Here is a 112,288-nt window from a genome sequence, read left to right on the forward strand (position 1 = left end):
GTCGCTATAGCCTGCTCCCGGGGGTAGGCAAACCCAATCCAGAAAGGAGCGAAAACCTGGTCATGGGGAGGCCGGGTTCACAAAAACTAACAGCTTGTTAGGTATTGTGAGCTTTTTTGAACCAGGTTACGATCATGATATTAACCACCACACCTTCGGTTGAAGGAAAAAAGATAGAAAACTATCTCGGCGTGGTGTGCGGGGAAGCCATCATGGGCGCCAACGTCATTCGGGACGTATTTGCCGCCATCACGGACATCGTAGGGGGCAGGTCGGGCGCGTATGAAGCCAAGCTGGCCCAGGCCAGGGAAATCGCCCTGGAGGAAATGTCGGCCAAAGCGCAGCGTCTGGGCGCCAACGCCATAGTAGGTATAGATATCGATTACGAAGTGGTGCGGGAAGGCATGCTCATGGTTACCGCCAGCGGAACCGCAGTGAAACTGGTTTAATGCGAGGTGGCCCAAAAATGCCCGGTAGAGTGCTGCTCATCGTCGATATGCTCAATGATTTCATCCGGGAAAACGGTAGTCTTTATTGTGGGCCGAGCGCGGCCCGGATCATTGAAAATGTTGCCGCCGTAGCGAAAGAATTTGCCGACAATAATGAACCAATTATTTTCATCATGGATGCCCATGAGCCCGATGACCTGGAGTTTACCCGTTTTCCCAGGCATTGCGTCAAGGGATCGTCCGGTGCGGATATCATCAACGAGCTTGCTTCTGTGGCAGTCCACGGGAAAAACGTTGAAAAAGTTACCAAGAACCGGTACAGCGGTTTTTTTAAGACCAATCTGGAGGAATTATTACAGAGATTCAACCCGGATGAAATCCACGTTGTCGGGGTTTGCACGAACATCTGTGTGTTATATACCGTAGAGGAACTTTGCAACCGCGACTATAAGGTAATCGTGCACCGGGACGGCGTCGCAAGCTTTGATGACCAAGCGCATGACTGGGCATTAAAGCAAATGGAAACCGTACTGGGGGCCGTAATTGTCTAACCGGAGGGGTTTTACTGACTATCACGTTCACCCCGGGTATTCCATTGACGCCGCGCCGGTAAGTATTGACGAATACTGTATTAAAGCCATTGAACTGCAACTGGCTGAAATATGTTTCACCCCCCACTTGGAGGTTGACCCGGTACGCAAACATATCGATTGGTTTGTGCGCTGGGGCGGCAAGGTGCACCAAATGGATGATTGGCGCTGGTTGGAACAATATTTTGCTGATATCCATGCCGCCCAACAAAAATATTATCCCGACTTGAAAGTAAAAGCCGGGATTGAAGTCGGTTTTGAGCCCGGTTATGAAAAACAAATAGAAATGATCCTGTCAAATTTTCCTTTTGATTTTGTGCTCGGGTCCATACATTGCTTAAACCACATTGCCATTTCATCTAAAAAAGAATGCCCGGGTTATTTTATGCACAAAAACGGCACCCAAGTAGCCAGGGATTACTTTACCATGCTGGAAGCTGCGGTAAAAACCGGTTTGTTCGACTGCATCGCCCATATTGATTTATATCGCCGTTATGGCAAGCCTTATCTGGGGAATTCCGTTAAAATCATTCACCAGGGGTATATCGAACGCATCCTGCAATTTATGTCCGATCATAAAATGGCACTGGAAATAAACACTTCCGGACTGCGGCGGGGACTCAACGATCTGCATCCCTCCATTACCATCCTGGAAACCGCCGTCCAACAAGGAATAAAATTTTATACCACTGGTTCCGATGCCCATTCCATCGACGAACTTGGAAAGGGTCTCGACCAGGCTGAAAAAATATTAAGCAAGTATTCTTTATCCATAACCACCTTCACTAACCGCCAACCCGAACGACCCGAAAGGGTGGACAAACCCACCCACTCTACCATAAAATAAATAAAGGCGATGAAGGAGAGATTTGGATGGGACCTTCGGGAAACCTCAGAACTGTCAAAAAATATAAAAAAGGTAATATCACCGCCGCTTTTGGGGTGGATTTATTTATACACGGCTCTACAGCCATCCCCAACTTATTGTTGAAGTTTTATAAGCAGCTGGGGATTACGGATACGGAAATGATGTTAATTATTCAGTTGCTGAGAATACGTACGGAAGAAAAGATTTTTTTGCCTACTCTATCATTGCTGAGTTCAGTTTTGTCAGAGGATGAAGAGCAAATTGCCCGGAACCTGGAAAGCCTGGTTGGTAAGGAAATGCTTAAAATAACGGAGTTTTTTGATGCTGAAAAGGGATTAATTTTGCGGGGTTACGATTTTGAGCCCCTTTTTGAAAAACTGTCTGAATTCTGGGCCTGCGCCAAGGTCAAAGAAAACGAAAAGATAAAAAACATACTTGACAAGGAACCCGGTTTTACCATCAATCTGTACAAAGGGTTTGAAAAAGAATTCGGGAGACCCCTGTCGCCCATGGAAGTTGAACAAATCAATATCTGGTCTCAAAAAATGAAGCCGGTCATGGTACTGGAAGCGTTGCGCAGGGCCGTATTGATGGGTAAACATAATTTTAAGTATATAGACGGCATTTTATTGGAGTGGGAAAAAAACAACATCAATTGTCCCGAGGACATTGCGGAATATGACCGGCAGTACAAAATGAAGCGTACTGATAAAAAGAAAAACGACGGCAATTTAAGGCGCAATTCCAATTCGGACAAAACCGACAAGAAAAGTTTGATCAAATCCCTGTATATGAACTAGAAAGGTATGAATATGATTGTTCATTGCGATAAATGCGCCGGGCGCGGCATTATTGTGCAGGATGGCGTTGCGGAACCATGCCCCTGCATAAAACAAAGGGTGATTAATGCCAAGATCAAGGCCTCCCAAATTCCACCCAAGTTTAGTCAATATACGTTCGACCGTTTCAACCTTGGTTATTACTCCAGGACCATGCTGGACCCGGAAAAAAGAATTTCTCACCGCGAGATCGCGGCCAGTACGCTGGCGGCAGCGAAAAATTTTGTACACAGCTATTTAAAAAACAATCATACCGGGGGCCTGTTGCTTACCGGCCCGGTGGGCAGCGGCAAAACCTTTCTGGCCTGCTGCATTGCCAACGCGTTATTAGCCCAAAATAAAACTCTTTTATTTGTGGTTGTTCCCGATTTGTTGGACCAGATCAGGGCCACCTACGACGCCGCCAGGCAAAAAACCGTAACCGAGTCGGAGTTGCTGGATACCGCGCGGGAAGTGCCCCTCTTAATTCTGGACGACCTGGGTGCGCACAACTACACGGACTGGACCCGCAATAAAATATTTACCATTATCAATTACAGGTTAAATTATCTGCTTCCGACCATCATCACCAGTAACATCAACCTGGAAGACCTGGAAGAGTATCTAGGGGAAAGAACAACATCGCGTATTTTTGAAATGTGCCGGCCATACCGGTTGCTGGTGGATGTGGATATCCGCATGCAAATGGCCAAATCCGGCTTTTAGACAAATATTTAGCCCGTTCTTTTTTCGGACGGGTTTCTTTATCGAGGAGAAATGCCAATGTCTGTCGAAAGTAAATTAAGAACAGGTTTTACAACCGGCGCCGCGGCCGCAGCCGCGGCCAAGGCTGCCGCAATCGCCCTTTATAAAAAAGAACGCCCCGGACATGTAACCGTTCGCAATCCCGATGGGAAAGAGCTTAGGATACCCATACACAGATATATAAACCAAGAAGACGGCAAAGGCGCCACGGTGATCAAGGACGGTGGAGATGATCCCGACGCCACCCACGGCCTGGAAATTATAGCCACGGTAGTTGCTACAAATAACGGCACTATCGTTATCAAGGGCGGGGAAGGGATAGGTACGGTAACCAAACCAGGGCTCCAAGTCCCGGTAGGCAGGCCCGCCATCAACCCGGTGCCCGCATGGATGATTAAAACTGCCCTGGCCGAAATCATGCCCGCCGGCACGGGTTGCACCGTCACCATCCGCGTGCCGGACGGCGAGAAAATCGCCCGGCGCACCCTGAACCCTCGCCTGGGCATAGTGGGTGGAATTTCTATACTGGGTACCACCGGCATAGTCCATCCCATGTCTGAGGAAGCTTACAAAAACTCGCTGGTACCATTAATCGACATGGCCGTTGCCCTTGGATACTCCAGCGTTGTACTGACACCCGGCCGCCTGGGAGCGAAATGGGCCGTAAGCCGGGGCATTCCGGAACCGGCCGTAGTTGAGATGAGCAACTTTGTTGGTTTTATGCTGGAGAAGTGCGTGGAAAAGGGCATTAAGAAAGTATTGCTCTGGGGTCATCACGGCAAGCTGGTTAAAGTGGCTGCGGGCATTTTCCATACTCATAGCAGAACGGCAGATGCAAGGCAAGAGACCTTTGCCGCACTGGCGGCTGCGCTGGGAGCGGGGCCCACCATCGTTTCATCCATACTGGAATGCGTCACCACCGAAGCCATCGTGAAAATATTAAGAAGGGAAAATTTAATGCAGGTGCTGAATATAGCAGCTGAAAAAGCCAGCGTCAGGGCTTCCGAATACGTCAGGGGAGATCTTGCGGTGGGAACCGCCCTGCTGTCCATGAAGGGCGAGGTACTGGCGGCCGACCGGGAGGCCCGCTTGATTGGGAGGGAATTGGGGTGGCGACTATAACCGTGGTCGGTCTGGGACCTGGAAGCAAAGATTACTTGACCCGGGCGGCCGAAGAAGCCATTACGCAGGCCGACGTGTTAATCGGGGGACGCAGGCAACTTGAAATGTTCCAGGCCACACCGGCGGAAAAATATACCATTACCTCCGACATGGAATCCGTCTTCAACATCATAAAAAGCAAAGCGGCAGGCGGCAGCAAGATCGTCGTCCTGGCGTCGGGAGACCCGGGCTTTTACGGCATCCTGTCCTCCTTGAAGCGTGGTTTACCGGATCTAGATATAAGAGTTATTCCGGGCATTTCTTCGATCCAATTAGCCTGTGCCAGTTTGGGAATTACCTGGGACGATGCCTTTTTAACCAGTTGCCATGGGCGTGATTGCGCGGCGCTGGCCTCGGAGGTAAAAAATCATAAAAAAGTCATTATCCTGACCGATCCCAAACGGAACCCGGGTAAACTGGCCCGGATCCTACTGGAACAGGGCGCGGGCGACAGGCCCGTCTTTGTCGCCTGTAATCTGTCATATCCAAACGAAGTGATCATAAAAACAACTTTAGGGCAGCTTGCTGCTGTTGACCAGTGGCAGGCGGGCAATTGCGTGATGGTGATTTGTGATGAATAGCCAGTGGCCTTATTCCACGCCGGGTATTCCGGACGATCTTTTTATCCGGGAAAAGGTGCCCATGACTAAGGAAGAAATACGCATTTTAACCCTGGCCAAGGCCAGACTGGCCCCCGGGCAAATAGTATGGGACATAGGTTCCGGAACGGGTTCCATTTCGGTGGAAGCGGCCTTGCTGGTACCCGGCGGTAAGGTATTTGCCGTTGAAAAAAACGCGCGGGCCACGCAATTAACAATCCAGAACGCGGAAAAATTCGGGGTTAATAATTTAATTACCGTTCCCGGGGAAGCACCCGCCGTATTACATGACCTTCCCGACCCACACCGGGTAATTATTGGCGGCAGCGGAGGCAATTTACACCACATATTGCAGCTGGCCGTGAACAGGTTAAAACCGGGGGGGAGGATAGTGGCCAACGCTGTAACTGTCGAAACATTTAACCACTGTACCCAGTTTTTTACCGGGCTAAACTGGGAAGCCATCCTGGTAAACATTTCCCGAACCGTTCCGGCCGGAAATGTCAGGATGTGGCGGGCTTTAAATCCGGTCTACATATTTACCCTGGAAAAGTAAGCAGATTTAATGGTTTAGGGAAGGTGTGATGGAGATTGTCTGGTATTTTTTATGGTATCGGCGTGGGACCGGGCGACCCGGACTTACTGACAATTAAAGCGAAAAAAATACTCTCCGATGTGGATCTACTGTGTGTGCCCAAGTCCCGCCAGGAAAAAGAAAGCCTGGCTTTGGCCGTGGTTAAGGCGGTGGTGCCCAAGGAGCACAAGCTATTGGAACTGGAGTTTCCCATGTCCAGGGACAGGTCTGTACTGGAAAAAAGCTGGCGAGAGGCGGGGCAGCTGGTCGCCGAGGCGCTTTTATCGGGCCGTAACGTCGCCTTTATCACCGTCGGCGACCCCACTTTGTACAGCACATACGGTTACCTGCTCAGGTACATTAAGGCCAATTATCCCGAAATATCCACGGAAACCGTGCCGGGAGTGTCCTCCATCACCGCCTGCCCGGCATTTATCCAGGAGCCCCTGGTGGAAGGGGAGGAGAAGCTGGCCGTTATCCCGGCCGCGTACAGCCTGGAGGACCTGCAAAAAATCATGGAGATTTTTGATACCGTGGTATTGATGAAGGTCAACAAACGGCTGCCGGAGTTAATGCAATACTTCAGACAATCGGGCAACGTGGAAACTTATTTTGTCAGTCGCTGCGGTTATTCCAACCAATTCGCCACAAACAGGCCCGAGCAAGTTATGAACGATAACCTGGATTACATGTCGCTGCTGATTGTTAAAAAGCGGAGGGGAGCCTAATGATTTATTTTGTCGGAGCCGGTCCCGGCGATCCTGAATTAATCACCGTCAAGGGGGCCAAACTATTGGCCCGGGCCGATGTGGTGATTTACACCGGATCGCTGGTTAACAGGGAACTGCTTGATCTTTGCAAGCCCGAAACAGAAATTTATAATAGCGCGGGCATGCACCTGGAGGAAATAACCCAAATCATGATTAACGCGCACCAGGCCGGCCGGGAGGTGGTCCGCCTGCATACCGGGGATCCTTCCCTGTACGGGGCCATCCAGGAGCAAATGGACGCTCTTAACAGTACGGCGGTGCCCTATGCCGTTGTCCCGGGCGTCAGTTCATTTTTAGCCGCCGCCGCGGCCATTCCCCACGAACTCACCTTGCCCGGAATCACTCAAACCGTAATCCTGACCAGGATGGAAGGTCGCACCCCGGTCCCGAAAAAAGAATCCATCAGTTCGCTGGCAGCTCATAACGCCACTATGTGCATTTTTCTGAGCGTGCATATGCTGGATGGTTTAGCCCGGGAACTAATTACCGGCGGTTATGGCGACCAAACTCCGGTGGTCGTAGTGGAAAAGGCTTCATGGCCGGACGAGCGCGTGGTGACGGGCACCCTGGCGAACATTGCGGAAAAAGCGAGGGAAGCCGGTATCAACCGAACAGCCATGATCATTGTGGGCGACGTTTTGAAGGCCGATTATACTCCGTCGCGCCTTTATGACCCCGATTTTACCCACGGTTTTCGAGGAGGCAAAAGTTGAAAACCGCCATTGTTTGCATTACCAAACATGGTTACCACCTGGGCCTGCGTGTTAAACAAAGACTTTTGCACGGCAACGGAGAAGTGGATCTTTTCGCCCCGGCGCGCGCATTTGTCGATCCAGGGGAAGCCACATTATTTCAAAACCTTGCCGATACCGTACAATCGATATTTCCGCGGTACCGCCAAATTGTTTTTATTATGGCCTTGGGCATCGTAGTTAGAATAATCGCCAAACATATTCAGGACAAAACCACCGATCCGGCGGTGGTGGTGATTGATGAGGCGGGACTGAACGTGATCAGCGTTTTATCCGGACACCTGGGCGGTGCGAACAGCCTGGCCAAATTTATCGCCGCTTCCATCGGAGCCAGAGCGGTAATCACCACGGCTACCGACGTACACGGCTTACCGGCGGTGGATGACCTGGCCCGGGAACTAAACCTGGCTATCGATCCCGTTTCAGCCGTGCGAAAAGTAAACAGCGCCGTGGTCAACGGCGAAACAGTCCACATCTACACCCGGATCCCGCTACCGGTAAAACCAAGTTCCAATGTAAAAATTTATCAACCCGAAGATTACCTGAAACTACAAAACCATGCTCGTTACCATGTAATCATTACCAATCGTTTAATGGGTAACCTTCCGGATAACACGATGTTTCTCCGGCCCCGCAACCTGGTGGCCGGCGTCGGTTGTCGTTCTGGAACAAGCGAAAATGATATTTTGAAGGCCGTCCAAAACGCCCTCGCCAGGTGCGGGTACTCAATCTTAAGCCTGCGTGCCCTGGCTACCATTGGGCGTAAAGCAAGTGAACCCGGTCTAATTGGAGCTGCTGCCGTACTAAATTTACCGATCCTAAGTTTTTCCGCGGAGGAAATAAATCACTTTTTTCAAACAACGGAGCTGCAGTTGCACAGTTCGGAATTTGTTCGGAACAGCGTGGGAGTGCCCGCCGTTTGTGAACCTGCGGCGCTCCTGGCAACAGGAAAGGGTGAGTTAATATTACCGAAACAACAATATCCAGGCATCACGGTGGCAATAGCAGAGGATCGATAGCGATTGTAGGCACCGGACCGGGAGCGGTGGAAGATCTCAGCAGCAGAGCCGTCCAGGCATTACGGAACGCCGATGTTATTGTAGGGTATAAAACTTACATCGATTTAATCCGGGATTTGGTGAAAGATAAAGAAATTATCAGCACCGGCATGACCAGGGAAAAGGAGCGCTGCGCGGCAGCCATTGATCGAGCTGTGGCGGGCCAAAAAGTAGCCGTGGTAAGCAGCGGGGACCCCGGTGTTTATGGGATGGCCGGGTTGGTGCTGGAAATGCTGGAGACCTCGGGAAGGCTCGGAACAATACCGGTGCAGGTTATCCCGGGGATTACCTCCGCGACGGCATCTGCTTCCCGCCTGGGCGCCCCGTTGATGCACGACTTTGCCGTGATCAGCCTCAGCGATCTGCTGACACCCTGGGAATTAATTGAAAAAAGGCTGGAAGCAGCCGCCCGGGGCGATTTTGTTATTGTACTTTACAATCCCGCCAGTAAGAAAAGGAACTGGCAAATCAAGCGGGCCAGGGAAATATTTTTGCAACACAAGTCACCGTCGACTCCCGTGGGTATTGTCAAGAACGCGGCGCGTGATGAAGAATTATTATATATTACGGACATTGAAAATATGCTTGACTTTCCCATCGACATGCTCACCACGGTCATAGTCGGGAACCGGTCAACCAGGAAAGCCGGGAATTTCATCATTACCCCGCGGGGGTACAGCCTATGATCCTGGTGCTGGGGGGCACTTCCGAAAGCCGGGAGATTGTTGCAGCGCTCGTCCGAAAACATTACAGGGTCATCGCCTGTGCGGCCACGGCTTACGGCGGCAAATTACTGGAGGGAACAGGGGCGGCGGAAATTATTGCCAGGCGACTTGATGAGCGTGAATTAGTCGCGCTGGTTCAAAATAAAAAAGTGCGCATACTTATTGACGCCACGCATCCTTTTGCGGAAATCGTCACCGCTAATGCCAGGAATGCCTGTGCCAAAACCGGGATTTTATACCTCCGGTTTGAAAGGCCAGCCCTGGTTTTACCCGGGCACCCTTTAATTCACACCGTCAACAGTTACGAGGAAGCGGCGGTCACGGCCGTTGAACTGGCTCCTCATATCATTTTTCTGGCCACAGGTACCAAAACACTGCCGACCTTTGTAAATTACGCCCAGAGAGCGGGAAAACAGTTGGTGGTGAGGATTATCCCGGAATTAACCGGTTTAAAACGTTGCCTTGACTTGGGGATTGCTCCCGGCAATATTATCGCGATACAGGGACCGTTTTCCACGTCCATGAACAAAGTACTGCTGCGGGAATTTAACGCGGATGTTCTTGTAACCAAGGAAAGCGGCGTAGCCGGCGGTACCGGGGCAAAAATAGAAGCGGCCCTGGACCTGTCCGTACCGGTTGTGGTTATTAAGCGGCCGAATAAAATATCCGGCGCCTTAACTGATTTGGATCAACTGTTAGATTACATAGCTAAATTTGAAAGGACGGAAATTCATGGATAAAACCGGCATCATATTATTAAGTCATGGCAGCAGGCTGCCTGAAGCGCAAGTCACGTTGCAAAAAATAAAAAACATGGTCATAGCGGGAATAACAGACAACTTTTTAGTGGAAAGCGCTGCGTTACAATTCAATCAGCCCGACCTGCCCGCGGCCATCCAGCGGGTTGTTGACCGCGGAGTAAAAAAGATTATCATAGTTCCCCTTTTTCTGTACATGGGTCTGCACATGCAACGCGACATTCCGGAAATTTTGGCCCGGGAAAGGAATAAATACCCGGGCGTAAGCATTGCCATGACCGAACATATCGGAGCGGATCCCCGCTTGTTAGATTTAATCATGGACCGGGTCAGGGGGGCTTCCAGTTGAAATATAATTTCAATCCAGGCGATATTGAACGGGAAAGCATGGCCATTATTGAAAGAAACGTGCCTGAACTTTCCGGCCTGCCGGTCGGGGAAAGAAACATTATTAAAAGAATTATTCATACCACCGGTGATTTCAACATCGCCTCCCTGGTTAAAATACACCCTCTCGCGGTTGGCAACGGTTTAACGGCAATGCGGAGGGGATGTAAAATTTACGTAGACGTGAACATGGCCCTGGCCGGATTCAATAAAAGCAAAATGGAATCGTTCAACATCCGGGCCATTTGCCGCATCAACGAGCCGGATGTGATCAGGGAAGCCGCAAAATCGGGAAAAACCCGGGCCATGGTGGCAATGCAAACGTCGGGGCCGATGTCGGGTGATATTGTAGTAATTGGCAATGCACCCACGGCACTGTTCTCCCTTTGCGAAATGATTCAAGCCGGACAGGCAGATCCGGCGCTGGTAATCGGAACGCCGGTTGGTTTCGTAGGGGCGAGCGAGTCCAAAGAACTGCTGGTAAACTTGAACAAAGTGCCCTATATCACTGTTTTGGGCACGCGAGGCGGGAGTACCATCGCCGCGGCTGCCGTAAATGCCCTATTGTATATGACATAAATCCCCTGTGAAGGGGATTTATATAATTTATGGATTATTCTGGCATGTATATAATATAAATAGAATGTCAAAGATAATTTTTGTTGAGAAAGGAGGAGAAAATGATCACTCATTTTCCCAAAATATCCGGCTTTTTACTTGTTGCGCTTGTGTTGATGAGCATGTGGGCGGGTAATGTCAACGCCGGTGTGGAAAAAGAAGTGGCCGGAAGATTAGTTGATGGCACTGTCAGTTATACAGTACAACCGGGAGATACCCTTTCCGAAATAGCCGATACATTTAACATCGACGTCAACCTGCTGATCAGTGCCAACAATTTAAAGACATCAGCAATTCATCCTTACCAGGTACTGGTAATTCCCTCAAGTGAAACAGAAACCTTATCTTCTTCACGTAGTATTATTTCCGGGGAAATTTCCAGGGAAGACTTTTTGCTTCTGGCCAGGGCAATTTACGCCGAAGCTCGGGGAGAGAGCTTTGACGGCCAGGTGGCGGTAGGAGCGGTAATATTGAACCGCACGCGCAGCCCGTACTTCCCCAATACAATCCGGGAAGTAATCACGCAGCGCGACGGAAACTTATTTCAATTTACTCCCGTATCCAACGGTACGATAAATTTAACTCCCGATGCCACGGCCATCAAAGCCGCCCGCAAAGCATTGGAAGGTTATGACCCAACAGGAGGGGCGCTGTTTTTTTACAACCCTCACATAGCATCAGATAACTGGATAAAAACGCTGCCGGTTTTAACAAAAATCGGTAAACATATTTTTGCCACTAAAACATAAAAGCAGGGAGCGCTATCCCTGCTATATTATTTCTTCAATTTTTAAGCCCGCCACGGTTACATTAACACACTTTACGGTGAGCCCGGTCATTTTCTCAATCTGCTCCTTAACAGCCAATTGAACATCCCGGCTGATATCATTTAACTTAAATTTAATATCAAGCACAACTTCAACCTCTATCTCCACTCCTTGATCATCTTTAATGATGCTTGCCCTTTTAACGCCCGCAACACCCGGAATACCGGTAGCCGCACAGGTTACAATAGCACCCAGCGCTCCCTGAGAGATATATAGCTTTCCGTACATGGTAAAAGTAGGCCTAACCACGGATTGCTCCAACCAGCTTCTGTTACCCTTATATCCTTTGCGCTTTAAAAACACCTGCAACGGGTCGATAATAGTTTCCGGTAAACTCTTTCTTACCTCCACCGTTGGCGCCGGTATAACATGTTTGCTGTACTGGGTGCGCATTATCCGTGCCTTCCTGATTTCCTTTTCCGTGGCGATTTGTTCAATACCGATAAACTCTTTAATCCCTGGCAACCCCAATCTGGATGCTATCTTTTCAGCCATTTTGCGGGATGTACCCAGGATCAATATCTTATTAGAACTCGATTGTTTAATTGCTTCCCTGGCCATATTAATGTGATTTTCATCCGTAAACAGCGCCGTCTTAATCGCCCCGATCCGGGTGGGTTGCTTTTTAGCCGATACCCCGGCAATAATTTGATTTCCCTTAATAATTAACCCGTCATCTATAATCACTTCCGCTCCCAATTTATGGGCCAACAAAACAGCTCTGTGACTTTTTCCCGTACCGCTGGGACCAATCAGCGCGTATACTTCCATTACGGTCCCCCCGTTCAATAACTATTTAGCTTTCGTCCTTACCCACATACTGCAGTGCTACAGATATAATATCTGCTTTTTATTTGCTTATTGAAGGTATGGCTATATTATATTATTATAATAAACAATACGTAACGTTAAAATACGCAAAATATCAGGTGGGATAAGCTTGGCCTCTGTTTTTATCAATATGCTGAAAGATAAATTTAGTTTAAATGAAGCGGAAATCACATTGTTGACAAAAACAATGCGTCAGCTGAGGCGTAAGGATCGACGGTATTATTTTAAGCATCTAAAACCAAAGGAAAAAGCGTTTAAACAATATATCAAAGATTATTATGCATCCCTTGACAGCGATATGCAAAAGCAATGGGTCAACATCGTAGCGCAGAGCATGCTGGACCAGGGAGGCGAGCCCGACCTTTCCGACTCCATCGTAATGAGCGTCATCGGGCGATTGCCCGTATATAACCATATGCGCCAAAGGGCCGAAACGGAAGGAATAAAATTAAACGCACTGGCTAATTTCGGTGGAATGGGTGCCGTAATCATGCTGGTAGGGGCCATCACCGCACTTGTTTTGTACTTGCTGGCCAGGTAACATAAGATTATTTGTTGATAAGGGGTGTTTATTTTGTGCAACGAATTGACGGCCCACAGCGCCGCAGTTAAAGATTTTCTGTCCACTGACCCGGATGAAATGGCCTTGAAGAGCGGTGCGTGTTATTCTGAAGACCGGTTACACATTGTGATCAACTATTTTGCACGGAAACACTTTGTTTCCTTAAGCACCGGTGAGGTAACAACACCAGGTGGTAAAATTTCCTTTAACGACGCCACACTGGTATTGCAATACCTTAAACAATGCAGCGGATTACCGCCAAGGGGCAAGTGGATTTCCTTCTTGGAACTGCCACAAGGGGAACACCATTATGTACCTTTTTTGAACGATGCTTGCAAACCAATCTCCGAAGCATTCGGCGACAACCCGGCGCTGCTCGAGCAACGGGTCAAGAAACTGGGCGGCCAAAAACTTGACCTGGGTGATTTTTCCGCCCTGGTACCAGCTTTTCCCAAATTACCCCTTGCTGTTGTGCTGTGGGAAGGAGACGAAGAGTTTCCTGCCAAGGCCACTATTTTATTTGACAGCATCGCGCCCCACCATTTGTCCACGGCGGCACTTTGGGTACTTGGTTGTGAATTAACCAAAAAGTTATTAACTTTATAACACAACTTTTTCTTTGAGCTACCAGCTCCAACCGCTTTGCAGTCTATTAAAAAAATTTATATGACGCCGTCTAAAAATATAAGTGGCTGGCTCTCCAACCACTTACTAACGGCCCTTTAACGTGATCATGTTATTTTATATACCCAGTTGGCCCCGTTATTATTGTCCCAGTTCTGGGCATTATCACGGAAACAGAAATTAAGCTGCTTTTCTTGTAAATTTACGGTTTGTTCCCAACCTTCATCCGTATGTTCCATTAAATGATCTTTAACATCTCTCCATGCGTTGATATCGCCGTAACCGGCATGCAACCATATCTGTTGAGCACCGTTTTGTCTCAATAAGCCGTTATACCGAATCCGGATTTGAAACCCGTCCTGTGTCAAAGGTTTAACCTGAACCCCCTGAATCGGAGCGGAAAAGGTAAATGGACTTAAGTTGCTCATTGTGCACCTCCATTTTGATCCGAAATTTAAATATAGTTTAAGCAAAAACAGTTCAATTATTAATTTTTAATACTGTTATTAATTCACAAGGCAATTCCGGTTGACAATTGGACTAATTTAAGGTATCATAATACTTGCCGTTAATTATCGGGATGTAGCTCAGTTTGGCCAGAGCGCACGGTTCGGGACCGTGAGGTCGCACGTTCAAATCGTGTCATCCCGACCAAGCATAGCTTTTCGAGAACCCGCGAAGCTGTATAAATTAAAGGCTAACGCGGGTTTTAAATTTTTTAAGTTGAGCATAATTTTTTTAAGAGCCTGTTCGAAGAAAATAAAAGAAGAAAGAGGGAAACGGGCTGCCGGGCCTGGGTATATCCCTGGTCGGCTACATCTTAATATCAAAACCTCTTTTCTACTCCGGTATATCAATTTGGGCTTCTTGATAATTATTTATTAGTGTCCATTAATTTGTTTAAAATCAAATCTTTAATTGCATTACTATTATAATTATTAATGAGTTCTTTTTGATGTACATCATCAGGGTAAAAGAAAATTTTAAGGTTTATCTCTTCTGAAAAAGAAATACCTATCTGGTTAAAATTGTGTACAATCTTATTTTTTACCACTTCAAATCCATCTTTATTTGTTAAAGGCAAGATTAGCACTAAATATCCATTATAAGCATATACATTATCTAACTTTCTTAATATTTTTTTTAAATTGTTCTTTAATGCAATAATATTGTTTCGTTTTAATATATTTTGAGATTTTATTTTTAAAGAAAGCACGGTTAATGAAGTACCTGCCCGATTGGCCCTATCTACTTCCAAAAGAAGAGTATTATCGAGATCCTTTAAATCAGTATCCTCTACCTGTTCCCTTAATAATACATGATAAAAACGCTCTATCCTTGAGATTAAAGTTTCTTTATCAAAAGGTTTTAGAAGATAATCCTTTGCGCCAAGATCAATGCATTTTAACACACTCTCTTTTTTTCTTTCCATACTCATCATAATAACTGGTATATTTGGATAATTAGTGGCTATAAATTTTAAAACCTCATAACCATCTAAGTTTTATTATTTTCACTGACTAATATACATGCTATAATGTGTACAAGCTGATTATTATTGAACCTTAGAGGAGGGGGATTAATTTGAAACTGTTAATCATGGGGCCGCCCGGCGCCGGAAAAGGTACGCAGGCGGAAGTGCTGGTCAAGGAATTAAATATCACCCACATTTCCACCGGTGATATGTTCCGCGCCGCAATCAAGGAAGGAACCGAAATGGGCAAAAAAGCCAAGGAATACATGGACAAAGGGGCCCTTGTACCCGACGAAGTGGTTGTCGGCATGGTCAAGGACAGGCTGTCCAAGCCCGATTGCGCCGGTGGATTTTTACTGGACGGTTTCCCGCGTACCTTGGAACAGGCCAAGTCACTGGACGCCACACTTAAGGAAATGAACATCAAGCTGGACGGCGTGATTAATATTGCCGTCCCCAGGGAAAAACTAATGGCTCGTTTAACGGGACGCCGGGTATGCCGCGGGTGCGGGGCAAGCTATCATATATTATTCAACAAACCGCAGGTAGAGGGTAAATGCAACAGCTGTGGCGGCGAACTGTACCAGCGGAGCGATGATAACGAGGAAGCGGTGGGCAACCGCCTTGACGTTTATGAAGCCCAGACCCAGCCGCTGATAGACTATTACAAGGCCCAGGGATTGCTGCTAAACATCAACGGTGACCAGGAAATCAAGAAAGTGCTCGAGGATATCCTGGCCAGTTTAAAGAAATAATTAACGAGCCTCCGGTTAAATTAAACCGGAGGCTTTAAAAATTTAAACGCGGGTGTGGTTTAAAAATGGATCAATACAGCGGGTTGGCCCGTATATATGATTACCTGGTTTCCGGTGTTGATTTTGAAGGCTGGATCGATTATGTGGAGGCATTAATGCATCATTTTAACCTCCGGGCCGGAAGCGTCGCAGACCTGGCCTGCGGAACGGGCAACACGACCATTCCTTTTGCCCGGCGCGGCTACAAGACAACCGGCGTCGATATAGCCGGTGAAATGCTGGCATGCGCCCGTAATAAAGCGGCGGCGGATGGTTTGGAAATAAATTTTATCCAACAGGATATGAGACATTTTACCTTACCCGAAAAAGTCGATCTGGTAACCTGTTTTCACGACGGTTTAAATTATTTACCGGATATCAGCGATATTAAAAAAACTTTCCTGAGAGTTCATGAAAACCTGAATGAAAAAGGGGCGTTTATCTTTGACCTTAATGCCGTGATCTGGACGGCCGGAGTTGATCACAATGTCGCCGTGGTCGACGAACAGGATATTACCTTAATTTGGGAAACAAGCTACAACGATATAATTAACACCTGGCAAATCAAACTTACCGGTTTTGTTCGGGAAAACAACCATTACTATAAATTTACGGAAATACACAGTGAAAAAGCATACAACCCGGAAGACATCGCCGCCTGCCTGCGGGAATCCGGATTTGACCTGCTGGGCAGCTTCAACGCCTTTAGCTTCGACCCGATACAACATAACAGCGTCCGTCATTTTTATGTTGCGCAAAAATTAAACCGGGGTGATGTAAAATGAGTCAAGACCTGATACCGGCGGCTGGTTACGCCGTAATCGGAGGTTCGGGTACTTTTTCCATCAATTTTCCCGAAGACCTGGGCCTGCAAGAAATTGAAGTAATTAACGACAAATTAACTTTCGCCACACCTTTTGGTGAAAGCCCCACATTTAAATTGTTTACCTGCGGCAACAAACGCGTTTTGACATGTAAAATGCATGGATGGCGCGCCGGGTGCAGCCGGGGTGACGCTTCAAGACAATTATTCTGGGTTCTTCAGCAAGCCGGCGTTAAAAAAATTATCGTTGATGGGGGGGTAGGGTCCATCAACCACCTTTTAAAGCCCCGCGACATATTAATACCCTCCGATTATCTTGATTTTTCCATGCGTAAAGACGTGGGTCTGGGCGGATCCTTTTTACTGAGCATGAGGCAACCCGTCTGCCCTCAAATAGCGCGAACTTTATTCACCACGGCCGAGCGTTTACATAAAACGGGCAAGGTTTTTGACCGCGGAATATACGCAGTTACCGATGGCAGGCACTTTGAGAGCCCCGCCGAGGTCCAAATGCTCGCCCGCCTGGGTGCTGACATGGTTGGCCAGAGCATGTGCCCCGAAGTTTACCTGGCCCGGGAAATAGGCGCCTGTTACGGGCGCATTGATATAGTGGTGAACTATGCCGAAGGAATTGTTGCCGATTGGGAACATCGCGAGTTGGCCGACATATTTTACAATGAATCGAAGACCATTGCCTCCATCGTCATTGAAACGCTTAAGCAACTGGACGAAAGTGACGCCTGTGGTTGCCCGGAGCTAAGATATAACACTCTTTTGCGGGATGATCATTAAATTCAGATAAGTAGTAATTTGAGGTACCTTAAACCGTTATGCCGTTTTTACGTGCTATTGTCCTTATTTGAAAAAAACTCCGCCTTGAGCGGAGTTTCTGTTGCGGCCTATGAGACAAATTTCAGGCAATTTCCCCCAGGTACGCCGAGCGTACCTTTTCATTTTGCTGCAGCTCCCTGGCATCTCCGGATAATACCACCCGGCCGGTTTCCAGTACGTAGGCCCGGTGGGCCACCTGCAAAGCCATAAAGGCGTTTTGTTCAACCAGTAAAATGGTAGTTCCCTGGCTGTTAATGGTTGAGATGATGGAAAATATCTCTTCCACCAGGATGGGGGAAAGACCCATGGACGGTTCATCCAGCAATAATAACTTGGGCTTGGACATCATACCCCGGCCAATGGCCAGCATTTGCTGTTCTCCGCCTGAAAGGGTACCGGCCAATTGTTTGGCGCGCTCTTTCAGGCGGGGAAAGCGGGTAAAAACTTCGTCCAGCGATGCGGCAATTTCCCCCTTGTCGCGTCTGGTATAGGCCCCCATGCGTAAGTTTTCCAGCACCGTCATATCGCCAATAACCTTGCGCCCCTCCGGAACATGGGAAAGACCCATTTCTACTATTTTATGGGGAGGGATGCCGGTGATATTCCGTCCCTCAAAGGTGATGGTGCCTGCTTTAGGCTTAATCAGGGACGAAATGGTACGCAGGGTAGTGCTTTTGCCCGCACCGTTGGCCCCAATCAATGTCACGATTTCACCCTGTTTTACTTCAAAGGATATACCGTGAAGGGCTTTAATTAACCCGTAATATATATCCAGATCTTTAACTTCCAGCATCAGGCCACAGCCCCCTTGCCCAGGTATGCCTGCAATACCCGTGGATCTTGTCGTACGTCGCCCGGCAACCCGGCGGCGATGACCTGGCCGAAATCCATCACGACCACCCGCTCACAAAGGTTCATCACCAGGCCCATCTGGTGTTCGATCAGTAGTACGGTAAGTTTAAATTGCTCTTTAATTGACCTGATCAATTGAACGAGGTTCATCACCTCGGAAGGGTTCATGCCGGCAGCCGGCTCATCCAGTAATAAAAGCCGCGGGTTACCTGCCAGGGCCCGGGCGATTTCCAGGCGGCGCTGGTCGCCGTAAGGCAGGCTGGCCGCAGTGTCATTGGCCCGGTGGGCCAGGTTTAAAGTGTCCAGCAACTCCATGGCGGCACCGGTAATTCTTTTCTCCTCGGCCCGGAATCTAGGCGTACGGAAAACCGCGTCAAGTAAACTGTAAGCTGCTTTGGGGTGGAAAGCGGCCCTAACATTGTCCAGAACAGTATTGTTTTTGAACAATCGAATGTTTTGGAATGTCCTGGCAATACCCGCATTGCATATATCATGGGGAGGAAGGCCCACCAGGCTCCGCCCCTCAAAATTAATGATCCCCGAAGTGGGAGGGAAATGGCCGGTGATTAAATTAAAAACCGTTGTTTTGCCGGCCCCGTTGGGTCCAATCAGCCCGACGATTTCTCCGGGCTGGAGCGTTAAGTTGAAATTGTTCACTGCCTGCAACCCGCCAAAGGCCTTGCAAAGGTCTTTAACTTCCAGCAGCGACATGTTGTTTTCCCTCCTTTGTGATGACGGCCCGCGGGGCAAAGAAGCCAAATTCCTTGTTGCCGAACAACCCCTGCCGGCGCACCAGTACCAGTACCACCAGCAATACCGCGTAGATGACGCCGCGCCAGTCCATAAACGCTTCCCCTAGGACGAACCGCAAACCTTCCAGTAAAAAAACCCAGCCAATGGCGGTAACCACCGTACCCGTTAAGCTGCCCATCCCACCGGCCACCACAATGATAAGAAAATTAAAGGATTGTAGGAAATCAAAGCTGGTGGGGTGTAAAAAAGGGTACCGGTGGGCGTAAATGCCTCCCGCCAGCCCGGCCAGAGCGCAGCCAAATATAAAAACCAACAGCTTATACTTGGCGGGGTTGATGCCCACGGCTTTGGTGGCTATTTCATCTTCCCTGATGGAGGTGCAAACTCGCCCGTAAGTTGAATGCAAGAAATTGCGGGAAATAATTATCGCCAACGCAGTAAAAAACAGTACCCATTCAAAGGTGGCCACCTGGGGTATGCCGGTCATGCCAGTGGCCCCACCCAACTCGGGAATCAGTTTATTGGCATTATCCAAACCGACCTTGACAATAACACCGAAGCCCAGGGTGGCAATACCCAGGTAATCCGATTGCAATCTCAGCACGGGTTTGCCGATTAAATAGGCCACCAGCCCGGTAAAGATTACACCCACAAACAATGATAGCAGGAAAGCGGGGATGCTTCCCGTACCCAGTGTTTTACTGACCAGACCGGCACTATAAGCCCCAAGGCCGTAAAAAGCGGCATGGCCGATGGAAAACTGGCCCGTAAAACCAAAAATCAGGCTGAGGCCCAGGGCACCGATAACATAAATCAGGCTCTGGTCGAGAACCCGCTGCCAGTACGGATTAATCACGCCCGAAATAACAGCAAACTTAACCACAGCATAAAAAACAACTACACCGATAATCGATTTAGCCAATTGATTACCCTTCATTCCCATAAGCATTACCGCCTTTTAAACCTTTTCCGGTTCCGTCCGACCGAGTATACCGGACGGCCTGAATAACAATACAATAATCAAAATGGCAAAAGCAATGGCGTCACGCAACTGGGAGGAGATAAAAGCAGCCGTCATGGTTTCCACCTGGCCCATAATCAATGCTCCCAACACGGCGCCGGGGATAAGTCCAATCCCGCCCAATACCGCGGCAGTGAAGGCTTTTAATCCGGGCATGATCCCCATAAAGGGTTGGATTTGCGGATAGGCAATGGCGTAAAGCACTCCGCCCATGGCAGCCATGGCGGATCCAAGAGCAAACGTAAAGGAAATGGTGCGGTCCACATTAACGCCCATCAAGCGAGCGGCGTCATGGTCAAAGGAAACCGTACGCATGGCCGCGCCGACCTTGGTGCGATGGACAATCCACTGTAACAAGATTAACATGCCCACCACGGCAACCAGGATCAGCAATTGGATATTGGTAATTGTTATACCGCCGATGTGCCAGCTTATTTCGGGCAGCGGGCGTTGCACCACGCGGTAGTTGGCGCCGAATACGAACTTCAGGGAACAAAAATATTCCAGGAAAAAAGACACGCCGATGGCGCTGATCAGCGCCACGATGCGGGGAGCGTAACGCAGAGGCCGGTAGGCTATGCGTTCAATAACCACCCCGAGTATGGCGCATATTACCATAGACACCAAAATGGCTACGGGCCAGGGTAGGCCCCAGTAGGTAAAACCGAAATAGCCCAAGAACGCGCCCACCATAAAGACGTCGCCGTGAGCAAAGTTAATCAGCTTGACAATACCGTACACCATTGTATAACCTAGGGCAATTAAAGCGTAAACCAGTCCCAACTGTATTCCGTTAATCACTTGATTCAAAAAAAACTCCATGTCCTTAATACCCCCAAAAACGACATAGCCGGGGGAAAGAGCACAAAACCCTATCCCCCGGTTTTAAACTAATGTTATGGTTTAACAGTGGTAACAAATTTGTAACTTCCGTCCTTTTGGACCTGGAGGATGGCAGCCGCTTTAACAGGGTTACCCTGATCGTCAAAGGTAATATTACCGGAAACCACCGGGTAATCTTTAATGGCCTGCAGGGCTTCCTTAATCTTAGCCGGGTCATTGGACTTGGCGTCCTCAATGGCCTTCAATACCAGCTTGGTGGCGTCATATGCAAGAGTGGCGAAGGAATCCGGCTCAGAGCCGTACTTTTCTTTAAACTTAGTAACCCAGTTGGCCACTTCCGGGCGCGGGTCGTCCGAAGAATAGTGAGCGGTGAAATACCCGCCGTCCATAGTGGCAAAATCCAACTCGGTGGAGTCCCAACCGTCGCCGCCCAGGAATGCGGCGGTTATGCCCTTATCCCGGGCCTGTTTGCCGATCAAGCTGACTTTTTGATAGTAGTCCGGCAGGTATAGAATATCCGGTTGTTGCTTGGCAATATTTGTTAATACAGCAGAGAAGTCTACGTCCTGCTGGGCATAAGCCTCTTCGGCGATGACCTTGCCGCCGCCCTTTTCAAATTCTTGTTTAAACGCTTTTGCCAGCCCGATGGTATAATCGTTGCCCTGGTCATACATAATGGCAGCGGTCTTGGCTTTCAAGTCATTAAGGGCAAACCTGGCCCCCACAGTGCCTTGGAAGGGGTCGATAAAGCAAGCCCGGAATATGTAATCCTTACGGTCTGGGTCCATGGTAACCTTGGCGGCTGTGGCCGTGGGTGAAACCATTACCACACCTTTGGCCTGGGCAATGGCAGAGGCCGGGATAGTGCATTTCGAGGTTACAGATCCTACGATAGCTGCCACTTTATCCTGGTCGATCAGTTTTGTGGCCACGTTGGTTGCTTCAGTGGCGTCATTACGGTCATCAACAATTACTTTCTCAATGGTAAAATCGCCGGCTTTGTAATTGGCCTCTTCCAAGGCCAGTTCAAATCCTTTTTGCACCGATTCGCCAAAAGTCTTAACGTCGCCTTGCAAGGGGGTCATTAGGCCGATCTTCACTACATTACCGCTGCTGCCGTTTTGCTCCTGTTGCGCGCCCTGTTCCTTGGCCCCGCCGCATCCGCTAACCACCAGGGCAACGGCTATAACGGCCACCGCTAAAAACAAAAACCATTTGGATTTACTCACTTAACCTACCTCCCATTATTTATTTTAAGTGACCTGAAAAATTTTGAGCCGGTTGGTTTATCCCCCCTCCACTTTCAGCTTTTTTGCATAAATTTAAAGCAATTAAAGTATATTCGTTGGGTGAGTGAATTTTCCTGCCGTTTAGACGGCTGTTTGCAAAATTTTTTGAAGATTGGGAGCAAGACGCATGTTTTCCCTGGTCTTGCTGGTATTGCTTCGGCAGAAACGGGCCCGGAAACATTAAAAGCAGGCATGGCACCGAGAGTTTAAACTTGGCGGATAATACAATAGTGGAATTTTTTTGAATAATAACCAACAATAAAAAAATTAGTGGTTTACAAGCTGGAATGATATAAGTTTAAGTTGCCGGGGTACCCTTATTTAATTCCTGCAGGTAGCATCTTATCTGCTTGATTATATTTATATATAACTTGAGTTCTTCGGCTGAACAATCCTTGACCGAGTTTACAAGCTCTTTGATCAATATATCTTCATCACTGGTCATGGCGGAAGGTTCTTTTTTCAATAAGTCCTCCACGTTGACATTTAAGGCGGCGGCGATTCTTTTCAACGTCTTAATGGAAGGTACTTTATTGCCGCGTTCCACCTGGCCGATGTAACTGTAGTGCAAGTTAGCTCTTTTACCGAGACCTTCCTGGGTTAACCCCAACTTGAGCCGTGTTTCCCTGATTGCCTTGCCCAGAATTAATCCACCTTCCGGTTTCAAAATAAATCCCTCCCATACCTGGAAACAATAAAATTAAGATTTGCCATTACGGAAACAATATTGTAAAATAACGATATTAATTAAGCATTTTCTAAATGGAGGTAATTATAGAATGGATACATATGATGTCGTTATCATCGGCGGCGGACCGGCCGGTCTTGCCGCGGGAATATATGCATCTAGAGCGGCTCTGAAAACGCTGTTGCTTGAAAAGGGAATGCCCGGCGGCCTTGCCGCAAGCACTGAAATAATTGAAAATTACCCGGGTTTTGCCGAGGGAATCGGCGGCCCGGAATTAATGATGCAAATGGAGGCCCAAGCTCGCCGGTTCGGCCTCGAGGTAAAGTCCGCCAATGCCGAATCAATAAAACCGGTTGAAAAAATTTTTGCAATCCAAACGGATGACGGCGAAATAAAAACTAAAACAGTAATCATAGCAACCGGCGCACAACCACAAAAACTTAAAGTTGAAGGTGAAGAGGAATTCCACGGTCGCGGCGTTTCCTATTGCGCAACGTGTGATGGGGCGTTTTTCAAGGACAAAATTGTTGCCGTGGTCGGCGGCGGCGATTCCGCAATCGAAGAAGCCTTGTATCTGACCAAGTTTGCCAGCCAGGTACACGTAATTCACCGCCGGGGCGAGTTAAGGGCAACCAAAATCCTTCAGCAGCGGGCAATGAATAACGAAAAAATTATTTTTCACTGGCACAGCGTCGTGGAAAAAATTGCCGGGCAGTCGACCGTCCAGGAAGTCACCCTGAAAGACGTTCGAACCGGGGAAACTGATAAACTTAACGTAAACGGCGTGTTTATTTACGTTGGAACCCGTCCGGTTTCCGAACTGGTTGGCAACTTGGTTCAACTCAACGAGCGCAACTATATCATCACCGACGAGAACATGCACACATCCAGGCCGGGTATTTTTGCAGCGGGAGACGTCAGACAAAAAACACTCAGGCAGGTGGTAACCGCTGTGGCCGATGGAGCCATTGCTGCCGTCTCAGCTGAAAAATACATTGAAGAAAACCTGAAGCCATAAAAAAAGATAGCTGTATCAACTGATACAGCGGAGAAAGGGAGAGGAGATTAGGTTATTAACAACTGATTACCTTTATTGTATTGAATAAATTGGGGCTCGGGAAATAGCTCTCGCTTAAACGGTTAAAATTGAGGCATTAACGGAAAAATACAGGTTAAACCGGTTGTCGCAACCCTCCTGAAACCCGGGAGGGCTTTTTATTTGTAAATTAAGATACTTTAAACAGGATTTCAACCTTTGAGCAGCGAAACACTAAATTTAAAAGGTTCGGAATTATTATTCTAAATCGCCTGGGAGGATGTTCTATATGCAGGATTTAATTGATAGATTTAAAGCGGGGGAAACCAGAGCGCTGGCCCGTTTGATATCAATGCTTGAAAATGAAGATCCTCAGCATGAGGAAATACTCAAACAGCTTTTTTATCGCACCGGTCAAGCTTACGTGGTCGGTTTTACCGGGTCGCCGGGTGCCGGAAAAAGCTCACTGGTGGACCAGGTGATTAAACATTTGCGCAAGGAGGGGCAAACCGTCGGCGTAATCGCCGTTGATCCAACGAGCCCTTTCACGGGCGGCGCTTTACTCGGCGATCGCATCAGAATGCAGGAGCATGCGCTGGACAAAGGCGTGTTTATCCGCAGTATGGGCACCAGAGGAAGCCTTGGGGGGTTGGCCAAAACAACCAAGGATGTGGTCAAGGCCATGGACGCGTTCGGTTTTAACTGGGTAATTATAGAAACCGTGGGCGTTGGCCAGGCGGAACTTGATATCATGCACGTTGCTGATACCACGGTGGTCGTTCTCACCCCCGGAGCGGGGGATGCCATCCAGACCATCAAAGCCGGAATCATGGAAATTGCAGACGTGTTTGCAGTTAATAAATGTGACTTGCCTGGGGCGGATAAAGTAGCCGCCGAGGTGGAAATAATGCTGGACCAGCAATGTGATCAAGTTGGGTGGAGACCGCCGGTGAAACTGGTTTCATCCTTGACCGGGCAGGGCATTGCCGACCTGGTGGCGGCAATTAAAACACACCGTCAACACCTGGAAGACAATAGTTTATTGTCCTTAAAGCGGAGGGAAAGAATACGGTCTGAAGCGTTAGAAATAGTAAACTACAAGTGGCAACAGAAGATACTTAAGCAAATCAACATACCCGGCAGGCTTAACGACCAGCTGGAGCGGGTAATGAATAAAGAAATCGATCCGTATACCGCGGCGGATTTTATTTTGGATTACGTCGTTTCCGGACCAACCGGTAAATAAATACAACTGGTAAAATTGGTTGCACTTTAATGTTAATAGTTAATAGCTGTTTTTTAGGGGATGATTTTATGAAAATTACCTTCCTGGGCCATGCCGGTTTTTTGCTGGCGGGTGAAATGAATATTCTGATTGATCCGTTTTTAACCGGCAATCCCGTAGCAACAGTAACACCCGATGAATTAACCGCCGACCTGATCTTTGTTTCGCACGGGCATGGAGACCACCTGGGTGACGCGATCAGTCTGGCCAAGAAAACAGGAGCCACGATCGTTTCGGTGTTTGAAATCGCCACTTACTGCAGTAAATATGGAGTACAGACTCATCCAATGCATATTGGCGGAAGCAATCGTTTCGGTCCGGTTATGGTTAAGCTGACCCCGGCATTACACGGCAGTGGGTTACCGGCCGGAGACGGCTCAATCCAGTACCTGGGGAACCCGTGCGGCTTTATATTTACCCTGGATGGAAAAACAATCTATCATTCCGGGGACACGGGGCTGTTCGGCGATATGGAGTTAATCGGCAAACGCAACCCCGTTGACCTGGCCATGCTACCAATCGGGGATAATTTTACCATGGGCATGGAAGATGCGCTGGAAGCGGTAAAATTAATTAAGCCCAACGTGGTCATACCCATGCATTACAATACATGGCCTGTTATTGCCCAGAACCCCCGTGAATTCAAAGAGAACGTGGAGAAAGAGACCCCGGCCCGCGTAATTATATTGGAACCCGGAGAAAGCTATGAATTATAACACCGGCAATTTTAACGGCGTGCCAGCCGTAAAAGCCGCCGAAGAGGTATTAAACCATCTTTCGCAGGCGGTGAATAAACTTAAAAAAGCGAGGGCCGGCGACTTGCCGGAAGTCTACGCCGCTTTTTTACACGGCCAGGCTTACGGTCTCGCCCTGGCCCTGCGCTTGCTCTACCCGGGGCCGGGCAATTGGGGGGAAAAGGCCGCTTTATTGGTTAGACCGGTGATTACGGAACATAAATGTGAATGCGAAGACAGCCATTAGTTACCGGGACTAATTACTTCATCGGGAATATATATATCCTTGAAGGGTAAAGATTTTGTTGATCGCAGGACCCGGCCCGTGCGAACAAAAGTGGGCCTGTTGTTTTGGTTACGCAAACCAGTCCGGTAGACCACAACGGAAATGTCATACGCGTTTACCATTCGATGAATACCGGGCACTAATACACGCAGATCAAGCCCGTGTTCTACAGCGTTGTTTTTATCTTCAACATGCAGATAAATTACGCGCCTGGACTGATTTTGGCCACCGGCAGTTTCCAGATGAACGGCCGGTGGCTTTTGTTCTTCATTCTCCAACGATTTCGGATCCAGGTTCAAACAACTGACCAGAATATTTTTGTCCCGAAGTTTAAAACCATTACCAGCGAATATAACTCCAAACCCGCGTCTTAAGTAACCCGAGGCAAGACCCAGTTCACATATGGCCCGCGTTGGCTGATCAGCCAGCTTAAGCTCCGTGATTTTTTCCGCCAGGCCCGGACAATCCCGTAATATTGCGAGATCCGCTCCGATAACGGCGGCGAACAAAGAATGAGGTCCCGGATAATCCCTCCCGCTCATTTCGGCAAACGCCAATTCCTCTTGTGCCCGGTACCAAAGATAGGCCACAGGAGCAACCCCGACCCCACCAGTACCAATACCGCAACCGAAACTCACCTTTCCACCGTGCGCTTTCTTTATTGATTTTAAGTTTTCTTTTAGCCACGGCACGCCCAGGGCGGATTCCAGGTGTTCCACCGCCCGGCGAATGTTAATTAATCTTTCATCCATTTTCCATCCTCCCAACAGTTAGGTGAAGGAAAAAACAGCACGTTAAAAGAATACTTGTTAAAAAACACATGGGGATTTAATAATACTGACTAGATTTCGCTGCAAAAACCGGTACTTGTATCAGGCGCTCCGGCGGTATCAATCGTTCGTTTCACAATTTTACTCTTGAGACCGGTAAAACTTGTAGTTAACGCTTGCAACTTACTGCCTAACTACTTCTTCACGCCCTAAGGGGTCATGTCTTTTGGGATATGACGGGCTAGGGACCGCATCCAGTGCTCCACTCACTCCAGAAATCCGCCGGATCGCCTGCCACTGTGGTGTTTTTGCAGTTAAATCTGACTTTAATTACTCGCGATAATATCCGCCTGGCCCTGTCAATATTCGCCGTGTAAAACTCCACACCTGTCGATCTTTGTTTTTTTACCATCTTTTCAAACATTTCTTTAGTAACGATTATCCCGGTTTCATTCAGTGCGGGAATTTTTGACCGTCCTTTGAAACATGGCCCAAAATAAATAAACGGTTCATAAACAATTTTAAATAGTAAACTGCAGTTTGTGACTGCTGAAAAGCAAAACTTGCAGGAACAATAATACAGGACAGGCTAAAAAGCAATGAAAAACCAGCCGGAAAAGTTAAAGCGGGAAGTGAGATTTTGCGAGACTTTATCGTCTGTGACCTGGAAACCACGGGGTTTATCCCCGGCAAAGATAAAATTATGGAAATCGCTCTGATTAAAGTTGTGAACGGCATTATTGTGGACAAATTTTATTCTTTAATCAACCCCGAATGCAAGATCCCCCTCAGGATAAAAAGGTTAACCGGAATCAACGAAGCGGAACTTTTTAGCAGTCCAACCCTGCAACAGGTATTCCCTCATTTGTCCGGCTTCATGCTTAAAGTTCCGCTGGTCGGTCACAATATTGGCTTTGACCGTTCTTTTCTGGAGGCTTCCCTTGATTGTCGTTTACCATTCACGGATTTTTTAGATACCCTGGAGCTTGCGCGCATTATAACGCCTGAGCTGCCCGGGCACAGTCTCGGCAGCCTGTCCAACAGCTTGCGGTTGAACCACCGGCCTCAACACCGGGCGCTGGATGACGCTTTGGCCACCGCGGAATTGTTATTTACCTTATTAAGCGAGGTGTCCCTTTTGAGATTGGAGGTTCTATTTCATCTATCATCCTTACTAAAGGCGGGTAAGTCCCCCTGGGCCAAAATATTGGAAGACTTAATTAAGAAAAAGATGCAGCACTTTGCCGCGGATAAGATTTCCGGCAAGGTTCCAATCAGGGAACCCGCAAAAGATCATCACCGGCAAGCAGGGACCGCCTCCCCAAAATCCAATCATAATGATTTAACGGTGGATTTTCTACTGGGACCAGATAGCCCACTTTCCCGGGTATGGCCCAATTACCAGTTCCGCCGGGAACAGGTTGCAATGGCCCGGGCGGTTAATCAATCTTTACATAAGCAAAAGATTCTATTGGCTGAAGCAGGCACGGGAACAGGTAAATCACTGGCATACTTATTACCCGCTCTGCTATGGTCTTGTAAAAATCACCAACGGACTCTTATTGCAACCAATACGATTAATTTGCAGGAACAAATCTGGCAAAAAGATATCCCGTTATTGCAAAAAGCCCTGGATTTTCCATTCCGGGCCGCGCTGCTCAAAGGCCGGCAAAACTATATTTGTCTGCGTCGTTTTTTCCATCTCCTTTCCCAGGCCGGCAACCTGGCGCCGGAGGAAGCCATGCTCATGGCCCGGACCCTGGTCTGGTTGCAAAAAACCGATACCGGTGACAGGGCCGAGTTGGCTCTTTTCGGCCAGGATAACGAAACCTGGTTGCAAATGTGTTCCGACAGTGAATCATGCCTGGGAAGCGGCTGCGGTTGGTTCAACCGTTATTGTTTTGTCTCACGGGCCAGATGGAAGGCGGAGAATTCGGAACTGGTAATTATTAATCATTCGCTGCTTTTTTCTAATATTGCATCGGATTATAAATTACTTCCGCCCCATGGTGCACTGGTAATCGACGAAGCTCATCATATCGTGGAAACAGCCACCCGGCACCTGGGAATAAAGGTCTCCGGCAAACATATTATGCAATGGCTTTCCATAGCGGGTAAAACCATCAGAAGATTAAGCGAACTCCGCCCGCCGCAACGCGATCCGGGCTGGCCCGCCGCCCTTAAGCAAGGTGAACAATCAAGACATAAATTAACAGAGCATGTCAAAACTTTTTTTAGATGCTTAATCGATTCCTGTATTAAACACCAGAAGAAAACGCCAGGCTACAATACAAGTAAAATTCGTTTACATCGTGAAAAAGAGATCATCAAATCAATAGAAGCCGATTACCAAAACATGCTCTATTACCTGCGTGATTTTAATGCCTGCTTAAAGAATATCGCCAAGTGGGTTGACACATGGTCCGCTGTTGACATGTCCTGGGACAAAACGACACATGATCTTGGGGCTATTATTGAAACCGGCTCCGCTTTTCTCGCGGACCTTACGTTTATAATGGAAAACCCCCCGGAAAACTATGTGTGTTGGATTGAAATATTTGAGTACGACACCGTCCCGGGGGAGAACTGTGTTTTGAACGCCACCCCCATTGACGTCAGCGAATTATTATGTAAACGGTTATTCGATACAACCCGAGCGATTATCCTGACATCCGCCACGATGACCGTGGATAACAACTTTGAATATTACATTAAACAATGCGGTCTTGACCGGTTGCCCGCCGGCGTGACAGAAACTCTAATCGTGGAATCACCCTTTAATTATGAAGACCAGTGCCTTTTGTGCATACCGGACGATATTCCTTTATTCGGCGAAACCAGCGGAGAACATTATATAAACGCGCTGGTGGATACGATATTTAAACTGGTACTGGACGCAGGTGGAAGGACACTGGTACTGTTTACATCGCATAAACTATTGCGAGATGTTTATTACAAAGTTAAACCGTTGTTTGACGAAGTAGATATTTGCCTGCTGGGCCATAATTTAGACGGGGGACGCTCAAAGCTAGTGGAAGAGTTCTCCCGGGGTGAGCGCTGCGTGTTATTCGGCTCCTCCAGTTTCTGGGAAGGGGTGGATATCCCCGGTGATACCCTGGTACAGGTGATTATCGTTAAACTGCCTTTTGCTCCACCGAATGACCCGGTGTTCGAAGCTAGAAATGAAAAAATTATTACCTCGGGCTTAAACGGTTTTTATGAATTAAGCTTGCCTAATGCGGTCATCCGGTTTAAACAAGGTTTCGGGAGGTTGATTAGGGGCGAAAAGGACCGGGGGGCGGTAATAGTCCTTGACAGGCGCATTACTAAAAAGCAATATGGAAGGATTTTTTTAAATTCGTTGCCGGTAAAATCCTATCTCCACGGGGATGTGGAATTGATCAAGAAAAAACTTACAAGTTGGATTTAAAAGGCACATCCGTGCCATCGATTCAATAATATATATAATAAAAAACAACGAAGGAGAGTGAAAGTTTTGCGGGTATACTTCGTTCGTCTTCCTTCATTTTTGCGCAACTGGTTGTTAAAAGTATGGAAATAAACGGGAGAGCAGGCTGCTGTAGCCTGCTTTTTTATTTGCGATACGCTCTTTGTAAAAAACGATTTGTGGTATAGTGCATTACAAATTGCAATTGCTTTTAAACTGCATATAATAAATAAACATATACTTTAAACCGGAGGCATGTGATTAATGCCTGGAAAGACCCTTAATCGTTTTTTCTGCGGGTTGATTATGTTAGGCATAGGAATAATCTTGCTTGTCTGCTCATTTTTCATCAAGTAAGAAAAAGCCGCTTCCGCCGTTTATTCGTAAATAGTTATTTAGATAACCCGACCCCCAAAACACCACCAACGGCCCCGGCCATTAGAGAGAAAAATCCTTTTTGTAACAGCATTATGGATGTTACACCCATGTGAAGAAAGGCTTTTGCTATCAACAAGCCCAGTACAATAAATAATAAAGCCACAGCTATACCATGCAAAAGTCCCTTACAACCCGCTTCCCGGGCGGCAAAAACGCTACCGAGAAAGATACTTAAATAAAATAACGAGGTAGCAGTTACAGGCAGTGTTTTTTCCGTCAGCGACGTGACATGGTAAAAAATGCCCGATATTGTGCAACCTAAAATGGTAATTATCAGAGCCGCAATTACGCCTTTAAATACCGCGTTAAGTTTAAAAGAGAAATAACCTGATTTTTCCTCTCTCAGGGGCGTCATGATCCCACCTCCATGTTTTTAAAATAATTACTATGTCCATTTCGCCAAAGTATACCAACATTAATAAAAAAACCGGCTTATTTACCGGTTTTTTCTTCAACATGGTTGGTAAAATCATGTTCCCACCGCCCGTCAAGATTAATTAACGGCGCAGAGCCCGTAGGCTCTCCTACGAAGGCGTCTCCGCGCGCCCTGGATGGCCTGGTTTGTTTTTTTTTCATCTTTTTTCTCCTCCGTTTTTAGAGAAAAATTATATATTATTCTTGTTTAATAATCTCATTTTTAAGGTAAAAAAATACTGAAACATTTAGTCACGGTTTCTTTTTTTTGTTTTTAATGCCCAATGTTTAATATATTTATATTTAAATGGATTCATTGGCAGGATATGGAATATTTCAGGTCGAATATATTTAAACCAAACCTGCTTTAAAAGGAGAGTGGTTTGGTGGAAAAGATAATTAGCAAAGCTTCAGTGATAAGAGGTAGCGCCGTGGCACTATTTGTCCTGGCTTTGGCTATCGAGACGCTGGGTTCGGAAAACCATGCCCTGAACCTGATTAAAAAAGCTATGGATAAATTCCCACAAAACCGCACATTGCATTTGCACGCCAGCCGTTTATACCTGAAAAAGGGACAGGTGGATAGTGCCGTAATACATTGGAAAAAAGCAGTCGGATCTGAAAATATCGGCAGTTTTCTATACTGGCTGGACAATTCTCAAAAACATTTCTTGTTGTCCGGAAGATCAAACCAAATCAACGAGGAATTGAATGGCCCGGACAAACTTTCTGGGACTATCCGCAAATGGCCGGTTAAACAGCAGCCGTTAAACGACATGGGCCTGAGTTTGCTGGAGAGGGGATACGTTAGCGAAGCCCTGCAGGTATTTTTAAAGGACCTGCAGAAAGGGAAGGAAGATCCGTCTTTGTTGTTTAATATTGGTCTTTCCTTCAGCAAGTTGAACAGACACGAGGAAGCGCTGGAATACTATGAAAGGGCACAAAGCATGGGTTTAAACAACCCGGGATTATTAAACAACAAAGGGTACAGTTTATTTAGCATGGGCCGGTTTGAAGAGGCCCTGACGTGTTATGAATTAGCAAGAGGCTTAGCCCCTAACGATTACATAATTTTAAACAACCTGGCGGCATGCTATTTAAAAAATAACCAACTGGACCGGGCCGAAAACTGCTTTAACGCCGCCGTAAAAAACAATCCCGGGGATGCAACGCTGGAAAATAACCTGGCTATGTGTCTGGAAACGATGGGTAAAACCAGGGAAGCAATCAACCATTATGATAAAGCTTTATTTATGGCAAAAAACATTAAGGTCAAAAAGAAAATCCTGTTTAATAAAATTATCTGCTTGATCAAATTAAAAAGTTACCACGAAGCGCTTGCTGCTTGCGACAGTATGCCGCATGATGATTCGGAATTTGAAATTTGGGGGATGCGGGCGGAATTGCTTAATGAATTAGGCCGAATTGAAGAGGCGGCAGAAAGTTATCGAAAAGCGATGGGCTTGACCGGTTAACCAACGGGCGCAAATGTGCCCATTTTTTTATTTACAAAAGCAGGACGAGCGCGAAAAAAGAAGAAGTATTTTAAATTACGAGTTAATAGTTATAATAAAATCCGGATCATCCCTCAGACGCCGGACACACATGATGATGAAATTGCTCACAACATTTATGAAGGGAGAGAAGAAACCATGGTAGACCTGGACAAAATTGAAGTTGCCGTACGCATGATTCTTGAAGCCATTGGAGAGGACCCCGACAGGGAGGGTCTGAGGGAAACACCGGCCCGGGTTGCCAGGATGTATCAAGAAATATTTTGCGGCCTCTGGGATGATCCTGAAATGCACTTGCAAAAGATGTTTTCTGAGGAACACGAGGAAATGGTTCTGGTAAAAGACATCCCAATTTATTCCATGTGTGAACACCACCTGTTGCCCTTTTACGGGAAGGCCCATGTTGCTTATATCCCCCGCAAAGGTAACGTCACGGGCCTATCCAAGTTGGCCAGAGTGGTGGAGGGATTTGCCAAGAGACCTCAATTACAGGAAAGGTTAACTACGCAGATAGCGGATACAATAATGAAAAAACTTAATCCTCACGGCGTGCTTGTTGTCATTGAAGCGGAGCACATGTGCATGACCTTGCGAGGTGTTCGAAAACCCGGTTCGAAAACGATTACTTCGGCGGTACGCGGGCAATTCCAGCGTAGCGAGGCTACAAGGGCAGAAGCATTTTCATTAATAGGAAAATGATCGGGAGGGAATTCTAGTTGAATCATGATAATTTTCCGCAAGGTAAACTTGAACTGATTGCTCATAAATCATTCCCCGCTTATGAAGATATGTATAAAGTAGTGGATTTTCTTAATAAAAATTTAAAAGATAAAAAAATCATGTTCGGTCTTACGAAAAATGATAAAGAAAACACTATGACCATATCAATTTACGAATTTTGATTTCCCCTGGAGGAATGAAATGCGGATACTGCTCAGCAATGACGACGGCATTCTCGCCCCCGGATTAAAGGAAGCCAAACACGCGCTCGATCCCCTGGGTGAAGTTTTCATTGTAGCACCCGAACGTGAAAGAAGCGGTACGGGACACGGTATTACTGTTCATAAACCCCTTAGGCCAAAGCAAGTTAACTTTTCAGACGGGACATGGGGTTGGTCCGTCAACGGCACGCCTGCCGACTGCGTTAAACTAGCGATCGAGGCGTTAATGCCGCAAGCCCCGGATATTGTTGTGTCCGGGATTAATTTTGGCGCCAATTTAGGCACCGATGTGCTGTATTCCGGTACCGTATCCGCCGCCATCGAAGGGATTATCAATGGTATAACCTCGGTAGCCATATCCCTGGCGACTTACGAACATGAAAATTTTCAATATGCAGCGGCGTTTTTAACGCGCGTCATTCCACTATTGTTGAAAATCAGCCGGGAAACGGGATGTGTACTAATAAACATCAATGTCCCTCCTGGCAAGCCCAAAGGAGTTAAGGTGACCCGATTGGGAAACCGGCGTTACGTCAACATATTTCACAAGCGAATCGACCCGCGCGGTCGTGTTTATTACTGGATGGCGGGAGAACCGGAGGATACGCCCCCCGACAAATTCCCGGTCGATGTGGATGTTGATTTTGAGGCCGTCAAAAACAATTACATTTCTATGACGCCATTGCATTTTGACCTGACCGATTTTGATGCCATTCGGAAGCTTAGCCGGATGATTACCGAGTTTAAATAATTGCTTATCCCTGTAACCGCAGAATAGTTTTATTCCATGGAGACTATTGATAACGGCCAGCCTGATGGGTATCAATGTCAACAGGATCATTTCTTTTACCTGGAGATGGGCTCGTATACGGCGCGTATATTAGGAAAAACAAAGCCAAGATCAGGGAATCAATCGCCAACGTGTTCAACCGTTTTAAACGGCTCAAGGGAAGAAAAGACCAGCTGGCAGGGACGTTGAGCGGTGGTGAACAGCAGATGCTGGCCATCGACCGGGTTTTAATGTCTAAACCAAAACTGATTTTACTGGATAAGCCGTCTATGACCCCGGCCCCCAAGCTGGTCTGGGAAATTTTCTCCATTATCAAGGAAATTAAACAGGCCGGCGCAACGATTATACTGGTGGAGCAAAACGCCCATATGGCCCTGTCGGTTGCTATCGGGCTTACGTCTTGGAAACCGGGGAAATTGTCCTCCGGGGTACAGCCGAGGAAATGGCCAATAACCCGGAAGTAAAAAAAGCTTATTTGGGAGAATAGACCAACCCGGCAACGGTTGGAAAGATAATAATTTAAAACCAGAAAATCGCTTTGAATTTCTTTTTATCTTCTTCGTTAAATCCCCCGGTGAGAAGCATCAATAAAATGTATATTATCCCACCAATCAACAGGCATACAAACAATGTCGCGCCGACGCCGGCTCCGTACTCCGGCATTGTATTTTTCAGGTATGTAATTGCTAAAGACATACCAATAGCGGAAACTAGAGGTTTAAAAATATTTTCCCTGAAATCAAATTGAAAACCGGTAAGTTGAAATAAAGTGAACATGTTTAACACCGCCATGATGACATACCCGGCACCAACCGCCAGGGCGCTACCTTTAATGCCCAGCTGGGGCATGGCCGTTAAATAATAAATGCCGCCCAAACAAAACAGGGACGACAGTACCAGGTTTTTAAAGGGAATGTCGGCCCTGCCGATACCCTGCAATATGCCGGTTGTCGCCTGCTGCAGATACAGAAAGGGACCGGCCAGGGCCATGATCCGTAAACTAACTCCCGCCTGCTGATATCCAAACAATACACCGCAAAGCTCTTCCGCCAGTAAAAGAAAAACAAATGCCGCCGGCAATCCCACCTGCACCGTCAAACGCAGAGCATCCAGAATGCGATTTCTGATCAGATGCGGGTTATTCAACGCCATCGCATCCGACATGGCCGGAACCAGTGCCGTTGCCAATGCCATGGTTACCACGCCCGGTATAAACAGCAAAGCCTCGGCAATACCAATAAACTGCCCGTAAGCACTGGTTGCCTGAGCCAGAGACATACCCGCAACAGTTAACCTTTTGGGAATCAGGATGGCTTGAAGCGACATGAGAGCAGTCGCTACAAACCTGGTTAATGTAACAGGCACAACCAAATTAAATATCCTGGTCAAAATATCTCTTAACCGAATAACCGCCGGCGTTTGAGTTCCTAAAACAGGCCTGCGGGTCCTATATATACGAAGCATTAGGATAAAACCCGTAAGTTCGCCGGTCACAACGCCCAGCGACAGCCCCACTGCGGCGTACTCAATTCCGAAGGGCAACAAAAAATACGCTATGGTTAAACCTGCCGCCACCCTGACCAACTGCTCGATGGTCTGGGTAACGGCGGTTGGAGTCATTTGCTGTAATCCCTGAAAAAAACCGCGAAAAGCAGAACAAAGGGAAACTATCGTAATACCGGGGATCAAACATAAAAAACAATAATAAACCTTGGGGTTGGGAAAAACATAACCCTTTAAAAAGGGCGCGCCTAGAATCAACAACAGGGTAAAAAACATACTGGTAAAAACCAACATTACCAGAGACAACTTAAAAATCCTATATGCACCCCGCATATTGTTTCTAGCTGCTTCCTCGGCCACCAGCTTGGCGATGGCCAGCGGAATTCCAGCGGTAGCCAGTACAAGCACCATTATATAAATAGGGAAAACCATATTAAAAAGACCGACACCCTCGGGGCCGATTAAACGGATCATAGCAATTTGATAAAAAAAACCAAGCAACCGGTTGATTAAACCCGCGGCCAACAGCACCACTGCTCCTTGCAAAAAAGAGTAACCGGCCATATATTACCACCCTTATTTAAAACTAGAATATGTTTATGTTTAAATGCTCAAACCTATGAAAAACTGGAAATTCAAATAAAAAATTTTAAATTTAATCAAAAGGACAAGGATTTTTTGTTCTGTTGTAGAAGTAGATAGAGTTAGCCGGAAACCCGTATTGCTGAGGCCAAAGGAGCCCAGAGGGGGTTATTTTTGTGTTTAAACCCATATTTAGGCATTTTGGCTACAGTTAAAGTATAGAAAAAGGGTTGGAGGGAAACCATTATTTACAAAAGGAGGCAAGTGACTTGAAAAATTATAATACTGAACAGATACGAAACATTGGCATTTTCGGCCACGGCGGAGTAGGCAAAACATCACTGGTGGAAGTAATGCTTTATAACACCGGTGTAATAAATCGGATTGGTCGCGTGGAAGATGGAACAACCGTTGCGGACTATCACCCGGAGGAAGCCCAGCGCCAATCGACAGTTCACACAAGTCTGGTTCCAGTTGAATTGAACAATGTAAAATTGAACCTGTTGGATACCCCGGGCTTCTCCGATTTTATCGGTGAAGTCAAAGGTACTTTGCGAGTGGTTGATACCGGTATGTTCGTTCTTTCCGCGGTGGACGGCGTTCAGGTCCAGCATGAAATTATCTGGAAGTTTGCGCAAAAGGCCGGTCTCCCCAGGATAGTGTTCATTAACAAGATGGACCGGGAAAATGCAAGTTTTGCCAAGCTGATGAACGAACTAAACGAAAAGTTTAACGCCAATTTTGCACCCATAAATTTCCCCATAGGTGAAGGCCTTGATTTCAAGGGGATTGTTGATGTTATCAGCCAAAAAGCATATGAATTCGGCAATGATGGTAAACCCAAGGAAGTTGCGGTGCCGGATGATTTAAAAGGCCAGTTGGAGGAATATCGCGAAAAAGTCATTGAAGCGGCCGCCGAAGGTGATGACGACCTGACCATGAAGTACCTGGAAGGGGAAGAGTTAACCCCGGAGGAGGTCATTTCCGGGTTGCGTCTGAGCATCGCCAACAACCGGGTGGTACCTGTACTATGCGGTTCAGCCATTAAAAACATGGCCGTGGTCAACCTGACCGAGTTTTTAACCCAGTACATGCCCGCACCTAAATGCGAAGACGGACCGCTGGCTGCCCTGGTGTTTAAAACCCTTGCGGACCCGTATGTCGGCCGGATGAACTTTATCCGGGTTTTCCGCGGCACTTTGAAGGCAGATTCGCAGGTCTACAATCCCAATAAGGAAAAAATGGAAAAAATTGGTCAAGTGCTATATGTAAGAGGCAAGCACTCGGAGCAAACCCCGCAGGTTCCTTGCGGCGATATGGCTGTAGTGGTGAAGCTTACGGATACCGCGTCCGGCGATACGCTATGTGACAAGGATAACAAAGAGCAGTTGGAAGGCATCGACTTCCCGGTACCGAACTACACCGTGGCAATTGCGCCCAAGAGCAAGAATGACGAAGACAAGCTGGGGGATGCCGTCAACAAACTGCTTGAAGAGGATCCATCATTAAAAGTGGAGAAGAATACGGTAACAAAGCAGACATTGCTTACCGGTATCGGCGAAGCCCATGTCAGCATTGCGATCAACAACTTGAAACGCCGTTATGGCGTCGATGTCACAGTTGAAGAACCCAAAGTTCCATACCGGGAAACAATTAGGAGCAAAGTCGAAGCGGAAGGCAAGCACAAGAAACAATCCGGCGGCCGCGGCCAGTACGGCCACGTATGGATTCGTTTCGAACCGTTGCCTGAAGGGGACTTCGAGTTTCATGAAGAAGTATTCGGCGGTGCCGTACCACGCAACTATTTCCCGGCGGTGGAAAAGGGTTTGCGGGAGTCCATGCTGGAGGGCGTTTTAGCCGGTTACCCCACGGTGGGACTGAAAGCCACGCTGTATGACGGTTCATACCATAGCGTGGACTCATCTGAAATGGCGTTCAAAATCGCCGCGTCCCTGGCCTTTAAAAAGGGAATTCCCAACGCCAAGCCCGTTCTACTGGAGCCCATTAATTACGTGGAAGTAACCGTACCGGACGAGTTCATGGGTGATATCATCAGCGACTTCAACACCAAGCGGGGCCGCGTGCTGGGCACCGACCAGACCGAGGACGGCACCGTAATCAAGGCACATGTGCCCGCATCAGAAATGTTCAAGTACGCCAATGACCTGAAATCTATGACCCAGGGCCGCGGGCAGTTCAAGATGGAGTTTTATAGTTACGAAGAAGTGCCCGCGAAACTCGCCGAGGAAATTATCAAGAAAGCCAAGGCCGAAGCCGAAGCGGAAAAATAATTTACAACTTTTTTAAAGGGCCGGGTTAAAAATAACCCCGGCCCTTTAAATACTAAGTCTTTTGTTGTATTCCCAATTTACAAGTTGAATTACCAATTTGTCGCCCGTTTGCCAAATGCAAAAAGCCGGTACCCGTAAACCTTTACGAATACCAGCTTTTCTGGCAGGGGAGACAGGACTCGAACCCGCAGCCCACGGTTTTGGAGACCGTTGCTCTACCAATTGAGCTACTCCCCTAGAATATATTCATCATAGCAAATGTTATTATAAATTAATATTTTCATTCAGTCAAGGGGAATATGCGGTAATAAAGGATTTTTGGACTTGCAACCGAATATATATTATCAATCAAAAAACCCGGAGGTGGCTAAATGAGCCCCAAAATTGGTGTCTTGTTGGGCGGACGTTCGGCGGAAAGGGAAGTATCACTGCGGACGGGGGAGGCCATATATCAAGCGCTGTTAAATAATGGCTATGATGCCGTCAAAATTGATGTTGATCGTAATATCGTGGAAAATATAAAAGCCAACGGAGTTGAGCTGGCTTTTATTGCACTACACGGGAAATATGGCGAAGACGGTACCATTCAAGGGCTTTTGGAAATTCTGGAAATTCCGTATGTCGGTTCGGGAGTACTGGCCAGCGCAATTGCGATGAATAAAATCACCACCAAGAAAATTCTGGTTTACGAGGGGATACCCACGCCCGAATTTTTGACCGTTACACGCAGGGAATTCAGCGCCCGGGCGGAAACTGTTGAGCAAAGGATTTTACAGATGGGGCTACCCGTGGTGATTAAAGCCGCCACCCAGGGATCAACCATCGGTATATCATTTGTGCGTAATCCCGGAGAAATAAAACCGGCCCTGGAGGAAGCGTTCAAATATGATCCGGAAGCCCTGGTTGAAAAAATGATTGAAGGCATAGAAATAACCGTGCCTGTACTGGGCAACGAGGAACCGGAAGTGCTGCCATTGATTGAAATTGTCTCCGCTACGGGAGTTTATGATTATAAGGCCAAGTACACCGTTGGTCTCAGTGAGCATATTATTCCGCCCCGAATTGAGGAAAACATTCAGAACGAAATCAAAAGTTTAGCTCACAAGGTATATAAGGCCATTGGTTGCCGGGGATTGGCCCGGATTGATTTTATTGTGGATAATTCAGGAAACACATACGTTCTAGAAGTAAATACCATTCCGGGAATGACTGAAACAAGCCTTTTCCCCGATTCCGCGCGGGCGGCGGGCATATCCTTTGAAGAATTGATCAAGAAACTGATTGACCTGGCCATGCAAAAATAAATAACTTGCACCGCTTGGCTACATTTTTGTTTGTTATGAACAATAACATTAAACCCTTAAAAATATGGACAGTCAGTAAAGGAGGTTATTCATTTAATGTTTGTTAATTTTATAAAAATCACAAAAGAGTCCGTATTTTTGGATCCCAGAAACAACTTTGAATCCCAGACCGTAACCATCGAAATTCGTAGAGACCCGTTAACGGAACGCGTTTCACGTATTTTCCCCTTTCGCAAGCTGGTCCTACACCGACACGACTGGACACCCTTTGTCGAAGAATCCAAACAAAAATTTTGCCCATTTTGCCCCGAAGTGGTGGAAAAAGTAACCCCCAAATTCATTGAAGCCATCGCCCCCGATGGGCGGATCAAGGTAGGGGACGCCATGGCCATTCCCAACCTGAATCCTTATGAAAAACATGCCTCGGTGGTAATAATGTCTCCAAGGCACTACATCCCCATGGATGAAATCAATGTGCAAACAATGGTGGACAGTTTCCGGGCCGGTCTAACTTATTTACAAAGGGTTACCGCCGCAGACCCCGCTGAAGGTAGTTATCCATCCATTAACTGGAACTACATGCCGTACGCCGGAGGCTCAATCATCCACCCGCATTTGCAGGTATTAACGGGCCCCGAGCCAACCACTTTCAACAGGCAATTAATCAATGCATCAACCGAATACTTTATGAGATGCAACCAAAATTATTGGACGGATTTGATCTACGCGGAGATTGACAGGGGAGAAAGATATATCGGTAAAACGGGTGATGTTCACTGGATCAGCGCATTTGCGCCCCGGCACGTCGGTGAGGTCATCGGCATTCTTCCCGGAAAGCAAACAATTGACGATATAACCGATCAAGATTTGGTGGACCTGGCTGGTGGCTTGCAGAAAATAATACATTATTACGACCGCAATAATTTACCTTCCTTTAACGCCGCCCTGTATTTTGCACGCCGGGAGGACAGGGGATTCACGGTTCACGTACGAATAGTGGGCAGGTTTACTATATTCCCGCTGGTAGGCAGCGATATCACCCACATGCAGGTATTACATGACGATCCCTGGACCGTTATTCTCCCGGAATTAATCGCCCAGGAATTGAAGGACGTTTTTAATTCCCCCCAATAAACTGGTTATTAAATTAAGCAGGAATTGCACTGGCCACGGAGAAATATCAATATACGTATGTTTCTCAAACATCTCGGAGGTGGGCGAAAAATGGCTCAAAAAAAATGTATTATGTGCGGTAGGTTATTTGATCCCGACCAGATTGCCGAAGATAATAAAAACCCGTATCTGGACGATGAAGATGTGCCGAAAAAATCACCTTCTTTTTGTCAGATGTGCGAGGCTAAAATAAGACATGAGGCGGATGACGCCCAAAAGAATCCCAAACCGATGTAACGTTTCTCCGCCCCCGGCCGGGTCACAGTATTAAGGAGGTATATATTTGCACAAAGGGCTTAAGCGGATGTCTACAGTAATTATTACTTTTTTATTTTTATTTGTGTTGCTGGCCAGGTGGAGCGCAAATCTTTATGTAGACTGGCTTTGGTTTAAAACGCTGGGTTACAGTAACATATTTAAAACTATTTTGCTGTCCGAACTGGGCTTGCGGTTACTGGTAGGACTGGCCGCCTTTTTATTTATATTTGTCAATTTAATACTGACCCGTAAATCGGTACTGCACACCGTCAGTTCCCACCAGTACATGGAGAAGGATGGCGTAATCAGTATCTATCAATCCCCGCTGAGCAAATACCTGTCCCCGCGTTTTCTAACCGTAATCTATTTTATTGCCAGCGTAGTACTGGCCGTTTTTGTGAGCACCGCGGTAACCGGCGACTGGGTTATTTTACAGAGATATTTGCATAGTACGGGGTTTGGTTATACCGATCCCATTTTTAACAAGGATATCGGTGAATACGTATTTAAGTTACCTTTCTACCAGTTTATTTACCAGTTGTTAACATGGTTTATCATTCTGGCCGCTTTTGCTGTGGCCTTGGTTTATTTCCTGGTTGAATCAGGTAAAGACGGGTTCAACAAGCTTTTTAATTTACTCCCGGCCCGTTTGCACCTTTCATTTCTGGCCGCCCTGTTTTTTGTGGTACGCGCCTGGGGTTACAGCCTTGAGCAGTACATGCTTCTGTATTCTGAAAACGGGGTTGTTTTCGGACCCGGCTATACGGATATCCACGCCAGGTTACTTGCATATAAAGCTTTATTCTTTATTTCACTTTTAATTGCCGTTATAATTTTAATCAACCTGTTCATGCGCAGATTCAGGTTGATTCTCTACAGTATCGGCGCTTTATTCCTGGCGTCGATCGTCCTTGGAGGCATTTACCCGACGATTATTCAAAACCTGGTGGTCAAGCCAAATGAGCTAAACAGGGAGACTCCGTATATTGCCAACTCCATCAAATATACCCGGTTGGCATATAATTTGGACAAGGTGGAAACAAATAAATTTCCCGCAGGTCAAAAACTGGATCCTGCAGATATTGAAAAAAACATTGAGACCGTGAAAAATATCCGGCTGTGGGACTGGCGCCCCCTGGAACAAACCTACGAACAACTGCAGGAAATCAGGCCTTATTACGACTTAAAAAATATTGATATTGACCGTTACATGATTAACAACGAGTATCGCCAGGTGATGCTGGCTGCCAGGGAACTTGACCAGGACAAATTGCCGGATCAAGCTAAAACTTGGATTAACCAGCGGCTCAAGTATTCCCATGGTTACGGCATTGCCATGAACCCCGTGAATGAGATGACCAGTGAAGGTTTACCTGAATTTTTCATCCAAAACATTCCTCCTGATAGTAATATTGAACATGAAGTGACGCGGCCGGAAATTTATTTCGGCGAGCTGACCAACAACTACGTTATTGTGAATACGAAAACCAAGGAGTTTGATTACCCGGTCGGCGGCAACGAAAACGCTTATACCACTTACGAAGGGGAACACGGGGTCAGAATCGGCGGTTTTATTAATAGGGCCATCTTCGCCCTGGCCTTTGGCGACTATAAAATGCTGCTGGCCGGCGATATCCAAAATTCAAGCCAAATACTGTATTATCGCAACATCCGGGACAGGGTGCCCAAATTGGCGCCGTTTTTAAGGTACGACAGTGATCCGTATATAGTTCTCGATGAACAAGGTAACTTATACTGGATGTGGGATGCTTACACTGTTTCGGATATGTACCCTTATTCCGACCCCTTTAGCGGTAGGTATAACTATATTCGCAATTCAGTAAAAGTAGTGATTAACGCTTATACGGGTACGGTGGACTTTTATATTGCGGATAATGAGGACCCCATCATCAAAACATATGACAAGATTTTCCCCGGGGTTTTCAAACCGCTGGCGACAATGCCCGGAGACCTTAAGAAACACATCCGGTACCCTGTTGATCTATTTACTATCCAGGCGCAAAAATATACAGTTTACCACATGACGGATACTGAAGTATTATATAATCAAGAGGACAAGTGGAACATGCCCACGGAAAAAGTCTACAATGAAGAAGTGGACATGGAACCCTATTATACTATTACCAAATTGCCAAATGGTGACAAGCCGGAATATGTATTAATTTTACCTTTTACCCCAAAAAACAAGACAAATATGATCGCCTGGATGGCAGCCAGGTCGGACGAACCCAATTACGGTAAACTGATCGTATATGAATTCCCCAAGCAGCAACTTGTTTACGGCCCAATGCAAATCGAGGCGCGAATCGACCAGGATACCACCATCTCGCAGCAATTGACCCTGTGGAATCAACGCGGCTCATCCGTAATCCGTGGGAACCTGCTGGTCATACCGGTCGAGGACGCGCTGCTCTACGTGGAGCCGCTTTATCTGCAGGCGGAACAAAGTAAAATGCCCGAACTGCGTCGCGTAATCGTGGCTCATGGCGATCAGGTAGTGATGGAGCCAACCCTTGAAATGGCTTTACAAAGGATATTCGGTACCGGCATCAGTATTGGAGAGGATGTCGAATATGCGGCGCCGCTCCCCGGCGAAACATCCAAGACAACACAGAAGACGCTGAAAGATCTGATATCAGACGCCAACAATCTGTATAACCAGGCCCAGGAAAAGCTGAAAAACGGAGACTGGGCAGGTTATGGTGAAGCCATCAACAAGTTGAAAGAAACACTGGATGCTCTGTCAAATCAAACGGAATAAACTTTTTTAACCAGTTAATGATATCCGGGAAAGGAGATGTGATAAATGTTTTTTGAAACTTGGTGGCAGGGAATAGTATTCGGAGTTGTAACCACTACTGCGATGTTGGCTATTTGTTACGCATTTGCCATGGCCTGGAGAAAATACGAAGACGGCAGCAGTAAAAAGAATAGCCAATCTTGCAATTCACATCATTAATCAAGTAGCCAAAATGATTCCGCCATTGCGTTTGAATCTTACTCCTGCCTTTGGTCATATACCAACTACCGGTTATAGTGCCCGGTAGTTTTTTTTAAAATGGAGGTGCATTGTTATGCCAAACGTTGTAATCAACGGTGTTAAGTACCATTATGAAGCTAAGATTCCCGAGCACTGCGAGCAAGTAATAATTTTTGTCCACGGCGCTGGCGGCAGCCACAGGCATTGGACGCGCCAGGTCTCCGAACTGGGCAACAAGTATTTTACCATCGCAGTCGACCTGCCCGGTCACGGTGATTCAGAGGGCAGCGCCAGTAGTAAAATAGAGGAATACAGTAACTTTATCTACGAATTTGCGGAACATGTCGTTGGCACCAGGTTTTACCTGGCTGGCCATTCCATGGGCGGAGCTATTGCCATGAATTACGCCGTCCGTTTTGCCGATAAATTGAACGGTTTGATTCTGATCGGCACCGGAGCCCGGCTGCGGGTAGCAACGGTAATCCTCGAAACTTTCGCAGCTGGTAATCGATTCCCTCAGCTGATGGATTTTGCTTACGGCAGAGGAGCTCCGAGCGAATTAATCAATTTAGCCAGATTGGAAATGGAAAATACTGACCCAAACGTTTATTATAACGATTTCCTAGCCTGCGATAATTTTGATATAATGGAGCAGTTAAAGTTAATTAAGACTCCCACCCTGATCCTGGGGGCGTCTGAAGACAGGATGACTCCGCTGAAATATAGCGAATTTTTAGCACAAAATATTTGCAATTCAATACTCGAAAAAATTGATGATGCCGGACACATGATGATGCTGGAAAAACCGGAACAAGTTAACACAAAAATAATACAATTCATTGAAAAACAATTTTGCTAAAGGAGAGATATGCATGGCCAAGACAGTAGTTAAACGAATCGGTGTGCTAACGGGCGGGGGCGATGCGCCGGGTTTAAACGCGGTAATTCGTGCCGTAGTTAAAACAGCTATTCGTGAATACGGCATGACGGTTGTGGGTTTTGAAAACGGTTTTGGAGGATTAATTAAAAATCAGGCCAGGGAACTGACTGAAGCCGACGTAGTAGGCATATTACCCAGAGGAGGGACGATTCTAGGCACTACAAACAGGGATAATCCTTTTCACTATCCCGTCATAAAGGGCGACAAAAAGGTATTTGTAGATGTCTCGGATCGCATTTTTGAAAATATTAGCATCCATGGGATTGAGGCATTGATCGTAATTGGGGGAGACGGCAGCTTGTCAATCGGAAAAGAGCTTTATGAAAAAGGTTTAAAGGTCGTGGGGGTGCCAAAAACCATAGATAACGATCTTTCCGCAACAGACCAAACATTCGGATTTGACACCGCCCTAGCAACAGCTACCGAAGCCATTGACAAGCTCCATACCACAGCCGAGTCGCATCACCGGGTAATGGTACTGGAAGTGATGGGTCGCTACGCCGGCTGGATCGCATTGGCCTCCGGATTGGCCGGGGGAGCGGATGTTATATTAATTCCCGAAATTCCTTATAACATTGAAGTGGTAATTGAGAAGATAAACGCTCGCAGCCAGGAGAGAAAAAAATTCAGTATTATTGTCGTAGCCGAAGGAGCAAAACCTCTAGGCGGGGAAATGGTGGTGCAAAAACGCGTAGAGGACAGTTTTGACCCGATCCGTTTAGGTGGCATCGGTAACTTGGTAGCCCAGGAAGTTGAAGCCGCCACAGGCAAGGAAACAAGAGTTACCGTACTGGGGCACCTGCAAAGAGGTGGTTCTCCAACCGCTTTTGACCGGATCCTTGCGACACGGTACGGTACCGGTGCCGTCAATTTAGTGGCAGAGGGCAAATTTGGTAGAATGGTATGTCTAAAAGGGCAAAACATCGAATCGGTACCCTTGGAGACGGCTCTTGGCGAAATGCATACGGTACCGGTTGACGGTGAGCTTGTCAGAGTAGCCAGGCAGTTGGGAATTTGTTTGGGTGATTAAAGCTTGGGGGAGGATTGCCTATGATTATCAACTACCCGGAAGTGGCGGTAAGAGAACTGATTGATGAAGTACTGGAGAATTACAAAAAAAAGAATCCGGATATCTGCGATTGCGAACGTTGTCGCAATGATATTATGGCACTGGCCCTGAATAATTTACCTGTTAAATATATAGTAACCGAAAAGGGACACATTTATACAAAGGCCATTTTTGACCAGATTGGCGGTAAAGCGCAGGTTATAGCGGCTCTAACGGCAGCCATACAAAAAGTACATAAATTTCCCAGGCATTAATAAAACAAGTAAAACACATAGGAGGTATTTGATGCGTCTGGAACCACCGGTCTTCAGACCGCCCAGTGAAGCGTTCAGCCTAATACTTCAGCTTACTATCGGTTGCCGGCACAACGCCTGTACTTTTTGCGGTATGTACAAGGGGAAAAAATTCCGCATTAAAACCTGGGAGGAAATAAAAAAAGACATAGATGATTGTTCCCGACAGATGGCGGGAATCAGGCGGGTCTTTCTGGCAGATGGGGATGCCTTGTCCGCACCCACACCCCTGATCCTGAAAACCGTGTTTTATCTTTACAAGCAATTTTCTGACCTGGAACGCGTCAGCATGTACGCCGGCCCCAAAGATATACTAGATAAATCGTTAAGCGAACTGGAGGAAATAAAATTTTCCGGTGTCAGTTTGCTTTACCTTGGGGTAGAAAGCGGCAACGATGAGATACTGCGAGCCGTGCATAAAGGTGTCAACGCGAGGGAAATGGTCGAAGCGGGCAGAAAAGCCCTGCAAGCGGGGTTCGAAGTTTCCGTGACCATCATCAACGGGTTGGGGGGAACGGATCATTGGCGCCGCCACGCCGAGGATACCGGTAAGGTTTTAAGCGCCATAGACCCTACTTACCTTGGAGCACTGACGTTGATGGTAGTCCCCAATACCCCGTTATACCGTAAGGTACAGCAAGGAGAATTTAAAATACCCGGTTCAACGGGAATACTACAAGAATTAAAATGCATGTTGGAAAATCTGAACCTATCCCATTGTATTTTTAGAACCAACCATGCGTCCAATTATCTTCCTTTACGCGGCGTATTAAACAAGGATAAAGAAGATTTGATCGCAATACTGGAGCAGGCAATAACCCGGCCAGATGCGATACCGTTACGGCCCGAATACAGCAGGGGATTATAGGGTAGTATACAGGGAAAATGCTTATCCAGGTTAAAAACGCCATGCCTTGACTTTTTTTTCGAGTTATCATATTGTTTATAAGTGAATACCCGCACTGGAGGTGATTAGCATTGGGCCTGAAAATTGGGATATTTACCGACAGTTACCGGCCGTATACCAGCGGGGTTGTCCGGTCAATCGAAACTTTTTCCGAAGAACTTCAGGCTCAAGGCCATGAGGTATATATATTCGCTCCTGACTATCCGAACTGTAATAAAGAGAAAGAAAGCAGGGTATTCAGATTTTCATCGATACCGGCGCCGACAAACCATGATTTTACCCTGGCCGTCCCATTTTCCATTCGTTTGCGTTCAACCATAAAGAAATTAAATTTAGATATAATTCATGTACATTCGCCTTTCTTATTAGGGAGGCTAGGAGCGCGTTACGCGAAAAAATTAAATCTTCCACTGGTATTTACTTTTCACACCCTGTATGATCAATACGTGCATTATATACCTATTGGACAAAACATCACCAAAGAAATCACTAAAAAATATTGTGCCGATTTCTGCAATCATTGCGACTTGGTGATTGTGCCGACGGAAATCATCGGTAAACACCTGCAAAGCTGGGGGGTCAGGAGCGCAATTAAGGCCATCCCGACTGGGATAAAAATTCAGGATTTCAGAACTAACGAAAAGGATTGGGTGCATCGAAAATTCGGAATCAATCCTTCATGCAAGCTATTAATCAGTGTGGGCAGGCTGGGCAAAGAAAAAAATTTTGCCTTTATCATTAGGAGCTTCAAATCTATAGCTGAATCAATTCCTGAATCCAGACTGGTGCTGGTAGGCAACGGTCCGGAAAAGAATGCCCTGGAAAATCTGGCCAGGGAAATCGGTGTTCTGGAAAAAATAATTTTCACCGGAACTTTATCCAGGGAAGAAATAATAAAAGCGTACAATAGTGCCCATATTTTTATATTCGCTTCGGTTACCGAAACTCAAGGGCTGGTGGTTGGAGAAGCTAAGGCGGCGGGCTTACCCATTGTTGCCGTTAAAGCATTTGGAATATCGGAGATGGTGGAAGACGGCATTGACGGATTTTTGACAGATCTGGATATGAACCAGTTTATAGAAAAAATAAATCTTTTGCTTACCGATGAGAGTCTTCGTCACTCACTCAGCCAAAATGCACTGCGCAATGCGGTTAAAATTTCGGCGCAAAGCTGCACAAATAAATTGATAAACTGTTATAATGAAGTGATTAACAGGAAGAATGGTTACCACGCCCAAAAGGTAAGAGATAGCTGGTAGTAAGGTAGTATATGATTAAGTTTACATAAAATCAAACGGGAACGTTTCAGTGTTCCCGTTTTGCTGGTTTATATATGCAATTAATCTGGAGGGTTGAGATTTTGGAAGTCTGGTTATCGGTAATATTTAGTTATTTATTTATTTTCTGCGCCAGGGTTATCGACATGTCACTGGACGTGATGCGCATTTTAATGTTAATGAGGGACCGGCGCTTTATGGCAGCGTCCATAGGTTTTGTGGAAGTTTCAGTATTTATACTTGCCCTGAACGAGGTTTTAAAGGGTGGACTTGATGATCCGGGAAAAATTGTAGCATACGCCGGTGGCTTTGCCACGGGCAACTACATCGGCAGTTTAATTGAAGAAAGACTGGCCATGGGTTATTTATCTGTCCAGATTTTCCCTCCTTGTGAACTGGTGGATCAATTTATTAGCGAAATGCGGGACGAGGGATTCGGAGTAACAAGCGTTCAAGGTTGCGGCAGAGACGGCGAAAGAACTATTTTATTTGTATTGATTAAGCGTAAAGATTTAAATAGAGCCCTGAACATCATCAATCAAATCTGCCCGGACGCATTCTTCAATGTTTCTGACGCCAAGCGGATCCACGGGGGCATTTTCCCGGTTAAAAAGGGTAAGTAATGTCAACAAAAGCCGGCCAAAACTTAACCAGTGTTGGGCCGGCTTTTTTTTAAACCTTTTTTAGCCACTTTTTTACGGGCTCTCTCTAACAGCCCGTAAATGGTCGGTTTTCCGAACCTTACCCGTAGCATAACCCGAACCAAAACGGAGAGTGCCAGCAGAATAAGCGTCCCTTGCCCGGTTTACATAATATCTATTATCGGAAGTATTTTATGATAAAAACTGTACTATTCTGTGCTATTCTAATTGTAGGTCGAATTTTAACCAATTAAACATGAGAAGTAACTTGACGAAAAGTTGGCTTTACCAAGCAAGAAAAAACACAGGTCAATTAATAAACCTGTGTTATTAAATCTTTTTTTAACCCTTTTTTTAACCAATGTTATTAAATCTTTTTTTAACCAACAGTTAAAAGATAACCTCAAACATAAACCATGGAATCTAATAAAAAATAATTTACTTATCTTTCCGGGCTTTCCTGGCCTCAAAGAACGTACGGGCAACTTGAGGGAACAGTGCCCATGAAACCACGTCTTCCTCTTTCTCCATATAAGGAGCACATTCTTCCCTGGCTTTGGGAAGTTCGGGCTCAATCAGGTCCGCCGGGCGGCAGTCAATTGGTTTTTCATTACCAATAATTTTCTTCCTTACTTCCTCATTGACCGGTGCGGGAGGCCGCCCGTAATAACCGCGCATATAATTCTTCACTTCGTCGGTTGCAATCATGTACCTTTGCCCCAGTACCACGTTCAATGCCGCCTGGGCACCGACGATCTGGCTGGACGGCGTAACCAAGGGCGGATAACCGAAATCTTCCCTCACCCTGGGTACTTCCGCCAATACCTCCGGCAACTTGTGCAGCGCGTTTTGCTCCTTAAGCTGGGCGATGAAATTGGAAATCATACCACCCGGGATCTGGTAAGTCAAAACATTGGTATCAGGACTGCAGCTGGCGTTATCATATTCCGCGTAGTTTTTACGGACCTCTTTAAAGTACTCGGCTATTTCCGATAACAGGCTTAAATCAAGTCCGGTATCATACGGGGTATCTTTGAGAGCGGCAACGATACTTTCAGTTGCCGGTTGCGAGCTTTGTAACCCCATGGTAGAAATGGCGCAATCCAGAACGTCCACGCCGGCTTCAACCGCTTTCAGGTACGCCATTGAGGCCATGCCGCTGGTATAGTGACAATGCAGTTGGACCATGATACCCAGGTTTTCTTTCCAACCCTTGATAATGTCATATGCGGGCATCGGAGCCAGTATACCCGCCATGTCTTTCAGGCACAGCGAGTCCACGCCCATTTCTTTCAATTCGGCTCCCATGCGCATGTAAAAATCGTAGTCGTGGACGGGGCTGATGGTATAAACCACTGTACCCTGTGCGTGGGCCCCCTCGAGCTTGACGAATTGAATGGCCTTTTCCATGTTCCTGGTGTCGTTTAAAGCGTCGAAAATCCGGAAAATATCCATCCCGTTGTCCACGGCGCGTTTGATAAATTCTTCCAGCACATCGTCGGCGTAGTGTTTATAACCCACAACATTCTGGCCGCGTAAAAGCATCTGTAGTTTACTGTTTTTAAAAGCTTTCCTGACGGCTCGCAATCTCTCCCACGGGTCTTCGTTCAAAAAGCGCATGCAGGAGTCGAATGTAGCCCCACCCCAGATTTCGATCGAATAAAATCCGACCTGTTCTACTTTTTCGGCAATGGGCAACATGTGCTCGGTACGCATGCGGGTGGCCAGTAAAGACTGGTGGCCGTCACGCATAGTGGTATCGCAAATCAATACCTTTTTGGGCTCTCCCATTAATTTTCCCCCCCCAATTTAATAACTGGTAATTAATCAACCACGGCCATAACTTTTCTTACCGCTTGAATTGACTTTTGCAAAGCGGCTTTTTCTTCTTCGGTCAGGTCAACCTCAATAATCTTCTCAACACCACCACCACCGATGATGGCCGGAACACCAAAATACATATCCTTTTCCCCGTATTCTCCCTGGAGATATGCGGCCACAGGCAGAATCCGCTTCTTATCCTTCAAGATTGCCTCCACCATTTCGATTACGGATGCGCCTGGTGCGTAATAAGCGCTGCCGGTCTTCAGGTAATTTACGATTTCCGCGCCGCCTTTTCTCGTTCTTTCCACAATGGCTTCAATGCGCTCCCTGGGAATCAGTTTCTCTATGGGAATACCGCCGGCGTAACTATATCTGACCAGTGGCACCATGTCGTCGCCATGGCCGCCAAGTACGAATGCGCTTACATCTTTGAACGAGATCCCCAGCTCCTGGGCAATAAAAGTCCGGAACCGGGCGGAATCCAGTACGCCGGCCATGCCGAGCACCCGGTTGGGTGGGAAACCACTGGCCTTGTAAGCGGCATATACCATCACGTCCAGGGGATTGGTAACAACAATAAGAAACGCGTTGGGCGAGTATTTAGCCGCTTGTTCGGCACACGACTTGACTATTTTAATGTTTGTGTTCACCAGGTCATCGCGGCTCATTCCAGGTTTACGGGCAATTCCGGCGGTGATGACAACGACGTCCGAGCCGGCCGTATCCTCGTAATTATTGGTCCCGATGATATTGATATCGTAGCCCTCGATGGGTGCGGCCTCCTGCAAATCAAGGCCTTTCCCCTGCGGCACCCCTTCCACGACGTCCATCAATACAATATCTCCCAATTCCTTTGTGGCTGCCCAGTGCGCGCAAGTGGCTCCTACGTTGCCCGAACCGATAATGGTGATCTTGTTTCTTTTCAACATTTAACCCTCCCATAATTTTTTACGCATTTAGTATTTTCAACCGTCTCAGTACTAAACAGGGATATTGCCGTGTTTTTTATACGGCCTGCTCTCTTTTTTGGTAGCCAACAATTTTAACGCGTCAATTATTTTGCTCCTGGTATCCCTTGGATCAATGACATCGTCCACAAAGCCCCTGGAGCTGGCTACATAGGGATTGGCAAATTTATCGCGGTATTCCTGAACCAGGCGGTTTCTTTCCTCCGCCGGGTTTTCAGCTTTGGCGATTTCATTCCTATAGATAATATTGACCGCTCCCTCAGGCCCCATCACCGCTATTTCGGCGGTAGGCCAGGCGTAAACCATGTCGGCACGCAGGGAACTGCTGCACATGGCCAGGTACGCGCCGCCGTACGCTTTGCGTAAGATTATGGTTACCTTGGGAACCGTGGCTTCCGAATAGGCGTAAAGCATCTTGGCCCCGTGCCGGATAATTCCCCCGAATTCCTGGGCGGTTCCGGGCAAAAAGCCGGGCACGTCCATAAATGTAACTATTGGTATATTGAATGCGTCGCAGAACCGCACAAAGCGGCTGATCTTATCTGAAGCGTTGATATCCAGGCAGCCGGCAAGAAAATCGGGCTGGTTGGCTACAATACCCACTGATTGCCCGTCGATCCTGGCAAAGCCGATAACGGCGTTTTTAGCGTAATAAGGCAATACTTCGAAAAATTCGCTGCCGTCAGTTACGGCACTAATCACCTTTTTAACGTCATAGGGCAAAACAGGCTGGTCCGGAACAATATTCAACAGTTTTTCCCTGTCGATAACCGGTTCTTTGGCTGGGCAAGCCGGCGGTGTTTCCCGATTATTGTCCGGTAAATAACCCAGCAATTGCTTAACCATGTCCAGGCAATGCTCTTCGTTTTCCCCCATAAAGTGGGCAACACCGCTGGTCTGGTTATGCGTTAGCGCTCCGCCCAGTTGCTCCATACTGACTTCCTCACCGGTTACGGCTTTAATTACTTGCGGCCCGGTGATAAACATCTGGCTGGTTTCCTTGACCATGAATATATAGTCCATTAACGCTGGGGAGTAAACGGCCCCTCCGGCACACGGCCCCATAATTACAGCAAGTTGCGGTATTACCCCGGAGGCGATTGTGTTGCGGAAGAATATTTCACCGTAGCCGTTTAAGGCATCAACGCCTTCCTGGATCCGCGCCCCCCCGGAATCATTCAAACCAATTACGGGTGCGCCCGTCCGCATGGCCAAGTCCAGAACCTTGCAAATCTTTTGGGCGTGAATTTTACCGAGGGAGCCTCCGGTCACTGTAAAGTCCTGGGCGTAGATAAATACTTTTCTGCCGTTGATCATGCCGTACCCGGTAACAACGCCTTCGCCCGGGTTCTGGTCGGGATCACCGGCAAAAACATCTATCTCACGGAAAGTACCAGGATCAAAGAGGTAGTTAATGCGCTCTCGAGCTGTTTTTTTGCCCGCCGAATGCTGTTTGGCGATTCTTTTTTCACCGCCACCCGAGTGTACTTTTGCCCTTAGTTCCTTAAGCTGTTCCAACTTATCATGCATACCCATTATTCTATCAATCCTCCTCTAGTCGCGCTCGCAAAGTTCAACCAGAGTGCCGAATGTAGCCTTGGGATGTAAAAATGCTATTTTGGCGCCACCTGCCCCGCGCCGCGGCTTTTCGTCTATTAACCTGATCCCCTTGGCTTTAAGCCGGGTCAGAGTTTCCTCCAGGTTATCAACCCTGAAGGCAATATGTTGAATACCTTCGCCGTTTTTTTCAATGAACTTGGCAATCGGCCCGTCCGGGGTAGTGCTTTCCAGTAACTCAACTTCGCTATCACCGGTAGGAATAAATGCCACCTTTACTTTCTGTTCCTCCACTATTTCTTCTTCGGTAACTTTAAGACCAAGCACTTTTTCATAAAACTCCCTGGCCGCGGCTAAGTCTTTCACGGCTATGCCGATATGGTCTATCTTTTTAACCATCCCCACACCTCCTAGTTAAAATGAAAATTAGTCTTTTCTTATAATATATCCTAACCTTTTCTAGGATCTGCCAATCTTCTGTCGGATATAATTTATAACCTCTGTTGTACTTGTCCCGGGGGTAAAAATCTCTACTATCCCTTTTTCCTTTAATTCAGGAATATCTTCATCCGGAATGATCCCTCCGCCGAGTACCAAAATATCCCCGGCGTTTTGCTTTCTTAACCCTTCGACTACGGCCGGGAACAAGTACATATGCGCCCCAGAGAGACAACTCAAGGCAACAACATCCACGTCCTCCTGCAGCGCCGCTCCGACAATCTGGTCCGGGGTTTGCCGCAAACCGGTATAAATAACCTCCATCCCTGCGTCACGGAGAGCCTGCGCAATTACTTTGGCGCCCCGGTCATGACCGTCGAGACCCGGTTTGGCGACCAACACCCTGATTGGTTTTTCACTCATCCAAGCACTCCTCCTCGCCTAAAAAACAATTTGCTGCTGGTATTCACCGAATACTCCCCTCAGCACACCGCAAATTTCACCCAGAGTCGCGTAGTTCTTCACCGCCTCAATAAAGTAAGGCATTAAATTATCATCGGTAGCAGCGGCTTCTTTTATTTGTTGCAATATTTTTTGTACCTTTTCGTTATCCCGCTCGGCTCTTAATTTAGCCAACTTGGCTTCCTGCCTCTTACCTACTTCCGGATCGACCTTGAGCAGGTCCTTCGGCCGTTCCGTTTTCAGCTGGAATTTGTTTACACCAATAACGATTTTCTTGCCGCTTTCAATATCCTGCTGGTACTTGTATGCGCTGTTTTGGATTTCCCGCTGCATGAAATTGATTGCTTTAGGGGCTCCACCCAGGTCGTCGATCTTTTTGATGTACTCTAAAGCCATTCTTTCAATCTCGTCAGTCAATTTTTCCACAAAATACGAGCCAGCCAGCGGATCAACAGTGTCCGCCACGCCAATTTCGTAACCGATAACCTGCTGGGTCCTCAGCGCAATTAAAACCGAACTTTCACTGGGTAGCGCCAGCGCCTCGTCCCGGGAATTGGTGTGAAGAGACTGTGTCCCTCCTAAAACTGCGCTCAACGCCTGGAAGGCAACCCGCATAATATTAACGTCCGGTTGCTGGGCGGTCAGGGTGCAACCCGCCGTTTGTGTGTGGAAGCGCAACATCATCGACCTGGGATCTTTGGCACCGAAACGCTCCTTCATAATTTTGGCCCAAAGCCGGCGCGCCGCCCTGAACTTGGCGATTTCTTCAAAGAAGTTCAGATGGGCGTTAAAGAAAAAACTCAGCCGGGGAGCAAAAGCGTCCACGTCAAGACCCGCGTCTATGGCAGCCTGTACGTAAGCGATACCGTCGGCCAGCGTAAAGGCGACTTCCTGTACCGCGGTGGAACCCGCTTCCCGGATATGATAGCCGCTTATGCTGATAGTGTTCCAGTTGGGAACATACTTGGCGCAATAGGCAAAAACATCGGTAATCAGCCGCATGGAATGTTCGGGCGGGAAAATATAGGTTCCCCGGGCGATATATTCTTTGATAATATCGTTTTGTATGGTTCCCTTTAGTTGTTCCTGTTTAACGCCCTGTTTTTCGGCCACGGCAATGTACATCGCCAATAAAATGGCTGCGGGTGAATTAATGGTCATGGAAGTGCTGACCTTATCCAGTGGGATCTGGTCAAAAAGAGTTTCCATATCCAGCAGGGAATCTATGGCTACACCAACCTTGCCCACTTCACCCATGGAAAGCGGGTCGTCTGAATCGTAACCGATCTGCGTTGGAAGGTCGAAAGCTACGCTGAGACCCGTTTGTCCCTGCTCCAGCAAGTACCGAAATCTCTTATTCGTTTCTTCAGCTGTGCCAAATCCGGCATATTGGCGCATGGTCCAAAGCCTGCCCCTGTACATGTTGGGCTGAACACCCCTGGTAAAGGGGTAACCGCCGGGAAACCCCAGGTCATTATCATAATCAAGCTGGGCTATGTCTTCCGGCGTATAAACCGTATTGATCTCAATCCCGGAATCCGTCACAAATTCCGGCTGCCGTTCGGGGCGTTTTTCCTTGAGCTTGGAAAGTTTCTCATTAAATTTTTGTTTATTTACATTGATCTTCTCCAGTGTTTCCTTCTCAAACAATTTACCTCCTCCTTTCACGAGCAACCTGGTGTTACTTAAGTGCGTTGCGCAGCAGTTCGGGCACTTCGAAGGGCAGGGTGGCCACACTCGCCCCGGCGGATTGCAAAGCTTCCACCTTGGCGCCAAAAGTGCCCTTACCTCTTTCAATAATGGCGCCGGCGTGCCCCATTCGTTTTCCGGGAGGTGCGCTTTTACCGGCAATGTAAGCCACAACGGGCTTGGTCATTTTCTTGATATAAAGGGACGCTTCTTCTTCGGCATTACCGCCGATTTCCCCCACCAAAACCACCGCTTTGGTCTCGGGGTCCTTTTCAAACTTTTCCAGCACATCCACAAACGAAAGACCGACAACCCGGTCGCCACCCAGCCCGACTACCGTGGATTGTCCAAACCCATTGGCGGTTAAGTTAGCGACAATTTCGTAAGTCAAGGTCCCGCTGCGGGCTACAACTCCGATCGGCCCCTCCACGAAAAACTGGTTGGGTGGAATGCCAATTTTGCATTTCCCGGAGGATACTATGCCAAACGTGTTGGGTCCCACCACCGTTGTTCCTTTTTTACGTGCTAGATCGATAATTTCCATTTCATCGTGCACGGGAATGTGTTCGGTAACAATAACCAGCACCTTAACCCCGGCGGTGATGTTCTCAAATGCAGCGTCTTTGGCGAATGGAGCCGGGATGAACAGCACGGAGGCGTCAACCCGCTCGTTCTCCATAGCCTCGTAAACGGTATCATAAACCGGAATGCCTTCAACTTCCTGCCCGCCTTTGCCCGGGGAAACGCCGCCCACTATTTTGGTCCCGTAAGCCAGCATTTGGCGGGTGTGAAATCTTCCCTGTTTACCCGTAATCCCCTGCACAATCACGTTGGTGTTTTCATTTATAATAATAGCCAATATATAACACTCCTTTAATCAATGCTTGGAATATAATGCTTGGAATATAAAGATTATTAGTTAACCGGCGTTTGCTATCTCAACAGCCTTGGCGGCAGCTTCCTGCATGACTTTGTACGCGTTCATGCCGTTTTCCTGGAGGATTTTAACCCCTTCCTCCTCATTGGTACCGACCAGGCGGATTACCACCGGGACGGGTATTCCCCTGGTTTTCTTAACCTGAACCAGCGCGTTGGCCACGTCATCACACCTGGTGATGCCCCCGAAGATATTGATAAATATTACCTTGGGATTTGTTTGCAGCAGCAGTTCAATGGCTTTGGCCGTTCCCTCCATACCGGTTCCGCCGCCGGCATCAAGGAAGTTTGCCGGCTGTCCCCCGTAATGAACAAGCGTATCCAGGCTGCCCATGGACATGCCTGCACCATTGGCCATTACGGCGATATTGCCGCCCAGTTCCACGAAAGCCAGGCCGAGATCATGCGCCTGTTTCTCAATGGATGTGCGCTCCTCAACGTAGGGTATATCCTTTTGGCGAAACAGCGCGTCGTCATCTATCGTCATTTTTGAATCGGCGGCGATTAATCGATCACCACTGATTACCAGCGGGTTAATTTCAACCAGTTCGGCATCCTTTTCCCTGAATATCTTATAAAGTAAAATCAGCAACTGCTTGAATTCTTTGCTGATCTGCCCGGCAAGTCCAAGACGCCTGGAAATTTCCTGTCCCAGGTAGGGGTAAACACCCAGGGACACGTCCACATGCTGCTTGACGATATAATCATCGGGCACTTCTTCAATATCCATTCCGCCCTGGGCCGATGCTATAATCACCGGTTTTTTGGCCGCCCCGTCCACGGTGATGGCCAGGTATAGTTCTTTGTCAATTTGAAGCTTTTCCTCCACCAGAATCCTTTCCACTTTATGACCCTGCACGGTCATGGATAAAATATCACTCGCCGCTTGCCTCGCTTCTTCCGGATTGTCGGCAAATTTGATGCCACCACCCTTACCTCTCTTTCCGGTCAGAATCTGGGATTTAACCACCACCGGACCGCCGACCTCCTGCGCCGCCTTTGCCGCATCGTCAGGATTGGTTACCATTTTGCCGGCTGGCACTTTAATCCCGTACGTGGAAAAAATTGATTTACCCATATATTCAAAGAGCTTCACTACAGCATTTCCCCCTCTATATCTGAAGTATTTTCTTATTTTCAATTCGTACTTTTAATTGAATATCCGGTTGAAGCGGTCTTTTGTAACAGACTGTTACCGGTAAACAACCGCTACCATTTTAATCCGTAAATTGCTCACCTCCCAGCGCCGGTTATTTAGATGCATAAATTTTCGTTCCTTCTTCATATAAATCCCCGCCTAAAGTATCATTAACGACGATAACGGGTAAATCCTCCACCACCAGGCGGTGTATTGCTTCGGGGCCAAGTTCCGGGTATGCCACCACCTCACATTCCTTGATACATTTGCTGATCAATGCGGCAGCTCCACCTACAGCGGCAAAATAAACGGCCTTATGCTGCCTCATTGCTTTAACTACTTCAGGTGACCGTTTACCCTTGCCCACCATTCCCTTTAACCCCAAACTAATTAACCTTGGTGCGTAAGCATCCATCCTACCGCTGGTGGTTGGTCCAGCCGATCCGATAATATTACCCGGTTTGGCCGGGGAAGGCCCTACATAATAAATTATTTGCCCCCGGAGATTAATGGGAAGTTCCCGCCCGGTGTCCAAAAGCTCTATCAGCTTTTTATGAGCAGCATCTCTACCGGTATAAATAACGCCATTTAATAATACACGTTGTCCAATGCGCAATTTTTCAACGACGTCATCGGTAAGAGGTGTCGTTAATTTTATTTTGGTCATTGTCATTACACCCACATCCTTTTTTATAAAACAATTTCCTTGTGTCTGCTGGCGTGACAATTTATATTAACCGCCACGGGCAGGCTGGCGATATGCACGGGGTATATTTCGATATGAACGGCCAAAGCGGTAAAACGGCCACCCAATCCCTGTGGCCCGATCCCGGTACTGTTTATTTCATCCAGTAGTTCACGCTCTAACCGGGCAATTTCCGGCCTGTGGCTTGGAGTACCAACCGGCCTGAGCAACGCTTCCTTGGCCAGCAAGGCGCATTTTTCAAAGGTACCACCAATACCCACTCCTACAATGATGGGCGGGCACGGGTTCGGGCCGGCCGCCTTGACGGTGTCAAGCACAAATTTTTTAACACCCTCAACCCCTTCAGCCGGTTTAAGCATTTTTATGCCACTCATATTCTCACTGCCGCCACCCTTGGGGGCTACCGTGATTTTCATTTTATTCCCCGGCACCAATTTTAAATGAATCACCGCCGGTGTATTATCACCGGTATTGACGCGCTCAAGCGGATGGCCTACAATGGACTTTCTTAAATAACCCTCGGTATAACCCCTGCGTACTCCTTCATTAATGGCATCCTCTAAGGCACCGCCCTCAATATGAACATCCTGTCCCAATTCCACAAATACCACAGCAAAACCTGTATCCTGACACATGGGGACCTCTTCCGAACGAGCAATATCCGCGTTTTTCAACAACTGCTGAATTATTTCCTTGCCCGTAAGGGAGAGTTCTTGATCATATGCTTTTTGCAAAGCATCGGTCATATCCTGGCCTAGGTAGTAATTGGCCTGCTTGCATAATTTGGCAACAGCCCGTGCTATCTCTTCCTTATGAATTGTTTTAATGGTCGTCCCCTCCCTTAAATAGAATAATTAAAAAATATACACGCAATATCCGTGCCATCTTAAAAAATGCCAAGCTAACCATTCCAACATTACTGCACCAACCTAATATAAAAATTGTAGCACATCTTATTTTTATAAAAAATACAATATCCTGAGGCATCATTCAAAATTTATATTTTTTAGAACCAACTTGTAAAAAAAATGAACTTTATTTAGCTAATAACAACTGACTATGTATCTAATTTTTTTAATCCTTTCTAAATGCTTGAACTTTCATACTTTGCTTTTTTAAGTTTATTATACAGCGTGGCCAAAGAAATATTTAAAGCCTGGGCGGCCCTTCTTTTTCCCTCTACAGTGTTTCCAAACTTGGCCAGAGCTTTCTTGATCAATATTTGTTCCATCTGGTCAATAGGAAGCAGTTCCACATCCCTTTCCGGTAAAGATTTAAACTGGCTAACGTGCTGAACAAAGTTCCTTTTCGTTAATACTTCATCGTCAACCGTAACCATTACCCTTTCCACAACGTTTTCAAGTTCACGGACATTACCCGGCCAATCGTAGCTGTACAATATTTCTTCCGCATCCCTGGAAAGACCCTTGACTTTCTTACCCAGTTTACGGTTTAATTTCACGATTAAGTTATTGACCAGTACGGGCAGGTCCTCTTTGCGTACCCTCAGCGGCGGTATTGTTATCTCCACAACATTTAACCGGTAATATAAATCTTCCCTGAATTTGCCGTTCCTGATCATTTCTCGAAGATTCCTGTTGGTTGCGGCAACAACCCGGACGTCAACACGTATCGTTTGATTGCCGCCGACCCTTTCAAATTCCATCTCCTGCAACACTCGTAACAATTTACCCTGCAACATTAAATTCATATCGCCGATTTCGTCAAGAAAAATAGTCCCTCCGTTTGCCAGTTCAAACTTACCTATTTTTGATTTAACCGCACCGGTAAAAGCGCCCTTGGCATAGCCAAAAAATTCACTTTCCAGCAAATTTTCCGGGATAGCCGCGCAATTTACCTTGATGAACGGTTTATCGCGGCGCGAACTGGCATGATGTATGGCGTGCGCAAACAGTTCTTTTCCAGTGCCGCTTTCCCCCAGCAATAACACCGTAGTATTACTGCGTGCAGCCCGTTCGGCCACCTGAATACATTTTTTCAAGTCAGGGCTATCACCCAGAATATCGGCAAAACTATACTTACATGTGGTAACCTGCCCGAACTTATCGGAAAGGTTTTCAATAATCGAAGTGCTCTGTCTTAATTCATCCATTAATTTCATGACATCGGTAAAGTGTTGAAATACCACCACCGCTCCCTCTAATTTACCGTCTACCATGATCGGAGAAGCATTACTGATAACTTCCGCATTGCTGCCCCCCACCCTGGTCCGGTGACCAAAAACGCTTTTACCAGTTCGCAATACCATAGCCAGCGCGCCATCCGGGGATACTTCCAAAACATTTTTACCTATTCTTTGATCAGCCGGAATGCCTGTGATACGTACAAAAGCCGGGTTAACATACTTGATCAACCCATCCTTATCAGCTACTTCCACCGCCTCCTGGACCGAATTTAATATAGTGGACAGTTCTCCCTGGATTCTTTTAATTTTTAAGAATTCCTGTTTTTCTTTGAACAGGCGAACCATTAAATTTACAGCCCGGGTATCAATGACTGAAACTTTTCCCCTGATTGATTTATCCAATTCAATTCCTTCGACGGTATTAATGATAACATCGAGGTCGGCAATATCGTTGATTTTTTGAAGACCGTCATAGATTTTGATATTACCGTCTTCCAAACTGCCGGTAGATTCTTCATTTTCGCCGGCTATCCTAAAAAAACAAGTTACCTCTATGCCCACTATATCTTTTAGCAAATTATATACCGATACCCCATCGGCGCCGGTACCGATGATTGCAACTTTTATCTTTTGCATCAACTTTTCACCTTCTAAATTAAATAAATTTTTTTATGTTCTGATAAATTCAACTATTTCCCCACAATTCCTTCTAAAATATAAAAAAATAACTTTCGCGAACAAATGTTTACTCTTGTAATATTTATGGTATAATTAAAAATTAATTGGAGAAAGGACGTGCATAAAAATTGAATAAAAAATTAAACCAGCGCGAAGAGGAAATATTGAAATTTATTAAACATAACATTCAAACAAGGGGCTATCCTCCTTCCGTAAGGGAAATCGGTCAGGCGGTTGGACTAAAGTCGAGCTCTACGGTACATAACTACCTGTGTAAATTGGAGGAGAAAGAATACTTAAGAAGAGACCCGGCAAAACCGAGGGCCATGGAGGTTTTGGATGACGAGGGTTCACAGTTCAAGGAAATGATCATGGTGCCCGTGCTCGGGCGGGTTGCGGCGGGCGTTCCCCTGCTGGCGGTGGAAAATCGGGAGGATGTATTTCCCTTGCCGGTTGATTTTGCCGGCCGGGGAGAATTTTTCATGCTGCGGGTGAAGGGTGATAGTATGATTGAAGCCGGGATTTTAGAAGATGACCTGGTACTGGTGAGACGCCAGCCAGACGCGGAAAACGGCGCCATTGTGGTGGCCCTTTTGGAGGAAGAGGCCACGATCAAGCGCTTTTACCGGGAAAACGACCACATCCGCCTGCAACCCGAAAACTATCGCCTGTCACCCATTTTAGTTAAAGACGTAAAAATTCTTGGTAAGGTTGTGGGACTTGTAAGAAAGTTTTAAAACCCTTCAACAAACACGGAAGGGCCCCCGGTTACCGGCAGATAGCGGCGCGGGCGATCCTTTAATAACTACAAGAAAGGCGCGCCCTAAATCAGTTCCCTTTAACGCGCGCCTTTCAGTACTTTTTCCTTAACCCTGGCCATAAATTTAGCCGGGAATAATCTCCTAAAAGCATAAAAAAACTCCTTATTGTGGAGCAAAAGGAGTTTTTCTCATTCTGGACTAATCCATCAATACTCTCGGGATGTCGGTTGATACATCCGGCCACAAACAAACAACACCAGAACCGCTATTATAATCAAGATAAACGGCAACACGCTCTCCATGTTATTAAGTTAAATTTTCGACTGTAAAAGCATTTTTTCAAAGGCTTCCGCGGCGTAATTGGCAATTCCGGGGTGATAGCGGGCCAGGTAAAAACTCCTGGTAAGATTAACATTGCACAAGTTTGCTTTCCCCACTTTTCCAACCTCGAGCGCATCCGCGACGGCCCAGCGCGATACAAAACCAATTCCCATTCCCGCCTGCACCGCACTGATTACCGATCTGGTACTGCCCAATTCCATGTTGACATTTAACTTCTCTATGTTTAACCCGTGTCTTTCCAGTATCTCCAACATGGATTTACGAGTGCCGGAACCTTCTTCGCGCAGGATAAACTTTTCATCCATCAGATCGGACACATCAATCCACGAGCCGTTCCACCGGTGCCCGGGTGGTACAATCAGAACCAACTCGTCCTTAATCCATTCATTAAATTGTACATTATCCGCGTTCTGGATCGCACCAACCACCCCGAGATCAATTTCCCTTTCCTGAACCCACCGGATCACATCCCCACTTCCGGCTACTCGTAAATTAACCCGCACTCCCGGGTACTGCTGCCGAAACATACCGAGATAACCCGGCAAAAGATATTCCCCCGGAATTGTGCTGGCTCCAATGAGCAAGTGGCCGGCTTTCAAGCCGCGCAACGCATCCAACCCGGCCTTAATATTATTATAATGGGCCAGCATTTTTTTCGCCTCGGGATAAAGCAACCGGCCCGCTTGAGTAAGAGATACCCTTTTTTCACTACGCTGAAAAAGCGTTACCTCAAGCTCTTCTTCCAGTGCTTTGATTTGGAAGCTGATGGCTGGCTGGCTCATGTACAAATGCCTGGCAGCCCGGGTGAAGCTCTGTAGCTCGGCAACCCAAATAAAAGCTTCAAGTTGCTTAAAGTTCAAATTATTTCACCACGCAATACTTCACGGGCCGCCGCAAGCAAGCCGATTTTTGTGTATACCAGGGATAGGCCCCCTTGATAATAGGCCGCAAATGGTTCCCGTATAGGCGCATCGGCGGTAAACTCCAGTGAGGCTCCCTGCACAAATGTACCCGCCGCCATGATAACCGGATGGCTATAACCCGGAATTGGTGACGGTACTGGCGTCACATGACTGTCTACCGGGGAAGCTCCTTGAACACCGCGGCAAAAGGCTTCCAACCGTTCGGCCGACTTTAATATTACGGTTTGTATGATGTCGGTTCGGGGTTCGTCGGGTGAGGGCAAAACATCAAATCCCAATTTTTTAAAAAGTAGCGCTCCCCAGATGGCGCCGCGCAATGCTTCCATGACCAGGTGCGGCGCCAGGTAAAGCCCTTGAAAAAACAGCCTTTGCCAGCCCAGCGTCGGTCCCACATCGGCCCCGATGCCGGGGGCGGTTAACCTGTTGGCGGCCAGCTCAACCAGGTTCCTTTTGCCGGCCACATAACCCCCGGTGGGCGCCAGACCCCCGCCCGGGTTTTTAATTAACGATCCGGCTATAATGTCTGCGCCATTTTCCGGTGGTTCCGTATCTTCCACAAACTCGCCGTAACAATTATCAACAAAGATAATCGTTTCTGGTTGCCTTGACTTGATGAACCGGCAGAGCTTTTTTAAACCGGCCATGTTCAGGGACGGCCTGGTGCTGTAGCCACAAGATCTTTGAATCAATACCATTTTTACCGGTTGTTTCAACGCAAGTTCAATGCTCTCCCAGTCCAATCCACCGCCAGGCAACAATTCAATCTGCCGGTAGCGTATCCCCATACCGGTTAGCGAACCCGCCGGTTTATCTTTAAAACCGATTATTTTTTCCAAGGTGTCATACGGTTTTCCCTGCACCGTCAAAAGCAGGTCACCAGGGTTTAAGATACCGTACAAACAAAGGGCGATGGCATGGGTACCGCTGACTATTTGCCCCCTGACCAGTGCATCCTCCGTTCCGAAAATTTGAGCAAATACCCTTTCCAGGGTTTCCCGGCCGTCATCATCGTATCCATAACCCGTCGACCCCCGTAAATGATGCGAGCTTACCCTCGCTTCTTTAAAGGCATTGATCACCTTACGGTGATTGGCGAATTCAACCGGCTCCAGCCCGCGATAAATTTCCTGCACCTGCTGATCAACTTCCGCCGCAATTTGTGATAAGTTCCTCAATTAATCCTGTACACTCCTCTGTTTGAAGTTTATTTTTATTGAATTAATTATTGATAGCGTCCCGCGCACCGGCCATATCTTTTCTTGTTATAGTCATCAAATCTTCCCGGGAAATTTCTTTTAACTGAACCAAGCGCACCGCCTGCACGCGCATGGCTCTTTCAATCAGGTTTCTAACCAGCCTGGCGTTGCCGTTGTGCTCATGTAACCTGCGCATCGATTCTATAATATTAACCAGTTCCTCCCTGGCTCCAGCTGACAGGCGATACTCCCTTTGCTGCAGCATCATGTCAGCGATGGCGATCAATTCATCCGTTGAGTAATCCGGGAAGGTGATATGAATGGGGAACCGGGAACGCAGTCCGGGGTTTGTTTGCATAAACCTATCCATTTCGTCCCTATACCCGGCCAGAATGATAATCAAATTATCCTTGTGATCCTCCATGCCCTTGACGATTGTATCGATGGCCTCTTTGCCGAAGTCCTTTTCCCCGCCCCTGGCCAGGGAATAGGCTTCATCAATAAACAAAATGCCCCCCAGAGATTTTTTGATTTGTTCCCGGGTTTTTTGGGCGGTGTGCCCTATGTATTCCCCCACCAGATCGGCCCTTTCCACTTCCTGCAGGTGCCCCTTGGGTAAAATGCCCGCTTCCCTGAATAGTTTGCCCAGGATCCTGGCCACCGTTGTTTTGCCGGTACCCGGGTTTCCTTTAAACACCATGTGCAATACCTGGGACTCGGTATGCAATTTCTCCCGGGATCTTCGCTTTTGGATTTCCATGAAAGCGTATATTTCGTTAATATGTTTTTTAACGTTATGGAGACCCACCAGTGATTCCAACTCTTGCTTGATGGAAATAATTTTATCAGGGTCGTTTCCCTTCGCCCCGTGTTTCTCCGGAATTGATCTTGTCTTATCTTTTTCGGGGGATGGACGCTCGTTGGATTCCGGAATAATTATATTTTTTCCCCCGGATGTATGCCACATCTTAACTCTTACCAATTCCATCACCTCACCGGGCATATTACTAATGTTTATGCGCCCGGCCAGGTCAAGCTGACTGAAAAATGAAAGTCTCTCGTATGAGAGACCGGAATCCGCGGTTTAGCGACTTAATCAACAATAACTATATCGTAAAGCCGGTATACTGCCCAGTTGCTCAAACGGGCGTTTCCTTGAAATCAGCCGACTTTAGGCTCCGAAAAAGTTGTATTCACAGGCTTCATGGGACTGACGGTGGAAATCGCGTGCTTATATACCATCATTTGTTTTCCGTCGCTTTCCATGATCACTGTAAAATTATCAAAACCTTTAACCATTCCTTTTAACTGAAATCCATTAACCAAAAAAATTGTTACGGGTATATTGTCTTTTCTGACCTGGTTTAAAAAAGCATCCTGTAAATTTATTTGAGGTTTTGACATGTGGTTCCCTCCGTTGGTATTTTTTCTTTTTTCTTTCTACCTGCTAAAGCAATTTCCTGCCTTATAAAGCTCAAGATTTTATCCGCAGCATTGTTTATTGTATCATATTTCTCCATATCTATCCATTTGATACTACTATATCGCTTAAACCAAGTCAACTGCCGCTTGGCAAATCGCCTGGTGTTTCTTTTCAATAGCTTAACCGCTTCTTCCAGCGAATACTCGTTTTGTAAATAACCAGCAATCTCTTTATAACCCAATCCCTTCATTGAAGTCAACCCCGGATGGTAACCGTCGTTCAGCAGTCCCGCCACTTCACTTACCAACCCGTCGTTAATCATTTTATCCACTCGCGCTTCAATTCTACGGTACAACTCATCACGGTTATATGACAAGCCGATAAACAGTTTCGCATAACAGGGATATTCTTTTTTGTTTTCCCGGCGGGATAGCGAACCCGAACCACCTGCCTGGTGGTATATTTCCAGAGCCCGAATAATTCTTTTCACGTCATTGACATGAATTCGTTCCGCCGCCCGTGGGTCCACTTCCCGGAGTTTTTGATACAAAGCCTCATTTCCTTTTTCTTCCGCCTCCCGTTTCAACGCATCCCTCAGTTCCCGGTTGATGCCGGAAAAACCAAAATCATAATCATAAATAACCGCATCAATATAAAACCCGGTTCCACCTACCAAGATCGGTAACCTGCCCCGGCGGTCAATTTCCGCAATTGTCTTTCTGGCCATTTTTTGATAAACCGCCACCGTAAAATTTGCGTCGGGTTCAACAATATCTATTAAATGATGCGGGATACCTTCCATTTCGGAAAGGGTAGGCTTGGCGGTACCGATATCCATGCGCCGGTAGATCAGCATGGAGTCGGCGGACACCACCTCGCCATCCAATTGTTTGGCCACTTGCACGGCAACCGCGGACTTACCCGTAGCCGTCGGCCCGGCAATAATTAAAAGCGGTATTTTATCCAAGGTATATCCCCCATTACTTTCCCTTAACCATAACACCATAAATAACAGGGGCGTTGGTCCCCCCAACAAAGTGTTCAAAACCGAGTTGTCTCAACTCGTTGCATCTTCTGCCTTCCTTTACAACCACCCGTTTTGCTGCAACCCGCATGGCAAGTTTGATTACCTCTGGTGTCAGGGGCCTGTGGTCAGCCAGCGGCCTGAGGGCATTAATCCCGCTTGATTTCAACCGCGGCAGTCGAAACATTGGATCAAAGTAAACTACATCAAAACTGTTTTCCGGCAGTTCAGCCAATACTGCTCCATGGTCGGCGCATTTAACCTTCACACGCCGCATCGCTTCCAGCACATCCCGGCCGACTTTTTTATAGTTGCTTTGCAGGCCGGTGCGAACGATGGCAGCGATAACGGGTGAGGATTCCAACCCTACCACAACACCTTCTGTTCCAAGTACGTAACTTGTTACTATGGCGTCGGTGCCCAGGCCTAAAGTGCAATCCAATACGCGCTGCCCCGAAGACAATTTCATAGCGCTAATCATCTGATCATTTTTCCCTGACTTAATTTCCTTTATGCGCAGCACGGCCATGGAAGGATGGAAAAAAAATTCATTTTCTCCGGTAATATAGGCAACTTTATTGGCGTCGACCACAACAACACCGGAAACATTCCATTCTTCCGACAGCTTCTTGATCGCTTTTTTATTCCTGGCAACGAGCGGAGCGCCTATCTCCCGGCTGATCCTTACGGCCAACTCCAACTGATCGGCGTGGGCCCTTAGCGACGTGGTTACAATGCAGCGAGGCATGCCTCCCGGCATGTTTACCACAGTTGATCCCCCCTCGATCACGTGCGCTTGAACATGGCGTCTAATTCGCGCCTGGTAATAGAAATTACTGTTGGCCTGCCATGTGGACAAGTGTACGGTTCGCCGGCCCGCGCCAGACGGTTGACCAAAACCTGCATCGCGTCAGCGGACAGCCTTTCCCCCCCCTTCACGGCCGCTTTGCACGCCATTATAGACGCCAGTTCATAATTTACCCTGTTATTATTCACCTTACCTCTTACCATTATAGTTTCGACAAGGTCCAAAATGATCCGCTCGCCCTCGCCGGCGGAACAATCCGCCGGAATGCCCCGGAGCAAAAGACTGTCCCGTCCGAAGTCTTCAAAAACAAAACCTAAAGCCTCAAAGCTGGCTTTATATTCCCTAATTATATCTTTTTCATGAATTCGCAAATCAATATGCACCGGCGTTAGCAAAAACTGAATTTCCGGGCTGCCTTCGCTTAAAAGCTGATTATATTTTTCAAATAAAATCCGTTCATGGGCAGCGTGCTGGTCAATGATGTAAATTCCCTCGTCATTGCCGGCCACTATGTACATATTCATTAACTGCCCAACTACCTGCAGTTCAGGAAAGGGCTGCCGGTGGTAGTTCATTCGTGTTTCGGCAACCTGTTCTCCGCGCTCGCCTTCGTCCGGCCGGTATTTTTCCCCGACCGCGCCGGTGTCCGCCTCGTTTCCCGGTTTAAACGGGTAATGCGGGGCGTGGGGCGGGTTTTCCGCAACGGATGCTACGCTCGTTTCCGGTGCGTCTCCGGGGTTACGGGTAAAACTTGTATCACTGGTCTTTCGGGTTAAATTTGTTGATTCCGCCGGGCGCGACGGCTGGCTGGCCAGGTTTAACCGAAACGGTTCGCTTGTGGGCGGTAATTTCTTTTCCCCGAAATTTTCTCGTTTAATCGAGGGCACTAAACTTACCTCTTTCATGGCCCTGCGCACGCCCTGTGTTACCAGGGACGTCAGCTTATCTTCCATGTCGATTTTAATTTCCATTTTGGAAGGATGTACATTGACGTCCACCATTTCAGGGGGTAACCTGAACGACAAAACCGCCACCGGGTAACGCCCCGTGGTCAATACCCCCCGGTAGGCTTCCTCAAGAGCGTTGTTAATTAACGGGCTGCGAATAACCCGCCCGTTAACCGCCAGTGTTATCTGCTGCCTTGTGCTACGGCTAAGATCCGGTTTTCCGACGTAACCTTCCATAGTTATGCCCGAGTCTTGACAACTTACCGGCACCAGCATCTCCGCCGCGTTTAACCCGTACACGGAGACCAGTGCGTCCAGTGTTTTTCCCGAACCCGGCGTTCGCAATATCTCGCGCCCGTTGTGTTCCAGAGTAAACTTAACCCGGGGATTGATTAATGCCAGTTTATAAACAAGGTCGTTAATTAATCCGGCCTCTGTGGATCTGGACCGGAGATGCTTGCGACGTGCGGGGGTGTTAAAAAAAATGTCCCGCACCGTAACGCTTGTCCCAGCAGGACAGCCAACCGGTCCCGATTCCATAACCTTACCGCCATGAACGCGGATATGGTACCCTTCATTATTTCCCGGAACTCGTGTTTTTAGCGACACATCGGACACAGCGGCAATGCTGGGCAGCGCCTCACCTCTGAAACCCAGCGTTTCAATACGGTCCAGGTCCCCGGCATGTTTAATTTTACTGGTGGCATGACGTTGAAAAGCCAGGGGGGTATCCTCCTGGCTTATACCACATCCGTTATCAATTACGGAAATAAAGTCAATACCCCCACCACGAACGGATATATTGATGGAATCCGCCCCGGCATCAAGAGCATTTTCCACCAGTTCCTTCACCACGGAGACAGGCCTTTCGACCACTTCACCAGCGGCGATTCTACAGGCCGTTTCCTCATCCAGCACAATGATTTTTGGCATATTTCCCGCTTTACCCCTCAGTTATCCATTCTTTTTGTTTCTTTTTATCATACGAAATGCAGGTATCGGTCGACTTATCCTGCAGGTAAAGGTAATCAAAACTGCGTTCCGTTTTACGCTTAAATTCTTCATACAGGTCATAGGCCTCGCTCTGACAGGAGTTGCAAGCTTGAAAGGGTATGGAAACGGCAAAAATTCTGACCGGTTCACGGTATCCTCTTTCCGCGCGCGATTCAATAACAATATAGCCGGGACAGTCGGGGCAAAGCCGGACCTTTTCCAATTGGTCCTCCTCGATATAATCAGTGTCGTAATAGATGGATTTTTTACGCTGGTAGAACTTGCCTGTGCCGAATATCTTTTGGAGGTCTACCTGGTCCCGTTTCTCCCAGGTTTCCAGCAACTGGTCCACCATCCGGTGCACGTTGGATATCCTGTCGGGGCTCTCCTTGAACCGGCCCGGCCAGTAATCCGGTTCCATCACGTAGGAATAATCTGCGCCGGCCAGTGCCAAAATGATAGCTAAATTAACATACGGCAGCGCGGATTCAATGGCATACCCGCCTTCAAGGACCGCCAGGTGAGGCTTTAATTTTTTGGTAAAATCGGCGTAGGCCCTGGCGGTAAACCGCATGCTCCCGAGTGGATCGGTATAATGGTTGTCCTGCCCGGCCGAATTGATGATGATTTCCGGCTGAAACTCCTTAACCACCGGCAATACCAGGTTATCCACCACGTACATGAAGGTATCGTCTGTGGTTCCCGGGGGCAGGGGCACGTTCAGCGTTCTGGCATAGGCCCCGGGGCCTCCTAGTTCATGGGTAAAACCAGTTCCGGGGAAAATTGTGCGCCCGTCCTGGTGAAAAGATATAAATAAAACATCCGGATCGTGGTAGAAAATGTCCTGGGTGCCGTCGCCATGGTGGGCGTCCGAATCAACAATGGCTATTTTTTTAATTCCATGCCTGCGGCGCAAGTATTCCACTAAAATAGCTTCATTATTAATGCTACAAAATCCACGGTTACCATGCACGACGCGCATGGCATGGTGTCCCGGCGGTCGAACCAGGGCAAACCCGTTTTTGATTTCCTTGTTGATAATACTATCCCCCAGTTGCAGGGTCGACCCGGCCGCAATTAGATGCGCTTCGGTAACCTGGCTTTGGACCCTCGGTACGCAGAAATGAGTCCTGGCAATATCATGCAACGTTGCCAGGCGAGGAGCATACTCCTTGATCTGTGGCAGATCCATTACGCCCTCTTCGAAAATCTGATCCCGAGTATAAAGCAACCTTTCTTCACGTTCGGGGTGTGTGGGCGATATCGCCCAGTCAAAAGCCGGAAAAAATATCAGCCCTGTTTTATCACTATTCATTTAAAATCCACCCCTTGATCCAATATGCCCCATGATACCCCTGGAAGTCTGTACGCAAATATCATAAATCCTCCCGGTTGTTACCCAGTTGCGGACCATGGTAAATACATCCTTCCGGGTAACTTCCGTTTTTTCAATCATCGTTTCAAGCCCATAATTTTCCGCCCTTTTTCTTAGCCACTCATTTGCCAGAAGCAATGCATCCTCTTCGCTAAACGGGTCTTTGTCAATTTTACCCTGGTAACCTTCCTCTTCAACGGTGTAATAGCCTTGCTCCGTATCGGCGCGCAAGCTTACCTGCAAGGTGGGTAATGCAACCGCCGCCCCGATGGCATTGGCCACGCGGGCATAAGGCGGTATCACCGGGTAGCAACCGATCCTGGCCGCTATTTGGGTAATAAAGCCCGCGGCCCCGCCGCCAACCCCAACCACCGTTCGGGGGCGTTCCTTGCGCTTTTGTAGAACCTCCCACACCCGGTAGGCCGGTTCCTGCTGCCATTGTAAAAACATCATTTCTATTTCCTGAACGATCATGTCAACAACCAAGTTGGTAACATAGCTGGCAACGTCGTTACAGCTCATCCCCAGCGGCTGGCCAATTGATTCCATAGCCTCACATGCCTTATCCAGGTTGCCCAGGTTGGTTAGCCCGAGCACCCTTAAGGCGTCGGTCGGTGTGGGCATCGGCCCCCCCAGACAGTAGGGCGCTCCCAGCCTTTCCGAATAAAGTAAAATCTCCTTACCAACCCGTTCCACGACGCTGTCGCCGCCCACGGGAACGGATTTTACAGCCAGAGCGCGAACCTGTGTAAGTTGGTCGTATACCCGGGCTCCCCTGGAAGAGAGTAACGGCTGGCCGCTTAAAATCAGGGCCAGATCGGTTGTGGTGCCGCCGATATCCACGACAACCGATGTTTCTCCCGGCGGAATTAATGCCTGCACGCCCAGCGTACTCGCCGCGGGACCGCTGAAAATGGTTTCTATGGGCATACCGGCAACTTTGCTTAAGGGCATCGTGCCGCCGTCGGCCTTAAGTATATAAACAGTTCCTTTAATGCCGCGCCTGGACAGTGCTTCGTTGACGGAATCAACAAAAAACGAGTATTTGTCCCTGGTGGCGCAGGTCAGCATGGTGGACACCACGCGCCTGGGAAAGCTCAGTTGACCGGCCACCTGGTGGCCCATTTCCACCTGCCAATCCGGGTTATACTGCTTAACTCTGGAGGCAACTTCCTTTTCATGTTTATTGTTTCGTACGGAAAACTTACCGACCACCGCTACTTTTTTATAACCCTTGGCGCTCAGATTATTAACCGCGTTTTGAATTTCCTCGTGGCGCAGAGGCATGATTTCCCGGCCTCGATAATCAATGGCGCCGGATATAATGTATGTATCGGTATTATATTGATAATGCGCATGGCTTAAACCGGGTCCGGGGATTAAGATCAAGCCTACTGGATCGTATTTTTTTTCGGCGATTAAATTTGTTATTAAAGTCGTGCTAAAAACCACTCGCTCAATTAATTCCGCGGGCACACCCTTCATAATCTGATCAAGTGCCTTCAGCAAGGACGTTAGAATATTATCGCTGCTGGGTACCTTGGCGGTAGCCATCACCAGGCCATTATCCAGCAGTACGGCGTCGGTACATGTTCCTCCAACATCGATGCCGATATACATTCACTCCACCCCCAAGACCCACATCAATTCATCTATATTAAATTACTGATTTTGCTTCAAAAATCGCCTACTTCTATCTGGCGCTCCGGCGGTATCAATCGTTCGTTTCGCAATTTTACCCTTGAGGCCGGTGAAGCTTGTAGTTAACGCTTGCAACTTACTGCCTAACTACTTCTTCACGCCCTAAGGGGTCATGGCTCTTGGGATATGACGGGCTAGGGACCGCATCCAGTGCTCCACACACTCCGGAAATCCGCCGGATCACCTGCCGCTGTGGTGTTTTTGCAGCAAAATCAATACTTAATTCTTCGAACTAGTGTTTATATCCTGATTAAAAATACTTAATTCTTCGAACCAGTGTCAATATCCTGCAATAACCTATTTTCCATCTTCACTTCACATTCTATTTTTTGTTTCCAGCGGGCCAACAAGTTTAATGCATCAAGTGGTGTTAACCGCATAATATCCAAGTTCGTAATTTCCTCAAGAATAAACTTATTAGGACAACCGTTACATTGTTCCGGTGGTTGGCCACTTACAGTTTTTTTGTTTCCTGCTTCCAAATATACGGCGATTTTTTTTTCGACTCCATTACGCATTTCCAGTTCCGCCAGTATATTTTTCGCCCGGCTTAAAATCGCTTCCGGTAAATCGGCCAGCCGGGCCACCTGGATTCCGTAACTCCTGTCCACTTTGCCGGGGAGGACTTTACGTAAAAATATAATTTCGTCATTTTTTTCCCGCACGCTAACTGTATAATTACGCACGCCCGGCAAGTCCTCCAAATCGGTCAACTCATGGTAATGTGTAGAAAAAAGGGTTCTGGCTCCTATTTCCTGATGTATGTACTCCACCAGCGCCCTGGCAATACTGATACCGTCATAGGTACTGGTACCCCTGCCCACTTCATCCATGATAATTAAGCTTTTTGCGGTTGCATTTTTTACAATTTCCCTGCATTCGCTCATTTCCACCATAAATGTGCTTCGACCTCCCGCCAGGTCGTCAGCAGCACCGATACGGGTGAAAATCCTGTCCACCACACCAATTTCGGCGCTGGAAGAAGGAACAAAACTACCAGCCTGTGCCATTAACGTAATCAGGGCGACCTGGCGCATATAAGTGCTTTTGCCGGCCATGTTAGGGCCGGTCAGCAAAATTATCCCATGTTCATCCAACAAAGTATCGTTCGGCACAAAATTACCGGCTCCCAAAACCCGTTCTACCACCGGGTGCCTGCCGTCGCGTATGATGATCTTGTTGCCGTTATTCACCACGGGACGCACGTAATTGGCTCTTTCGGCAACCTCGGCCAGAGACGCCAGCGCATCCAGTTTGGCCAGTTGCCTGGCTGTATTTTGAACGCGATAAAGTTCATCTGCCAGTTTCTGTCTTATGTCGCTAAATAACTGGTATTCCAACTGAACCAGCCGGTCTTCCGCACCCATAATCATTTCTTCGTATTCTTTGATCTGGGGAGTAATGAACCTCTCCGCGTTGACCAAAGTCTGACGACGAATATAATAATCCGGCACCTGGCCCAGGTTGGACTTGGTTACTTCAAGGTAATAACCAAAAACCTTGTTATAACCTACTTTCAACGATTTGATGCCGGTTTTTTCCCTTTCCTCAGCCTCAACTCTGGCCAGCCAATCCTTCGCATTCCTGCTGGCAGCACGCAGGCGGTCTACTTCGGGATGGTAACCGTTTTTGATAATTCCTCCGTCCCTCACGGAAACCGGGGGTTCTTCCGCAATGGCTGCGTGCAAAAGGTCATTCAGGTCGCGCATGTCATCAAGATCATTCCTGATATCAACCAGCAACGCAGAGCCGCATTGATTCAACAGGCCTTTCAGGGCGGGTAAAACATCAAAGGATTTTCTTATTGCCAGTAAATCCCTCGCATTGGCAGTACCATAAGCAACTCGGCTTGCCAGTCTTTCCAGGTCGTAAACCTGCCGCAAGGCATCCTTGATTTTCTTGCGCAGTATTATATTACCTGTCAGTTCCTCAACCGCATCAAGGCGCATGTTGATCTGGCGCGTATCCACCAGCGGCTGCTCGAGCCATAATTTTAGCAACCTACCGCCCATGGCCGTGTCGGTATTGTCCAGCACCCAGATCAGCGTACCCCAACGCGAGCCGTCCCTGATGGAACTAGTCAGTTCCAGGTTGCGCCGGGAAGCAGCGTCCATTTTCATATACTGTCCGGTAAAATAAACTTTTGGTTGATTAATCTGCTTGAGTGTTCTTTTCTGCGTTTCCTCCAGGTAACAAATCACAGCACCGGCAGCCCTTACACCGTAAACCGGCCTGAAAGCTTCCCCTTCAAGCCAATGGCTCCCGAATTGACGGTTCATCAGCTCCACAGCCGCTTCATATTGATACTTTGCATCGTCCAGTACGGTGATTACACCGGCCGGCTTGGGAACCCGGCATTTGACCGTTTCCAGGTCCTTCCGGGCCACCAGTACTTCAGCGGGGTCAAGGCGTGACATTTCATCGACAAGCTCCGCAAAAGCGCTTGGGCCTGCAAATTCCGTAATCGTAAATAATCCCGTGGAAACGTCGGTACAAGCCAGCCCACATCCATCGTCTTCCACAATAATTGAAACCAGGTAATTATTGCTCTTGTCATCCAGGCATTGCCCTTCAATCACTGTGCCGGGGGTAACCACTCGGATAACCTCCCTTTTAACCAGTCCCCTGGCCTGCCTGGGATCCTCCATTTGCTCGCAAATGGCCACCCGGCGGCCTTTTTCGATAAGGCGGGCAATGTAGGACTCCGCCGCATGGTGGGGCACCCCGCACATGGGCACTTTCTCCCCTCCCCCTCCATCCCGGGAGGTTAGGGTTATTTCCAGGTCCTTGGAAGCAATTATAGCGTCATCAAAAAACATTTCATAAAAATCGCCCATGCGAAAGAATAAAATGCAATCCTGGTAATTCCGTTTAACCTGCAGGTACTGTTCAATCATTGGGGTATAAGCCACTGCTGTTCCCTCCTAGGGACATTATAACACAGTGTTAAATAATTCAAAATAAAACCCCGGCTTATAAAGCCAGGGTTAGTTGCCGTGTTAGTCACCACAACCGCTGCATGAGGAACAACACTCGTCCGAGCAGGAAGCATGCTGGCCGGCTATGGCCTGGGATATAATGTTATTGATCTCTTCCAGTACCTTTTCAAAGTTTTGTTGCGCTTTAAAGAAATTATAAATTAAAGGATTATCCAGCATGGCTTTTTCGATTCTTTCCACATCTTCTTTCTGGCTTGATGTCAGCTCTTTACCTTGCCGCTGAATCGACATATATATTTTTTGCTTTTCTTTAAATTCCTCAATAATTTTTTTAGCTTCCTCGTTTTGAAGCATTAACAGCTCGGCGTTTTTCATGTCAGCCAGTTCCCTTGATGCAGCTATCTCCTGGCCCAACTCGTAAGCTTTTTCCAAAATCGACACGACATTACCCCCATTTTAAAAATTATTTAAAACTACCTCGCCTACCAGATGTGTAAGGCTAAAACCAGTAATGCGCAAAAGCATCATCTGGCCTACCATGCCCCGTTCACCATGGAAAACCACGATCTTGTTCGTCCTCGTCCGGGCGCTCATAAGATCCGCATTGGTCTTGCTCGGGCCTTCCACCAGGCACTCCATGATTCTGCCAACTTCCCCCCGGTTTTTGCGCAGGGTAATCTCATTTTGCAGCTTGATGAGTTCTTGGATGCGCGCGCTTTTAATTTCTTCGGGCACCTGGTCTTCCCTTTTGGCAGCCGGAGTACCCCTTCTTTTGTTGTAAATAAAAGTAAACGCGCCGTCAAACTCAATTTTTTGGACCAGGTCAATGGTATCCGCAAAATCGGCATCCGTCTCACCGGGGAACCCTACCATGATATCCGTGGTCAGTGAAACACCCGGCACTGCCGACCTGATTTTTCCCACCAGGGAAAAGTAATCTTCTCGGGTATACCCCCTGTTCATAAGTTTTAAAACGTGATTGCTACCCGCTTGTACGGGCAGGTGAATATGTTCGCAAACTTTTGGTAACCGGGCAATGGTTTTAATCAGTTTATCACAAAAGTCCCTCGGATGGGAAGTCATATAACGGATTCTTTCAATGCCCTCAATTTTATTGACTTCCGTAAGCAGTTCAGCAAAATCCACATTGCTTTCCAAATCCTTACCGTAAGAATTAACATTTTGCCCCAACAGAGTAATATCCTTGTAACCCTGCCGGCCCAATTCCTCTATTTCCCGAATAATCGCTTCGGGCTGCCTGCTTCTTTCCCTGCCGCGTACGTAAGGAACAATACAGTAAGTGCAAAAGTTATTACAGCCGTACATAATCGTCACCCAGGCTCTGACGCCGCCGGCCCTTTTCACGGGTACGCCCTCATTGATGGCCCCAGCTTCGGGCCATACGTCAATAACCTGTTGGCGACTATCATTTACACGGGCGATTAAATCGGGAAGTGTTTGAATGTTATGGGTTCCGAAGACAATATCTACGTACGGAAAACGCTGTTTAATTCTTCGCCCCATGTGTTCCTGCTGGCTCATGCACCCGCCCATGCCGATAATAAGCCCGGGCTTTTCTTTTTTTAGTTTTCCAAGCCTGCCTAAAAGGCCAAAAACTTTATTTTCCGCGGTTTCACGCACGCAGCAGGTATTGATGATAATTATATCGGCCTCATTCTGCTCGTCCGTTGGGATATAACCGCAATGTTCCAGCATGCCGGCAATTCGCTCGGAATCGTGTTCATTCATCTGGCAACCGAAGGTAATAATTTGATATTTGGGCATCATGTTTTCCATGCTAACTAACTCCCCTCAACGTTAACGTTAATTATTATATCATTGCATGGCAGCCACGCAAAATATATACATGAGTAATCTCGGAAACAGTAAAAAGAACCCGGGGAAAGAATGCAATAATAACCAGGCAACCCCAATTTAAGCAATGGGATACAAATTAAAGCTGAGCAGAGCAAACACAAAGACAAGCGCTCCTAATTGCAAAAAATTGGAACTTAAAAAAGACAACAAAAACCCAAGCCTTCCTTGGAAGGTAACAAATGAAAATTATAATGGATAAACCAAATTTTTTTATCCTGGACTAATAGCATCAAATTAATTTGTATTAGTCCATCCGTGAGTCAGTCCTTCAATTCGTCAATCCATTTTGTCGATATCTCAGGTAAATACATTAAAAGAAACGAACTAAAATAAAAAAGCCAGTAGCCCCAACAGCACACCGGCCGGATGCGGATCAACCCCGTTTTCGTTACATGGGATTTTTCAAAAGGCAAAAAGATCATGGTCAAAGCCTTGTCCGACACAAACCGGCGGTACTCCGGCGGGAAGCTCAAAAACCGCTCTTCGGGCGTCCGGCCGGTTGAAGAGTGGATACGGCGGTGGTAATCCTGGGTGATTAAGGCGGCCGGGTATTCGTTCGCCTGTTCGATGGTGGGAGGCGGAGTGCGGAGCAAGAGCTCGGCGACAAGGCCTTCTCCCGGGCCTGGGTGTGGGTGAAAAGGGACTTGGGTAAAGCCCATTCCTTGCCTTCGATAAGGGTGACGGATTTGCTTTTTCTTAACTTATAAGACGGCAGGTAGCGCCGGCGCAAGTCCTCCAAAAAACCGTCACCAAAATTATAAGACACAACGCAAATAAGGGTTAATCCGTTGTGTCTCATGAAAAGTGCAAATGGGGAAATCCAGTATTGACGCGGGTTTGAGCGATTTAGGTTAACGCATCGGATGCACCATCCATAGTGATAATCTTGCCGCCTACTATCGCTTGCATTGTTAAGTCACCTGCACGTTTTTTAGATAAGTTCTACAACGATTTAACTTTTTCCTGTATCACACGATAATTTCTATTCGACAAATATCGAGCCGATGCTTGAACATGTGCGATGAACAACTGGAGCACGGCCGGGTATTTCTCCCACATATTTTCCGGGTGAAATTGAACCCCCATTGCAAAACTGTTTTTGTCGGTGCGCTCAATAGCTTCAATCACACCGTCTCCTGCGCGGGCGGAAACCGTGAAACCTTCGGCGGTTTGGCCGATCATCTGGTGATGAAAAGAATTCACCCGAAACTTATGGGCTGCCAATAAATCAAATAACAGGGAGTCCTGTTTGATTTCGATTTCGTGAGTTGGGTACCAGCGAGGTGCCTCCTGGCTGTGTTTGTATGCGCCGGGTATAGCCCGTTGAATATCCTGGCATACGGTTCCGCCGGCGGCCACGTTAAGGATTTGAATTCCCCGGCAGATACCGAATACCGGCATTTCCAACTCCAGGGCTTGCATCGTGATCTGCAACTCGAAGCTATCGCGGTGCGGGTCGATACTCCCGTTTTCAGGCCAGGGTTCTTCCCCGAAATGGTAAGGATCAATATCGCCGCCCCCGGAAAGCAACAGGCCGTCGATGACGTTTAACAGCGAGCGTACATTATTCTTGTTGGTGTGCGGCAGTATTATAGGCTCACCACCGGCGGCCTTGACTGCCCGTACGTAGTCCCTGGCCAGGTGATATTGATCGAGCGCAGTGTTATAACTGCATGTAATTCCCACCACCGGTCGCACGGCTGTATTCTCCTTCCATATTTTCGATTTGGTTTACCCAAGTTACAGGCCTGGATTACAAAATGTGCACTAATAAAATATATGGTTGGGAATGCAGGGTTAACACGGGGATAAAATAAAACCGCGACCCCGAAGGGTGCGGCTTTTGCTCACCATCAAAACTGTATGGGTTAAATATGTAGGGGAATACGTGATATCAAAATTAATATGTATTAGATATCGACCAGGCCAAGGCTGATTTCAATGGCCTGGTTGACCCGTGACATCATATCATCTTGCAACAAAGCTACTTTTTCCATTAACCTGCTTTTATCAATGGTCCGGATTTGTTCCAGCAAAATAACTGAATTTTTCCCAAGACCGGCCTGCCCCGCCGGCAGTTCCACGTGCGTAGGCAGTTTGGCCTTGGCGATCTGTGATGTAATTGCGGCTACTATGGTAGTCGGGCTATATTGGTTGCCGATATCATTTTGTAAAATTAATACCGGCCTGGTGCCCCCCTGCTCCGAGCCCACCACCGGGCTAAGGTCGGCATAATATATTTCACCTCGGCGTATTTGCATCAGCGTTTGCCTCCCGCCACGGGTTCCTCAAATACCGGCTCAACTTCGGATTCCAGCCTGTACTGTTCAATGGCCAGGGCAAGATTAATCTTGGCCATTTCCACGTAGCCTTTTTTCATTTGTTCTCTCAACAAACGGCGTTTGCGTTCGGCAATGTAAAGCTTCATCGCCTCCCGGACAAATTCGCTCCGGTTAAGGTTTTCAGCCGCTGCAATACAGTCGATTTCGGACAGCAAATATTCCGGAAGGCTGATCATAATCCGCTTTACCTGTGCCACCTGCAAAACCTCCGCATATTAAGTATATATTAAATACTAACTCCATTATATACACATTTTATAACTTGATGTCAATACGATCCTTATTTTTCATCCTTTGCCGCAAAAGGCTGGCGGGACAGAGCAATTTTACCGGTGCGTACCATTTCTATAATCCCCTGTTGCTCCAACACGTGGGTAAAAGCACTAATCTTTTGTTCATCTCCAATGATCTGGATGACCATGGATTCATTGCTTACATCAACTACATTGGCCCGAAAGATTTGCACAATGTCTACTATATCGCGGCGCTTTTCCGGATCAGCCTTAACTTTAATCAGCGCCAGTTCCCTTTCTATGGAGTCGCGCTCTTCCATTTTTGTTATTTTAATTACATCCACAAGTTTGGAAAGCTGGTGAATTACCTGCTCCAGTACCCGCTCATCGCCATTGACCACAATGGTGATCCTGGTGATGTCCGGCTCCTCGGTATAGCCCGCGGCGATGCTTTCAATGTTAAATACCCGCCTGCTGAGTAAACCGGCGATGCGCGCCAGTACACCGGGTTTGTTCAGCACAAGAACAGCCAGGGTGTGTGTCATTGGTACCCCTCCAGTTTTATTACTTGGCTACTTAAGTATGCAATCATTTTAACATATATTATTAAGCTGTCTCAAACACTAATTGCCAGGCAATGAAAATTGGCAGAATAAAAGCTTACAAGGCGAATGGTTGCCTGTAAGCTCCGGTTCCTATGTCACAGAACGCTAAAATTTGGTTAGGTACTGCTCAAGCTCCCACGGGTGCACCTGCATCCGGTAGCTGTTCCACTCAATTTTCTTGGCTTCCATGTATCGTTGCATTACATGCGGCCCCAGCGCTTCCTGAACAACCCCGTCCATGGATAAATGATGCAGGGCATCATTTAGACTTTCGGGGAGCGTACCAATGCCCAGCTGTTCCCTTTCTTCGGTAGTCAATTCATAGATATTCCGATCGCAGGGTTTCGGGGGCTCGATTTTATTTTTAATCCCGTCCAGGCCGGCTTTTAAGCATACTGCCAGGGCCAGGTAAGGGTTACAGGACGGGTCGGGGTTGCGCAGCTCGATTCGGGTGGATTGACCCCGTTTGGCCGGCACCCTGATCAATGGGCTGCGGTTACGGTAGGACCAGGCTATATATACCGGCGCCTCATAACCGGAAACCAGCCTCTTGTACGAATTGACCGTGGGGTTGGTAATGGCAGTGATGGCGGAAATATGTTTCATTAAGCCGCCGATATAATACAAGCAATCCCGGCTGAGCTGGCTAGGTGTGTTGGGGTCGAAAAAGGCGTTTTCCCCTTTTTTCATCAAGGACTGGTTCAGGTGCATACCCGAGCCGGCAATACCGAATATCGGCTTGGGCATAAATGTCGCGTGTAACCCGTGCCGCTGGGCAATGGTGCGCACCACAAATTTAAATGTAACCACCTTATCGGCGATATCAAGGGCATTGGAATATTTAAAATCGATTTCGTGCTGGCCCGGGGCAACCTCGTGGTGGGATGCCTCGATTTCAAAACCCATTTGCTGTAGGGTCATCACCATATCCCGGCGAGCGTTTTCACCCAGGTCCACCGGCGTCATATCGAAATAACCGGCGCGGTCATGGGTTATGGTTGTGGGTTTTCCCTCTTCATCCACGTGGAACAGAAAAAATTCTGCTTCCGGCCCAACGTTCATGGTGTAACCCATTTCCTCCGCTTCCGCGATAGCCCGGCGCAATACATTGCGAGGGTCCCCAATAAATGGTGTGCCGTCTGCGTTGTAAATATCGCAAATTAAACGTGCCACGGCGCCCTCCCTGGGTTTCCAGGGAAAAATTACAAATGTGGAAGGGTCGGGGCGTAAATACATATCCGATTCTTCTATCCGGACGAAACCTTCGATTGATGAACCGTCAAACATTAATTCGTTGTTTAGGGCCTTGTCCAGTTGTTCCACGGGGATGGATACATTTTTCAAGACACCGAATATGTCGGTAAATTGAAGTCTGATAAATTTAACACCGTATTCTCTTACCAAGCTACGTACATCATCATTGGTATATTCAGGCACGAATTGTCACACCTCTCCTTTGAGATATAAAACCGGGACTTCACAAAACGAAAAAAAGCCCACACCGGCAGGTAAACAAATCAACTGCCATGCAGGCTTCGTTGCCCGGTGATAGGTACGCCCTTGTACCCTTCTATTTCATTAAGCAATAGTATAACACAGATTTAACAAAAAGCCAGAGTTTTTTTAAGTAAATAACGTTTTTCCAGCAAGAAGAAAAAGGAAAAAAAGCCCTGTCCATTAAAGGATCAGGGCCGGAGGATGGAAATAAACGAGCTAAAACTTGGTGAGGTATTCTTCAATCTCCCACTGGTGAACTCTTACGCGATAACGATCCCATTCAATAGTTTTTGCCTCGACATACTTGTCAAAAATATGCGGTCCAAGTGCATCCCGAATTACTTCATCGGCTATCAGTTCTTCGATGGCTTCCATAAGGCTGCCCGGCAGATTGTTAATGCCCAATTCTTTCCGTTCCGCCACAGTCATTTGATAAATATTACGGTCACAGGGCGGTGGCGGTTCAATCCCGTTTTTGATACCGTCCAGACCGGCCCGCAGGCAGGCTGCAATGGCCAGGTAAGGATTGCAGGACGGATCGGGGTTTCTCAGTTCTACGCGTGTGCTCATACCTCGTTTGGCCGGAATACGAATTAGAGGACTACGATTACGACCGCTCCAAGCCACATAAACCGGAGCTTCATACCCGGGCACCAGCCTTTTATAAGAATTAACCGTGGGGTTGGTTATGGCACTTAATGCCCGCGCGTGCTTGATCAGTCCCCCAATATAGTGGTATGCCTCACGGCTCAATTGCATGGGGTCGCCGGGGTTAAAGAAAACATTTTCCCCGTTTTTAAAGAGGCTTTGATTCATATGCATACCGCTCCCGTTGATCCCAAAGACCGGCTTGGGCATAAAGGTGGCGTGCAGGCCGTGCCGCTGGGCAATAGTGCGCACAACAAACTTGAAAGTAACTATTTTATCAGCGATATCAAGGGCATCCGAATATTTAAAATCAATTTCGTGCTGGCCCGGCGCCACCTCATGGTGCGATGCTTCGATTTCAAAACCCATTTCTTCCAGGGTAAGAACCATGTTGCGCCGGGCATCTTCACCCATGTCTACAGGCGTAAGGTCAAAGTATCCTGCACGATCGTGGGTTTTTAAAGTGGGGTAACCGCTTTCGTCGATATGGAAAAGGAAAAATTCCAGCTCAGGGCCAACTTGCATAGTGTAGCCCAGTTCTGCGGCTTCATCAATCACCTTTTTCAGGGCGTTGCGGGGACAACCCTCAAAAGGTGTGCCGTCCGGATTATAAACATCACACATTAACCGGGCCACCGCTCCGTCCCGGGGTCGCCAGGGAAATACAGTAAAAGTTTTCGGGTCCGGGCGCAGGTACATATCTGATTCTTCTATTCTGGTAAAGCCGAAAATTGAAGAACCGTCAAACATTAATTCCCCGTCCAATGCTTTTTCCAACTGTTCAACGGTAATTGCAACATTTTTTAAAACTCCTAGTATGTCGGTAAATTGCAAACGGATAAATTTAACACCTGCTTCTTTTGCTTTGGCAAGGACCTCGTTTTTCATGCTGTCATTCATTGCTGATTGCCACCTTTCCGTGAAAAAAATATAAAGGCGCCATTAGGAACAGGTAACAGGTTACCTGTTCCTAATTAGGCGCCATTGCCTTTGCGGTACATCTTTATACCTATTTTTTTAATTCATAAGACATGATCACTGCCTCTGCCACTACCCGCATCGACACCCGCTGGTTCATGCTTTTGCGTTGCATACGTTTAAAGGCCTCGGCTTCAGACAATCCCAGCGTTTCCATTAAAATACCTTTGGCTCGCTCCACCAGTTTTCTGGTTTCCAAGGTTTCCTTGAGGTCTTTAATTTGTTTTTCCAGGGCCGCTACTTCTTGATAATTGGCCAGGGCCAGCTCAATGGCGGGAAACAGGGAGGTTTCACTCACGGGTTTGATCAGCAATGCATATACCCTGGCCTCCTTAGCTTTTTCCATGACGCCATGCTCACTGGAGGTTGCCGTTGCCACCACAGGTGCCAGTTTGTCCTCGTGGACTATTTTGGCTACCTGCAGCCCGTCCATGCCCGGCAAGTTAGCATCGATAATCAACAGGTCGGGTTGTCTGCTACGTACCAGTTTTAATGCGGTAACTCCGTCGCCGGCTTCGCCTACCACCCAGTAGCCGTACTTGCTCAGCATGGACTTGATATTTTTACGCCAGACAGTATCTGCATCTATTAAAACAATCCTTTGTTCACTCACGGAGTTTTCCTCCCGTAAAGGATCAAATAAAATGCCCTCATTGCAGGTAATATAACTACCTGTGAGGGCCTCATTGCCTAATCTTTACGATACATCATTGTATCGAATTATAATTTTAAATTTGCCCTTATTATAAACTAACCAATTCTTAATATGCAATACTTATTTTTTGTTAGCCTAAGATTTTCTCCACTTCTTCTGTATCACAATCCATGACGTATTTAATGCCTGTAATCTCTGACGCTTCCCTGGTCAGTGCCACCAGGTCGTCCCTGGTCAGGTAATCCAGGCTGAACTTGCGGGCGCCGCACATGAATTGACGCAACCCCTGAGCCAGGCGCTCAAAGTAAGTATATACGCCAATGGCGCCCACGGGCAGGCGGCTGAACTCCTCGGCGCCCAGTTTATCTCTAAGTTCCTCGGCGGCGATAAATACCTGTTCCAGTTTTTCACCGTATTTCTTGTATTCATTGGGCACCTTGCCGTTTTTAACGGCTTCGCCTACAGTTTTACCTACCATGGCAGCGGTCAGTGCTGAACGGGCCATGCCAATCGCCTTGGTATACGGGGCGCCCATAGCCAGGCCCTTAAACATATGATCCTCCAGCGTGAATCCTCCGGCAATGGCTACAGGAGGTATATATGCGCCTTTAGCGGCAATCTTGTCAAGCATTTTCACCAGCATTGCTTGCAAGTATACAGTGGGCACACCCCACTCATTCATCATCCGCCAGGGACTCATACCAGTTCCGCCGCCGGCACCGTCCACGGTGAGCAGGTCCAGTTTGGCGTCCGAAGCGTATTTAACCGCACGTGCCAGGTCAGCCGGGCGATAAGCGCCGGTTTTAAGGGTGATGTACTTGGCTCCGGCGTTACGCAGTTCTTCTACCCGGGCCATGAATGAATCGTATTCTACAAAACCAATGCGGGAGTGGCGTTCAAATTCATTGAACGCGCCAGCTTTATAAGCTTCCTGTACTTTGGGATCCTCGGGATTGGGCAACACAATATAACCGCGACTCTTTAGTTGCAGGGCTCTCTCTAAGGTATTTAGCTTAACCTCACCGCCGATATCTTTGGCGCCCTGGCCCCATTTGAGTTCAACGGCTTCAACACCTAATTTTTCAATGGCGTACTCCTGAACACCCAGGGCTGTGTCTTCCACATTAGCCTGTACGGCAATAAACCCCTTGCCGTTATACCATTCCTGGAAATCCTTGACCCTTTGGGCCAGGTTGGGGGAATGTACCACCCGACCGTTCTTAATTTCCGAATCGGGATCCATAGCGCATACGTTTTCGCCGATGACGATACCCACTCCGCAAATAGCCGCACCGGCGGCCAGGTGGTCCCAGTTGTTGGCTGCGACGTTGGTGGAACCCATAGCGGCCACTATGATGGGCAGGTTTAGCTTAATTTCCCCGTTGGCCCCGACTGCGCTTTCCAGGTTGACGGCGGGGAAAATGGCTTTGTCGGAATTGGCTTCGATGCCATATGCGCCCGCTGCAGTACCCAGAATGTTAAAGTGTGAATAATCCACCGGGTAATCTTTCTGGGAAGCAGAGGTGGTTTTGCCAAAAGGTTGGGGATAAAGCACTTCCTTGCCCCGAACGGACGATTTGCCGATTTCACACAAACCCGGACACCCGTCCAGGCAGGTGGCGCACATACCGCTAAATGGACACTGGCTTTCTCCTGTCCGAAGGCGCGTTAGAGTTGCCGCACTGGCGTTGATACCTTTGCTGAATGACATAATTTCCATCCTCCTAAAACATATATTTTTTATTTATCTATTACCGGTTTTTTTAACCGGCTTTTTATCTATCTTTTGCTTATTATTTAAATAATTTTTTATATCCAACTCATTTGCCAAACCGGTTTAGTAATTGCGCAGGTATTCGTCAATTTCCCAGCGATGCACTTTGGATTGAAACCTTTCCCACTCCTGTTCCTTAACTCTAAGGAACCGGGAAGAAATTGATTCTCCAAGTGCCCGCCAGATTACCTCGTCTTGTTTAAATGCTTTGAGAGCGTGTTCCAGGCTGCGGGGCAACCCCTTTTCCCGGATTACGTTTTTAATTTCCCATGCTGGAATGTCTTCCTTTAGCGGGGCAGGTGGATGCAGGCCTCGTTCTATTCCGTCCAGCCCTGCCTGTAAGGCTGCTGATACCACCAGGTAAGGATTGCCGGAGGGGTCGGGGCTGCGCAGGACCACTCTGGTGCCGGCTCCGCGCCAGGAAGGTACGCGAATCATGGCGCTCCGGTTATTCTCAGACCAGCCAGCCAGCACTGGCGCCAAATCATTGGCCGAAATGCGCTTGTAGGAGTTGACCAGAGGGTTTGCTACCGCAGTCAATGCTCCGGCGTGCTCGACCAGCCCGGCTATGAACCTGTTGGCGATAGCGCTGAGTCCGTTGGGCTTTGTTTGATCAAAAAATACGTTTTGATCGTTGCGCCACAGTGAAATTTGCAGGTGCATCCCGGAGCCGTTGACATCGGAAACGGGTTTGGGCATAAATGTTGCGTGCAGCCCGTGCCGCTGGGCAATGGTGCGCACAACGAACTTGAACGTGGTGATACTGTCCGCCATGGCCAGGGCGTCGTCGTCTTTTAGAAATATTTCGTGCTGGCCCGGCGCGATTTCGTGGTGGGACGACGAAACGTCAAAACCCATTTCCTGCAGGGTCAAAACCATATCCCGGCGGGCATTTTCTCCCATATCAACGGGGGTCAGGTCGCAGTATCCGGCTTGGTCGTGAGTGATAACCGTGGGCTTGCCCGATTCATCGGTTTGGAACAAAAAGAACTCTATTTCCGCTCCCACCTGTAAGTGCAACCCTTTGTTTTCCGCTTCCGCCAAGTTTCTTTTGAGCACCGAGCGGGAACAGCCGGCAAAGGGTGTACCGTCAGGATTCAACACATCGCAGATTAACCGGGCTACCGCCCCTTCCCGGGGTCTCCAGGGGAAAATTACGAACGTGGAGGGGTCGGGATTGAGCAATATATCCGATTCGTGCCGGTCCACTGTGCCCTCGATGACGGAACTGTCGAAGCTAATCTGGCCTTCCAGTGCCCGCTCCAGTTCTTCCACCGTGATGGCAATGTTTTTTAGTGTCCCAAAGATGTTGGTAAATTGTAACCGAATAAACTTTACGTTGTTTTCCGCAGCCTTCTCCAGAACGTCTTCTTTGGTGAAGGTTTTCAAGTTAATCCCCCTTAAGGTAAAATGTTCCCGGAAAAAAATAAAACATCCCAAGCAAACTTGTCATGAACAAGCCTGCATGGGACGCCATTGCCCCGAAAACTTATTTTACCTAAACGTAAGTATAAAAGTTTTGAAGTAAAAATCAATACATTTTTAAAGGAATATTGTATACATATAAAAATATATCACTTGTTTTGCATTTTAACAATGACACTTTTTGCCACTTTGGTGATCGACAGGCATTTATCCATGCTTAATTTTTGCAGGTAGCGAAATGCCTCCTTCTCGGACATTCCGCTTTTTTCCATTAGCAAGCCTTTGGCCCGTTCCACCAGTTTCCTGGTTTCCAGATCCTTCTTAACCTTTTTGACTTCGCCTTCCATGGTTGTAATCATATGGAAAGTGTTTATTGCGACTTCGATAGCAGGCAGGATGCCTGTTTCATGTAAAGGCTTGACAATGATTCCTAAAACTCCGGGCACCCTGGCTATTTCGATCATGTCCTTTTCGGAATAGGATGTCACCACCAAAACAGGCGCAAAGCCGTGTTCCTTGATATCGCGCGCCAGTGTCAGACTGCCCCCGGGCAGGTTGTCATCCACAATAATCACGTCGGGTTCAATTTTCAGGGCTGTCTGCAGCGCGGTTTTTGCATCGGTGCACTCGGCAACCACCAGGTACCCGGATCTTTTTAATATTTCAATAAGTTGACTATGGAAACTGGAATCGGCATTAGCAACCATTACTCGAGTACCAAACATTGCCACACCCCTGCTCTTGCGGTCAGTCACATTGTAACACGCCCTCTCCGGCAGCACAAGTTTGGGTTGTTTGATACCAATAATTGGGCACACTGACCCATCGCCTGGCATACCGTCATGTAAATGTGATCGATGTCCGGGCGTTCCTCCCGGTCCACCTTGATGGAAACAAAATTTTTATTTAAAACCTCCGCCACTTCCTCGTCTTCGAAGGTTTCCCTCTCCATGACGTGGCACCAATGGCAGGTGCTGTAACCGATACTTAGAAAAACCGGGCAATCCCGGCGTTTGGCTTCCTTAAAGGCTGTTTTCTCCCAGGGATGCCAGTCCACCGGGTTATATGCATGCTGAAGCAAGTATGGGCTCTTTTGTTTGATTAAACGGTTGGGCTTTCTTTCTTTAACCAATTGAAATTGGCCTCCTTTGAAAATTGATGTATTTATTATTCCCAATCAACTTTTTAAAAAAGTCAAGTTCCAGCTAAAAATATAAAGCTGATCATATTGGTTGCCAGTACCGGACATAAACAACATATTTTGCCTGTAAGGAGGCGGGTCGAATTGCGCTTGTTTCGCATATTATGAAGAAAGAAGGCTCAAGGAGATGCAACAGGGCATCTTCTTATCCGGCAAAGTCGCCTGCCTTGAACGGCAGGCGGCTTTTTTTGCTTAAACAAGCATACGGCAAATTAACGGGAGGGAAAGTTTAAATGTGTGGAATTGTAGGATGGGTTGATTGGGAAGGAAACTTGACCAAACAGCGTTCAGTCCTGGCGGCAATGAATGAGACGCTGGTCAACCGCGGCCCGGACGCTTCAGGCATGTGGGTGACGGAACACGTCGCCCTCGCCCACCGCCGGCTGATTGTAGTTGACCCGGCGGGCGGCGCCCAGCCGATGATTCGCCGTCGCGGAGATAAATTATACGTAATTACGTATAACGGAGAGTTGTATAACACGCCCGAACTCAGGCGGGAACTGGAAACGCGCGGCTATAAATTTAACGGCCACTCCGATACCGAGGTGCTGCTGGTCTCCTACATTGAGTGGGGAGAGAAATGTGTTGAGCGCTTTAACGGCATCTATGCCTTTGGTATCTGGAACGACGCCGAGCAGTGCATGTTTCTGGCCCGCGACCGGATGGGCGTAAAACCGCTGTTTTATGCACAGCGCGGTAATGTATTTCTATTTGCCTCGGAATTGAAAGCGCTTTTGGCGCATCCCGCGGTGCAGCCGAGACTGGACGCTGAAGGGCTGGCGGAAGTGCTGGTTCTGTCCCCGGGCCGCACTCCCGGGCACGGTGTATTCAAGGGGATTAAGGAACTTAAACCAGGGTATTGTATGGTTTACAGCCGTGGCGGAATCAGAATCCGCCGTTATTGGATTTTGGAGAGCAGGCCGCATGAGGACGACCTGGATACCACCACCGAAAGATTGCGCGAGCTTTTCCGGGATACGGTGGTGCGGCAGCTGGTGGCCGATGTGCCGGTGTGCACCTTGCTGTCGGGCGGAATCGACTCCAGTGCCATCACCGCCTGCGCCGCGGACGCTTTTCGTAAAACCGGTAAAGGGTCCTTACACACGTGGTCCATTGATTTCGTGGATAACGATCGCTACTTCAAGCCGAGCCTGTACCAGCCCAATTCAGATCAAAAGTGGGTGCGCCTGGTTTCTGATTATCTGGGCACCATACACCACAATGTCATGGTCGATACTCCGGATCTGGTGGACGCCCTGGCTATCGCCGTCAGGGCCCGCGACATACCCGGCATGGCCGACGTGGACGCCTCGCTGTACCTCTTTTCGCGCGCCATCAAGAAAGAGGCCACCGTTGCGTTGTCAGGTGAGTGCGCCGATGAAGTATTCGGGGGGTATCCCTGGTTTAACAGGCCGGAACTGGTGGAACTCGATACTTTTCCCTGGATGAGGAACCTGGATATACGGGTCGGTCTGCTCTCACCCGAGGTAATTGACCTGGTAAAACCGGAGGAATACGTTTCCCGGCGCTACCAGGAAACGCTGGAAACGGTACCTCGCCTGCCGGGGGAAGATCCCCACGAGGCCCGGATCCGAGAAATCGGTTACCTGACCATGAATTGGTTTATGCAAACCCTTCTGGACCGCAAGGACCGGATGAGCATGGCCGCCGGCCTGGAAGTGCGGGTGCCGTTCTGTGACCACCGGTTGGTTGAGTATGTCTGGAACATCCCCTGGTCCATGAAAACATGCGTGGGGATGGAAAAAGGCATCCTGCGCCGCGCGCTTCAAGGTGTTTTACCCGAGGAAGTATTAACCCGGCGTAAGAGTCCCTATCCTAAAACACATCACCCGGAATACCTGAGGGTGGTCAGGGAAATGGTTTTGCAAATACTGAACGACTCGGATTCCCCTTTGCTGCTGCTAATCAATGTTGAGGCCGTCCGCAACATCGCCCGGTCCAGCGGGCAGAGCTTCCGCCAACCGTTTTACGGCCAGTTGATGACTGACGCGCAACTATTCGCTTACCTTATCCAGGTGGACACATGGCTACGGGAATACAACGTATCCATCGTTTAAAGAAATAGTTGCACATTTTCACATCCACATTGGGGACGTTCTTCCCAAATGTGAATATGTTATTCTGGAAATTCCTGCGAAACAAGCGTTCTCTTTTGCGTTAAAGTATCTAAGAAGTAAGATGAGGGCGTTGCCGCCCTCTTTTTGCTTTAATTTTTAATACGCGTATATCTTGCCGTATGGCCGTAATGACACCGGGAGCAGCTTGATAAACCTACCCGACAGGATTTCTTCCGCATTGCCTCCAAAGTGGCTGCAATATTCATGGACGTACTTTGCAACAATCTTCTTGTCTGCGTCGTCCAGTTCGCGGGCTCCAACCTCTTTACCAAGTTGGTGCTGCTCCACGTTTCCGCGCAGGAAGATGACGCCGCCGTGCATGCCTGTTCCGATGTAATTGGCGCGATGCGGTTCTCCGTTTTTCAGGCTCAAACCAAGTAAAATCACAATTCCCCCCGCCATGTACTCGCCCAGAAAGTCCTGGGCGGTGCCGCCGATTACCAGTACCGGCAGCTTATCCCTGTATTCCTTCATGTGGATGGCGGTTCTGTATCCCACATTGTCCCGGATAAATATTTTACCGCCCCGCATGGACATGGCCACTACATCGCCCGCCCGGCCGTGAACTATGATTTCCCCGTCGTCCATAGTGTTGCCCACGCCGTCCTGGGCATTGCCGTTGACGATAATTTTATGCCCGTTCAGGAAAGCGCCCAGGTCGTTGCCGGGAAACTTATTTATTTCTATTGTGAGGGGTTTGTGGTTTTGTGGAAAGTATAACCGTGTACCAATATACCTTTGGCCGAAAACGTTGTTTACAGTTATGTCTGTAACTCCTTTTTTTGCCGTTTCCCTGAGCACGTCGTTTATTTCTTTATGTCTCATGCCTTGCGCGTTTATTACGCCCCTGTTGCCCTCAATAATCACGTTTTGAGCAAAAAGTTCATCCACTGGTCTAATATCGCCCAGAAAATTATCCCGGTAACCGAACTTTACATTCATACCATTCATGCGGCTCACTCCCCTGCTCCTTTTACTCCCAGGACATTGAGTTCCCATTCCTCAAGGCCCACCCCGCGCAGGTGTTCCCTGTTGCCCCTTAAACTTTCAATGGCGTTGATGCCCATACCACCGAGCATTTCCTGAATTTCGTGGCTCCAGCCCTTTAACAAGTTGATTAACTTCTTGCTGCTGATTTCGGGATTCAATCTCTTGGTCAGGTAGGGATCCTGGGTGCAAATCCCCCAGTTGCATTTACCTGTATAACACTTGTGGCAAAGGGTGCACCCCATGGCTACCAGTGCGGCCGTTCCCACGTATACGGCATCCGCTCCCAGGGCGATGGCCTTGATTACATCCGCGGAGCACCTGATGCCGCCCGCAGCCAGAATCGAACACTTGTGCCTGATTCCCTCCTGGCGCAATCTTTTGTCCACCGCCGCCAGCGCCAGTTCCAGCGGGATGCCTACATTATCCCTGGTGGCCAGGGGCGCCGCTCCGGTGCCGCCCCTCAACCCGTCAATGGCCACTATATCCGCTCCTGCCCTGACTATGCCCGAAGCAATGGCGGCCACGTTATGAACCGCAGCGATTTTAACTGAGACGGGTTTTTCGTAATTGGTGGCCTCCTTCAGGGCGTAAATCAACATAGACAGGTCTTCAATGGAATAAATGTCGTGCTGCGGCGCCGGCGACAGGGCGTCCGTACCCCTGGGGATCATCCTTGTCTGAGCTATGTCATCCGAAACCTTTTCGCCCGGCAGGTGCCCTCCAATGCCCGGCTTGGCGCCCTGTCCGATCTTGATTTCGATTATCCGGGCGCTGTTCAGGTATTCCGGATCGACTCCAAACCTGCCGCTGGCACATTGAACTATGGTGTTGTTGCCGAATTCCTTACGCATATGCACGGGTAGCCCGCCCTCGCCGGTGTTGAATAGAGTGCCGAATTCCTTGGCCGCGATGGCCAGTGATTTATACGCCTGGTAACTGATTGCACCGTAGGACATGGCCGAAAACACAATGGGTGTATTTATGGGAACGTTGGGGTGAAGTTCCGACTCGATTTTAACCTCGCCCTCGTCAAAATTTATTTTCAATGTATCAGGCTTTCTACCCAAAAAGGTTTTAAGCTCCATTGGTTCCCGCAGCGGGTCGATGGAAGGGTTGGTTACCTGGGAAGCGTTCAGCACCAGGTGGTCCCAGTAAATCCGGTAAGGCTTGTCGTTGCCGCTGCCGGTTAGAATCACGCCGCCGGTCTCGGCCTGTTTCTTCAGGTTTTGCATTTTGTCCCTGGTCCAACTGCTATTGGGCCTGTAATCCGATACTCGCGGCCGGACGTACAAGGCATTGGTGGGACAGAGAACCACGCATCTCTGGCAGCCCACACAGTTTTCTTCAGTTGAAAATAATTTATCCAGTTCCCCATCATACTCGTGAACCTTGTTCGCGCACTGTCTCTCGCAAACCCGGCAGCGGATGCATCTATTTTCCAACCTTTCAATCATAAATTCAGGTAAAAGATAAGAATACATATTTATCACCCTTAAATAGATTTATTTACACTCAGGAGATGATCTTTAGAATTTAACCTTACCACCACTGGTTCCCCGCCGGGGGGCGTCCAGGCAAGCTCAAGGTCCGGGCAAACGGCCCTGATGGCAGCTTCTTCAGACGAAAGGAAAACAAAATCTTCCTTTGCGCCCGCCGTAATCGGCCTGAGCCTAATCCTGTCGGTGAGGCCGATCATCTCATCATGGTGAGCTATAATTACTGTAAACGGCCCGTTCATGAGCAACGGCGCGTAGGTCATGCGCAGCGTGGTATAAAGTTTTTGATCACTCTCTTTCATGTGTTCAATGGCGTCCCACATGGGCGGCGCAAAGATTTTGCTCACCACTTCTATAGGCAACCCTTGCCTTCTCATCAATAAGTCAACCGCATAGGCCAGCACCTCTGTGTCTGTAAACAGGGTGCAATAGTAATTGTGCATCTCCAAAAAACGCCTGTTGGTTCCGTAAGAAGAAATTTCACCGTTATGCACCACGGTCCAGTCCAAGATGTTAAACGGGTGGGCGCCTCCCCACCACCCCGGGGTATTGGTGGGGAATCTGCTGTGTACCGTCCATATATATCCCTGGTATAAACGGTCCAGCATGAAATAATCGGCTATTTCCTCCGGAAAACCGACCCCTTTAAATACACCCACATCTTTGCCCGATGAAAACACATAGGCGTCATCAACGTTGGTGTTCAGATACATTACCCTGCTGACCACATATTCATCATCCGGCACTGCTAATTCTTCGTTCTTTTTCTGCGGGGCGACAAAGTAACGCCATACAATAGGCGGTGAAAACAAGGTTATATCAGGATTGGTGGGAATTTCTTCATCGTAAACCATGTAAAAATGCTCTTTTAAAAAAGCTTCTACCCTTCTTTTGGCGTTTAAATTCTTATTTTGATACATAATGTGCAAGGCGTAATAATCTTTATAATCAGGATAGAGACCGTAGATGGCAAAGCCGCCGCCCAGGCCGCTGCCGCGCACTTTCATGTTTTTTATTGCATTAATGGCCATTTCGCCGCCGAATCTCTTGCCGCTGATATTCATAACCCCGAAAAGGCCGCAGGCGTCCATATCTTTATCGGGCACAAACCTTTCGCTCTGAAAGTATTTTTGAACCAGCATTTACACCACTCCTAAAATTACATCTTCTTTTAACAACTGCCACCTTAACTGAGCAGGCAATTTACTGTATCCAAAATTTTCGTCCAGCAGTTCCTGCTCAAATTCGCGCACGTCAATTTTTCTGCGCATTAGATTGAGAAAGATCCCCGCTCTATTTATTTGACCAACCAGGATATAACCTTTGAGTGCCCCGTCATCACTTAACACAAACTTGCGGTAAAGATTGTTGCTTTCATCCAGACATTGCACTATCTTCCAGTTGCCGGCGTTCTTTTCGGTCACATTTAACCCGGCATTGATAATGTTGAGGTCAAAAAAGTGCATGGCATTCATACTTGTTCCCAGGGTGTATTCCCGTTCAACACCTGCCATGTTGAAGGCTGCCGTCCTGCCGCCCAGGTAGGCGTTGGGCCATAGCGGCAAAGGTTGGATCTCGCCGGTGACGAAGTTATAGTTTACGGCGCAGTCACCGCAAGCATAAATGTTCGGCACCGAGGTCTGCATTGTTTTATCCACCATGATGCCCCTTTTGACTTCAATGCCCGTTCCTTCCACCAGCTCCACCCTGGGGGCGACGCCGACACCCACAATTAATAGATCGCAAGGAATGGTAGATCCGTCTTTTAAAGTTAAACTCTCCACAAAATGAGTTCCATGCACGTGCTGGATGGTATTATTCAGGAATATTTTAACACCGGCTTTTTGAAATGCTTTTTCCACCAGTCTTGACGCCGTTTCGTCAAGCACCGGCGCCAGCACCCTGTCGGCCAGTTCGATCACGTAAACGCTTAAGCCTCTCCTCTTTAACACCTCGGCGGCCATTAGGCCAATCACGCCGCCGCCGAGCACAACAACATTTTGTGCAGTTTCCAGCGTCTCTTCGATGCCTTGCAAGTCGCTGTAACTATGAAAGCTGAAAACGTTTTGCTTGTCCAAACCTGAAATCGGTGGGAAGATGGGCTTTCCCCCGGTCGCCAGGAGTAGTTTGCCGTATCCCAGCCGCTCGCCTCCAGACAATTCGACCTCTCTTTTTTCGACATCGATTGTGACAGCTTTCTTTCCCATGAACAGGGTGACGCCAGCCCGGTCATAAAAGTCAAGCGGGCGGTAATACAATTTTTCTCGATCAATCTTTCCATCCAGGTAGTACGGGATCAGGGCCCTGGAGTAAACATGGTGGGATTCTTCGGAAACCAAGCCGATTTTCCCCTTTTTATCAATGCTTCGCAAACCCTCAATGCATCCCACTGCTCCCGCCGAATTACCAATAATTAAATAATTGAACTTGTTCATAATCTATCCCCCCCATTAATCTTCTACATAAACGAGCGCTTCATTGGGACAATGGCTGACGCAGTACCTGGAGTCCAATCCTGCGCAAAGATCGCACTTGATAATCTGCCGGCTCTCGTCATTGATGAATATATTGCCGTAGGGGCAGGTCAGCACGCAGCTGTAGCAGCCTACACATTTATCGCGGTCGTGTTCCACGGCGCCGGTTTCCGGGTTTTTGGTTAAAGCTCCGCTGATGCACGCCGCAACGCAATCCGGTTCTTCGCAGTGCCTGCATTGCAGGGCAAATGTTACGGGCAGGTTTTCTTCCACCCGGATCCTGGGCAGCGGTTTTGACTTTTCGTAATTAAAAGCTTTGATAATATTCTTCGTCTTGGAGTGGGCAACCGCACACCATATTTCGCAAAGGTGGCATCCCATGCACACTTCGGGCTTGGCCAGAATTTTTCCCATAGTACTCCTTCCTTTCTACTACCTTAAATTACAGATGTTCTTTAAAATTCTAAATGCAAATATAAAAAGCCCACAGGACATGCTTAATCACTGTGCGTTAAACATGCCTTGTGGGCCACATTGCCCGTGAAAGCTCGTCATTGAGCTTAATGTTAATTTATCGGACGCTAACCAAACCCGCCGTTGGGTGGTTTAATTTTATCATTAGGACAAAAATAAAAGCGTCCTACAAGATCTGCTTTTCAGCAGGTCTTTGTAGGACGCCATTGCCCTGAATATTATTTACACTAATAAGTATATAAATTTACGCTAAATAATCAATATACTTTGGCAAGAAATATTGTATACAATTAATGTTTTATTTATATTCTTCAGCCAGATCGAGGATACGGGCCAGGGTTTTTTCGCGCCTGGCGTTTATCGCGTCAAAGTCCATGTACGGGGCATAATATTTTTCCATTTTATCGTGTTCAGCCTTGGCTTGCTTGATAAATAAGATGGCCTGTTCCATGCACTGGCGGTACATTTTACGGGCCGTAGTTCTTTCCGCCAGGTACTTTTCACTAATGATGGGGTTGACGCATTCTATCGTGTCAATGATCACATCGCCGTTACGGGGGCGGAAATCGTGCGGCTCCACCGAGTTGACGATGGCGGTGTCCAATCCCGGAATCACCAGGTGGTCAATCAGTTCCGGCTCCAGGGAGCAGTGATAAACCTCGACATCAAACCCCCTCATCATGGCGACTTCCATCAGGCGGTACACCAAAGTATTTTTACCGGTGCCGTCATCTCCTTCAATAATATACCTTTTGCCGATATTGTCAACGATGGTGCCCAGGTGGCTGACCGGGCCGTCCGGCGTGATGGCGGTGGCAAACAGGTGGCGCGCTCTGGGGTTATCTTTCTGGCGCTCTTTACCCTCGAATATTTCATGCACCAGTTCCAGCACTTTCCGGTCGAATCTGCCCACGTTAAAAGCGCCCGTGCCGGCATAATAAAACTTGACCTCGTTCAAAAATATTTTGGCTGCCGCCAGGTAAGCGTAGGCCCGGTTAAAAAGTCTGCCAACCTCCTTGTTGCAAGCTAATATTTCTTTTTTGTTGGATCTTAGACCCTGCACGTTCCAGTGATCGCCCAAATGAATAATTTCATCGACGGCACCCGGGTTTTTCGGGTCCACCACATGGGGCGTTGTTACTACTGTCAAACCCTACCGCAGCACGCATATTTGCTGCTTTTTCAGGTTTTTTCACAGGTGGTATTTGTACCTTGATCGCCAGCGAGTTGTCATAAACTATAACTTTTTTAATTAACAACCGAATAATATACTGCCGCCCTTCAAAATCCAGGTTGTCAATATTCCTGGCGTATTCCTTTAAGGCGGTCTTAATGTTGGCTATTTCCTGATTGGATATTTTATGTTTTAATATTTCTTCTTCTATTTCGTTCATCCTTTTTTTGAGCCTTGATTCGCGGTCGTTAATTTCTTTGAGGATGGAATCCGCCAGGTCTTCCGGAATGTTTCCCTTTTGGTATAACCTTAAAATTCTAACTCTTTCGTTTACGACTTCTTCTATTTGCTTTTTTATACCAGCCTGCTCCTGCTGGGCGTCTTTAAGCTTATTTTCGTCATCCCGGGACTTTAAATCCTCCGCGAGCAGTTCGGGATTCAAAAGCCATTGTTTAACCTTGTTCCAGATTGTCTCCTCAAGTTTGTCAGCCGGGACATTTCTGGAGTTGCACTTATCGACTCCAGGGATACCGGGACTTTTGGCGGTGCAAACATAATACCTGTAAGTCCTTCTGTTTCTTTTACCGTTGCTTACAAGGTTGCCGTGCAGTGTGCAGCTGCAAAAACCACACCTGAGCAACCCGCTAAGCAGATATTGAGCAACAGTTTTGCCGGGTTTTTTCCTGCGTATTTCCTCGAACCGCTGCTGTGCTTCTTCCCATACATGCTGGGGTATGATTTCGGGTACTGAAGTTTTGCACCACTCCTCCCGCGGGCGGGGTTTTCTTGATATTCTTTCTTCCGGTGGTTTGTAGCGGTTGTTTTTTACTCCTTCAGCATTAATAGTGCGGAGGTACAGTGTTCCCGTATAAGTCGGGTTTCTAAGTATGCGCCGGACTGTTACACGGTGCCAGATTTCGCCCCGGGGAGGTTTTATCTGAAGGTCGTTGAGGCGGTTGGCTATTTCCTGGGGGCCGGTATATTTGCCGGGCTCCAAAAACCAGTTGTATATCATCTGCACAACGCGTGCTTCTTCCTTATCAACAAGCATTTTCTTTAACAGTTTGTCATACTTGTATCCGTAAGTTCCGGGAAAGTGGGTAAGCAACCCGCTTTTTGCTTTTTCTATTTTAACAGAGTTTGTTCGCTCTCTGATTTTGGCTTTTTCATATTCGGCTATGGCCCCTCGCATCTGCGCGAACAGTTTTCCGTCAGGAGTATTTTTCCATTCAAAATTGATGAATTCTATATTGACGTTAGCCTTTTCGATTTCATCTGTTAAAACCAGCTGTAACGTCAAACTTCTTGCTAACCGGTCAGGGTCAAGGCATATGAAGTAATCAACGCCTCCCTGGCGGATGAGCTTCCTTGCTTCTGTCAAACCGGGCCTGTTTAGAATGTCCCCTGAAATGCCCTCATCTCTAAAAACGATATACTTTGTGCAGCCAAGTTGAAATGCCTTTTCCATACATAATTTTTCCTGTGCTTCAAGGCTGTATCCGTGCTTAACCTGGTCTTCCGTGGATACTCTGATATATATTATAGCAAACAAATTGGACACTCCCGAATGAAAACTAATTTTGTACTACGTTTCTACATTCAGGGACTTTCTCCCTTTTTAATGAGCACATTCTTAAATAACGGTATGCTTCTTTTATCACTTTCTTCTGTTGTTCAGGAGTGCCTGTATGTTCGACGATTATTTTCCAGTCATTATCATTCTTTTTTTGCGCCATTTAAACACCTCCCTGAAAAAAGATATGTGTCGAAGCATGTCCAAAGAAGTTGTCCAAATAAGCTGATAAAATAAAAAAATGCCCTTTTCCGGGCATCCATCAAAGAAGGTTTTTCAGTTTGGTATACCTCATTACTGGCGTATTGTTCCTGATGGCTATGGCCAACGCTTTCCTGGTCCCGACCAGGATTACTTTTTCCCTGGCTCTGGTGATTGCCGTGTATAACAGGTTCCTGGCCAGCATTATATAGTGTGAGGACGTGAGCGGAATGATCACCGCTTTAAATTCCGACCCCTGGCTCTTGTGAATCGTTATGCAGTAGGCCAGTTCAAGGTTGTTCAGCTGGCCGTAGCCGTATTTAACCAAATCGCCGTTAAATTGCACAAACATACTGGAGCCCTCGATTTTTTTGACAACCCCTATATCGCCGTTAAATACCCCCATTTCATAGTCGTTTTTGGTCTGGATTACTTTATCTCCAACCCTGAATATCCTGTCGGAATATTTTATTGCCTGGCCTTTGGGGTTGATGGCTTCCTGAATGGTCTTGTTTAGTTCCTGAGTCCCAAGGGGACCCTTTTTTAGCGGCGACAATACCTGGATGTCGGCAACGTCATATTCAAGTTTACTGATACAGTGAAGGATACACTTGATAATATCCCCCGGTTCTTCTCTCTCGAAAAAGAAGAAATCGGTTTTTGATGTGTCGATCATCAACTGCTGTCCCTTGTTGATTCGGTGGGCGTTGGCAATGATCTGCGACTTGGCCGCCTGCCTGAATACTTTGTTTAAAGTGACGCGGGGAATATTGTTACAACTCAGAATGTCCCTTAGTATGTTTCCCGGCCCGACCGAGGGGAGCTGATCAATATCCCCCACCAGGAGGACCCTCGTTCCGGTTTTTATTGCCTCAAAGAGGTTTTTGGCCAAAATCAGGTCCGCCATGGACATTTCATCAGCTACTAGAAGATCGCATGACAGGGGATTATGTTTGTTAAACGATGGACGGCCCTCACGGTTTACTTCCAGGAGTTTATGAAGGGTCGTGGCTTCTTTTCCGCTCACCTCGGTTATCCTGCGGGCGGCCCTGCCGGTGGGCGCGGCGAGCTTTATAATATGGCCGGGATTTATCGTTTTATATACTGTGATAATGGCCTTGATGGTGGCCGTTTTCCCTACGCCGGGGCCGCCGGTCAGGACGGACAGGCCGTGGTTTAAAGCCATAACGACTGCCTGCTTCTGGTCGTCAGTCAGCTTTATTTTTTCCTTTGCCTCGTAGCACTGAATAACCGGAGCCGGGTTAATATCTGATATTTTTCTATTGAGCCTTTTTATGTTTTGGGCCAAACTCTTTTCGTAATGAACCACCCATTTCAACGATACCCGGTGTTCCTGTACGATTACGCTGTCCATCTCATTTACCGATTCTGTTATATCCTGTTCGGATACGCAGGCGTCGTCTTTATTTAACAGTTCCATACATTTCCTGATGAGTTCGCCCAGGGGCAAGTAAGTGTGGCCGTTGTCCCATAATGCTTCATTTAAAACAAATAAAATACCCGCCTTGATCCTGTAAGGCGAGTTTTTATCAATGCCGATCTTCCTGGCGATTTCGTCTGCCTTGATAAATCCGATTTGTTCCACGTTAGTTAAGCAGTACGGATTTGCCTGAATGTATTCCAGGGCGGAGCGCCCAAATTTTTTATATATGCGGAAAGCTGTTTTTTGGGTTATTTCCCAACCTACCAGTTTTGCAACTACTCTTAGTGCATCATAAGTCTGGGCAACCATCTGGGCAACTTCTGCAGCTTTTTTGGGACTAAGGCCCTTGACTTCCTTAAGTGGCTCAGGGTTTTCCAGGATAATTTCCAAAGCGTTTACCCCTAGCTTATCAACAATTCTTTCAGCCATAACGGGGCCTACTCCTTTTATAAGTCCACAAGATAATGCTTCGATTACGTTTTCCCTGCTTGTGGGAACGATCTTTTCCCAGGCTTTGACCCTGAACTGCTTTTTATAAACCGGGTGTGTTTCCCAGGTTCCCCGGATAAAAATTTTATCACCCTTATTAATATTGTAAACTTCACCGAGTGCCGTGAAACTTCCATTGGCCGACCGGAACCTGAATATAGAGAACCTTTCTTTTCTGTAAATGAATTCAGTCAGGACACCGGTATATTCTTGTGCCTCAGACATCAACTCCCCCCTTTAGCAGTATATTTAGGGCGGCAGCCAAGGTTGCGGCATCTACAAGGTTTTCGAGCCCGATATACTGCTGAATATCTTCGGCATGCCAATTTTGGGCATTTAAACATCCGCATCTGTTATAATTAAGCTCGGCTACCAGCCATTCTCCGCCGCCTATATCATGCGATGGTCTAATTGCCAACCGCAGTTCAGTGCTTCGACCGGAGACAATGTAGTTATTCCTTCCGAGAGATTTGATTGTGACAGGCCAGGTTTTTCCTCTAAGTTTAGCTGTTGTTTTGAACATTTTTAGGAATCCCCCTTTTTAGAAGGCCAAAGCCATCCTTTTAAGGCTTTTGATGTAAGCGAGGCTTTTAATATCGTATAGGCCATTGTTGTTTTCTTTGATTTTCTGCTTAAAATCCTTGTACAGAGCGGGCTCGCTAACTATTTTAACTAATGTGAAAACGGCATCCAGCGCGTCAATTGGCATATATTCGTTCGCTAGAGAGTTCCAACCAAAATAAGTTATTGATTGTGCGCCCCAGTGATGTAATTTAATAATGTGTGGGGCAACATCACTTTCAAAGCTGTCAAACATGCCGTAAACATAAACGTTATTGGGCTCCGTATTTGGAAGCATAAACTTAAACGGGTCTTCCGCAAACTGGCTGAGTTGAGACGTAGTTAAAAAGGCGTCGGCTACAAGATAATTTTGGAAGGTATCCATGTCCAGGTCATTATATTGGACCCAGGCGATGGTTGCGTTATCTTTTTGTACGAACTTGATTCTGCCTTTATGATTAATTTTTTTCAGTTCTATCGACGCTTTTAAAAAATCAAGGAATATTTGTTCGTCCAGGTCGGTTCCTTTCTTAATAGTTTTTCCCAATTTCTTCTTATATTTGTAATAACGGCTTTTTGCGATATGTAAATCCCTGTCCGTATTGGGGCAAAAACCACAGTTTGCCAAAGGCATACCAATAACCTCCTATCTAAAAAACAATTTAACAGTTAAAAACATTAATCCCAGGCACAGGCCGGGGAAAACCACGAATCGCTCTAATAATCCGCCGGTTTTAACCAGCGGCAATTTAATATCTTTTGACAGCACCGGCCACAGGAGCGGGACACCCGATGGGGTTAACATGTCCCCCAAAATATGAGCCAGGTATCCAACGCCTGCCACAATACCCAGGGAAGGCCCGCCGAAAATCGTTACTGCCAGTGTTATAAATGCGGCTGCGGAAATGGAGTGTAGAGGTCCCCTGTGTCCCAGAGTTATTTTGATCAGGCTCGGGATGATGGGGATTTTACTGCCGATATAGCTATTTGGATGGTCAATATCGGGCAGCAATGCGGCAACCCCGGCAACCAACAGTGAATTAACATCAGCCCCTGTTATTAAGTAACCTGCAGTAAGCCCGGTTATTAAATGAGTGCGCCATTCCAATTATAACCACCCCCTCAAAAAAATAACCCCGTTACATTCCGGGGCCGGGAAGGATTGTTTTAGCTTACTTTGGCTATTTCTTCCATGAAAAATTTTTGGAGTTCACCATAAAGCCAATCTGAAGCTTCGCTTTCTTCTTCCAATATTTCATTGACCATCCTCAGTGCTTTTTCCGCTTTAGACATACTGGAGTCCCTTTTGGCTTTTTCCGTAATGCACCCGGACTTTTTAATTTCATCGCTCATTTGCCTAGTACTCCATCCATTATCAGCCGCCAGGTTTATCCAATATACAGGGTCTGGAGTTTTACTTGCCAACCGGTGATGGTAGAAACTTAATTCGAGTACGCGCGTACTCTCGTCGGGGAAAGCGGTAAATGTCCTTATCATTTCCCTGATCATTGCAGGGGACAAGCCAACTTCGGAAGAAATGCTTTTAATATTCATTTTCAAGCCAGTATACAAGATGACCAGGGCGGCGGCCTGTTCCCATTTACTTGCTTCTTCCTGCTCTTTATAATTGGCAAATATTTGTACTAATTCCTCGACACCCGGTAAATCCTTTGTTATAATGTTTTCGATTGATAGTTCACCGGAATGAACTTTGGTGTGGCAAGCGGGGCATAATGTAACCAAATTTTCTGCTACATCATCGCCGCCGGAACCCTTGGTTTTAATGTGATGGACATGCCAGCCTTCTTCATTGTAGGCCCCACAGTTTTGGCAAAATTTTTTTCTAGCTGCTTTAATGGCAGCAGGATTAACGATTCTCTTTCTTTTTGGTAATTCCATTTTATACCTCCTTTAAATAATAAAGCTGCCCAGAATAAGGCAGCATCTGCGTATAAACATTTAGGAACATTTTTTTAACTTTTTAAAGGCATTAAAAAATAACCCATTTCTGACTGGCAGAATGAGATTATCTATAAATAATTATAGTAACCTAATGGGTTAATGTCAAATATTTTTTGAATCTGGAGGGAATTATTATGAAAGATATTTTTCCGCAAAGATTAACAAAATTAATAAAATCCAAAAATGTCAAGGTAGCCGATATGTCAGACAATTTAGGCATATCAAAAAAATCTATTTATAATTTCATGAAGGGGGCCATATATCCATCTGCTGAAACATTATCAAAGATTGCCGATTATTTGGGGGTTTCCATAGATTACCTTGTGGGCAGGGTGAATGTCCCAACTGATATTATATTAATGGAAGAAAAAGATGAGATTAAAAAAGAAATATTTTTTATCAGGGAAGCTTACCATAAGATGGACGAGGCGGAGCGGAGAATCATACATAATGTAATTGAAAATATTATCAAGGAAAAAGAAAGAAAAACCACCGAGGAACGGTCAGGGGACGGGAATGAGGCCGACTGAGATAAGACACAAATATGTTATGGCTAAAGCCAAGATGTTAAGCAGAATTTTAAACCTTCGTCCCCCGGTTGATGTTAATAAATTACTTCAATTTCAGCAGGTGAGGTTGGAATTTATACTGGACCTGTGTGAACCCACCGTAGTTAAATGCGGAGATGATCATATAATTCTTCTCCCCCCTTATGAAAAGGACGAAGAGATCAGGTGGGTTGCCACTAAAAAATTTGCCCATGTTTATCTCGGGCATTTTGAGATTTATCCAGTGCAGAGAATAATATTTGGTTCCGTAATTGAAACGCTCAGCGACGCGGAGCTTGAAATTTTGGACCGGGAGGCCCGGGTTTTTGCTTCGGAATTACTTATGCCCGAGGACCTCGTTAAGAAACTCGTTAGTTACCCGGTTAGCGATGATCAAATCCGAACGCTTGAGCAATATTTTGGTTTAGCAGCTGAGATTGTTTTGGACAGGATAACGGAACTTAATCCGGTTTCTCCTGTCCATTGTTAAGTTTTTCTATGGCAAACGCAAAAACAACCCTTCCTGTTTCAGGAAGGGTTGTTCGCGTATTTCGGGCGGACAATTATATTGCGGGCGTTGAATGTTGCCATCGCAACGGGTACTTCTTTGAGAGTTATAATGTTATTTAAAAAACTTAACAGCGAAACTGCTGCCCACAAGTTGGCTACCAGGCTTTGGGGTTGCTTTACTATATTTTTTGAGCAAGTGCCGCCAATCTGAATTTCATCTTGTTCCGTTAATATATCCGGGAAATAATCCGCAGCCGGTTTCAACAGCGTTTTGCCTTCATATTTGAATCCCATTACCACCTGACCGACAAACTCGCTGTTACCGGCATCAAGATAAATAAGGTTTTCCGATTCCCTGAATACCTTATCGAAAATCCGGCGAGAGAAATTATTGTCCACGCAGCTTAAAAGTATAGGCATAGCTGGTATTTTTTTATGAACATTTACTGGTGGTGCAAGTAATTTCATTAGCACGCTTTCTTCAGTTATATAGTACGGGTGGTAACTTATGTCGATCCCCCAGGCCGTGTAGTACCGCATTTGAAGGACTTCGGCCTTGTTTTCGCCTATTTCTGGCTCAATGAACAGTTGGCGCCCTATATTATCGGGTTCAACCATATCCTGATCGGCCAACACAACCGATATTTTCTCCGACTTTAACGAGTAAATTAGTTGGGCCAGGTGGGGCACCAGGTTAGACCCGGTGCCGCCACATCCTACCAAAACGATGTGCCAGTTGTTAAATTTTTTCAGTATCTCCTGCATGGCCTTACCCCATTTTGTTAAATTTGTACGACGGGATACAGAGGTATCGGCCTTTGTCCTCTTGCTTCTCGAAGTACCAGTTAGTATTCTGCTGAGTATAGGCAGGGTACTGTTTTTCAAGTTCAACGCGGATTTCTTCCAGCGTCATTTCCGCCGGAAAGGTCATCTGCTCATTGTCGTTGGCGAGGACCACAAACCGCTCCAGGTCCTTTTCAGGCTCCTTGGGCTTTGAAGGTGTTGTTGTTTTGCCAGCGGTATTTATGGACGCTCCGCAGGAATTATTTTTCTTTTTCTTCTGGTTTTTCTTCTTTAACTGCTCGTTCTGCGGGTTTTCCGTCACGGCCAGATCTAATAAATCAAACTGGGTATCAGCACCAAATAATTGAATATCTTGGTTTTTTTCAGTCATTTAAAAACCTCCCTTTGAATTGGTAAACTGATTGATGAATTTTTTAAATGTGGTCATTAAAACCAGCTTACTATCATCAAATTTTTTGCCTTTATGCAGCAAGTCAACGACAGCTTGCCCAACTGCGTTGGTGGGGTGAGTATGTTCAATTAAATAAAACAGCTCCGGGTAAAATGTGAGGTTGGCCAGTTCTTCAAGTTGCGGATGCCTGTAATTACCCCAACAAATTATGCCATCTGCAAATACGTTGCCGTAAGGGAAATGATAAACGGCGCTGTTGTTTTTTATAAACTCATCTTTTGCGGCCACAACAGCCGAAGAAATTACATTGTTGTTCTGAATTTTGTAAGCAAACAGCAGTTTCGGGTAGCCAACATTTAAAATAATGTCCCCAATATGGTTATATGGTTTGGAGCATTTATCCCTTTCTATCACCACAACTTGTGTGGGGGAGCTCGCAAACCTTTCCAAAACTCCGTAGTATATACAGTTCTTGGGAAGTGCGGGACTACCGTATTTATCGACAACTTCGTTTTTGTCAATCGAGTTTTTAATTAACTGAAGAAGCGATTGGGGTTCAATTTGCTTTCGTCTTATTGTGTCATTTTGCTCAACAATAAAGACAGAGCCTTCAGAGGTTATCCTGATATCAATATGCTCAAACACTTTTTTGCACCTCTTTTTGAAATTGTAGCTGGTCCCAAAATTCTATTATTATCTTGAGATGGCGGAGTACACTTGCTGGGGCTTCGTCGTCACAGCATCCATCCACAACATCAACAAAGTGGAACCTGATTCCTGTTATTTGGTTTTCTTTTTGAAGCCAGGATACATTGACAAAGTATTCATACCATGGGAACACACCGTCAACGTATTCTTCTTCAGGTGGCACTAATTTTTGGAGGATTTTCATTAGCGTTTTTTTGGCTTGAGGATCTTTAACTATATCCCCCAGACCTGCAATTTTCACTTTCACATCATAGTGATCCCTATTCAGATACTCTTGCAACATAAAGTATTCTTCGCTATCTTCATCCATTTGAGCCATTTCCGGCGGGGGGTCGATGTTCACTTCGTCCCAGATAACATTATCCTGGCCGAACATGATGTTAAAAAACCTGCCGATAATTCCTTCCATGATTTCACCCAAAGCACCGACATTGAAACCTCTGTCATGCAGTAACTTTAGAGCAAGTATATTTTCCAGGGCATAGGCCATCCAACTCGGGCTTTTATATAAAAGCATTTCGCACTCTCCTTGGTGGGATACTTTGCAATGCTGTAATTATTTCGTTTGTTTGTTCCAAATCAGCTTCGATTGCATTTATATCGTAGTCGTATTCATTGTTGTAAATATCAATTAATCTTTCGAGTTCTTCTATGGTTACTGCGGAAAAATCGAAGTCGCTTCTGTATATTGAAAGCAATATCTGCCTTAAACGGTGGTGTTCGATGCTGTAGGGTGGGTTATATGCTTTAACTTCTTTTAAATTGGTGTATAGTTTCTGAATGTTCACATTGGCCATTTTAACCCTCCCTATTGCAAGAAATTAACCAGATATGCCAGCAGGTATAGCACCGTGAATCCCAACAGAAAGGGAACGGCTTTGCTTAACATTCCGTCGATAACCCAAAACAGTTTTTCTTCGCGGCTGAGTTCGTCGTCCATCATCACCGGATAACCTCCTTTGAAAAAAAATAAGCCGGGAGGCACGCAATGCGCGTATTCCCGGCTTTTTTGGACTACACAACATCAAACAGTGTTAGCTGGCCTTCCAGTACCTTTGGTTTACGCCTGCGCTTCTTGCGTTTCGGCAGGAATGCCGCAAGCTCAAGAACGGTAGGCCGTTTTTCAACTTCAATTTCACCAAGGGCATCTTTAATTTCTTTGGATGTGAAGCCGCAAAGCTCCAGCGTTTGTCTTGCCAGTTCTTTTTGTGCCCTGGAAAGAATGTCCAGAAATTTTGATTCCTCGACCAGCTCAACGCCTTCATCGAGGTCCCTCCTGGCCAGCTCTTTCCATTTGTCGGCCGTTTCCTCATCAAGCAGGCAACTCGCAATATCGGCGGCCAGGGACGTATGGCCGTCGCGACCAAATTTTGAAAGCTCGGAACGGTCAAGGCGTCCTTCCGCAAGCATGGCGTGAGCCCTTTTCAACATGCAGACCCTGAACTGGTCGGCCTGCTGTGTGCCATCGTAGACCAAATAATAAATTCGGCATTCTCTAGTTTGACCTATCCGCCAGGCCCTCCTTGACGCCTGCCGTACCACGTTTATGTCGTAATTGAGCTGGTAAAATATGATAGTCGGCCACGGCAGCAAATCCAGCCCGACTTCAACCAGCCTCATATTGCAGATTATAACCTTGGCCCCCTCTTCTTCCTTCCCGGCAAGCCACTCAACCCGCTTTTCAGGACTCACATGGCTTTCAAGGACGTGGGCTTCTATGCCGTGGGCTTCAAGCACATCTTTCAACCTGTGGTGAATAGCGTAGCTGTCCGTGTAGTTGCAGTAAATAATACAACCCCTGTTTTCTGCGAGGTTTTCGTTTACCAGCCTGACCAGTTCGCGCTCCTTGGCGTGGATATAGTCAAGCTCCGGCGCTTCAACGGTAAAAAGCGTTTTGCCGTTCTTTTGAATTTCCACTTTAGCGCCAAGGTGCGGCGCGTCGGCATAGTTGATTGTGGCCGGGATGAACCTGGCAAACGCTCCCCTGCACTTGTGCTCCATGAACGCTTCTGTGCAGGCGCTGTGAAGTCGTTTGTGAAAATCGCTGTACAAATCCCTGTGTTCATCGTCGAGAGCAATAAACGTAGGGATTTCTTTTAGTTCTACAAGGGGCAGGCCCAGGTCACCCAGTTCCAGAAAAGCCGCCCGGTGCAGGAGGTGATTGGCCACCAGCTCGGGGGCAATGCCGGGACGCTCCCTGGGCTGCAGCTCGTTCTTTTTGCGCCTTGTTATAACTCCCTCATCTTCATCGGAAGTGCGGATTGTCCGTTCCAGGACGCCGTACTTCCTGGCCCAGGCCACGGTTCCCGACTTGTGATTAAAACCTTCTCTCAGTAATGACCTGGGGTCAGTCCTCCAAATTAACTCTTTGATGCTGGTGGACATGCCGTTGACCAGAGTGCCCGTAAGGCAGAGGGTTTTCTTTGATGCCTTCAGGAGCTGGGTAAAGGCGTCGCCGCGTCCGGAATCCGAAGCCTTGGTCTGGTGAACCTCGTCCATTATGAAAAGGTCAAAATGCCTTTTTAATTTTCTGAGGATAAAGCTCACAAACCATCGCGGCCTGTTGGGGGTTTCACCCCTGGATTTCAGTGCGGGCCTCCACAATGAGGCGCCGCACTCAGGGCATTTTTTCACTTTGGCCGGGAGTTTCCACTTGGGAGAGAAATCCTTTGGAAGGCCGTTGGGGAGAAGATTCTTCAATTTTTCCGGCCCGGTCTCATTACCAGGTTCGGTTTTCTCACCGTCGAAACCAGCTTCAGGGTCGTCTTCCGGTTCGTCCGTTTTCAGCGGTTTATTTTGCAGAACATCTTCCCAGTTTAGGTAATCTTCTTCCTTGGACTTAGGGTTGATGACCGGCTGGCCGCAGTCCGGGCAGTGCCAGGCGTAATATTTTGCACCGGCAACCCTTTTCCATATCATTGCGCACCACGGGTCAGGCCCCAATTTTGCCCGGTCAATGCCGACCAGAACAAATTCAATCCCTTTGGGTTTATGGCCGTTTTTAATCTTTCTGTAATATCTCAAGGCATCTTTGGTATTTCGGATAACCTGCACGGTGGCGTCCGGGAGCGTTTCCTTGATCTCCTTCTTGTGCATTTTGGGAATCATGATTCCAGGGCCGCAGTATAAAACTGAAATACCCCTGTTAAGTCTTTTGTGTATTGCATTGCAGACGCCGAGAGAGATAATGCTTTTGCCGGTGCCCATGTCTCCGCAGGCCAGGGCCATGTTCTGCTCCTGAAGCGTGTTAACAAGACCCTGAATGACGTGGGCCTGGGCCGGGAATGGAATCCTGTCCATTTGACCTATCGCGGGGTCTAATTTGTCCGTGTCCGGGTTGTGGCGCGGTTTAATGCTTTTGATTTGATCGGAAAGCGTTGCCGCGTTTGCCCGTAGATAATCTTTCATGGTCCACGACGGGTCAAATTTGCCGTCGATTTCCACATGAGGGATTTTAAGTATTCCGGTTCGCTGGGCCGCTTTTATTCCCTCGAGGAGATACTCCTCGGTTAACCCTGAACCGGAGGCGTGTTTTACAGATGTTATTCGGATAACTTTTAAATCTTTCCAGGTTTCCATGCTAAGGTCACGAATAACCCGGGCTTTCTTGTAATCAAGTATTTTAATGTAGTCACTGATATATTCTCCGGGCACGGGGAACCTCTGCACCAGGTATTCCCCCACCGCCTTCGCGATGTCGCCGTCGGGGGCAAGTATCACGGGATTTTTGCTTTCCTCGCTGAAAATGGCGTCCTTTGAGAGTATAACGCAGTGGTGCGCGTCCCCCGCCTTCCCGGTGTTAAAAACGTAGTTGTTTTTCACCGGGCTCAAGTATTCAACGGGATTGCCGTTATCGTCCGTGATGACAGTCCTCCTGCCGGCAATAATGCTGTGGGGAATGCTGTGTGTGGCTGTCCCGGGGCCGGCAAAGCTGGCGGCAACCAATTCATCTCCGATAACTGCCGCAAAGTGCAGTACACATTCAAATGTTCTATCGTGGTCATCAATTTTAATTTTCATAATCAAAACCCGGCGCGGATACCCCTGAATTTATTCAGGGGAGGAGCGCCGGTTCTGCCTCCTTTCTGGGAATAAACATCAGACCCTTGGCTCTTTCTACTATTTGTAACCGGTTGGGAGTT

Annotated in this window: 112 protein-coding genes, 2 tRNA genes and 3 pseudogenes; 48 read left to right on the forward strand and 69 right to left on the reverse strand. The window is 47.3% G+C overall.

Annotated elements, in window-relative coordinates:
• Positions 1-134: 134 nt before the first annotated feature.
• From IT084_RS09880 to IT084_RS09955, 16 genes are all read left to right on the forward strand, one after another.
• The gene (locus tag IT084_RS09880) at positions 135-449 is read left to right on the forward strand and encodes a YbjQ family protein (RefSeq protein WP_195712706.1); all 315 of its coding nucleotides are present in this window, start codon (positions 135-137) and stop codon (positions 447-449) included.
• 17 nt (positions 450-466) lie between these two features.
• The gene (locus IT084_RS09885; RefSeq protein WP_195712707.1) at positions 467-1,000 is read left to right on the forward strand and encodes a cysteine hydrolase family protein; all 534 of its coding nucleotides are present in this window, start codon (positions 467-469) and stop codon (positions 998-1,000) included.
• The gene (locus tag IT084_RS09890; RefSeq protein ID WP_195712708.1) at positions 993-1,886 is read left to right on the forward strand and encodes a histidinol-phosphatase; all 894 of its coding nucleotides are present in this window, start codon (positions 993-995) and stop codon (positions 1,884-1,886) included. Before IT084_RS09885 ends, IT084_RS09890 begins: the two co-directional genes overlap by 8 nt.
• 26 nt (positions 1,887-1,912) lie before the next feature.
• Positions 1,913-2,707: a DnaD domain-containing protein gene (locus tag IT084_RS09895; RefSeq protein ID WP_195712709.1), complete on the forward strand. Its 795-nt coding sequence runs from the start codon at positions 1,913-1,915 to the stop codon at positions 2,705-2,707.
• A 12-nt stretch (positions 2,708-2,719) separates the two neighbouring features.
• On the forward strand, positions 2,720-3,451 hold the full coding sequence (locus IT084_RS09900) for an ATP-binding protein (RefSeq protein ID WP_195712710.1): 732 nt from the start codon (positions 2,720-2,722) through the stop codon (positions 3,449-3,451).
• 57 nt (positions 3,452-3,508) lie between these two features.
• Positions 3,509-4,612 (forward strand): cobalt-precorrin-5B (C(1))-methyltransferase CbiD, encoded by a 1,104-nt coding sequence (gene cbiD, locus IT084_RS09905; protein WP_195712711.1) that lies wholly within the window; start codon positions 3,509-3,511, stop codon positions 4,610-4,612.
• A complete protein-coding gene (gene cbiE, locus IT084_RS09910; protein ID WP_195712712.1) occupies positions 4,600-5,232 on the forward strand; it encodes a precorrin-6y C5,15-methyltransferase (decarboxylating) subunit CbiE in 633 nt (210 codons plus the stop codon). Before cbiD ends, cbiE begins: the two co-directional genes overlap by 13 nt.
• Positions 5,225-5,806 (forward strand): precorrin-6Y C5,15-methyltransferase (decarboxylating) subunit CbiT, encoded by a 582-nt coding sequence (gene cbiT / locus IT084_RS09915; RefSeq protein ID WP_195712713.1) that lies wholly within the window; start codon positions 5,225-5,227, stop codon positions 5,804-5,806. Before cbiE ends, cbiT begins: the two co-directional genes overlap by 8 nt.
• A 35-nt stretch (positions 5,807-5,841) precedes the next feature.
• On the forward strand, positions 5,842-6,552 hold the full coding sequence (gene cobI, locus IT084_RS09920) for a precorrin-2 C(20)-methyltransferase (RefSeq protein ID WP_195712714.1): 711 nt from the start codon (positions 5,842-5,844) through the stop codon (positions 6,550-6,552).
• Positions 6,552-7,307, forward strand: a complete 756-nt coding sequence (gene cobM, locus IT084_RS09925; protein ID WP_195712715.1) for a precorrin-4 C(11)-methyltransferase — start codon at positions 6,552-6,554, stop codon at positions 7,305-7,307. The genes cobI and cobM overlap by 1 nt, the downstream gene beginning before the upstream one ends.
• Positions 7,304-8,365 carry a cobalt-precorrin 5A hydrolase gene (locus tag IT084_RS09930; protein WP_195712716.1) on the forward strand — a complete coding sequence of 354 codons (1,062 nt, stop codon included), beginning with the start codon at positions 7,304-7,306 and terminating at the stop codon, positions 8,363-8,365. Before cobM ends, IT084_RS09930 begins: the two co-directional genes overlap by 4 nt.
• Positions 8,366-8,367: 2 nt before the next feature.
• Positions 8,368-9,090, forward strand: a complete 723-nt coding sequence (gene cobJ / locus IT084_RS09935) for a precorrin-3B C(17)-methyltransferase (protein ID WP_195712805.1) — start codon at positions 8,368-8,370, stop codon at positions 9,088-9,090.
• Positions 9,087-9,869 carry a precorrin-6A reductase gene (gene cobK, locus IT084_RS09940; protein WP_195712717.1) on the forward strand — a complete coding sequence of 261 codons (783 nt, stop codon included), beginning with the start codon at positions 9,087-9,089 and terminating at the stop codon, positions 9,867-9,869. The genes cobJ and cobK overlap by 4 nt, the downstream gene beginning before the upstream one ends.
• Complete coding sequence (locus tag IT084_RS09945) at positions 9,862-10,236, forward strand: sirohydrochlorin chelatase (protein WP_195712718.1); 375 nt, start codon at positions 9,862-9,864, stop codon at positions 10,234-10,236. Before cobK ends, IT084_RS09945 begins: the two co-directional genes overlap by 8 nt.
• Positions 10,233-10,853, forward strand: coding sequence for a precorrin-8X methylmutase (locus IT084_RS09950; protein WP_195712719.1), 621 nt, complete (start codon positions 10,233-10,235; stop codon positions 10,851-10,853). Before IT084_RS09945 ends, IT084_RS09950 begins: the two co-directional genes overlap by 4 nt.
• A gap of 101 nt (positions 10,854-10,954) precedes the next feature.
• Positions 10,955-11,641 (forward strand): cell wall hydrolase, encoded by a 687-nt coding sequence (locus IT084_RS09955; protein ID WP_195712720.1) that lies wholly within the window; start codon positions 10,955-10,957, stop codon positions 11,639-11,641.
• A 21-nt stretch (positions 11,642-11,662) separates the two neighbouring features.
• Here the strand turns inward: IT084_RS09955 and IT084_RS09960 are convergent, their stop codons facing one another.
• Positions 11,663-12,490: an Asp23/Gls24 family envelope stress response protein gene (locus tag IT084_RS09960; protein ID WP_195712721.1), complete on the reverse strand. Its 828-nt coding sequence runs from the start codon at positions 12,488-12,490 to the stop codon at positions 11,663-11,665.
• Positions 12,491-12,659: 169 nt separating this feature from the next.
• On the opposite strand from IT084_RS09960, the gene IT084_RS09965 reads away from it, so the two are divergent.
• Both IT084_RS09965 and IT084_RS09970 read left to right on the forward strand, forming a co-directional pair.
• The gene (locus IT084_RS09965; protein WP_243276895.1) at positions 12,660-13,091 is read left to right on the forward strand and encodes a hypothetical protein; all 432 of its coding nucleotides are present in this window, start codon (positions 12,660-12,662) and stop codon (positions 13,089-13,091) included.
• Positions 13,092-13,124: 33 nt separating this feature from the next.
• On the forward strand, positions 13,125-13,718 hold the full coding sequence (locus IT084_RS09970) for a DUF3786 domain-containing protein (RefSeq protein ID WP_195712722.1): 594 nt from the start codon (positions 13,125-13,127) through the stop codon (positions 13,716-13,718).
• A gap of 125 nt (positions 13,719-13,843) precedes the next feature.
• On the opposite strand, the gene IT084_RS09975 is transcribed toward IT084_RS09970, so the two are convergent.
• Positions 13,844-14,164 (reverse strand): carbohydrate-binding protein, encoded by a 321-nt coding sequence (locus tag IT084_RS09975; protein ID WP_195712723.1) that lies wholly within the window; start codon positions 14,162-14,164, stop codon positions 13,844-13,846.
• A 148-nt stretch (positions 14,165-14,312) separates the two neighbouring features.
• Here IT084_RS09975 and IT084_RS09980 point away from each other — a divergent pair.
• Positions 14,313-14,390, forward strand: a tRNA-Pro gene (locus tag IT084_RS09980).
• 220 nt (positions 14,391-14,610) lie between these two features.
• Here IT084_RS09980 and IT084_RS09985 read toward each other — a convergent pair.
• Positions 14,611-15,225, reverse strand: a pseudogene (locus IT084_RS09985) (response regulator); the annotation flags it as partial.
• 95 nt (positions 15,226-15,320) lie between these two features.
• Here IT084_RS09985 and IT084_RS09990 point away from each other — a divergent pair.
• From IT084_RS09990 to IT084_RS10000, 3 genes are all read left to right on the forward strand, one after another.
• Positions 15,321-15,965: an adenylate kinase gene (locus tag IT084_RS09990; protein WP_195712724.1), complete on the forward strand. Its 645-nt coding sequence runs from the start codon at positions 15,321-15,323 to the stop codon at positions 15,963-15,965.
• A gap of 65 nt (positions 15,966-16,030) precedes the next feature.
• Positions 16,031-16,789 carry a class I SAM-dependent methyltransferase gene (locus IT084_RS09995; RefSeq protein ID WP_195712725.1) on the forward strand — a complete coding sequence of 253 codons (759 nt, stop codon included), beginning with the start codon at positions 16,031-16,033 and terminating at the stop codon, positions 16,787-16,789.
• Positions 16,786-17,619, forward strand: coding sequence for an MTAP family purine nucleoside phosphorylase (locus tag IT084_RS10000; RefSeq protein WP_195712726.1), 834 nt, complete (start codon positions 16,786-16,788; stop codon positions 17,617-17,619). Before IT084_RS09995 ends, IT084_RS10000 begins: the two co-directional genes overlap by 4 nt.
• A 121-nt stretch (positions 17,620-17,740) precedes the next feature.
• On the opposite strand, the gene IT084_RS10005 is transcribed toward IT084_RS10000, so the two are convergent.
• From IT084_RS10005 to IT084_RS10030, 6 genes are all read right to left on the reverse strand, one after another.
• Complete coding sequence (locus IT084_RS10005) at positions 17,741-18,451, reverse strand: ABC transporter ATP-binding protein (RefSeq protein ID WP_195712727.1); 711 nt, start codon at positions 18,449-18,451, stop codon at positions 17,741-17,743.
• The gene (locus IT084_RS10010) at positions 18,451-19,221 is read right to left on the reverse strand and encodes an ABC transporter ATP-binding protein (RefSeq protein ID WP_195712728.1); all 771 of its coding nucleotides are present in this window, start codon (positions 19,219-19,221) and stop codon (positions 18,451-18,453) included. Before IT084_RS10010 ends, IT084_RS10005 begins: the two co-directional genes overlap by 1 nt.
• Positions 19,202-20,206, reverse strand: coding sequence for a branched-chain amino acid ABC transporter permease (locus tag IT084_RS10015; protein ID WP_195712729.1), 1,005 nt, complete (start codon positions 20,204-20,206; stop codon positions 19,202-19,204). The genes IT084_RS10010 and IT084_RS10015 overlap by 20 nt, the downstream gene beginning before the upstream one ends.
• A 15-nt stretch (positions 20,207-20,221) precedes the next feature.
• The gene (locus IT084_RS10020) at positions 20,222-21,106 is read right to left on the reverse strand and encodes a branched-chain amino acid ABC transporter permease (RefSeq protein WP_195712730.1); all 885 of its coding nucleotides are present in this window, start codon (positions 21,104-21,106) and stop codon (positions 20,222-20,224) included.
• Positions 21,107-21,180: 74 nt separating this feature from the next.
• Entirely contained in the window at positions 21,181-22,356 is a 1,176-nt protein-coding gene (locus IT084_RS10025; protein ID WP_195712731.1) for an ABC transporter substrate-binding protein, read from the reverse strand.
• Positions 22,357-22,714: 358 nt separating this feature from the next.
• On the reverse strand, positions 22,715-23,083 hold the full coding sequence (locus IT084_RS10030; RefSeq protein WP_207744518.1) for a helix-turn-helix domain-containing protein: 369 nt from the start codon (positions 23,081-23,083) through the stop codon (positions 22,715-22,717).
• A 112-nt stretch (positions 23,084-23,195) separates the two neighbouring features.
• Here IT084_RS10030 and trxB point away from each other — a divergent pair, with 112 nt between their 5' ends.
• The 4 genes from trxB (at position 23,196) to IT084_RS10050 (ending at position 26,406) form a co-directional block, all read left to right on the forward strand.
• Complete coding sequence (gene trxB, locus IT084_RS10035; RefSeq protein ID WP_195712732.1) at positions 23,196-24,122, forward strand: thioredoxin-disulfide reductase; 927 nt, start codon at positions 23,196-23,198, stop codon at positions 24,120-24,122.
• A gap of 307 nt (positions 24,123-24,429) precedes the next feature.
• Positions 24,430-25,386, forward strand: coding sequence for a methylmalonyl Co-A mutase-associated GTPase MeaB (gene meaB / locus IT084_RS10040; protein ID WP_207744519.1), 957 nt, complete (start codon positions 24,430-24,432; stop codon positions 25,384-25,386).
• Between the two features lie 68 nt (positions 25,387-25,454).
• The gene (locus tag IT084_RS10045) at positions 25,455-26,141 is read left to right on the forward strand and encodes a metal-dependent hydrolase (RefSeq protein ID WP_195712734.1); all 687 of its coding nucleotides are present in this window, start codon (positions 25,455-25,457) and stop codon (positions 26,139-26,141) included.
• Positions 26,131-26,406, forward strand: coding sequence for a hypothetical protein (locus IT084_RS10050; protein ID WP_195712735.1), 276 nt, complete (start codon positions 26,131-26,133; stop codon positions 26,404-26,406). The genes IT084_RS10045 and IT084_RS10050 overlap by 11 nt, the downstream gene beginning before the upstream one ends.
• Here IT084_RS10050 and IT084_RS10055 read toward each other — a convergent pair.
• On the reverse strand, positions 26,403-27,197 hold the full coding sequence (locus IT084_RS10055) for a hypothetical protein (protein ID WP_195712736.1): 795 nt from the start codon (positions 27,195-27,197) through the stop codon (positions 26,403-26,405). The two genes, IT084_RS10050 and IT084_RS10055, sit on opposite strands and share 4 nt — an antisense overlap.
• A gap of 658 nt (positions 27,198-27,855) precedes the next feature.
• Here IT084_RS10055 and IT084_RS10060 point away from each other — a divergent pair.
• Positions 27,856-30,645, forward strand: coding sequence for a helicase C-terminal domain-containing protein (locus IT084_RS10060; protein ID WP_195712737.1), 2,790 nt, complete (start codon positions 27,856-27,858; stop codon positions 30,643-30,645).
• Positions 30,646-31,054: 409 nt separating this feature from the next.
• Here IT084_RS10060 and IT084_RS10065 read toward each other — a convergent pair whose 3' ends face one another.
• Both IT084_RS10065 and IT084_RS10070 read right to left on the reverse strand, forming a co-directional pair.
• Positions 31,055-31,456 (reverse strand): TIGR04086 family membrane protein, encoded by a 402-nt coding sequence (locus IT084_RS10065; protein WP_195712738.1) that lies wholly within the window; start codon positions 31,454-31,456, stop codon positions 31,055-31,057.
• 77 nt (positions 31,457-31,533) lie between these two features.
• Complete coding sequence (locus IT084_RS10070) at positions 31,534-31,677, reverse strand: hypothetical protein (protein ID WP_195712739.1); 144 nt, start codon at positions 31,675-31,677, stop codon at positions 31,534-31,536.
• A 224-nt stretch (positions 31,678-31,901) separates the two neighbouring features.
• On the opposite strand from IT084_RS10070, the gene IT084_RS18845 reads away from it, so the two are divergent.
• The 5 genes and pseudogenes from IT084_RS18845 to IT084_RS10095 form a co-directional block, all read left to right on the forward strand.
• Positions 31,902-32,990, forward strand: coding sequence for a tetratricopeptide repeat protein (locus IT084_RS18845; RefSeq protein WP_195712740.1), 1,089 nt, complete (start codon positions 31,902-31,904; stop codon positions 32,988-32,990).
• Between the two features lie 177 nt (positions 32,991-33,167).
• Complete coding sequence (folE, locus tag IT084_RS10080; RefSeq protein ID WP_195712741.1) at positions 33,168-33,728, forward strand: GTP cyclohydrolase I FolE; 561 nt, start codon at positions 33,168-33,170, stop codon at positions 33,726-33,728.
• Positions 33,729-33,745: 17 nt separating this feature from the next.
• On the forward strand, positions 33,746-33,931 hold the full coding sequence (locus IT084_RS10085; RefSeq protein WP_195712742.1) for a YpmA family protein: 186 nt from the start codon (positions 33,746-33,748) through the stop codon (positions 33,929-33,931).
• Positions 33,932-33,950: 19 nt separating this feature from the next.
• Positions 33,951-34,721: a 5'/3'-nucleotidase SurE gene (gene surE / locus IT084_RS10090; RefSeq protein ID WP_195712743.1), complete on the forward strand. Its 771-nt coding sequence runs from the start codon at positions 33,951-33,953 to the stop codon at positions 34,719-34,721.
• A gap of 104 nt (positions 34,722-34,825) precedes the next feature.
• A pseudogene (locus IT084_RS10095) lies at positions 34,826-35,247 on the forward strand (ABC transporter ATP-binding protein); the annotation flags it as partial.
• 32 nt (positions 35,248-35,279) lie between these two features.
• Here the strand turns inward: IT084_RS10095 and spoVB are convergent.
• A complete protein-coding gene (gene spoVB, locus IT084_RS10100; RefSeq protein ID WP_195712744.1) occupies positions 35,280-36,827 on the reverse strand; it encodes a stage V sporulation protein B in 1,548 nt (515 codons plus the stop codon).
• A gap of 287 nt (positions 36,828-37,114) precedes the next feature.
• Here spoVB and fusA point away from each other — a divergent pair, with 287 nt between their 5' ends.
• Positions 37,115-39,136: an elongation factor G gene (fusA, locus tag IT084_RS10105; protein WP_195712745.1), complete on the forward strand. Its 2,022-nt coding sequence runs from the start codon at positions 37,115-37,117 to the stop codon at positions 39,134-39,136.
• A gap of 161 nt (positions 39,137-39,297) precedes the next feature.
• On the opposite strand, the gene IT084_RS10110 is transcribed toward fusA, so the two are convergent.
• A tRNA-Trp gene (locus IT084_RS10110) sits at positions 39,298-39,373 on the reverse strand.
• A 134-nt stretch (positions 39,374-39,507) separates the two neighbouring features.
• Here IT084_RS10110 and IT084_RS10115 point away from each other — a divergent pair.
• The 11 genes from IT084_RS10115 to IT084_RS10165 all read left to right on the forward strand — a co-directional run bounded on the left by IT084_RS10115 (position 39,508) and on the right by IT084_RS10165 (position 49,981).
• Positions 39,508-40,440, forward strand: a complete 933-nt coding sequence (locus IT084_RS10115) for a D-alanine--D-alanine ligase (protein WP_195712746.1) — start codon at positions 39,508-39,510, stop codon at positions 40,438-40,440.
• A gap of 96 nt (positions 40,441-40,536) precedes the next feature.
• Complete coding sequence (locus IT084_RS10120; RefSeq protein WP_195712747.1) at positions 40,537-41,574, forward strand: hypothetical protein; 1,038 nt, start codon at positions 40,537-40,539, stop codon at positions 41,572-41,574.
• A gap of 90 nt (positions 41,575-41,664) precedes the next feature.
• Positions 41,665-41,850, forward strand: a complete 186-nt coding sequence (locus IT084_RS10125; RefSeq protein ID WP_195712748.1) for a hypothetical protein — start codon at positions 41,665-41,667, stop codon at positions 41,848-41,850.
• Between the two features lie 67 nt (positions 41,851-41,917).
• On the forward strand, positions 41,918-44,653 hold the full coding sequence (locus IT084_RS10130) for a UPF0182 family protein (RefSeq protein WP_195712809.1): 2,736 nt from the start codon (positions 41,918-41,920) through the stop codon (positions 44,651-44,653).
• A gap of 45 nt (positions 44,654-44,698) precedes the next feature.
• The gene (locus IT084_RS10135; RefSeq protein ID WP_195712749.1) at positions 44,699-44,851 is read left to right on the forward strand and encodes a hypothetical protein; all 153 of its coding nucleotides are present in this window, start codon (positions 44,699-44,701) and stop codon (positions 44,849-44,851) included.
• 115 nt (positions 44,852-44,966) lie between these two features.
• The gene (locus IT084_RS10140; RefSeq protein WP_195712750.1) at positions 44,967-45,731 is read left to right on the forward strand and encodes an alpha/beta fold hydrolase; all 765 of its coding nucleotides are present in this window, start codon (positions 44,967-44,969) and stop codon (positions 45,729-45,731) included.
• Between the two features lie 13 nt (positions 45,732-45,744).
• A complete protein-coding gene (locus IT084_RS10145; protein ID WP_195712751.1) occupies positions 45,745-46,842 on the forward strand; it encodes a 6-phosphofructokinase in 1,098 nt (365 codons plus the stop codon).
• A 20-nt stretch (positions 46,843-46,862) separates the two neighbouring features.
• Positions 46,863-47,135: a late competence development ComFB family protein gene (locus IT084_RS10150; protein ID WP_195712752.1), complete on the forward strand. Its 273-nt coding sequence runs from the start codon at positions 46,863-46,865 to the stop codon at positions 47,133-47,135.
• Positions 47,136-47,166: 31 nt separating this feature from the next.
• Positions 47,167-48,042 (forward strand): radical SAM protein, encoded by an 876-nt coding sequence (locus tag IT084_RS10155; protein WP_195712753.1) that lies wholly within the window; start codon positions 47,167-47,169, stop codon positions 48,040-48,042.
• Positions 48,043-48,152: 110 nt separating this feature from the next.
• Complete coding sequence (locus IT084_RS10160; protein WP_313885460.1) at positions 48,153-49,340, forward strand: glycosyltransferase family 4 protein; 1,188 nt, start codon at positions 48,153-48,155, stop codon at positions 49,338-49,340.
• 101 nt (positions 49,341-49,441) lie between these two features.
• A complete protein-coding gene (locus tag IT084_RS10165) occupies positions 49,442-49,981 on the forward strand; it encodes a DUF2179 domain-containing protein (protein WP_195712754.1) in 540 nt (179 codons plus the stop codon).
• 456 nt (positions 49,982-50,437) lie between these two features.
• Here the strand turns inward: IT084_RS10165 and IT084_RS10170 are convergent, their stop codons facing one another.
• The 11 genes from IT084_RS10170 to IT084_RS10220 all read right to left on the reverse strand — a co-directional run bounded on the left by IT084_RS10170 (position 50,438) and on the right by IT084_RS10220 (position 62,499).
• Positions 50,438-51,790: a pyruvate/oxaloacetate carboxyltransferase gene (locus IT084_RS10170; protein WP_195712755.1), complete on the reverse strand. Its 1,353-nt coding sequence runs from the start codon at positions 51,788-51,790 to the stop codon at positions 50,438-50,440.
• Between the two features lie 32 nt (positions 51,791-51,822).
• The gene (gene mdh / locus IT084_RS10175; RefSeq protein WP_195712811.1) at positions 51,823-52,749 is read right to left on the reverse strand and encodes a malate dehydrogenase; all 927 of its coding nucleotides are present in this window, start codon (positions 52,747-52,749) and stop codon (positions 51,823-51,825) included.
• Between the two features lie 54 nt (positions 52,750-52,803).
• On the reverse strand, positions 52,804-54,327 hold the full coding sequence (locus IT084_RS10180) for an acyl-CoA carboxylase subunit beta (protein ID WP_195712756.1): 1,524 nt from the start codon (positions 54,325-54,327) through the stop codon (positions 52,804-52,806).
• 18 nt (positions 54,328-54,345) lie between these two features.
• A complete protein-coding gene (gene mce, locus IT084_RS10185) occupies positions 54,346-54,747 on the reverse strand; it encodes a methylmalonyl-CoA epimerase (protein ID WP_195712757.1) in 402 nt (133 codons plus the stop codon).
• Between the two features lie 60 nt (positions 54,748-54,807).
• Positions 54,808-55,209 (reverse strand): cobalamin B12-binding domain-containing protein, encoded by a 402-nt coding sequence (locus tag IT084_RS10190; protein ID WP_195712758.1) that lies wholly within the window; start codon positions 55,207-55,209, stop codon positions 54,808-54,810.
• Between the two features lie 18 nt (positions 55,210-55,227).
• Positions 55,228-56,898, reverse strand: coding sequence for a methylmalonyl-CoA mutase (locus tag IT084_RS10195; RefSeq protein ID WP_195712759.1), 1,671 nt, complete (start codon positions 56,896-56,898; stop codon positions 55,228-55,230).
• A 31-nt stretch (positions 56,899-56,929) separates the two neighbouring features.
• Entirely contained in the window at positions 56,930-57,796 is an 867-nt protein-coding gene (sucD, locus tag IT084_RS10200) for a succinate--CoA ligase subunit alpha (protein WP_195712760.1), read from the reverse strand.
• Positions 57,797-57,856: 60 nt separating this feature from the next.
• Entirely contained in the window at positions 57,857-58,969 is a 1,113-nt protein-coding gene (sucC, locus tag IT084_RS10205; RefSeq protein WP_195712761.1) for an ADP-forming succinate--CoA ligase subunit beta, read from the reverse strand.
• A 154-nt stretch (positions 58,970-59,123) separates the two neighbouring features.
• Entirely contained in the window at positions 59,124-59,678 is a 555-nt protein-coding gene (locus tag IT084_RS10210; RefSeq protein WP_195712762.1) for a Fe-S-containing hydro-lyase, read from the reverse strand.
• Positions 59,679-59,701: 23 nt separating this feature from the next.
• The gene (locus tag IT084_RS10215; protein WP_195712812.1) at positions 59,702-60,544 is read right to left on the reverse strand and encodes a fumarate hydratase; all 843 of its coding nucleotides are present in this window, start codon (positions 60,542-60,544) and stop codon (positions 59,702-59,704) included.
• Positions 60,545-60,801: 257 nt separating this feature from the next.
• Positions 60,802-62,499 (reverse strand): sigma-54-dependent Fis family transcriptional regulator, encoded by a 1,698-nt coding sequence (locus IT084_RS10220; RefSeq protein ID WP_195712763.1) that lies wholly within the window; start codon positions 62,497-62,499, stop codon positions 60,802-60,804.
• Positions 62,500-62,669: 170 nt separating this feature from the next.
• Between IT084_RS10220 and lexA the strand changes: the two genes are divergently transcribed.
• Complete coding sequence (lexA, locus tag IT084_RS10225; RefSeq protein WP_195712764.1) at positions 62,670-63,278, forward strand: transcriptional repressor LexA; 609 nt, start codon at positions 62,670-62,672, stop codon at positions 63,276-63,278.
• A 335-nt stretch (positions 63,279-63,613) separates the two neighbouring features.
• Here the strand turns inward: lexA and IT084_RS10230 are convergent, their stop codons facing one another.
• The 24 genes and pseudogenes from IT084_RS10230 to IT084_RS10345 form a co-directional block, all read right to left on the reverse strand.
• Positions 63,614-64,504: a selenium metabolism-associated LysR family transcriptional regulator gene (locus IT084_RS10230; RefSeq protein ID WP_195712765.1), complete on the reverse strand. Its 891-nt coding sequence runs from the start codon at positions 64,502-64,504 to the stop codon at positions 63,614-63,616.
• Complete coding sequence (locus IT084_RS10235) at positions 64,501-65,742, reverse strand: methionine gamma-lyase family protein (RefSeq protein WP_195712766.1); 1,242 nt, start codon at positions 65,740-65,742, stop codon at positions 64,501-64,503. Before IT084_RS10235 ends, IT084_RS10230 begins: the two co-directional genes overlap by 4 nt.
• Before the next feature lie 43 nt (positions 65,743-65,785).
• Positions 65,786-66,745: an AAA family ATPase gene (locus tag IT084_RS10240; protein ID WP_243276897.1), complete on the reverse strand. Its 960-nt coding sequence runs from the start codon at positions 66,743-66,745 to the stop codon at positions 65,786-65,788.
• Positions 66,746-66,924: 179 nt separating this feature from the next.
• Positions 66,925-67,167: an RNA chaperone Hfq gene (hfq, locus tag IT084_RS10245; RefSeq protein ID WP_195712767.1), complete on the reverse strand. Its 243-nt coding sequence runs from the start codon at positions 67,165-67,167 to the stop codon at positions 66,925-66,927.
• Positions 67,149-68,153 (reverse strand): tRNA (adenosine(37)-N6)-dimethylallyltransferase MiaA, encoded by a 1,005-nt coding sequence (miaA, locus tag IT084_RS10250; RefSeq protein WP_243276898.1) that lies wholly within the window; start codon positions 68,151-68,153, stop codon positions 67,149-67,151. The genes hfq and miaA overlap by 19 nt, the downstream gene beginning before the upstream one ends.
• A 13-nt stretch (positions 68,154-68,166) precedes the next feature.
• Positions 68,167-68,970: a class I SAM-dependent methyltransferase gene (locus IT084_RS10255; RefSeq protein ID WP_243276902.1), complete on the reverse strand. Its 804-nt coding sequence runs from the start codon at positions 68,968-68,970 to the stop codon at positions 68,167-68,169.
• A 26-nt stretch (positions 68,971-68,996) separates the two neighbouring features.
• Positions 68,997-70,898 (reverse strand): DNA mismatch repair endonuclease MutL, encoded by a 1,902-nt coding sequence (gene mutL / locus IT084_RS10260; protein WP_195712768.1) that lies wholly within the window; start codon positions 70,896-70,898, stop codon positions 68,997-68,999.
• 10 nt (positions 70,899-70,908) lie between these two features.
• Complete coding sequence (locus IT084_RS10265; protein WP_195712769.1) at positions 70,909-72,273, reverse strand: histone deacetylase; 1,365 nt, start codon at positions 72,271-72,273, stop codon at positions 70,909-70,911.
• A complete protein-coding gene (locus IT084_RS10270; protein WP_195712770.1) occupies positions 72,274-73,953 on the reverse strand; it encodes a hydantoinase/oxoprolinase family protein in 1,680 nt (559 codons plus the stop codon).
• A 341-nt stretch (positions 73,954-74,294) separates the two neighbouring features.
• Positions 74,295-76,931, reverse strand: coding sequence for a DNA mismatch repair protein MutS (gene mutS, locus IT084_RS10275; RefSeq protein WP_195712816.1), 2,637 nt, complete (start codon positions 76,929-76,931; stop codon positions 74,295-74,297).
• A gap of 102 nt (positions 76,932-77,033) precedes the next feature.
• Positions 77,034-77,414: a YlbF family regulator gene (locus tag IT084_RS10280; RefSeq protein ID WP_195712771.1), complete on the reverse strand. Its 381-nt coding sequence runs from the start codon at positions 77,412-77,414 to the stop codon at positions 77,034-77,036.
• 15 nt (positions 77,415-77,429) lie between these two features.
• Positions 77,430-78,770, reverse strand: a complete 1,341-nt coding sequence (miaB, locus tag IT084_RS10285) for a tRNA (N6-isopentenyl adenosine(37)-C2)-methylthiotransferase MiaB (RefSeq protein WP_243276899.1) — start codon at positions 78,768-78,770, stop codon at positions 77,430-77,432.
• Positions 78,771-79,111: 341 nt separating this feature from the next.
• Positions 79,112-79,510 carry a hypothetical protein gene (locus IT084_RS10290; protein ID WP_195712772.1) on the reverse strand — a complete coding sequence of 133 codons (399 nt, stop codon included), beginning with the start codon at positions 79,508-79,510 and terminating at the stop codon, positions 79,112-79,114.
• Between the two features lie 283 nt (positions 79,511-79,793).
• Complete coding sequence (locus IT084_RS10295; RefSeq protein ID WP_195712773.1) at positions 79,794-80,549, reverse strand: gamma-glutamyl-gamma-aminobutyrate hydrolase family protein; 756 nt, start codon at positions 80,547-80,549, stop codon at positions 79,794-79,796.
• A 212-nt stretch (positions 80,550-80,761) separates the two neighbouring features.
• Positions 80,762-81,112: a type II toxin-antitoxin system PemK/MazF family toxin gene (locus IT084_RS10300; RefSeq protein ID WP_195712774.1), complete on the reverse strand. Its 351-nt coding sequence runs from the start codon at positions 81,110-81,112 to the stop codon at positions 80,762-80,764.
• Complete coding sequence (locus IT084_RS10305; RefSeq protein ID WP_313885461.1) at positions 81,112-81,390, reverse strand: ribbon-helix-helix protein, CopG family; 279 nt, start codon at positions 81,388-81,390, stop codon at positions 81,112-81,114. The genes IT084_RS10300 and IT084_RS10305 overlap by 1 nt, the downstream gene beginning before the upstream one ends.
• An 83-nt stretch (positions 81,391-81,473) precedes the next feature.
• Positions 81,474-81,971 (reverse strand): acetolactate synthase small subunit, encoded by a 498-nt coding sequence (gene ilvN, locus IT084_RS10310; RefSeq protein ID WP_195712776.1) that lies wholly within the window; start codon positions 81,969-81,971, stop codon positions 81,474-81,476.
• Between the two features lie 165 nt (positions 81,972-82,136).
• Entirely contained in the window at positions 82,137-83,468 is a 1,332-nt protein-coding gene (glnA, locus tag IT084_RS10315; RefSeq protein WP_195712777.1) for a type I glutamate--ammonia ligase, read from the reverse strand.
• Between the two features lie 276 nt (positions 83,469-83,744).
• Positions 83,745-85,076: a type I glutamate--ammonia ligase gene (glnA, locus tag IT084_RS10320; RefSeq protein ID WP_195712778.1), complete on the reverse strand. Its 1,332-nt coding sequence runs from the start codon at positions 85,074-85,076 to the stop codon at positions 83,745-83,747.
• A 109-nt stretch (positions 85,077-85,185) separates the two neighbouring features.
• Positions 85,186-85,767 carry an ANTAR domain-containing protein gene (locus tag IT084_RS10325; RefSeq protein ID WP_195712779.1) on the reverse strand — a complete coding sequence of 194 codons (582 nt, stop codon included), beginning with the start codon at positions 85,765-85,767 and terminating at the stop codon, positions 85,186-85,188.
• Between the two features lie 172 nt (positions 85,768-85,939).
• Positions 85,940-87,520 carry an FMN-binding glutamate synthase family protein gene (locus tag IT084_RS10330; protein ID WP_195712780.1) on the reverse strand — a complete coding sequence of 527 codons (1,581 nt, stop codon included), beginning with the start codon at positions 87,518-87,520 and terminating at the stop codon, positions 85,940-85,942.
• Between the two features lie 126 nt (positions 87,521-87,646).
• Positions 87,647-88,972: a type I glutamate--ammonia ligase gene (glnA, locus tag IT084_RS10335; protein ID WP_195712781.1), complete on the reverse strand. Its 1,326-nt coding sequence runs from the start codon at positions 88,970-88,972 to the stop codon at positions 87,647-87,649.
• A gap of 185 nt (positions 88,973-89,157) precedes the next feature.
• On the reverse strand, positions 89,158-89,733 hold the full coding sequence (locus tag IT084_RS10340) for an ANTAR domain-containing response regulator (RefSeq protein WP_195712782.1): 576 nt from the start codon (positions 89,731-89,733) through the stop codon (positions 89,158-89,160).
• Between the two features lie 101 nt (positions 89,734-89,834).
• Positions 89,835-90,140, reverse strand: a pseudogene (locus IT084_RS10345) (DUF255 domain-containing protein); the annotation flags it as partial.
• A 302-nt stretch (positions 90,141-90,442) separates the two neighbouring features.
• Between IT084_RS10345 and asnB the strand changes: the two are divergent.
• Entirely contained in the window at positions 90,443-92,287 is a 1,845-nt protein-coding gene (asnB, locus tag IT084_RS10350; RefSeq protein WP_195712783.1) for an asparagine synthase (glutamine-hydrolyzing), read from the forward strand.
• Positions 92,288-92,443: 156 nt separating this feature from the next.
• Here the strand turns inward: asnB and IT084_RS10355 are convergent, their stop codons facing one another.
• The 13 genes from IT084_RS10355 to IT084_RS10415 form a co-directional block, all read right to left on the reverse strand.
• Positions 92,444-93,298, reverse strand: coding sequence for a hypothetical protein (locus tag IT084_RS10355; RefSeq protein ID WP_195712784.1), 855 nt, complete (start codon positions 93,296-93,298; stop codon positions 92,444-92,446).
• Between the two features lie 5 nt (positions 93,299-93,303).
• Positions 93,304-94,818, reverse strand: coding sequence for a glutamate synthase-related protein (locus tag IT084_RS10360; protein ID WP_195712785.1), 1,515 nt, complete (start codon positions 94,816-94,818; stop codon positions 93,304-93,306).
• Between the two features lie 11 nt (positions 94,819-94,829).
• Entirely contained in the window at positions 94,830-95,975 is a 1,146-nt protein-coding gene (locus IT084_RS10365; protein WP_195712786.1) for a glutamine amidotransferase family protein, read from the reverse strand.
• Entirely contained in the window at positions 95,976-97,268 is a 1,293-nt protein-coding gene (locus IT084_RS10370) for an NAD(P)/FAD-dependent oxidoreductase (protein ID WP_195712787.1), read from the reverse strand.
• 15 nt (positions 97,269-97,283) lie between these two features.
• On the reverse strand, positions 97,284-97,721 hold the full coding sequence (locus IT084_RS10375) for a 4Fe-4S dicluster domain-containing protein (RefSeq protein WP_195712788.1): 438 nt from the start codon (positions 97,719-97,721) through the stop codon (positions 97,284-97,286).
• Between the two features lie 358 nt (positions 97,722-98,079).
• Entirely contained in the window at positions 98,080-98,931 is an 852-nt protein-coding gene (locus IT084_RS10380) for a hypothetical protein (protein ID WP_207744520.1), read from the reverse strand.
• Positions 98,873-100,507, reverse strand: coding sequence for a recombinase family protein (locus IT084_RS10385; RefSeq protein WP_195712789.1), 1,635 nt, complete (start codon positions 100,505-100,507; stop codon positions 98,873-98,875). The genes IT084_RS10380 and IT084_RS10385 overlap by 59 nt, the downstream gene beginning before the upstream one ends.
• Before the next feature lie 22 nt (positions 100,508-100,529).
• Positions 100,530-100,691, reverse strand: coding sequence for a hypothetical protein (locus IT084_RS10390; protein ID WP_195712790.1), 162 nt, complete (start codon positions 100,689-100,691; stop codon positions 100,530-100,532).
• A 99-nt stretch (positions 100,692-100,790) separates the two neighbouring features.
• The gene (locus tag IT084_RS10395; RefSeq protein WP_195712791.1) at positions 100,791-102,887 is read right to left on the reverse strand and encodes an ATP-dependent RecD-like DNA helicase; all 2,097 of its coding nucleotides are present in this window, start codon (positions 102,885-102,887) and stop codon (positions 100,791-100,793) included.
• A complete protein-coding gene (locus tag IT084_RS10400) occupies positions 102,880-103,185 on the reverse strand; it encodes a hypothetical protein (RefSeq protein WP_195712792.1) in 306 nt (101 codons plus the stop codon). The genes IT084_RS10395 and IT084_RS10400 overlap by 8 nt, the downstream gene beginning before the upstream one ends.
• 18 nt (positions 103,186-103,203) lie before the next feature.
• Entirely contained in the window at positions 103,204-103,857 is a 654-nt protein-coding gene (locus tag IT084_RS10405) for a hypothetical protein (protein WP_195712793.1), read from the reverse strand.
• A 12-nt stretch (positions 103,858-103,869) separates the two neighbouring features.
• Entirely contained in the window at positions 103,870-104,331 is a 462-nt protein-coding gene (locus IT084_RS10410) for a metal-dependent hydrolase (protein WP_195712794.1), read from the reverse strand.
• 59 nt (positions 104,332-104,390) lie between these two features.
• Positions 104,391-105,122: an HNH endonuclease gene (locus tag IT084_RS10415; protein WP_195712795.1), complete on the reverse strand. Its 732-nt coding sequence runs from the start codon at positions 105,120-105,122 to the stop codon at positions 104,391-104,393.
• 197 nt (positions 105,123-105,319) lie between these two features.
• Between IT084_RS10415 and IT084_RS10420 the strand changes: the two genes are divergently transcribed.
• Positions 105,320-105,715, forward strand: coding sequence for a helix-turn-helix domain-containing protein (locus tag IT084_RS10420; RefSeq protein WP_195712796.1), 396 nt, complete (start codon positions 105,320-105,322; stop codon positions 105,713-105,715).
• Positions 105,642-106,223, forward strand: coding sequence for an ImmA/IrrE family metallo-endopeptidase (locus tag IT084_RS10425; protein ID WP_195712797.1), 582 nt, complete (start codon positions 105,642-105,644; stop codon positions 106,221-106,223). Before IT084_RS10420 ends, IT084_RS10425 begins: the two co-directional genes overlap by 74 nt.
• 38 nt (positions 106,224-106,261) lie before the next feature.
• On the opposite strand, the gene IT084_RS10430 is transcribed toward IT084_RS10425, so the two are convergent.
• From IT084_RS10430 to IT084_RS10460, 7 genes are all read right to left on the reverse strand, one after another.
• Positions 106,262-107,008: a ThiF family adenylyltransferase gene (locus IT084_RS10430; protein ID WP_195712798.1), complete on the reverse strand. Its 747-nt coding sequence runs from the start codon at positions 107,006-107,008 to the stop codon at positions 106,262-106,264.
• A 4-nt stretch (positions 107,009-107,012) separates the two neighbouring features.
• Complete coding sequence (locus IT084_RS10435) at positions 107,013-107,417, reverse strand: hypothetical protein (protein WP_195712799.1); 405 nt, start codon at positions 107,415-107,417, stop codon at positions 107,013-107,015.
• Positions 107,418-108,083, reverse strand: coding sequence for a hypothetical protein (locus IT084_RS10440; protein ID WP_195712800.1), 666 nt, complete (start codon positions 108,081-108,083; stop codon positions 107,418-107,420).
• Complete coding sequence (locus IT084_RS10445) at positions 108,076-108,663, reverse strand: hypothetical protein (RefSeq protein WP_195712801.1); 588 nt, start codon at positions 108,661-108,663, stop codon at positions 108,076-108,078. Before IT084_RS10445 ends, IT084_RS10440 begins: the two co-directional genes overlap by 8 nt.
• Complete coding sequence (locus IT084_RS10450; RefSeq protein ID WP_195712802.1) at positions 108,650-108,943, reverse strand: hypothetical protein; 294 nt, start codon at positions 108,941-108,943, stop codon at positions 108,650-108,652. Before IT084_RS10450 ends, IT084_RS10445 begins: the two co-directional genes overlap by 14 nt.
• An 11-nt stretch (positions 108,944-108,954) precedes the next feature.
• Positions 108,955-109,092 (reverse strand): hypothetical protein, encoded by a 138-nt coding sequence (locus IT084_RS10455; protein ID WP_195712803.1) that lies wholly within the window; start codon positions 109,090-109,092, stop codon positions 108,955-108,957.
• A gap of 68 nt (positions 109,093-109,160) precedes the next feature.
• Complete coding sequence (locus IT084_RS10460) at positions 109,161-112,166, reverse strand: helicase-related protein (protein ID WP_195712804.1); 3,006 nt, start codon at positions 112,164-112,166, stop codon at positions 109,161-109,163.
• Positions 112,167-112,288 lie beyond the last annotated feature (122 nt).

The sequence above is a fragment of the Desulfallas sp. Bu1-1 genome, from assembly GCF_015594625.1.
Classification (GTDB): domain Bacteria; phylum Bacillota; class Desulfotomaculia; order Desulfotomaculales; family Desulfallaceae; genus JADNRQ01.

Bases quoted from the DNA above. Each gene is read 5' to 3' on its own strand.
- IT084_RS10430 (WP_195712798.1), bottom strand. From the start codon at position 107,008: ATGCAGGAGATACTGAAAAAATTTAACAACTGGCACATCGTTTTGGTA.
- cobK (WP_195712717.1), top strand. From the start codon at position 9,087: ATGATCCTGGTGCTGGGGGGCACTTCCGAAAGCCGGGAGATTGTTGCA.
- spoVB (WP_195712744.1), bottom strand. From the start codon at position 36,827: ATGGCCGGTTACTCTTTTTTGCAAGGAGCAGTGGTGCTGTTGGCCGCG.
- IT084_RS10015 (WP_195712729.1), bottom strand. From the start codon at position 20,206: ATGGGAATGAAGGGTAATCAATTGGCTAAATCGATTATCGGTGTAGTT.
- IT084_RS10460 (WP_195712804.1), bottom strand. From the start codon at position 112,166: ATGAAAATTAAAATTGATGACCACGATAGAACATTTGAATGTGTACTG.
- IT084_RS10300 (WP_195712774.1), bottom strand. From the start codon at position 81,112: ATGCAAATACGCCGAGGTGAAATATATTATGCCGACCTTAGCCCGGTG.
- IT084_RS10270 (WP_195712770.1), bottom strand. From the start codon at position 73,953: ATGTATATCGGCATCGATGTTGGAGGAACATGTACCGACGCCGTACTG.
- IT084_RS10010 (WP_195712728.1), bottom strand. From the start codon at position 19,221: ATGTCGCTGCTGGAAGTTAAAGACCTTTGCAAGGCCTTTGGCGGGTTG.
- IT084_RS10220 (WP_195712763.1), bottom strand. From the start codon at position 62,499: ATGCAAAAGATAAAAGTTGCAATCATCGGTACCGGCGCCGATGGGGTA.
- IT084_RS09975 (WP_195712723.1), bottom strand. From the start codon at position 14,164: ATGAGCAACTTAAGTCCATTTACCTTTTCCGCTCCGATTCAGGGGGTT.
- IT084_RS10180 (WP_195712756.1), bottom strand. From the start codon at position 54,327: ATGGGTATGCATGATAAGTTGGAACAGCTTAAGGAACTAAGGGCAAAA.
- IT084_RS10340 (WP_195712782.1), bottom strand. From the start codon at position 89,733: ATGTTTGGTACTCGAGTAATGGTTGCTAATGCCGATTCCAGTTTCCAT.
- meaB (WP_207744519.1), top strand. From the start codon at position 24,430: ATGCAGGATTTAATTGATAGATTTAAAGCGGGGGAAACCAGAGCGCTG.
- IT084_RS10265 (WP_195712769.1), bottom strand. From the start codon at position 72,273: ATGAATAGTGATAAAACAGGGCTGATATTTTTTCCGGCTTTTGACTGG.
- IT084_RS10020 (WP_195712730.1), bottom strand. From the start codon at position 21,106: ATGGAGTTTTTTTTGAATCAAGTGATTAACGGAATACAGTTGGGACTG.
- IT084_RS10135 (WP_195712749.1), top strand. From the start codon at position 44,699: ATGTTTTTTGAAACTTGGTGGCAGGGAATAGTATTCGGAGTTGTAACC.
- IT084_RS10005 (WP_195712727.1), bottom strand. From the start codon at position 18,451: ATGCTGGAAGTTAAAGATCTGGATATATATTACGGGTTAATTAAAGCC.
- IT084_RS09955 (WP_195712720.1), top strand. From the start codon at position 10,955: ATGATCACTCATTTTCCCAAAATATCCGGCTTTTTACTTGTTGCGCTT.
- IT084_RS10150 (WP_195712752.1), top strand. From the start codon at position 46,863: ATGATTATCAACTACCCGGAAGTGGCGGTAAGAGAACTGATTGATGAA.
- IT084_RS10435 (WP_195712799.1), bottom strand. From the start codon at position 107,417: ATGACTGAAAAAAACCAAGATATTCAATTATTTGGTGCTGATACCCAG.
- ilvN (WP_195712776.1), bottom strand. From the start codon at position 81,971: ATGACACACACCCTGGCTGTTCTTGTGCTGAACAAACCCGGTGTACTG.
- mce (WP_195712757.1), bottom strand. From the start codon at position 54,747: ATGGTTAAAAAGATAGACCATATCGGCATAGCCGTGAAAGACTTAGCC.
- IT084_RS09880 (WP_195712706.1), top strand. From the start codon at position 135: ATGATATTAACCACCACACCTTCGGTTGAAGGAAAAAAGATAGAAAAC.
- IT084_RS10055 (WP_195712736.1), bottom strand. From the start codon at position 27,197: ATGGATGAAAGATTAATTAACATTCGCCGGGCGGTGGAACACCTGGAA.
- trxB (WP_195712732.1), top strand. From the start codon at position 23,196: ATGGATACATATGATGTCGTTATCATCGGCGGCGGACCGGCCGGTCTT.
- miaB (WP_243276899.1), bottom strand. From the start codon at position 78,770: ATGGAAAACATGATGCCCAAATATCAAATTATTACCTTCGGTTGCCAG.
- IT084_RS09885 (WP_195712707.1), top strand. From the start codon at position 467: ATGCCCGGTAGAGTGCTGCTCATCGTCGATATGCTCAATGATTTCATC.
- cbiT (WP_195712713.1), top strand. From the start codon at position 5,225: ATGAATAGCCAGTGGCCTTATTCCACGCCGGGTATTCCGGACGATCTT.
- mutS (WP_195712816.1), bottom strand. From the start codon at position 76,931: ATGATTGAACAGTACCTGCAGGTTAAACGGAATTACCAGGATTGCATT.
- IT084_RS10140 (WP_195712750.1), top strand. From the start codon at position 44,967: ATGCCAAACGTTGTAATCAACGGTGTTAAGTACCATTATGAAGCTAAG.
- IT084_RS09900 (WP_195712710.1), top strand. From the start codon at position 2,720: ATGATTGTTCATTGCGATAAATGCGCCGGGCGCGGCATTATTGTGCAG.
- IT084_RS10415 (WP_195712795.1), bottom strand. From the start codon at position 105,122: ATGGAATTACCAAAAAGAAAGAGAATCGTTAATCCTGCTGCCATTAAA.
- IT084_RS10045 (WP_195712734.1), top strand. From the start codon at position 25,455: ATGAAAATTACCTTCCTGGGCCATGCCGGTTTTTTGCTGGCGGGTGAA.
- folE (WP_195712741.1), top strand. From the start codon at position 33,168: ATGGTAGACCTGGACAAAATTGAAGTTGCCGTACGCATGATTCTTGAA.
- IT084_RS10190 (WP_195712758.1), bottom strand. From the start codon at position 55,209: ATGAGTGAAAAACCAATCAGGGTGTTGGTCGCCAAACCGGGTCTCGAC.
- IT084_RS10125 (WP_195712748.1), top strand. From the start codon at position 41,665: ATGGCTCAAAAAAAATGTATTATGTGCGGTAGGTTATTTGATCCCGAC.
- glnA (WP_195712778.1), bottom strand. From the start codon at position 85,076: ATGAATGACAGCATGAAAAACGAGGTCCTTGCCAAAGCAAAAGAAGCA.
- IT084_RS10170 (WP_195712755.1), bottom strand. From the start codon at position 51,790: ATGGGAGAGCCCAAAAAGGTATTGATTTGCGATACCACTATGCGTGAC.
- mutL (WP_195712768.1), bottom strand. From the start codon at position 70,898: ATGCCAAAAATCATTGTGCTGGATGAGGAAACGGCCTGTAGAATCGCC.
- IT084_RS10120 (WP_195712747.1), top strand. From the start codon at position 40,537: ATGTTTGTTAATTTTATAAAAATCACAAAAGAGTCCGTATTTTTGGAT.
- IT084_RS10130 (WP_195712809.1), top strand. From the start codon at position 41,918: ATGTCTACAGTAATTATTACTTTTTTATTTTTATTTGTGTTGCTGGCC.
- IT084_RS10255 (WP_243276902.1), bottom strand. From the start codon at position 68,970: ATGCCGGGAGGCATGCCTCGCTGCATTGTAACCACGTCGCTAAGGGCC.
- IT084_RS10210 (WP_195712762.1), bottom strand. From the start codon at position 59,678: ATGACCAAAATAAAATTAACGACACCTCTTACCGATGACGTCGTTGAA.
- IT084_RS10145 (WP_195712751.1), top strand. From the start codon at position 45,745: ATGGCCAAGACAGTAGTTAAACGAATCGGTGTGCTAACGGGCGGGGGC.
- IT084_RS10360 (WP_195712785.1), bottom strand. From the start codon at position 94,818: ATGTATTCTTATCTTTTACCTGAATTTATGATTGAAAGGTTGGAAAAT.
- IT084_RS09995 (WP_195712725.1), top strand. From the start codon at position 16,031: ATGGATCAATACAGCGGGTTGGCCCGTATATATGATTACCTGGTTTCC.
- IT084_RS10445 (WP_195712801.1), bottom strand. From the start codon at position 108,663: ATGCTTTTATATAAAAGCCCGAGTTGGATGGCCTATGCCCTGGAAAAT.
- IT084_RS10065 (WP_195712738.1), bottom strand. From the start codon at position 31,456: ATGACGCCCCTGAGAGAGGAAAAATCAGGTTATTTCTCTTTTAAACTT.
- IT084_RS10155 (WP_195712753.1), top strand. From the start codon at position 47,167: ATGCGTCTGGAACCACCGGTCTTCAGACCGCCCAGTGAAGCGTTCAGC.
- IT084_RS10000 (WP_195712726.1), top strand. From the start codon at position 16,786: ATGAGTCAAGACCTGATACCGGCGGCTGGTTACGCCGTAATCGGAGGT.
- IT084_RS10050 (WP_195712735.1), top strand. From the start codon at position 26,131: ATGAATTATAACACCGGCAATTTTAACGGCGTGCCAGCCGTAAAAGCC.
- IT084_RS10355 (WP_195712784.1), bottom strand. From the start codon at position 93,298: ATGAATGGTATGAATGTAAAGTTCGGTTACCGGGATAATTTTCTGGGC.
- IT084_RS10395 (WP_195712791.1), bottom strand. From the start codon at position 102,887: ATGTCTGAGGCACAAGAATATACCGGTGTCCTGACTGAATTCATTTAC.
- cbiD (WP_195712711.1), top strand. From the start codon at position 3,509: ATGTCTGTCGAAAGTAAATTAAGAACAGGTTTTACAACCGGCGCCGCG.
- IT084_RS10330 (WP_195712780.1), bottom strand. From the start codon at position 87,520: ATGTCATTCAGCAAAGGTATCAACGCCAGTGCGGCAACTCTAACGCGC.
- IT084_RS10115 (WP_195712746.1), top strand. From the start codon at position 39,508: ATGAGCCCCAAAATTGGTGTCTTGTTGGGCGGACGTTCGGCGGAAAGG.
- surE (WP_195712743.1), top strand. From the start codon at position 33,951: ATGCGGATACTGCTCAGCAATGACGACGGCATTCTCGCCCCCGGATTA.
- cobM (WP_195712715.1), top strand. From the start codon at position 6,552: ATGATTTATTTTGTCGGAGCCGGTCCCGGCGATCCTGAATTAATCACC.
- IT084_RS10365 (WP_195712786.1), bottom strand. From the start codon at position 95,975: ATGCTGGTTCAAAAATACTTTCAGAGCGAAAGGTTTGTGCCCGATAAA.
- IT084_RS09960 (WP_195712721.1), bottom strand. From the start codon at position 12,490: ATGGAAGTATACGCGCTGATTGGTCCCAGCGGTACGGGAAAAAGTCAC.
- IT084_RS10390 (WP_195712790.1), bottom strand. From the start codon at position 100,691: ATGGCGCAAAAAAAGAATGATAATGACTGGAAAATAATCGTCGAACAT.
- IT084_RS10450 (WP_195712802.1), bottom strand. From the start codon at position 108,943: ATGGCCAATGTGAACATTCAGAAACTATACACCAATTTAAAAGAAGTT.
- IT084_RS09945 (WP_195712718.1), top strand. From the start codon at position 9,862: ATGGATAAAACCGGCATCATATTATTAAGTCATGGCAGCAGGCTGCCT.
- IT084_RS10370 (WP_195712787.1), bottom strand. From the start codon at position 97,268: ATGAACAAGTTCAATTATTTAATTATTGGTAATTCGGCGGGAGCAGTG.
- IT084_RS10405 (WP_195712793.1), bottom strand. From the start codon at position 103,857: ATGCCTTTGGCAAACTGTGGTTTTTGCCCCAATACGGACAGGGATTTA.
- IT084_RS10420 (WP_195712796.1), top strand. From the start codon at position 105,320: ATGAAAGATATTTTTCCGCAAAGATTAACAAAATTAATAAAATCCAAA.
- IT084_RS10070 (WP_195712739.1), bottom strand. From the start codon at position 31,677: ATGAAAAAAAAACAAACCAGGCCATCCAGGGCGCGCGGAGACGCCTTC.
- asnB (WP_195712783.1), top strand. From the start codon at position 90,443: ATGTGTGGAATTGTAGGATGGGTTGATTGGGAAGGAAACTTGACCAAA.
- IT084_RS09895 (WP_195712709.1), top strand. From the start codon at position 1,913: ATGGGACCTTCGGGAAACCTCAGAACTGTCAAAAAATATAAAAAAGGT.
- hfq (WP_195712767.1), bottom strand. From the start codon at position 67,167: ATGTCAAAACCTCAAATAAATTTACAGGATGCTTTTTTAAACCAGGTC.
- IT084_RS10375 (WP_195712788.1), bottom strand. From the start codon at position 97,721: ATGGGAAAAATTCTGGCCAAGCCCGAAGTGTGCATGGGATGCCACCTT.
- IT084_RS10400 (WP_195712792.1), bottom strand. From the start codon at position 103,185: ATGTTCAAAACAACAGCTAAACTTAGAGGAAAAACCTGGCCTGTCACA.
- IT084_RS10290 (WP_195712772.1), bottom strand. From the start codon at position 79,510: ATGGGCTTTACCCAAGTCCCTTTTCACCCACACCCAGGCCCGGGAGAA.